Origin of the sequence: Pseudomonas sp. CFBP 13711, from assembly GCF_014842265.1 — a bacterium.
GTDB lineage: Bacteria > Pseudomonadota > Gammaproteobacteria > Pseudomonadales > Pseudomonadaceae > Aquipseudomonas.
In genome coordinates this window covers 57,672-173,014 of the sequence record NZ_JACYVI010000011.1, presented here as the reverse complement: position 1 = coordinate 173,014, position 115,343 = coordinate 57,672, and the positions used below count along the sequence as shown (strand labels likewise).

General features: G+C 61.3%; 91 protein-coding genes and 5 pseudogenes (1 of these 96 only partly in view). 32 read left to right on the top strand and 64 right to left on the bottom strand.

Annotation, left to right across the window (positions count from 1 at the left end; all coding sequences use genetic code 11):
• Window positions 1-30: 30 nt before the first annotated feature.
• Window positions 31-1,521 carry a chemotaxis protein CheW gene (locus tag IFT47_RS20290; protein WP_192174683.1) on the bottom strand — a complete coding sequence of 497 codons (1,491 nt, stop codon included), beginning with the start codon at window positions 1,519-1,521 and terminating at the stop codon, window positions 31-33.
• Window positions 1,518-3,284, bottom strand: a complete 1,767-nt coding sequence (locus tag IFT47_RS20285; RefSeq protein ID WP_192174682.1) for a methyl-accepting chemotaxis protein — start codon at window positions 3,282-3,284, stop codon at window positions 1,518-1,520. Before IFT47_RS20285 ends, IFT47_RS20290 begins: the two co-directional genes overlap by 4 nt.
• Before the next feature lie 552 nt (window positions 3,285-3,836).
• Between IFT47_RS20285 and IFT47_RS20280 the strand changes: the two genes are divergently transcribed.
• Together IFT47_RS20280 and IFT47_RS20275 are read left to right on the top strand one after the other, a co-directional pair.
• Window positions 3,837-5,324 carry a SulP family inorganic anion transporter gene (locus tag IFT47_RS20280; RefSeq protein ID WP_192174681.1) on the top strand — a complete coding sequence of 496 codons (1,488 nt, stop codon included), beginning with the start codon at window positions 3,837-3,839 and terminating at the stop codon, window positions 5,322-5,324.
• A gap of 271 nt (window positions 5,325-5,595) precedes the next feature.
• Window positions 5,596-7,854: a putative bifunctional diguanylate cyclase/phosphodiesterase gene (locus IFT47_RS20275; RefSeq protein WP_192174680.1), complete on the top strand. Its 2,259-nt coding sequence runs from the start codon at window positions 5,596-5,598 to the stop codon at window positions 7,852-7,854.
• A 68-nt stretch (window positions 7,855-7,922) separates the two neighbouring features.
• On the opposite strand, the gene IFT47_RS20270 is transcribed toward IFT47_RS20275, so the two are convergent.
• Complete coding sequence (locus IFT47_RS20270; protein WP_192174679.1) at window positions 7,923-8,717, bottom strand: SDR family NAD(P)-dependent oxidoreductase; 795 nt, start codon at window positions 8,715-8,717, stop codon at window positions 7,923-7,925.
• A gap of 242 nt (window positions 8,718-8,959) precedes the next feature.
• Here IFT47_RS20270 and IFT47_RS20265 point away from each other — a divergent pair, with 242 nt between their 5' ends.
• Together IFT47_RS20265 and IFT47_RS20260 are read left to right on the top strand one after the other, a co-directional pair.
• The gene (locus IFT47_RS20265) at window positions 8,960-10,099 is read left to right on the top strand and encodes a glutathione-independent formaldehyde dehydrogenase (RefSeq protein ID WP_192174678.1); all 1,140 of its coding nucleotides are present in this window, start codon (window positions 8,960-8,962) and stop codon (window positions 10,097-10,099) included.
• A 157-nt stretch (window positions 10,100-10,256) separates the two neighbouring features.
• Window positions 10,257-11,819 (top strand): annotated as a pseudogene (locus IFT47_RS20260) (sensor domain-containing diguanylate cyclase).
• Window positions 11,820-11,912: 93 nt separating this feature from the next.
• Here IFT47_RS20260 and nac read toward each other — a convergent pair.
• Window positions 11,913-12,827 carry a nitrogen assimilation transcriptional regulator NAC gene (gene nac / locus IFT47_RS20255; protein WP_192174731.1) on the bottom strand — a complete coding sequence of 305 codons (915 nt, stop codon included), beginning with the start codon at window positions 12,825-12,827 and terminating at the stop codon, window positions 11,913-11,915.
• Between the two features lie 317 nt (window positions 12,828-13,144).
• Here nac and IFT47_RS20250 point away from each other — a divergent pair, with 317 nt between their 5' ends.
• From IFT47_RS20250 to IFT47_RS20240, 3 genes are read left to right on the top strand one after another with little or no spacing between them, the layout of a single operon-like run.
• On the top strand, window positions 13,145-14,698 hold the full coding sequence (locus tag IFT47_RS20250) for an MFS transporter (protein ID WP_192174677.1): 1,554 nt from the start codon (window positions 13,145-13,147) through the stop codon (window positions 14,696-14,698).
• 43 nt (window positions 14,699-14,741) lie between these two features.
• Window positions 14,742-15,452, top strand: a complete 711-nt coding sequence (gene pxpB / locus IFT47_RS20245) for a 5-oxoprolinase subunit PxpB (protein WP_192174676.1) — start codon at window positions 14,742-14,744, stop codon at window positions 15,450-15,452.
• Window positions 15,449-16,426 carry a 5-oxoprolinase/urea amidolyase family protein gene (locus tag IFT47_RS20240; protein ID WP_192174675.1) on the top strand — a complete coding sequence of 326 codons (978 nt, stop codon included), beginning with the start codon at window positions 15,449-15,451 and terminating at the stop codon, window positions 16,424-16,426. The genes pxpB and IFT47_RS20240 overlap by 4 nt, the downstream gene beginning before the upstream one ends.
• A gap of 68 nt (window positions 16,427-16,494) precedes the next feature.
• Here the strand turns inward: IFT47_RS20240 and IFT47_RS20235 are convergent, their stop codons facing one another.
• The 11 genes from IFT47_RS20235 to accB all read right to left on the bottom strand — a co-directional run bounded on the left by IFT47_RS20235 (window position 16,495) and on the right by accB (window position 25,388).
• Complete coding sequence (locus IFT47_RS20235) at window positions 16,495-17,703, bottom strand: pyridoxal phosphate-dependent aminotransferase (protein ID WP_244656058.1); 1,209 nt, start codon at window positions 17,701-17,703, stop codon at window positions 16,495-16,497.
• Between the two features lie 182 nt (window positions 17,704-17,885).
• Complete coding sequence (locus IFT47_RS20230; protein ID WP_192174674.1) at window positions 17,886-18,155, bottom strand: hypothetical protein; 270 nt, start codon at window positions 18,153-18,155, stop codon at window positions 17,886-17,888.
• Between the two features lie 48 nt (window positions 18,156-18,203).
• On the bottom strand, window positions 18,204-19,037 hold the full coding sequence (locus IFT47_RS20225; RefSeq protein WP_192174673.1) for an ABC transporter substrate-binding protein: 834 nt from the start codon (window positions 19,035-19,037) through the stop codon (window positions 18,204-18,206).
• A 90-nt stretch (window positions 19,038-19,127) separates the two neighbouring features.
• On the bottom strand, window positions 19,128-19,856 hold the full coding sequence (locus IFT47_RS20220; protein ID WP_192174729.1) for an amino acid ABC transporter ATP-binding protein: 729 nt from the start codon (window positions 19,854-19,856) through the stop codon (window positions 19,128-19,130).
• Between the two features lie 14 nt (window positions 19,857-19,870).
• On the bottom strand, window positions 19,871-20,629 hold the full coding sequence (locus IFT47_RS20215) for an amino acid ABC transporter permease (RefSeq protein ID WP_192174672.1): 759 nt from the start codon (window positions 20,627-20,629) through the stop codon (window positions 19,871-19,873).
• A 6-nt stretch (window positions 20,630-20,635) separates the two neighbouring features.
• Complete coding sequence (locus tag IFT47_RS20210; RefSeq protein ID WP_192174671.1) at window positions 20,636-21,337, bottom strand: amino acid ABC transporter permease; 702 nt, start codon at window positions 21,335-21,337, stop codon at window positions 20,636-20,638.
• A gap of 96 nt (window positions 21,338-21,433) precedes the next feature.
• Window positions 21,434-22,180 (bottom strand): SDR family oxidoreductase, encoded by a 747-nt coding sequence (locus tag IFT47_RS20205; RefSeq protein WP_192174670.1) that lies wholly within the window; start codon window positions 22,178-22,180, stop codon window positions 21,434-21,436.
• 162 nt (window positions 22,181-22,342) lie between these two features.
• Window positions 22,343-23,110, bottom strand: a complete 768-nt coding sequence (locus IFT47_RS20200) for a LamB/YcsF family protein (protein WP_192174669.1) — start codon at window positions 23,108-23,110, stop codon at window positions 22,343-22,345.
• Between the two features lie 24 nt (window positions 23,111-23,134).
• The gene (locus tag IFT47_RS20195) at window positions 23,135-23,545 is read right to left on the bottom strand and encodes an acetyl-CoA carboxylase biotin carboxyl carrier protein (protein ID WP_192174668.1); all 411 of its coding nucleotides are present in this window, start codon (window positions 23,543-23,545) and stop codon (window positions 23,135-23,137) included.
• Window positions 23,546-23,550: 5 nt separating this feature from the next.
• Entirely contained in the window at window positions 23,551-24,906 is a 1,356-nt protein-coding gene (accC, locus tag IFT47_RS20190) for an acetyl-CoA carboxylase biotin carboxylase subunit (protein ID WP_192174667.1), read from the bottom strand.
• Window positions 24,907-24,923: 17 nt separating this feature from the next.
• Window positions 24,924-25,388, bottom strand: a complete 465-nt coding sequence (gene accB / locus IFT47_RS20185) for an acetyl-CoA carboxylase biotin carboxyl carrier protein (protein WP_192174666.1) — start codon at window positions 25,386-25,388, stop codon at window positions 24,924-24,926.
• 435 nt (window positions 25,389-25,823) lie between these two features.
• Here accB and IFT47_RS20180 point away from each other — a divergent pair, with 435 nt between their 5' ends.
• Window positions 25,824-27,167, top strand: a complete 1,344-nt coding sequence (locus IFT47_RS20180; protein WP_192174665.1) for an OprD family porin — start codon at window positions 25,824-25,826, stop codon at window positions 27,165-27,167.
• 123 nt (window positions 27,168-27,290) lie between these two features.
• Here IFT47_RS20180 and IFT47_RS20175 read toward each other — a convergent pair whose 3' ends face one another.
• Together IFT47_RS20175 and IFT47_RS20170 are read right to left on the bottom strand one after the other, a co-directional pair.
• Window positions 27,291-27,914: a dTMP kinase gene (locus IFT47_RS20175; RefSeq protein ID WP_192174664.1), complete on the bottom strand. Its 624-nt coding sequence runs from the start codon at window positions 27,912-27,914 to the stop codon at window positions 27,291-27,293.
• Between the two features lie 3 nt (window positions 27,915-27,917).
• Entirely contained in the window at window positions 27,918-28,490 is a 573-nt protein-coding gene (locus IFT47_RS20170; RefSeq protein ID WP_342345394.1) for a glutathione peroxidase, read from the bottom strand.
• Window positions 28,491-28,743: 253 nt separating this feature from the next.
• Between IFT47_RS20170 and IFT47_RS20165 the strand changes: the two genes are divergently transcribed.
• The 3 genes from IFT47_RS20165 (at window position 28,744) to IFT47_RS20155 (ending at window position 31,444) form a co-directional block, all read left to right on the top strand.
• Window positions 28,744-30,327 (top strand): putative bifunctional diguanylate cyclase/phosphodiesterase, encoded by a 1,584-nt coding sequence (locus tag IFT47_RS20165; RefSeq protein WP_192174663.1) that lies wholly within the window; start codon window positions 28,744-28,746, stop codon window positions 30,325-30,327.
• 197 nt (window positions 30,328-30,524) lie between these two features.
• Window positions 30,525-30,686 (top strand): hypothetical protein, encoded by a 162-nt coding sequence (locus IFT47_RS20160; RefSeq protein WP_192174662.1) that lies wholly within the window; start codon window positions 30,525-30,527, stop codon window positions 30,684-30,686.
• A 266-nt stretch (window positions 30,687-30,952) separates the two neighbouring features.
• Window positions 30,953-31,444, top strand: a complete 492-nt coding sequence (locus tag IFT47_RS20155; protein WP_192174661.1) for a phosphate-starvation-inducible PsiE family protein — start codon at window positions 30,953-30,955, stop codon at window positions 31,442-31,444.
• Window positions 31,445-31,588: 144 nt separating this feature from the next.
• Here the strand turns inward: IFT47_RS20155 and IFT47_RS20150 are convergent, their stop codons facing one another.
• The 3 genes from IFT47_RS20150 to IFT47_RS20140 all read right to left on the bottom strand — a co-directional run bounded on the left by IFT47_RS20150 (window position 31,589) and on the right by IFT47_RS20140 (window position 34,767).
• Window positions 31,589-32,674, bottom strand: coding sequence for a Gfo/Idh/MocA family protein (locus IFT47_RS20150; RefSeq protein WP_192174660.1), 1,086 nt, complete (start codon window positions 32,672-32,674; stop codon window positions 31,589-31,591).
• Between the two features lie 196 nt (window positions 32,675-32,870).
• Entirely contained in the window at window positions 32,871-33,782 is a 912-nt protein-coding gene (locus IFT47_RS20145; RefSeq protein WP_192174727.1) for a LysR family transcriptional regulator, read from the bottom strand.
• 55 nt (window positions 33,783-33,837) lie between these two features.
• Window positions 33,838-34,767, bottom strand: a complete 930-nt coding sequence (locus tag IFT47_RS20140; RefSeq protein WP_192174659.1) for a helix-turn-helix domain-containing protein — start codon at window positions 34,765-34,767, stop codon at window positions 33,838-33,840.
• Window positions 34,768-35,059: 292 nt separating this feature from the next.
• On the opposite strand from IFT47_RS20140, the gene IFT47_RS20135 reads away from it, so the two are divergent.
• From IFT47_RS20135 to IFT47_RS20125, 3 genes are all read left to right on the top strand, one after another.
• The gene (locus IFT47_RS20135; protein WP_192174658.1) at window positions 35,060-36,373 is read left to right on the top strand and encodes an ABC transporter substrate-binding protein; all 1,314 of its coding nucleotides are present in this window, start codon (window positions 35,060-35,062) and stop codon (window positions 36,371-36,373) included.
• 55 nt (window positions 36,374-36,428) lie between these two features.
• Window positions 36,429-37,202 carry an L-iditol 2-dehydrogenase gene (locus IFT47_RS20130; RefSeq protein ID WP_192174657.1) on the top strand — a complete coding sequence of 258 codons (774 nt, stop codon included), beginning with the start codon at window positions 36,429-36,431 and terminating at the stop codon, window positions 37,200-37,202.
• Between the two features lie 171 nt (window positions 37,203-37,373).
• Window positions 37,374-38,156, top strand: coding sequence for a YkgJ family cysteine cluster protein (locus IFT47_RS20125; protein WP_192174656.1), 783 nt, complete (start codon window positions 37,374-37,376; stop codon window positions 38,154-38,156).
• An 18-nt stretch (window positions 38,157-38,174) separates the two neighbouring features.
• On the opposite strand, the gene IFT47_RS20120 is transcribed toward IFT47_RS20125, so the two are convergent.
• Window positions 38,175-39,131: a threonine dehydratase gene (locus IFT47_RS20120; RefSeq protein WP_192174655.1), complete on the bottom strand. Its 957-nt coding sequence runs from the start codon at window positions 39,129-39,131 to the stop codon at window positions 38,175-38,177.
• 97 nt (window positions 39,132-39,228) lie between these two features.
• Between IFT47_RS20120 and IFT47_RS20115 the strand changes: the two genes are divergently transcribed.
• Window positions 39,229-40,047, top strand: coding sequence for a helix-turn-helix transcriptional regulator (locus IFT47_RS20115; RefSeq protein WP_192174654.1), 819 nt, complete (start codon window positions 39,229-39,231; stop codon window positions 40,045-40,047).
• Window positions 40,048-40,069: 22 nt separating this feature from the next.
• On the opposite strand, the gene IFT47_RS20110 is transcribed toward IFT47_RS20115, so the two are convergent.
• Both IFT47_RS20110 and IFT47_RS20105 read right to left on the bottom strand, forming a co-directional pair.
• The gene (locus tag IFT47_RS20110) at window positions 40,070-40,696 is read right to left on the bottom strand and encodes a glutathione S-transferase family protein (RefSeq protein ID WP_192174653.1); all 627 of its coding nucleotides are present in this window, start codon (window positions 40,694-40,696) and stop codon (window positions 40,070-40,072) included.
• A gap of 17 nt (window positions 40,697-40,713) precedes the next feature.
• A complete protein-coding gene (locus tag IFT47_RS20105; protein ID WP_192174652.1) occupies window positions 40,714-40,929 on the bottom strand; it encodes a DUF6434 domain-containing protein in 216 nt (71 codons plus the stop codon).
• A 188-nt stretch (window positions 40,930-41,117) separates the two neighbouring features.
• Here IFT47_RS20105 and IFT47_RS20100 point away from each other — a divergent pair, with 188 nt between their 5' ends.
• The 3 genes from IFT47_RS20100 to moaA all read left to right on the top strand — a co-directional run bounded on the left by IFT47_RS20100 (window position 41,118) and on the right by moaA (window position 44,687).
• Window positions 41,118-42,467, top strand: a complete 1,350-nt coding sequence (locus IFT47_RS20100) for a cation:proton antiporter (RefSeq protein WP_192174651.1) — start codon at window positions 41,118-41,120, stop codon at window positions 42,465-42,467.
• Window positions 42,468-42,786: 319 nt separating this feature from the next.
• Entirely contained in the window at window positions 42,787-43,614 is an 828-nt protein-coding gene (locus IFT47_RS20095; protein WP_192174650.1) for a formate/nitrite transporter family protein, read from the top strand.
• Between the two features lie 74 nt (window positions 43,615-43,688).
• A complete protein-coding gene (gene moaA, locus IFT47_RS20090) occupies window positions 43,689-44,687 on the top strand; it encodes a GTP 3',8-cyclase MoaA (RefSeq protein ID WP_192174649.1) in 999 nt (332 codons plus the stop codon).
• 89 nt (window positions 44,688-44,776) lie between these two features.
• On the opposite strand, the gene IFT47_RS20085 is transcribed toward moaA, so the two are convergent.
• The 20 genes and pseudogenes from IFT47_RS20085 to IFT47_RS20000 form a co-directional block, all read right to left on the bottom strand.
• The gene (locus IFT47_RS20085; RefSeq protein ID WP_192174648.1) at window positions 44,777-45,598 is read right to left on the bottom strand and encodes an alpha/beta fold hydrolase; all 822 of its coding nucleotides are present in this window, start codon (window positions 45,596-45,598) and stop codon (window positions 44,777-44,779) included.
• 815 nt (window positions 45,599-46,413) lie between these two features.
• Window positions 46,414-47,013: pseudogene (locus IFT47_RS28250) on the bottom strand (methyl-accepting chemotaxis protein); the annotation flags it as partial.
• A gap of 525 nt (window positions 47,014-47,538) precedes the next feature.
• Window positions 47,539-48,162, bottom strand: a pseudogene (locus IFT47_RS28245) (PDC sensor domain-containing protein); the annotation flags it as partial.
• Between the two features lie 380 nt (window positions 48,163-48,542).
• Window positions 48,543-49,292 carry a phosphonate metabolism protein PhnP gene (gene phnP, locus IFT47_RS20075; RefSeq protein ID WP_192174646.1) on the bottom strand — a complete coding sequence of 250 codons (750 nt, stop codon included), beginning with the start codon at window positions 49,290-49,292 and terminating at the stop codon, window positions 48,543-48,545.
• Window positions 49,283-49,849 carry a phosphonate metabolism protein/1,5-bisphosphokinase (PRPP-forming) PhnN gene (gene phnN, locus IFT47_RS20070; protein ID WP_192174645.1) on the bottom strand — a complete coding sequence of 189 codons (567 nt, stop codon included), beginning with the start codon at window positions 49,847-49,849 and terminating at the stop codon, window positions 49,283-49,285. The genes phnP and phnN overlap by 10 nt, the downstream gene beginning before the upstream one ends.
• Window positions 49,849-51,012 carry an alpha-D-ribose 1-methylphosphonate 5-triphosphate diphosphatase gene (locus IFT47_RS20065; RefSeq protein ID WP_192174644.1) on the bottom strand — a complete coding sequence of 388 codons (1,164 nt, stop codon included), beginning with the start codon at window positions 51,010-51,012 and terminating at the stop codon, window positions 49,849-49,851. The genes phnN and IFT47_RS20065 overlap by 1 nt, the downstream gene beginning before the upstream one ends.
• Entirely contained in the window at window positions 51,006-51,755 is a 750-nt protein-coding gene (gene phnL / locus IFT47_RS20060; RefSeq protein ID WP_192174643.1) for a phosphonate C-P lyase system protein PhnL, read from the bottom strand. The genes IFT47_RS20065 and phnL overlap by 7 nt, the downstream gene beginning before the upstream one ends.
• Window positions 51,756-51,777: 22 nt before the next feature.
• Window positions 51,778-52,608 (bottom strand): phosphonate C-P lyase system protein PhnK, encoded by an 831-nt coding sequence (gene phnK / locus IFT47_RS20055; protein ID WP_192174642.1) that lies wholly within the window; start codon window positions 52,606-52,608, stop codon window positions 51,778-51,780.
• Complete coding sequence (locus IFT47_RS20050; protein ID WP_192174641.1) at window positions 52,605-53,498, bottom strand: alpha-D-ribose 1-methylphosphonate 5-phosphate C-P-lyase PhnJ; 894 nt, start codon at window positions 53,496-53,498, stop codon at window positions 52,605-52,607. The genes phnK and IFT47_RS20050 overlap by 4 nt, the downstream gene beginning before the upstream one ends.
• On the bottom strand, window positions 53,495-54,568 hold the full coding sequence (locus IFT47_RS20045) for a carbon-phosphorus lyase complex subunit PhnI (RefSeq protein WP_192174640.1): 1,074 nt from the start codon (window positions 54,566-54,568) through the stop codon (window positions 53,495-53,497). The genes IFT47_RS20050 and IFT47_RS20045 overlap by 4 nt, the downstream gene beginning before the upstream one ends.
• On the bottom strand, window positions 54,568-55,185 hold the full coding sequence (phnH, locus tag IFT47_RS20040) for a phosphonate C-P lyase system protein PhnH (protein WP_192174726.1): 618 nt from the start codon (window positions 55,183-55,185) through the stop codon (window positions 54,568-54,570). The genes IFT47_RS20045 and phnH overlap by 1 nt, the downstream gene beginning before the upstream one ends.
• Window positions 55,186-55,211: 26 nt before the next feature.
• Window positions 55,212-55,694, bottom strand: coding sequence for a phosphonate C-P lyase system protein PhnG (phnG, locus tag IFT47_RS20035; protein ID WP_192174639.1), 483 nt, complete (start codon window positions 55,692-55,694; stop codon window positions 55,212-55,214).
• A 14-nt stretch (window positions 55,695-55,708) separates the two neighbouring features.
• Window positions 55,709-56,428: a phosphonate metabolism transcriptional regulator PhnF gene (gene phnF, locus IFT47_RS20030; protein ID WP_192174638.1), complete on the bottom strand. Its 720-nt coding sequence runs from the start codon at window positions 56,426-56,428 to the stop codon at window positions 55,709-55,711.
• A 39-nt stretch (window positions 56,429-56,467) separates the two neighbouring features.
• Window positions 56,468-57,256, bottom strand: coding sequence for a phosphonate ABC transporter, permease protein PhnE (phnE, locus tag IFT47_RS20025; protein ID WP_192174637.1), 789 nt, complete (start codon window positions 57,254-57,256; stop codon window positions 56,468-56,470).
• Window positions 57,257-57,346: 90 nt separating this feature from the next.
• Window positions 57,347-58,351 (bottom strand): phosphonate ABC transporter substrate-binding protein, encoded by a 1,005-nt coding sequence (phnD, locus tag IFT47_RS20020; protein ID WP_192174636.1) that lies wholly within the window; start codon window positions 58,349-58,351, stop codon window positions 57,347-57,349.
• Window positions 58,352-58,418: 67 nt separating this feature from the next.
• Window positions 58,419-59,252 (bottom strand): phosphonate ABC transporter ATP-binding protein, encoded by an 834-nt coding sequence (gene phnC, locus IFT47_RS20015; protein ID WP_192174635.1) that lies wholly within the window; start codon window positions 59,250-59,252, stop codon window positions 58,419-58,421.
• Between the two features lie 837 nt (window positions 59,253-60,089).
• On the bottom strand, window positions 60,090-60,854 hold the full coding sequence (locus tag IFT47_RS28240) for a methyl-accepting chemotaxis protein (RefSeq protein WP_407073227.1): 765 nt from the start codon (window positions 60,852-60,854) through the stop codon (window positions 60,090-60,092).
• A gap of 93 nt (window positions 60,855-60,947) precedes the next feature.
• Window positions 60,948-61,982 (bottom strand): annotated as a pseudogene (locus tag IFT47_RS28235) (HAMP domain-containing protein); the annotation flags it as partial.
• A gap of 365 nt (window positions 61,983-62,347) precedes the next feature.
• Window positions 62,348-63,019 carry a response regulator gene (locus tag IFT47_RS20005; RefSeq protein WP_192172203.1) on the bottom strand — a complete coding sequence of 224 codons (672 nt, stop codon included), beginning with the start codon at window positions 63,017-63,019 and terminating at the stop codon, window positions 62,348-62,350.
• Window positions 62,994-66,395, bottom strand: a complete 3,402-nt coding sequence (locus tag IFT47_RS20000) for an ATP-binding protein (RefSeq protein WP_192172204.1) — start codon at window positions 66,393-66,395, stop codon at window positions 62,994-62,996. The genes IFT47_RS20005 and IFT47_RS20000 overlap by 26 nt, the downstream gene beginning before the upstream one ends.
• A gap of 261 nt (window positions 66,396-66,656) precedes the next feature.
• On the opposite strand from IFT47_RS20000, the gene urtA reads away from it, so the two are divergent.
• From urtA to IFT47_RS19965, 7 genes are all read left to right on the top strand, one after another.
• Complete coding sequence (gene urtA, locus IFT47_RS19995) at window positions 66,657-67,901, top strand: urea ABC transporter substrate-binding protein (RefSeq protein WP_192172205.1); 1,245 nt, start codon at window positions 66,657-66,659, stop codon at window positions 67,899-67,901.
• A 173-nt stretch (window positions 67,902-68,074) separates the two neighbouring features.
• Window positions 68,075-68,992 carry an urea ABC transporter permease subunit UrtB gene (urtB, locus tag IFT47_RS19990; RefSeq protein ID WP_192172296.1) on the top strand — a complete coding sequence of 306 codons (918 nt, stop codon included), beginning with the start codon at window positions 68,075-68,077 and terminating at the stop codon, window positions 68,990-68,992.
• A 23-nt stretch (window positions 68,993-69,015) separates the two neighbouring features.
• A complete protein-coding gene (gene urtC, locus IFT47_RS19985) occupies window positions 69,016-70,197 on the top strand; it encodes an urea ABC transporter permease subunit UrtC (protein ID WP_192172206.1) in 1,182 nt (393 codons plus the stop codon).
• Complete coding sequence (urtD, locus tag IFT47_RS19980; RefSeq protein ID WP_192172207.1) at window positions 70,194-70,955, top strand: urea ABC transporter ATP-binding protein UrtD; 762 nt, start codon at window positions 70,194-70,196, stop codon at window positions 70,953-70,955. The genes urtC and urtD overlap by 4 nt, the downstream gene beginning before the upstream one ends.
• Before the next feature lie 10 nt (window positions 70,956-70,965).
• Entirely contained in the window at window positions 70,966-71,655 is a 690-nt protein-coding gene (gene urtE / locus IFT47_RS19975) for an urea ABC transporter ATP-binding subunit UrtE (protein ID WP_192172208.1), read from the top strand.
• A gap of 58 nt (window positions 71,656-71,713) precedes the next feature.
• On the top strand, window positions 71,714-72,943 hold the full coding sequence (gene fmdA, locus IFT47_RS19970) for a formamidase (protein WP_192172209.1): 1,230 nt from the start codon (window positions 71,714-71,716) through the stop codon (window positions 72,941-72,943).
• A 77-nt stretch (window positions 72,944-73,020) separates the two neighbouring features.
• Entirely contained in the window at window positions 73,021-73,368 is a 348-nt protein-coding gene (locus tag IFT47_RS19965; RefSeq protein ID WP_192172210.1) for an FmdB family zinc ribbon protein, read from the top strand.
• Between the two features lie 70 nt (window positions 73,369-73,438).
• Here IFT47_RS19965 and IFT47_RS19960 read toward each other — a convergent pair whose 3' ends face one another.
• The 10 genes from IFT47_RS19960 to mrdA all read right to left on the bottom strand — a co-directional run bounded on the left by IFT47_RS19960 (window position 73,439) and on the right by mrdA (window position 88,003).
• Window positions 73,439-74,422 carry an oligopeptide/dipeptide ABC transporter ATP-binding protein gene (locus IFT47_RS19960; RefSeq protein ID WP_192172211.1) on the bottom strand — a complete coding sequence of 328 codons (984 nt, stop codon included), beginning with the start codon at window positions 74,420-74,422 and terminating at the stop codon, window positions 73,439-73,441.
• Window positions 74,419-75,459 carry an ABC transporter ATP-binding protein gene (locus IFT47_RS19955; protein ID WP_407073222.1) on the bottom strand — a complete coding sequence of 347 codons (1,041 nt, stop codon included), beginning with the start codon at window positions 75,457-75,459 and terminating at the stop codon, window positions 74,419-74,421. The genes IFT47_RS19960 and IFT47_RS19955 overlap by 4 nt, the downstream gene beginning before the upstream one ends.
• On the bottom strand, window positions 75,456-76,355 hold the full coding sequence (ddpC, locus tag IFT47_RS19950; protein ID WP_192172213.1) for a D,D-dipeptide ABC transporter permease: 900 nt from the start codon (window positions 76,353-76,355) through the stop codon (window positions 75,456-75,458). Before ddpC ends, IFT47_RS19955 begins: the two co-directional genes overlap by 4 nt.
• Window position 76,356: 1 nt before the next feature.
• Window positions 76,357-77,373, bottom strand: a complete 1,017-nt coding sequence (locus tag IFT47_RS19945) for an ABC transporter permease (RefSeq protein WP_192172214.1) — start codon at window positions 77,371-77,373, stop codon at window positions 76,357-76,359.
• A gap of 123 nt (window positions 77,374-77,496) precedes the next feature.
• The gene (locus IFT47_RS19940) at window positions 77,497-79,053 is read right to left on the bottom strand and encodes an ABC transporter substrate-binding protein (protein WP_192172215.1); all 1,557 of its coding nucleotides are present in this window, start codon (window positions 79,051-79,053) and stop codon (window positions 77,497-77,499) included.
• A 195-nt stretch (window positions 79,054-79,248) separates the two neighbouring features.
• Complete coding sequence (gene ddpX / locus IFT47_RS19935) at window positions 79,249-79,803, bottom strand: D-alanyl-D-alanine dipeptidase (protein ID WP_342345360.1); 555 nt, start codon at window positions 79,801-79,803, stop codon at window positions 79,249-79,251.
• Window positions 79,804-79,893: 90 nt separating this feature from the next.
• Window positions 79,894-80,745: a MurR/RpiR family transcriptional regulator gene (locus IFT47_RS19930; protein WP_192172216.1), complete on the bottom strand. Its 852-nt coding sequence runs from the start codon at window positions 80,743-80,745 to the stop codon at window positions 79,894-79,896.
• A gap of 492 nt (window positions 80,746-81,237) precedes the next feature.
• The gene (locus tag IFT47_RS19925; protein ID WP_192172217.1) at window positions 81,238-83,901 is read right to left on the bottom strand and encodes a hypothetical protein; all 2,664 of its coding nucleotides are present in this window, start codon (window positions 83,899-83,901) and stop codon (window positions 81,238-81,240) included.
• A 311-nt stretch (window positions 83,902-84,212) separates the two neighbouring features.
• Entirely contained in the window at window positions 84,213-85,934 is a 1,722-nt protein-coding gene (gene poxB / locus IFT47_RS19920; protein ID WP_192172218.1) for a ubiquinone-dependent pyruvate dehydrogenase, read from the bottom strand.
• Window positions 85,935-86,068: 134 nt separating this feature from the next.
• Entirely contained in the window at window positions 86,069-88,003 is a 1,935-nt protein-coding gene (gene mrdA / locus IFT47_RS19915; protein WP_192172219.1) for a penicillin-binding protein 2, read from the bottom strand.
• 522 nt (window positions 88,004-88,525) lie between these two features.
• Here mrdA and IFT47_RS19910 point away from each other — a divergent pair.
• From IFT47_RS19910 to IFT47_RS19890, 5 genes are all read left to right on the top strand, one after another.
• Window positions 88,526-89,272, top strand: a complete 747-nt coding sequence (locus IFT47_RS19910) for a gluconate 2-dehydrogenase subunit 3 family protein (protein WP_192172220.1) — start codon at window positions 88,526-88,528, stop codon at window positions 89,270-89,272.
• Window positions 89,273-89,278: 6 nt separating this feature from the next.
• A complete protein-coding gene (locus IFT47_RS19905; protein ID WP_192172221.1) occupies window positions 89,279-91,042 on the top strand; it encodes a GMC family oxidoreductase in 1,764 nt (587 codons plus the stop codon).
• Complete coding sequence (locus IFT47_RS19900) at window positions 91,039-92,265, top strand: c-type cytochrome (protein WP_192172222.1); 1,227 nt, start codon at window positions 91,039-91,041, stop codon at window positions 92,263-92,265. Before IFT47_RS19905 ends, IFT47_RS19900 begins: the two co-directional genes overlap by 4 nt.
• 13 nt (window positions 92,266-92,278) lie before the next feature.
• Window positions 92,279-92,431, top strand: coding sequence for a hypothetical protein (locus tag IFT47_RS19895; protein ID WP_192172223.1), 153 nt, complete (start codon window positions 92,279-92,281; stop codon window positions 92,429-92,431).
• 346 nt (window positions 92,432-92,777) lie between these two features.
• Window positions 92,778-93,908, top strand: coding sequence for an SMP-30/gluconolactonase/LRE family protein (locus IFT47_RS19890; protein WP_244655886.1), 1,131 nt, complete (start codon window positions 92,778-92,780; stop codon window positions 93,906-93,908).
• 88 nt (window positions 93,909-93,996) lie between these two features.
• On the opposite strand, the gene IFT47_RS19885 is transcribed toward IFT47_RS19890, so the two are convergent.
• The 10 genes and pseudogenes from IFT47_RS19885 to IFT47_RS19840 form a co-directional block, all read right to left on the bottom strand.
• Complete coding sequence (locus IFT47_RS19885; RefSeq protein WP_192172224.1) at window positions 93,997-94,338, bottom strand: hypothetical protein; 342 nt, start codon at window positions 94,336-94,338, stop codon at window positions 93,997-93,999.
• A 222-nt stretch (window positions 94,339-94,560) separates the two neighbouring features.
• Window positions 94,561-95,061, bottom strand: coding sequence for an SUKH-3 domain-containing protein (locus IFT47_RS19880; RefSeq protein WP_342345361.1), 501 nt, complete (start codon window positions 95,059-95,061; stop codon window positions 94,561-94,563).
• Window positions 95,062-95,989: 928 nt separating this feature from the next.
• Entirely contained in the window at window positions 95,990-96,622 is a 633-nt protein-coding gene (locus IFT47_RS19875; RefSeq protein WP_192172225.1) for a hypothetical protein, read from the bottom strand.
• A 1-nt stretch (window position 96,623) separates the two neighbouring features.
• Window positions 96,624-101,305 (bottom strand): annotated as a pseudogene (locus IFT47_RS27990) (RHS repeat-associated core domain-containing protein).
• Entirely contained in the window at window positions 101,302-104,142 is a 2,841-nt protein-coding gene (locus IFT47_RS19865; protein WP_192172226.1) for a type VI secretion system Vgr family protein, read from the bottom strand. Before IFT47_RS19865 ends, IFT47_RS27990 begins: the two are co-directional and overlap by 4 nt.
• A 492-nt stretch (window positions 104,143-104,634) precedes the next feature.
• Window positions 104,635-105,984, bottom strand: coding sequence for an APC family permease (locus IFT47_RS19860; protein ID WP_407073223.1), 1,350 nt, complete (start codon window positions 105,982-105,984; stop codon window positions 104,635-104,637).
• A 191-nt stretch (window positions 105,985-106,175) separates the two neighbouring features.
• Entirely contained in the window at window positions 106,176-106,400 is a 225-nt protein-coding gene (locus IFT47_RS19855) for a DUF6555 family protein (protein WP_192172228.1), read from the bottom strand.
• Between the two features lie 89 nt (window positions 106,401-106,489).
• The gene (locus IFT47_RS19850; RefSeq protein WP_192172229.1) at window positions 106,490-107,332 is read right to left on the bottom strand and encodes an OBAP family protein; all 843 of its coding nucleotides are present in this window, start codon (window positions 107,330-107,332) and stop codon (window positions 106,490-106,492) included.
• A gap of 475 nt (window positions 107,333-107,807) precedes the next feature.
• A complete protein-coding gene (locus IFT47_RS19845) occupies window positions 107,808-108,119 on the bottom strand; it encodes a hypothetical protein (protein ID WP_192172230.1) in 312 nt (103 codons plus the stop codon).
• Window positions 108,120-108,368: 249 nt separating this feature from the next.
• Window positions 108,369-108,896 (bottom strand): hypothetical protein, encoded by a 528-nt coding sequence (locus tag IFT47_RS19840; RefSeq protein ID WP_192172231.1) that lies wholly within the window; start codon window positions 108,894-108,896, stop codon window positions 108,369-108,371.
• Between the two features lie 286 nt (window positions 108,897-109,182).
• Between IFT47_RS19840 and IFT47_RS19835 the strand changes: the two genes are divergently transcribed.
• Window positions 109,183-111,138 carry a putative bifunctional diguanylate cyclase/phosphodiesterase gene (locus IFT47_RS19835; RefSeq protein ID WP_192172232.1) on the top strand — a complete coding sequence of 652 codons (1,956 nt, stop codon included), beginning with the start codon at window positions 109,183-109,185 and terminating at the stop codon, window positions 111,136-111,138.
• A 65-nt stretch (window positions 111,139-111,203) separates the two neighbouring features.
• On the opposite strand, the gene IFT47_RS28230 is transcribed toward IFT47_RS19835, so the two are convergent.
• Entirely contained in the window at window positions 111,204-111,695 is a 492-nt protein-coding gene (locus IFT47_RS28230) for a helix-turn-helix domain-containing protein (protein WP_192172233.1), read from the bottom strand.
• A 775-nt stretch (window positions 111,696-112,470) separates the two neighbouring features.
• Between IFT47_RS28230 and IFT47_RS19825 the strand changes: the two genes are divergently transcribed.
• On the top strand, window positions 112,471-115,343 hold the beginning of the coding sequence (locus tag IFT47_RS19825; RefSeq protein ID WP_192172234.1) for a BapA/Bap/LapF family large adhesin. Its footprint extends 10,546 nt past the window's final position; 2,873 of the gene's 13,419 nt are visible here — the first part of the coding sequence; it begins with the start codon at window positions 112,471-112,473; its stop codon lies beyond the right edge, outside the window.

Here is a 115,343-nt window from a genome sequence, read left to right as displayed (position 1 = left end):
TCGATGCGCCAGCCATCACCTGCCGCTGGCTCAGCCAGTCCTTCGGTGAATGTCTCCCTGCGTGCCGGTCATCTCCAATCCCCTGACGACGTTGCTCAGATTGATCAGCGTCATCCAGCGCACCTGATCACCCTTGCCGATGCTCACCAGGCTGCGCAGGCGGTCGTTGACCGACCCCCTGACTCTGACGCTCTGCTCCCAACCCTCGGGATGCTCGGAGGCCGGGTGGGTGAAGGTTTCAATGGAGTCGGTCCGGTTGACCACCAGCCCGAAGCTATTAAGCTCGCCCTTGACCAGCAGTACCCGCTCCAGCGTATTGTCGGGAGGCGTTCCGCCTTCTATCAGACTGCTCAGGCAGACCAGCGGAATCTGTTCGCCACGTAAATTGAAACTGCCCAGCAAATGGGTTTCCTGTTGCGCGAAGCGGACAAAGTGCTCAGGCATATCCAGGATTTCCAGCACTTGGTCCAGCGGAACCACGAACGGCTGAGAGGCCTGGAACACCAGGCACGTCTGGTTCATCTGCGCGAGGCGAGAGCCCAGCGCGTCCTGGATCGGCGGACTGGTCTGGTAGATCCGGGCGAAACTGAGCGTCTCCTGTCGCTCCACCAGCGCGCGATGTTCCAGCAACAGCGCCTGTTCTCCGTTTTCCAGGCCGACGACACCGGCAAACAGCGCGGGCTCCCGTAACCCATAACGCGGCAACGGCAGGATTTCATGAGCACGCTTGCGCACGATCGAGATCATTCGGTCATAGGTCAGACCGATGCGATAGCCTTCCCGCGAGGTCAACCCCAGCAATTGGGTCTGGTTGCGCGCCTGCTCAGTCGCCGGGCATTCAATGCCCAGTACCCGGTTCAGGTTCAAGGCAGGCACATCCACGCCACGCCGGTTCACCACCCCCAGGCAATAGTCGCCCCCCAGCTTGCTGGGCAGCATCTCCGGTCGGTCCACCAGCTCGGTGATCGCCTTCGCGTCCACGGCGTAGCGCTTTCCTTCGCACTCGAACAACAGCAAGTGATGCAGCTCCCGGGCGGGGTCCTGAACCTGCTTCTCCTGGTTTACATCCCCGGAGTGCGCAGTCAAGACCTGGGGCAAGCCGCACAGTGCTTGCAGATCGAGCCGGTAGATCATTCGCTCACTGTCCAGCAGCGCGAGTTCGGGCAGCAGCGCAACCGCGGTGCCCTCCCCGCTGAGCCGACACAGGTTCCGCGGCTCGACCTTCATCACATCACTGACGCCGCTGACCGCAATGCCAAGGCGTCGGCCTTGATGATTGACGATGGCGACCATCTCCAGCGGATCGTGAGAGGAGACGTCATGCTCACCGAGCAACGACCGTAGTTCGATCAGCGGCAGCGCTCTCCCGCGCAGGCTGAACATGCCGAGCAGCGCGCCGCCTTGCTGCGGGTGAGGCTGCAGCCGGGCGGGCCAGTTGATCACCTGTTCCAGTGCGTGGGCGTCGATCGCGACTTCCAGCCCGGCAATCTTGACGACCCCAAAAGCCAGGGCGTCGCTCACAGGCTTTCAACCTGGCCTGGCACGCTCAGGCCTTTGCCCAACCCGGTCGCCAGCTTGATACGGTTGAGCTCGCCGATCAGTTCGGCTACCCGCTCAGCCAGATGATGCTGTTCCTGAGTGGCCGCGCCGATGGTCGTCATCGCGCCATTGGTTTTTTCGACACCGGCCACGATCCGCTCGAACGCACTGCCCGCGCTGCGGGAGATCTCGCTGCCGGAATTGATGCGGCGGACCGTCTCCTGAATCAGTTTGTTGATTTTGGTGGTGGCCTGGGAGGATTTTTCAGCCAGCTTGCGCACTTCATCCGCCACCACTGAAAAGCCCAGTCCATGTTCACCGGCCCGTGCCGCTTCGATCGCTGCGTTGAACGCGAGCATGTTGGTCTGGCCGGCGATCGTACTGATCACCTCAATGATTTCCTGGATGTCTTCGGCCGACTTGCCGATGGTGTCCATCGCCGCGGACGCCTCGTTGAGGGTCTGGGAGCCGCGCTGGGCTTCATCCTGGGTAATGCGTGCCTGATCGTTGGCGTCGCCGGTGGTTTTGACCACTTCGGCAATGGCCTGCATCAGGCGGGTGACTGACTCATCCATGGCCTGGGTCTTGGCTTCAATGGCTTCTTCCAGCTCGACCTGGGCGGTAATGTCGGTGGCGAACTTGACCACCTTGTAGGGTTGCCCCACCGCGTTGAACACAGGATTGTAGGTGGCCTGAATCCATATTTTCTGCCCGTATTTGCTGATGCGCATGAAGCGACCTGTGAAGAACTTGCCGCTGCTCAGGGCGCCCCAGAACTCACGATAAGGCGTGGTCTTGACGTACTCGGGTTCACAGAACAGCGAGTGATGGCGGTCCTTCAATTCCTCCATCCGGTAACCCACCAGATCGAGAAAGTTAGCGTTGGCCGAGAGAATATTGCCGCTCAGGTCGAATTCGATCACGCCCTGGGCGCGGTTGATGGCGTTGACCTTGCCTTCGTGCTCCATCGTCCGCAGTTTGGTCTCGGTGACGTCGGTGGCGAACTTGACGATCTTGTAGGTCTGCCCCTGGGCATCAAGAATCGGGTTGTAGGACGCTTGAATCCACACATCCCGACCGTCCTTGCTCAGGCGCTTGTACTCGTTGGAGTCGTATTCCCCCTTGCCGAGTTTCTCCCAGAACTCGCGGTAAGCCAGAGAAGCCGCGTATTCGGGTTCACAGAACATGCGGTGATGTTGGCCCACGACTTCTTCCAGGCTGTAACCCATGGCCGCGAGAAACTTGCTGTTGGCGTTCAACACATAACCTTCAGGCGTGAACTCGATCAACGCCTGGGAGCGCTCGATTGCAGCGATTTTGCTTTCCCATTCGGCATTGCGATTGCGCACTTCCGTGACGTCGCTGGCAAATTTGACGATTTTGAAAGGCTTGCCGTTGTTGTCCATTACCGGGTTGTAGGTAGCCTGCAGCCAGATCTGGCGCCCGTCCTTGGCCTGACGTTGGTACTGACCGGCGTCAAACTTACCGGTGCCCAGCTTCTCCCAGAACATCAGGTATTCCTTGCTGGTCGCATAGTCGGGCATGCAAAACAGCCGGTGATGGCGCCCACGAATTTCCTCGATTTCGTAACCCATGCAATCGAGGAAGTTCTGGTTGGCGTACAGCACGTTGCCCTGCAGGTCGAATTCGATGACGGCCTGGGAGCGGTCGATGGCGCTCAGGAGGGAGTTCAAGTCAGCGCCGGCCTGGGCGAGTTCGGCAGCAGGGTTTGATCGGTTGTTCATGGGGCAGGTCCGCTAATTGGAGTTGGATGGGCGGGGTTCCTTCCCTGAAAGTAACAAGCAGCAGCTATTCACTTTCCAGCGTTCGAGAGCGTCGCCTGAGATGAAGCTCGGGGAAACTCGGCTTGCGTTGTTCGCTGGCCAGGCAACAATCGGCGGGCCTGGCCAGTGCAAAACGTGCGTGCTGGCCTATTCGCATCGGCTGCGGATGGCATGAACTTGAGCCCGGGTTGTACATTTATTTATGCATGTACAACGTTGTACCTCGGCAAGTCGACCGGCGGGGGTTGTAGGGTGCCTCGGCAGGCCTTTAACATTTACTGGCTTTTTGAAGCACATTGAAGGAGACACCGTGTCTTTGTCCCTCTGGCTGCCTACGCCGCCTTAGCGCTACGCCCCCCTCTCAACACGCCGACCGCCCCCTGATTGCGGTCTAATTCTGCCGTGCCTGATTGATCGTCGCGGCGACCCCAAAAACTCTATTGATTACAGACGCACCTGCATGCCTCAGCGTTTGCCGCCGGGCCTCATGCCGTGCCTGCTATGGGTAAATACATGCGCGAACCTATCAAAACCGCCTGGTTATCAAACATCAGGGCGGATGTCCTTGCCGGCCTGGTGGTGGCGCTGGCCCTCATCCCCGAGGCCATTGCGTTTTCCATTATTGCCGGCGTCGACCCCAAGGTCGGTCTTTACGCCTCATTCTGTATTTGTACGGTCATCGCCTTCGTTGGCGGTCGTCCCGCGATGATTTCCGCCGCCACGGGCGCCATGGCGTTGTTGATGGTGAACCTGGTCAAGGACCATGGCCTTCAGTACCTGCTGGTGGCGTCCCTGGTGTGTGGCGTTCTTCAGATAATGGCTGGCTACCTGCGGCTGGGCGAACTGATGCGATTCGTGTCTCGCTCGGTCGTCACCGGCTTTGTGAATGCCCTGGCAATCCTGATCTTCATGGCGCAGCTCCCCGAGCTCACCGGGGTTACCTGGCCGGTTTATGCCATGACTGCGGGAGGCCTTGCGATTATCTACCTCTTCCCCCGCCTGCCCGTGCTCGGGAAACTGCTTCCTTCGCCGCTGGTGTGCATCGTTGTACTCACAGCTGTTTCAATCAACATGGGCCTGAGCATCCACACAGTGGGAGACATGGGATCGTTGCCCGACAGCTTGCCGGTTTTCATGTGGCCGGATGTCCCGCTGACGCTGGAAACACTGTTGATCGTGCTGCCCTACTCTGCCGCGCTGGCCGTGGTGGGGCTACTCGAATCGATGATGACAGCGACCATCGTCGACGACCTCACCGACACGGGGAGCGATAAAAACCGTGAGTGCAAAGGCCAGGGTGTCGCCAACATCGCGGCCAGTCTCATCGGTGGCATGGCGGGTTGCGCCATGATCGGGCAATCGATGATTAACGTGAAATCGGGTGGCCGAACCCGCTTGTCGACCCTGAGCGCAGGGGTGTCCCTGCTGATCATGATGGTTTTCCTGGGTGACTGGCTGGCCCGCATTCCCATGGCAGCATTGGTCGCGGTCATGATCATGGTGTCCATCAGCACCTTTAGCTGGGATTCCATCCGCAACCTCAAGGCGCACCCCCTTCCAACCAACATCGTAATGATCGTCACGGTGGTGGTCGTCGTTGCCACAGACAACCTGGCGTTCGGAGTCATCGCCGGCACCTTGCTCGCGGCGATGTTCTTCGCCAACAAGATCGGGCATGACCTGGAGGTCACGTCCAGCCGCGATCCTGAACATCGTCACCGCACCTACTACGTATCAGGCCAGGTGTTCTTCGCCTCATCGGACCGGTTCTCCGAGGCCTTTGATCTCAAGGAGCCATTGGAGACGCTGGCCATTGACCTGCGCGAGGCCCACTTGTGGGACATTACGGCAGTCGCGGCTATGGACAAAGTGGTGTTGAAGCTTCGCCGTGAAGGCGTGCAGGTGGACGTGATCGGGATGAATCGGGCGACTGCCACCCTGGTGGACCGCTTCGGCATCCATGACAAACCGGGCAGCGTTCATACACTGATGGGGCATTGACGGCCCGCGATGCGAGCTGTGGCTGTGGCTGCGGAGCGCCCGTCAAGCGCCCGTCCATGCTCCGTTGCCCGGAAAGCCCCGGGGCGATGCGGCGGTACGCGCGTTCGTCCGTTCGAACGACCTGTTGAACTTCATCGCCGCGCCGATACCGAAGATGCTGAACGATCTGCCCGTGGGCGGCCGCTCTCCCGCACAGCCGTACACGCCCTTGCTCGACCCGATGCGGGTCGAACGATGGCCTGACACTTCGCCCCCTTTTCAGGTAATGCACATGGCAGCAAAGGCTCACCTCGGTTTAAAAAATCATGAAGTTCTGGGGCATTTTCTAGACGCAGCTTCGCACCTGACCGGGGCAGCGGGCGCCATACTGATCCTGCAAGACGAAGACCAATGGCACACGGTAGCGACCCACGGCGCCGCACCGCTGGTGCGTCCGGACGAAATCACCGGTGGTTGGCTGAAGATGATGTTGTCCTACGGTGACGTCGTCGACGTAGGCGCAGCGATGCCCGCTGACACCGTACTGCCTGCCGGGCTCGATCAGATTGTCAACGCATCGCTGGTGTGCGTTGCGATCAGGGATTGCAACGCGGTGCTGGCCGGAGCGGTACTGATGACAATCCCGCTGCCCCATACACGACTCAGCGTCGCACACATCTACGGCCTGCAAACCCATGCCGCCGATCTTTACGACGCGCTGAAGATGGACCCGGCAAACGGGGCCGGCGCGTCTGCGGTGATCGAACGTCTGCGCTTGCTGGAGTCGGTGGTGGTCAACGCCAAGGACGCCATCCTGATCACCGAGGCGGAACCCATCGATTTGCCGGGGCCACGCATTGTTTACTGCAATCCAGCGTTCCTGACCACCACCGGTTTCAGCCTCGACGAGGTCATGGGAAAGACGCCGCGGATTCTGCAATGCCCGGAGACCGATCGCCAGACGCTGCAAAAAATCAGGGATGCGCTGCAACGGTGGGACCCCGTTGAAGTCGAGCTCATCAACACCCGGCGTGACGGCACTCAGTTCTGGGTGCAGCTCAGCATCGTGCCGGTTGCAAACGAGAAAGGCTGGTTCACCCATTGGGTTTCCGTTCAGCGCGACATCACCGAGCGCAAAGACGCAGAGCAGCATTTTCGGCAGGCTCAGCTTGATCGTGAGGAACGCGTGGCGCTCGAGTCGAGGTTGATCGAGAGAGAGCGTATTCAAGACGAGTTGTCCTACGCGGCGTTTCATGATGAGTTGACGCGGCTCAAAAACCGGGGCTATTTCATGGCCCGCATCCATTCGGCCCTAAGCAAAGGGACCACGCAGAAGCCCGGCGCGGCGACGGTGTTGTACCTGGATCTGGATCGATTCAAATACGTCAACGACGGCATGGGCCACCACGCCGGGGACAGCCTGCTGAAAAGCGTTGCCCTCCGCCTGAGCGAATGCATCGATCCCACTGCGGTGATTGCCCGCATCGGAGGCGACGAGTTCGCGATCCTGTTGACTGACGAAGGCCATCAGGAACAGGCCATCGAGACGGCCGAGCGCGTGACCCACGCCTTAAGCCTGCCGACCGCCATCGACGGGCAACAACTCTTTATCTCCTGCAGCATTGGCATTGCGACGCTGGACGTTCAGCACACCACCGCCGAAGACCTGATCCGTGACGCGGACGTGGCCATGTACGCCGCCAAGAAGAAAGGCCGTGGCAGCTGGGCCGTTTTCGACCTCTCGATGCGTCAGGCGTCGATCGACATGCTGCTGATGCAGAACGCGCTCAAGCACGCGATCACCCGCAATGAGTTCTATCTGGTGTACCAGCCGATCTATTCCATTGCGACTGAGACGATCGTAGGCGTTGAAGCCCTGGTCAGGTGGCGCCACTCGACTCTCGGCATCATCGCGCCGGATGTGTTCATCAGCGTCGCAGAGGACATTGGCGTCATCTGCGACCTTGGGCAGTGGGTCATGCGCAGCGCGTGTCGCGAAGTCAAGAAATGGAGTGACGCCGCCGGAGCAGTCACCCTCAAGCTGAACGTCAACGTGTCCGGCGTTGAACTGAACCGCAGCGACTTCGTCACGCAGGTCGCCGAGATTATCGCCGAGACCGGATTCGATGCCCGCGCCCTGCAGATCGAGATCACCGAGTCAGTGTTCCTCCATGAGCCGGAGATTGTGGCCAAAACCCTTGAAGACCTCCGCGCTCAAGGCATCCGCATTGCGCTGGACGATTTCGGCACCGGGTACAGCTCCCTTGGTTACATCGACCGCTACCCCATTGACGCGATCAAGATCGACCGTTCTTTTGTCACGCGCATGATGAAACATGAACGCAGCGTCGCCATCGTCAACAGTATTTTGTCGCTGGGGCAGGCACTGGACCTGGCGATTGTCGCCGAGGGCGTCGAGACCCTTGGCCAGCTCGATCAGCTCAGGGAACTGGGCTGCCCTTACGCCCAGGGTTTCCTGCTCAGTCCGCCGGTGCTGGCTGAAGATGTGCTGGCGATGCTGATGACGAGCAAACGCCAGCCCCTCCCTTGATGCGTTAGCCACCTGAAGCTGCCGTTGCCCGGGCCACGTGCTGTATGAGTTGGGAGCGCTTACGCGGCTTAAACGATGTCGTCAACCACACCGCCATCAACCCGCAGCGCTGCGCCGGTGGTGGCGGATGCCTGGGGCGAGCACACGTAGACGATCATGTTGGCGACTTCTTCAACGGTGGCGGCACGCTGAATAATCGAGCTGGGACGGTGCTCGGTTACGAAGGCCTTGGTCACTTCCTCCAGGGATTTGCCCGTGCGCGCCACTTCACTTTGCATCATGGCGGCAGCGCCATCGGACAAAGTCGGCCCCGGCAGCACGCTGTTGACCGTTACCCCGCTGCCCGCAACCCGTTTCGCAAGGCCCCGGGCCAAGGCCAACTGCGCGGTCTTGGAGACGCCGTAGTGAATCATGTCAGCGGGGATGTTGCGTGCGGACTCGGACGACACGAACACCACCCTGCCCCATTTCCTGGCCACCATTGCCGGGAGCAGTGCGCGACTCAGGCGTACCCCTGACATCACGTTGGTCTGCCAGTAGCTGTCCCACACCTCATCTTCGGTTTCAAAAAAATCCTGGGGGCCATAGATCCCGGCGTTGTTGACCAAGACGTCGATAGGCCCGGCCCCCCGCAGCAGCGTTTGAACACCGCCTGCATCACTTAGATCTGCGGCGACGCCGGTAATCGTGGCACCGGGCACAGCGCTCATCAGTCGGGCAATTGCTTGCTTGACCGAGCTTTCACTGCGGCCATTGATCACCACCTCGGCACCCGCCTCGGCCAGACCTTTGGCAATCGCGAAACCGATGCCGCCGGTTGACGCGGTGACCAGCGCACGTTTGCTATTCAGCTGAATGTTCATTTCCACTCCGTCACATTTGGGTTGGGGGCAGTACAGAACTCACCCTATTTGAGCTGCCACGGCTTGCATAGACGCAATCGCGTCTTTCGCCATCGAGTGGCCACAAGCCGCGTCTCAGAGCCTTTTGCCAGCATTTACCGTTCGTCACTCCCGGCCAATCTCTTTGAACGACAGGCCGGTACGGTCGTACTAAATCTGGCGCATATATGTCCCTATCTGCACCTCATTTTTCTGGAGAACCCATGAAAGCCATTATTTACAACGGTCCTTACGACGTCAGCGTTCAGAACGTTCCCGATGCCAAAATCGAAAAGGCGACCGACGTGCTGGTCCGCATTACCACGACCAACATCTGCGGCTCCGATTTGCACATGTATGAAGGCCGCACCAGCTTCGAAACGGGCCGGATTCTGGGTCACGAGAACCTGGGCGAAGTCATCGAAGTGGGCGCCGCAGTTGATCGCGTGAAAGTGGGCGATATGGTTTGCCTGCCGTTCAATATCGGTTGCGGCTTCTGCGAAAACTGCGAGCGCGGCCTGACCGGCTACTGCCTGACCGTTAATCCTGGCAGTGCCGGGGGCGCCTACGGTTTTGCCGAGATGGGGCCTTATGAGGGTGGTCAGGCTGAACTGCTGCGCGTGCCGTATGGCGACTTCAATTGCCTGGTGCTGCCTGAAGATGCCAAGGAGAAGGAAGACGACTACGTTATGCTCTCGGACATCCTTCCCACCGGCTGGCACGCGACAGAGTTGTCCGGCTTGCTGCCGGGTGAAAGCATCGCGATCTACGGCGCTGGCCCGGTCGGACTGATGGCCGCCCATGCCGCGATGATCAAAGGTGCCTCGCAAGTCTTTGTGGTCGACAACCATCCAGACCGTCTGGCACTCGCTGCCAAGCTGGGCGCCACGCCGATCAACACGGCACAGACCCAGGCCGTGGAGCAGATCATGAATCTCACCAACGGCAAAGGCACTGACCGTGGCTGCGAATGCGTGGGCTATCAGTGCTGCGACAAGCATGGCCATGAAGCCAATCACGAAACCATGAACAACCTGGTCGCCTCCACCAAGCCCACCGGCGGTATCGGCGTCGTGGGTGTCTTCGTGCCCCAGGATCCCAACGCTGCAAGTGATCTGGCGAAAGAAGGCAAGATGGCCTTCGACTTCGGTTCCTTCTGGTTCAAGGGTCAGCAGATCCGTACTGGCCAGGCCAACGTCAAGGCATACAACCGTCGCCTCGCCGAGCTGATCCACCATGACCGCGCCAAGCCGTCGCAGATCATTTCCCACAGCCTGAAGTTGTCCGAAGGTCCGGACGCCTACAAGCACTTTGATCAGCGGGACGACGGCTGGACCAAAGTCGTGCTCAAGCCTTCGGCATAACCCTTCTGCACCCTCCGTTGAGGCGCTGTGACACTGGCGCCTCGACGACCCTTCCCTGGCGATCCAGTTCTCCTTGATCCAGAGGCGCAAAGGCACATCCCTGCGCGGTACGAAAACTGCATTTGCTCATCCAATCGCCAATCAGATGACGCCTGACATGACGCTGGTTCGATTTTTTTCCACAAGATTGACACCCAAAGCGCTGTCCAACTCGCTAATAGGTTTCATCGCATTAGTCTGTGTACTTTTAGTGCTCGCCACCGCCTGGCAGATGCAGCAATCGGCCAATGAACGAGTGGACGCTGCGAAAGTGTCTGTCTCGAACATAGTCCTCGCCGCCGAACAGTTGGCGCGTGACACGATGCTGCAGGCCGATAACACCTTACAGGACATCGCAGAGCGCGTGGCCCATGACGGGATCATTGCTGATCAGCAAACTCGCCTGACAACATTGCTCGCTCGGCAGGTCGAACGTATTGACGGAATTCAGGGCCTGTTCATATTCGATGCAAAAGGCAATTGAGTTGCGAACTCTTTTGCCCAGGGCATACAGACCAAAAACAACAGTGATCGCGCTTACTTCATTTACCATCGCGACAACACCAGCCAGGCGATCCATATTGGTTCTATCGTTGAGAGCAGAACCACCGGAGAACTGATCATCCCCATCAGCCGCCGCATTGAATCGTCTGATGGAACATTTGCGGGCGTCGCGCTCGCCACGATTCCTGTTGCCTATTTTCAAAGCTTCTTCAAGCGGGTAGACATTGATAACGACGGGGTCATCTTCCTCGCTCTCGACAAAGGCGAATTGCTTGCACGGCGTCCGACGGTGGATGCGCTGATGACAACCAATATTTCAAAGGGAGATATTTTCAGTCGCTATCTTCCCCATAGCGATAGTGGCACTGCGATTATCAAATCGGTCGTGGATGGCGTAGAAAGGATATATGCCTATCGTCGGCTATCGGGACCGCCCATCGTCGCAGCGGCGGGGATCTCATATCAGCAAGTGTTCGCGCCGTGGTGGTCATATGTTTTCCATTCCATGATCGTTATGGGGGTGATCATTTTAGCGATGGCGTTGCTGGGCGGGTTGCTGTACCGCCAGATCCAGCAGCTGCTTGTTGCAGAAAGCGAACTCAATGCGGCGCAGGACAAACTGGAAATCATTGCGATGACGGACAGTTTGACGTCATTGGCCAACAGGCGAAGTTTCGATGTTGCCCTCAAGAAAGAATGGGGCCGCGCGCTCAGAAACCAGTCAAGTCTTGCCGTGATCCTGTTGGACATAGACTGGTTCAAACAATACAACGATCACTACGGCCACCTGCCGGGCGATGACTGCCTCGTTGAAGTGGCTGCACTCATTGCGCAAAGTGCCAGCCGGCCTTTCGATATAGCCGCTCGTTACGGCGGCGAAGAATTTGTGATTTTGCTTCCTGAAACGGAACTGGCGGGTGCCATTGTGGTGGCTGAAAAAGTGAGACGCTCGATAGAACAGGCGCAGATTCAACATTCAACAAGCGCCCTGGGCATCATTACGATCAGCGCTGGCGTCGTCGCGGTATGCCCGACTGACAAAAATAGCCACAGAGACAGCATGGCCGAGGCTGACCGTCTGCTGTACTGCGCAAAGATTAACGGGCGCAATTGTATAGAAGCCGCTTCATACCAGCGCGTCCCATCGGTGGTTTGCTGTGAATCGAATGGTGAATGATCGCGCTTAGGCTTGATGCGCGGCTGAATCCCCAGGCGCTCAGGGCTATGTCAAAGGCGACGGTCATCCGCGCATCAACCGGTCATGCCCCTGTCAACGGGAGGCCCCCAGGCTTCCGCGCATTTCGGCAATCATGTCCAGCAAGATGATTTTGACCGCCTGGGCCGGCACCGACAGTGGCAGATGCCCGGACAGGCACAGCGCCAGAGGCGCCTCGATCTCGGGTTCGACGATGCGGGTCAGGTGGACGTCCTGGTGCTGCTGCATCGCACGCGCAGCGGACTCGGGCAGCACGGTCGATCCGAAGCGTTCGGCAACGGCGGTTGCAAGGGTCGAGGCCGATTCGACTTCGGCGATCACCTTCGCGCTGAGGTTGAGTTTCATCAGTGCATCGTCCACCAGCCGCCGCATGATGTTGTAGGTGCGCGGCAGCAGCAGGTCGAGCGCGGCCAGTTCGGTCAGCGGAATGCTCGGCTGCGCGGCAAACTGCGGATCGGCGCTGACCAGGTACAACTGCTCGCGCAGCAGGGGTGTGAAGCTCAGGCCGTGAATTTCGCGACCGCCGTACAGCACCGCCATGTCCATGCGCCCGTTCATGATCAGCTCACTGAGCGTGGTGCCGAAGTTTTCGTTGAGGTAGAGAAGGATCCCCGGATGCTGCTCACGCACGCGGCGCAGCAGCGGCACCGACAGCGCCGAGGCCGCCGTGCCGGGCGCCAGCCCCACCGACACCTGGCCTGACAAGGCATGGCCGGTGGCATTGACATCGCTTTGCGCCTGTTCGCATTGACGCAGGATCAACTGCGCATGCCCGTAGAGGACCTTGCCGGCTTCGGTCGGGGTCACGCCGCGCTTGGTGCGGATCAGCAACTGCTGCTGCACTTCGGTCTCGAGCGTCACCAACTGCTGGCTGAGTGCCGGCTGTGCGATGTGCAGGACGTTGGCCGCCTGGGTCATGCTGCCGATGTCGACAATCTTGACGAAGTACTTCAAACGGCGAAAATTCACGCGGTCACACCTTTGTTTAAGATCATGGCCTTGCCAGAGCAAGAGCCGCGCCAGCCGGGTGAAATCCAGGCCAACGCGCAGGTCATCGCCTTTACCTATGGCCCGCGCCGGGCGCTCCAGCATCGAACCCGCACGCGGCACCCTCCTCCCTCCCACCAAATTGGTGCAGCTCGGCCCCCGGGGTGCGTCATAAGGAGGCCTTATCCGTCCAGAACAAAGACGTCTTTCTGCCTGCGCGCCTCAGCTCTTAAATTAGCCTACCGACACCCGAGGAGCGGCCGCATGCCTGCCTGTCATCCGTATCGCAGCACTCACCCATGACCCGTGCCGAAACCCGACCGTTGACGTTTCGCCAGGCGCTGCTGGCCATGCTCGGGGTCTCGCTGGTGCTGATGTTGTCGGCCCTCGACCAGACCGTCATCGGCAACGCGCTGCCCACTATCGTCAGCGAGCTGAACGGTTTTGATCTGTACGCCTGGGTGGCAACCGGCTACCTGCTGACCTCGATCGTGACCATTCCGATCTTCGGCCGCCTGGGTGATTACTACGGGCGCAAGCCTTTCGTCATCGCCGCCACGCTGATCTTTATCTTCGCCTCCGTGCTGTGCGCGCTGGCCAACGGGATGGTTGCGCTGGTGGCCGGACGCGCGCTGCAGGGCATCGGCGGCGGCATGCTGGTCGGTACGGCCTTCGCGTGCGTCCCTGAACTGTTTCCCGACACCCGCCAGCGCCTGCGCTGGCAGATCATGCTCAGCGCGCTGTTCAGCGTGGTCAATGCCATCGGGCCGGGGCTGGGTGGTTTCATGACCGCGCATTTTGGCTGGCGCTCGGTGTTCTGGCTGAACCTGCCGCTGGGGGCGCTGGCGTTGTATTTCGCCTGGCGCCATTTGCCGTGGTACCGGCCGGCCTCCACCGGGACGATTCGCATGGACTGGACCGGGGCCGTCCTGATCGCGCTGGGCCTGGGCGCTCTGCAACTGTTCGTCGAATGGCTGGGGCATTCCAGCGCGGCGGTGTGCACGGCGCTGGGCGCTATCAGCCTGGCGGCGTTCACGGCGCTGTGGTTTCAGGAGCGACGCAGTGCGGCGCCCCTGCTGCCCGGTCCGCTGTTTGCCGATCACAGCATGCGGGTGCTGTTCATCCTCGCGCTGCTGGCCGGCGCGGTGATGTTCACCCTCTTGTTTTACCTGCCGCTGTTGCTGCAAGGGGGCTATGGCTATTCACCGCAACAGGCCGGCGTGTTGATTACACCATTGGCGCTGAGCATCACCCTGGGGGCGATCGTCAACAGTCGGATCATGACGCGCCTGCGCAATCCCAATCGCCTGCCCCAGGCCGGTTTCGCCACCCTGGGGGTTGCCTGTCTTGGCCTGGCGCTGAGCGGCCCGAGCGCCGGGTTCAACACCCTGCTGGGGTTGATCCTGCTGGCGGGCCTGGGCCTGGGGTTCATCTTTCTCAACCTGTCGGTGTTCACCCAGACCCTGGTGCAGCGACAGTACCTGGGCATCGCGACCGCGCTGCAGCAATCGCTGCGACTGGTCGGCGGCCTGCTGGGCACGGCGTGCATGGGTGCGCTGGTGAACGTGCTGTATGCCTGGCACCTCGGCCGCTTGCTGACCCAGGCCGGTCAGACTCAGGCACTGTCGTTGCTGAGTGATCCGCAAGTGCTGTCCCAGGGTGCGAACGCGCCAGGTCCTGCACTGCTCAGTCCTGCACTGCTGACGCTCGGACGCACGGCATTGGTCGAGGCCATGTCCATAGGGCTGGCGACCTGCGCCGTGCTGACCGTCATCGCGCTGTGGATATTGCGGCGGCTGCCCACGGTGCAACTGATGCCCGCTCCAGGTCAGGCGGCAGGCGCCACGTCATGAACCCGACCCTTTTCTTATCCCCCTGCGCTACAGGAATTTCCGCATGAACAGCAGTCCGCAGCCGCTCGGTGCCTCCCCTGCCCCCGCGCTGCTTTTGACCGACGGGCCCGCCAAGGTCTCGATGATCGGCAGTCGTGCGTTTCTCATCGATGCTCCGGGCGATTTCGATCTGGCCGCGCAACGGCGCATCTGGGCCTTGAGCAACGCGCTGCAGCGCGAAGACGATATCGAGGAGCTGGTGCCGGGCATGACCAATCTGCTGGTGGTGCTCAAGCAAACGCCTCCCGCGCCGGACCTGATCATCGAACGACTGCGCGAAGCCTGGCGCCTGGCGCGAGAGCTCGACCTACCGGGCCGGCTGATCGAGATTCCGACCTGCTACGGGGGCGAACACGCCATCGACCTGCCAGCCATCTGCGACTTTTCCGGGCTGCCCGCCACCGAGGTGATACGGCGTCATCATCAGGCGACCTACACCGTGTTTGCGGTCGCCAGCGCGCCGGGCTTCGGCTATCTCGCAGGCCTCGATCCGGCCATCTACATGCCACGCAAGAAGGTCCCTTCGCTGAACATGCGCAAAGGCATGGTCACCATCGGCGGCATGCAATCAGGGCTTTCGGTACTCGACGGCCCCAATGGCTGGAACGCCCTGGGCAGCGCCGATCTGGCGATGTTCGACCCCTATGCCAGCGTTCCCGCCACCCTTGCACCGGGTGACACCGTACGTTTTTTGCCTGAAAGGATCGAACTGTGATCGAGATTATCGCCAGCGGCCCCCTCAACAGCGTGCAGGACCTCGGGCGCCGCGGTTATCGCAACATCGGCGTCGCGACCGCCGGAGCCATGGACCCGGTCGCCCTGCGTGTCGGCAACCTAATGCTCGGCAACGCCGACAACTGTGCCGCCATCGAAATCCAGACCTTTCCCTTCAAGGTGCGCTTTACCCGCACCCTGGCAATCGCGCTGACTGGCGCCGACTGCAAGGCGCGTCTGGATGGTCAACCCATGCTGCCCTTGTGGGCCTGTACCGTGCAGGCCGGTCAGGAACTGGAGCTCAGTTTCCCCAAGGGTGGCGCCCGTGGCTACTTGTGTGTCAGCGGCGGTATCGACGTGCCGGTGCTGATGGGCTCGCGCAGCACGTCGCTGCGGGGCAATTTCGGTGGACACGAAGGCCGGACCCTGACTGCCGGTGACACATTGGCGGTGCTCGAGGTACCTCTCCCAGCGCTGCCCGCCGCAGGCTTTGGGGTGACACCGCCAGGCCAGGCCTTGCGCGAGCGCTTCCCGGTGGACGACGATGGGGCGCTGCTGCTACGGGCGATTCCGGCGGGTGAGTACGCGTTGTTCCAGGCCGATGCCGAGCGCTTCTGGGCGCAGAGCTGGAAGATCTCGGCGCAAAGCAACCGCACCGGCTATCGCCTGTCAGGGCTGGCGATCCAGCCGGAAACCGTGGTCGAAATGCGTTCCTATGGGCTGGTCCCCGGTATCGTCCAGGTGCCGCCTGCTGGCGAGCCGATCATTCAGATGAGCGACGCCAACACCGCTGGCGGTTACCCGAAGATCGCCGGGATTATCGAGGTGGACCTTTGGCGGTTGGGGCAGGCACCGATCGGCAGCCGGATTCGTCTGGTCAAGGCAGACACCCAGGATGCAATCGCTGCCGAACAGGCGCTTGAAGGATATTTGCAGGGGGTGGGCCGGATGCTGCAGGCGCTGGCCCTGCGCTGATAGAAGGCGGGCTTGCCGGCAACAGGGCCTTGGCGGGCCCCATCGCCGACAAGCCAAATCAACTCAAATCACTTCAGCCCCGCACAGAACTCGGCGATGCGGTCACAGCCTTCGCCGAGCACGTCGAGGCTGGTGGCATAGGACAGCCGGAAGTACGGACTCATGCCGTAGGCAGCGCCCTGCACCGTGGTCACATGGTGCTCCTCCATCAAGGCCATGACGAAATCCGTGTCGTTGCCGATTCGGCGGCCACCGCGGGAGGTCCGGCCGATCAGCGCCGAGATGTTCGGGAACAGATAGAACGCACCTTCCGGCTTGTGGCACTGCAGCCCGGGAATATCCGCCAGCCGCCCGAGGACGAAATCGCGGCGCTGCTGGTAGATCGCCGCCCGCTCTTTGAGCAATTCCTGAGGGCCATCGAGCACGGCAATCGCCGCCGCCTGGGTCAGGGTGCAGATCCCGCCGCTGTTCTGGGTGTTGACGTTGCTCATCGCCTTGACCAGATCCGCCGGGCCACCGCAGAAGCCCATGCGCCAACCGGTCATGGCATACGCCTTGGACACACCGTTGACGGTCAGCACGCGGTCGAGCAGACGCGGTTCGACGTCCCCGATGGTGCAGAACTCGAAATCGTCGTAGATCAGGTGCTCGTACATGTCGTCGGTCATGATCCACACGTGCTCATGACGCAGCATCACCGACGCAATGGCGGCCATCTCGGCCCGCGAGCACGCCGAACCCGTCGGGTTGCTCGGGTAGTTGAGCAGCAGCCACTTGGTCTTCGGCGTGACGGCCGCTTCGAGGTCTTCGGGGCGCAGTTTGAAGGCATTGGCCTGGGTGCAATTGACCGGCACCGGCACACCCCCGGCGAACTTGACGATGTCGGCGTAGCTGATCCACGCCGGGGTGGGAATCAACACCTCATCGCCCGGGTTGATGGTCGCCAGCATGGCATTGAAGATGATCTGCTTGCCGCCGCCCGCAGTGAGGATCTGGGTAACGTCGTAGTCGAGATTGTTATCGCGCTTGAACTTGCGCTGAATCGCCGCGCGCAAGGCCGGCGTGCCGTCGGTGGGCGGGTATTTGGTGTCACCGGCACGGGCCGCCGCATAGGCGGCCTCGATGGCGTGCTCGGGCGTGGGGAAGTCGGGCTCGCCGGTCGACAAGCCAATGACCTTGATGCCTTGGGCGGCCAGGTCACGGGCTTTCTGGGTCATGGCCACGGACGCGGAAACGGAAACGTTTTTCAAGCGATCAGCGATAGCAGGCATTGTCATCAGTCTTCGTGGTTGCGGGATCGGGGGGGGCAAAACAAGCATAAAAGCAAACGTCCGACGGGCTCCAATAGCGCTTTACTGTGGTGACATAACCTAAATGGATGGCCCACTTCACCGTGCCGCAGATGCACCAAGGCCCGGCATGATTGCCGGGCCTTGGTGGCGCGAGTCCGCCTGGGCGCTTATTGCGTGGCCGAGCCGCCCGAGGTCTGCTTGATCAGCGTCAGGGCCTTCTGACCGCTGCGCGCGCAGTTGTCCAGATCACCCTTGGCCTCGTAAGCCTTGGCCTCGGCAATCAGCTGATTGACCTCGGACGAAGGGCCGGTGACAGACGAAGGCTTGGTGATCGCCGCTTGATCGGCGAGCTTCTGCAACTGCAGCGAGCACAGGTCCTCAGCGGCCATCGCACTGCCGGCGACCATCATCGCCGCAACAACCATTAATCGTTTCATTGCGCAGTCTCCCTGATTCATGGATAAACCCGGCCCGCCATCGGGTGGTCATTCAAGCGGTTCGAACTTCAGCGCGCTGAGCTTCTGCACCTTCTCTTCGCGCACCATCTTGTATTCGGTGTTTGGCCCGATCCACTTGGCCCAGATCTGGTCGATCTCGCCAGCGGTCTCCATGGCCATCAGCGCGTCGTTGACCTTCGCCAACAGGGCGGGCTCTTCCAGGCGCATGCCGACGCTCACCGGTTCAAGCGCCATCGGCTCTTTGACGATGCCCAGCTCAACACCGCCGGCCCCGGCCTGAGCGACCAGCTTGGCCGCCGACATGGCATTGGTCACCACGCCCAGCACCTTGTTCTGCTGCACCGCCAGGTACGCCGAACCGGTGTCCTGGAACGTCACCGGGGTGGCCTTGGCCATGCGAATCGACTGCTCGGAGGTCGAGCCCTTGGTGGCGCTGATGCGCTTGCCTTCGAAGTACGAACGCGGTTGGTCCGCCAGCGGCTTCTTGACCACGAGCATTTCCTTTGCCACGTAGTAAGGGTCGCTGAACTGGATCTGCTGGGCGCGGGTTTTGGTGTACGCCAGGTTGGCGATGACCACATCGACGCGGCCCATCTTCACTTCCGGCACCCGTGCTTCGCCCGACAGTGGCTTGAGTTCAACCTTCACGCCCAAGTGCTTGGCCAGCGTGCTGCACAAGTCCACGTCCATGCCTTCGAGCACGCGGGTTTGTGGGTTGGGCGAAGAGAACGGCGGCACATCGGAGTAAACGCCGCAGCTCAGCGTTTGTTTCGCCTGGATATCCGCCCATTGATCGGCGTGAGCCGCCATGGCGATTACCGGGGTGACGATCAGGGCCAGACAGGCCGATTTGATACGCATGCATCCATCCTCAAAAAATGGTGTTGTGTGGGCGGCAGCCTGAGCGCGCGGGTATGCCGCGCGAGGGTCGTGGGCGGCTCTGACGGCGCCTCAATGAGAACGTAGATCGCTGATGAAACGTTGCGCGCGAGGGTGCGCGGGCTCGCTGAAAAACACCTCGGGCGTGGCTTTCTCGAGAATCTGCCCGGCGTCCATGAACCAGATGGTGTCGGCCACTTCGCGAGCGAAGTGCATCTCGTGGGTCACGCACATCATGGTCATGCCCTCCTTCGCCAGCCCGCGCATCACGCTCAGCACTTCCCCGACCATTTCCGGATCGAGGGCACTGGTGGGTTCGTCGAACAGCATCACCGGCGGCTCCATGGCCAGCGCCCGGGCGATGGCCACGCGCTGCTGCTGCCCGCCCGACAACTGCCCGGGATAGGCACCCGCCTTGTGGGCCATGCCGACACGATCCAGTAGCTCCATCGCCTGCTTCTTCGCGGCCGAGCCCTTGATGCCTCTGACCTTGGTCGGCGACAGCACGACGTTGTCGAGCACCGACAGATGCGGGAACAGGTTGAAGCTCTGGAACACGAAGCCGATGCGGCTGCGCAGGCGATTGACGTTGGCATCGGTGCCGTGGATGTCGTGGCCTTCGAACAGAATCTGTCCGCCCTGGATGGCCTCGAGGCGATTGACGGTTCGGATCAGCGTCGATTTGCCCGAGCCCGAGGGGCCGCAGACCACCACCACTTCACCCTTGGAGATTTCCGCGTTGATGGTGGTCAGGGCACGGTACTCGCCGTACCACTTGTCGATGTTGGAAAACGTGATCATGGGTTTCATGGCGATTACCTGGGCAGATCGGTGGAGGCGAGTTCGGGAATGGCCTTGGCGGCAGATGCTCTGCCGTTATCGCCCTGGCGCTTGCGCTCGATGCGATGTTCCACGGCACCGGCCAGCCGGGTCAGGCTGTAGCAGATGCAGAAGTAGCTGATTGCCAGAATGAAATAGACCTGGAACGGTTTGGTCAGCAGCTGGTTGTTGACCTGATTGGCCGAGAAGGTCAGCTCCTGCAGGTTGATGATGTAGCCCAGCGTGGTTTCCTTGATGATCGAGACGAACTGGCTGATCAGGCTCGGCAAGGCGTTGTAGAGCGCCTGCGGCAGGATCACGTAACTCATCGCCCGCCAGTAACCCATGCCCAGCGCCCGGGAGGCCTCGTACTGACCCGTGGGCAGCGCTTGGATCCCGCCCCGCACGATCTCGCTGAGGTAAGCGCTCTGGTAAATCACCAGCGTGCACAGCATGGTGGTGAAGGCGCTGATGTTATGGCCGATCAGCACCGGCACCAGAAAGTAGGTCCAGAAGATCACCAGCAACAGCGGGATGCCGCGCAGCACATACACCCAGACGAATGCCGGGTAGCGCAGCGCGCGGAACGGCGAGATGCGCGCCATGGCCAGCAGAATGCTCAGCGGAAAGGCGATCACCAGCGCCAGTGCCGACAGCACCAGGGTGTTGACCAGGCCGCCCATCGGCCCGCTTGGGTACTGGCCGATCAACAGCAGTTCCCAGTTGCCCCGCAGGATAGTAAAGACATCGAACATGTGGGATTACCTCGCCCGCGCCAGATCGAAACGACGAGCGATCAACGCCCCGATACCCATCAGCACCAGCGAGACCGCCAGGTAGCCGACTGTGGCAACCAGGTACGACTCGAAGGTGCGAAAGGTGTAGTTCTCGACTTCACGGGTGGCGTAGGTCAACTCGACCACGCCGATGGCCATGGCCAGGCTGGTGTTCTTGAACAGCAAGACGGTGTGGTTGATCAACGACGGCAGCGAGTTGCGCACGCCCTGGGGCAGGATCACGTAACGCATCGAACGCACGTAACCCAGGCCCAGCGCCCGCGAGGCTTCGGTCTGGCCCTCGGGAATCGCCCGCAAGCCGGCGCGCAGGTCCTCGGCGAAATACGCCGCCTGGCACAGCCCCAGGGCGATCACCGCAAAGATGAATTCAGTGCTGAAATCGGCCAGCCACAGCTGCACGCTTTCCGGCAGGAGCGTCGGCACACCGAAGTACCAGAGCATCAACTGCACCAGGGTCGGGACATTACGGTGGTACGCCACATACGCGGCGACCAGGTGTTCGGCCAGTTTGTTGTGGGTCAGGCGCACCACCACCAGCAAAAACGCCAGACTCATGGCCAGCAGCCAGGCGAAGAGCATCAACTTGAGGGTCAACAGCGCACCCTGAAGCATCAGTGCGGCGTATTCGCCGGTCAGAATCGGCCCCAGATCGAAACCTTTAATCATGGGAGTCACCTATGGAAGTCTGTAGCGGCAGCGTCAATCGAAAGCCGGAGCCCGCAAGGGCGTGACGGATGCATCCGTTCTTGTCCGGCAGCCGCCTCAACTCCCCTGGGGGCGCGTGGTTTGCAGACCTCCGGGGACCTGCAGCGTCGGGGTGATTTCCATATGGCCGACGTTCATCGACACCGGCGCCGCGATGGCAAAGGCGATGGCGTCGGCAATGTCGGCCGCGACCGGCAGCTCGAAGCCTTCGACGTACTTCTTGTGGCTTTCTTCCGGGTTGCCGTGGACGTGGGCAAAGATGTCCGTGGCCACGCGGCCGGGGCAGATTTCAGTCACCCGCACGCGCTTGCCGAACACGTCGATGCGCAGGTTGCGCGAGAGCATGCTGACGGCCGCCTTGGTGGCGTGGTACGTCGAGTTGCCACCGAAGTTGTAAGCGGCGGCGATCGAACTGATGTTGATTACATGGCCCCGGTCGCGGGTGACCATGCCGGGCACCAGCAAGCGGGTCAGGTGCAGCACCGCGCGCAGGTTGACGTCGATCAGTGCGTCGATGCCCTCGGCGTCGGCATTGAGAATCGAGCCAGGGCGATCGACGCCGGCGTTGTTGACCAGAATGTCGATGTCCAGTCCTTCGGTCAGCGCTGTAATGCCCGCCAGGTCAGCCACGTCCACGGCGTGGGGAATGCAACCGGTACGGGCAGCGAGGGCGGCGAGGTTCTCGGCGTTGCGGGCCACCGCGTGCACGGTGATGCCTTCGCGACACAGGCGCTCGACCGTGGCAGCACCGATGCCCGAAGAAGCGCCGGTCACCAGTGCGGTCTTGTAGTCTGAAAATGGCATCTCTCATTCCTCATCAAATCGTTCGGCGACCCCGTGTTGCCGGTGTCGGAAAATAGGGGCCGGGCCTGTGTCACGACTCTACTGGGCCACGATTGCGGGCGCCAAGACGTAATCACTGTGTGGCGATAAGCGCTGCTTATGGCCCGCTGCAGCCCAATGAATTCAGGGGATCAGCCGCGAGATCGGGACAATGTCACCGCCGCCCTGCTGGATTTCTTCACGGATGTCCCGCGCCAGTTGCACCGCCCCGGCGGTATCGCCATGGAGCAGAATCGAACAGGCGTCGATGTTGATGCGCTCGCCGCTGTAACAGGTCACGGTGCCGTCGTCGAGAAACTGCCGGACCCGCTCGCGGACCTTGCCCGGCTCCTTGATCACCGAATCGGGCAGTTTGCGGGGCACCAGCAGGCCGTTCTTGTCGTAGGCGCGGTCGGCCAGAAAAGTAGTCGCCACGCGCAAGCGGTGACGTTCGGCGGCGCCCTCGATGGCGCGGCTGGTGGACGAACTGACAATGATGTTCGGATCGAAGGCGGCCACGGCGGCGATCAGCGGCGCCGCTAGCTCGGCATCGGCCGCGGCCATGTTGCCCAGGGCCCCGTGAAAACTCATGTGGGTCAGCCGATGCCCCGCCACGGCGGCGAACCCGGCCAGTGCGCCGAGCTGGTAGATCACGTAAGTGGCCAGTTCCCGCGGCTCGATCTGCATCGGCCGGCGACCGAAACCGAGCAGATCGGGAAAGCCCACGTGGGCGCCCAGGTCGATGCCTCCGGCAAGCGCCAGACGCACCGTGGTGTCCATGATCAGAGGATCTCCGGCATGGAAGCCGCAGGCGACGTTGGCCGACGAAATGATCTGCATCAACGCCTCGTCCTCGCCCATCCGGTAGGCCGCGAAGCCCTCGCCGAGGTCGGCGTTCAAATCGATTTTCATGCCCTGCTCCTTATGCCCTGCTTGTCATGCGTGGACCAGCGACAGCAGCGCCGTGCCGTACTCGACCCGTTGCTGTTCGTCGACCATGAACGCTTCCACGGTGCCCGCTGCGGTGGCGGTGACCGGCAGCAAAACGTCGCCGACCTGGATCAAGCCGATCAATGTACCCACGGCGATCACATCGCCGGGCTGCACTTCAGGCGTGTCGCGGCCGGGATGGCGGGACAGGAAGCGTCCGCAGACCGTGGCCATGGCACCTATTCGGGTCGCGGGCGCAGTGGGTTCCGCTGCCTGGGCCGTCACCGCAGCCCCGGACGCGATGCGATCGAGCGGACGGGTCAGGCGCAAGCTGAAGTCGCCGCTGTGCAACTCGAACTGCGCCAGGTTGGCGCTGCTGATCCATTCCACGATCTGTCGAATCTTGCTGATGTGCATCGCGCTTACTCCGCTTGCCGTCGGGCCTTGAGCCAACGTTCCAGATGATGGATGTCCACCGAGCCCGCGCAGAAATCCGGGTCTTGAAGGATGTCGCGATGGAGCGCGACGTTACTGCTGATGCCTTCGATGCGCAGCTGCGAGAGCGCCGTGCGCATACGCGCCAGCGCTTCCTCGCGGGTCGCGCCGTGGGTGATGACCTTGGCAATCATGGAGTCGTAGTACGGGGGCACCTGGTAGCCGGCGGTTACATGGGAATCGACGCGCACGCCCATGCCGCCGGGGACTTCCCAACGCGTTACGCGCCCTGGGGTGGGAATGAAGGTTTGCGGGTCCTCGGCGTTGATGCGGCACTCCAGCGCATGACCCAGCGTGTGGATGTCGCGCTGTTCGAAGGTCAGCGGTTCCCCCATCGCCATGCGCAGTTGCTGTTGAACGATGTCGATACCCGTGGTCAGTTCGGTCACCGGGTGCTCGACCTGCAAGCGGGTATTCATCTCGATGAAATAGAACTCGTCGTCTTCGAACAGGAATTCGAAGGTGCCCACCCCGCGGTAGCCGATCTGTTGGCAGGCCCGCACGCAACGCTCGCCGACGGCCGCCAGCAGCGCTGCATCAATACCCGGCGCCGGCGCCTCCTCGAGTACTTTCTGATGGCGGCGCTGTTGCGAACAATCGCGGCTGCCCAGCCACACGCCCCGGCCGTGGTTGTCGCACAGCACCTGGATCTCGACATGGCGCGGATGGCCGAGGAATTTCTCGATATACAGCTCCGGATTGCCGAAGGCCCGTCGGGCCTCTTCACGGGTGACGCTGACGGCCGGCAGCAGATCCTCACTGCGCTCGACCTTGCGCATGCCGCGTCCGCCGCCCCCGCCTGCGGCCTTGACGATCACCGGATAACCGATTTCGTCGCCGATGCGCTGGATCAGCAACGGATCGTCCGGCAACGCGCCTTCAGGCCCCGGAACGCAGGGCACGCCAGCCTTGCGCATGGCACGCTTGGCCGCCACCTTGTCGCCCATTTGCCGAATGCATGTGGCGGTCGGCCCGATAAAGGTCATCCCGGCGGCTTCGACCCGCTCGCTGAAGTCCGCGTTCTCGGACAGGAAACCATAGCCGGGGTGGATGGCCTGGGCGCCAGAAGCCTGTGCCGCATAGATGATCGCTTGCTGATTCAGGTAGCTCTGTCCGGGCGCGGCCGGGCCGATGCACAAGGCTTCGTCGGCATACTGCAGGTAAGACGCCTGGGCATCGGCCTGGGAATAGACCATGACGGTTTTCAAGCCGAGGCCATGGCACGCGCGCTGAATGCGCAGGGCAATTTCACCGCGGTTGGCGATCAGTACTGTGTCGAACATGGGAAACCTGCCTGGGGCTAAATGAGGTCGAACAGCGGCTGACCGGATTCCACTTCGGTGCCGCCCGCTGCGAGGATCGCGTTGACCTGCCCGGCGCGGATGGCCGTGACCTGATGAAACATCTTCATCGCCTCGACGATGCACAGGGTCTGCCCTGCGGTCACGGCATCACCGATTGCCACAAACGGCGGCTCATCCGGCGAAGGGGTCAGGTGCAGGACGCCGTACAGCGGCGAACACACCGGTTGGCGGACCGGCTCCGAATGACTCACATCTGCCGGGGCGTTTGCCGGTGCATTTGCGGGCGCCGCAGCAGGCTCGACGGTTGGTTGAACAGCGGTGGTTTCGACGACGGGCGTTGCGACAGGCGCTCCGGCATGGCGGCTCAGCGTGACCGTCGTGCCGCCTTCGCTAAGCGTCAGTGCGCTCAGATCGGACTCGGCAAGCAGGTCGATCAGTTGTTTGATGCGCTGTTGATCCATCTCTTTTTTCTGCCTCTTGCTCGCTCGGCCGAGCGGTCATGACTCGGGTCTGCCGCCAATGTACCGAGGCTGCCGGGTGGCACGCCAAGAGCCTTTATAACTGGAGCAATAAGCCCGACTTATGACCGCTTTTGCACCGGCCATCACGGCGCTGCACTTATTAAATGCACAACGCACATCCATAAGTGTTTGTTATCCAGCCAGAGCGAAGTTGTCTTAACCCGCCGATTAAAACTTTGCGTAGTTTTGCGCTGTGCCGAGAACAGCAAGACGTGACACAGATCACGCAAAGGAAACGCTGCCTGCAACGGCGGGCAATTAATAACAGGGGCTGACTCAGCGCCGTAATCGGTTATTCCTGCGCACTACCGCGCACGCTCAACACTGCCAATCGCACGGTATTCCACACTTCATGCAACGGCATTAGGTAGCATCATGACCTTGATTAAATACTCCACGGGGATTCTCGGCTTGCTGGCCGCTCACAATGCGATGGCAGCAGGTTTAATCGATGACAGCCACGCGACGTTATTGGCTCGTAACTTCTACAGTAACGCCGATAACCGCGATGGCGCCGCAGCGCCTAATTACACTCAAGAGTGGGGCCAGGGCTTTATTCTGAACTTCGCCTCCGGCTTCACCCAGGGTCCCGTCGGTTTTGGTGTCGACGCCGTGGGCATGCTGGGGATCAAGCTGGACTCAGGCAAGGGCGTGCACTACAACCCCACCGGCAGCGCTCGTCAGGGCAACATCTTCCCTACCGACGGCGATGGCCGTGCGGTCGACGACTTCAGCAGCGTCGGCATGACCCTCAAGGCTCTGGTGTCGAAAACCGAGTTCCGTTACGGCACCCTGCAACCGAAGCTGCCGATCCTGATCGCCAGTGATCGTCTGGTCTGGCAAACCTTTCAGGGTGCCCAGGTAGAGTCGCGGGAGATCGATAACCTGACCCTCACCGCCGGCCGTATCGACAAGGTCAAAGAGCGCGGTTCAACCGATGAAGAAGGTCTTTCGATCGCGGGGTCGAATGCCAAGTTTGACCCGGTCAATCCAGGCATCAATACCACGCGCAGCACTTATTCCCATGAATTCTGGTATGGCGGCGGTTCATACAAAGCCACCCCTGATTTGACTCTGCAATACTATTACGCCAACTTGAGCAACTTTTACAAACAGCACTTTCTGGGTGCCTTATATGGTCTTCAGTTGGGGCCGGGACGTTTAACGTCGGATATTCGTCATTGGGACAACAGCTCCGATGGCCGTAACGGTAATGACCCTGATTACTTCAGTACGGGCTATTACGGCAACGGTGTGACCCGCGGCAAAGTCGACAGCCGTTTGACCAGTGGGCTGTTTACTTACACCTTGGGCGCGCACGCTGTTTCTGCGGGTTACCAACAAGTCAACGGCAGCAGCGATGCCGTCTGGCTCAACGAAGGCGCAGGCACCACCAGCTACTTCATGACGGAAACCATGTCCGGTAAATTCCAGCGAGCCGGCGAGCGCGCCTGGCAGTTGCGCTACGCCTATGACTTCGCCGGAATGGGCTTCCCGGGCTGGTCGCTGAAGACGGTCTATACCAATGGCGATCACATCAAGACCGCTGCCGCCGACGGCAAGGAATGGACCCGCGACACGACGCTGGCCTACGTGGTGCAATCCGGCCCCGCCAAAGGCCTGAGCACGGCCGTTCGCCAAGGCGTGTTCCGCACCGACATGCAGCGCGACACCGACGAATACCGGGTCATTATCGACTACCCCATCTCGTTGTTTTGAGACGACGTCGCGCACTTCAGGGGTGCGCCTTGTTAACCCCGAGTTATCCGGGTCAAGGCGACAGTGCGAAGCTGTCGCCCTGTCACCTCCACGCCTCCCGGATTACGCTGAAACGGGCACGCTCTACGGCGCAAACCCTCGAAGCACGTTGTCAATCTCCGAGACCACCTGCTTCGTTGCCTCCTCGATCAGCCCTTCATTGCGACACAACACCCAGCCGTTCTCTGAAACCGCTCGCTCGAACGCCTGGGTGCACGCAGCGTGTTCGTCCAGTGAGTGAATCACCGTACTGCTCAACCCACGGCGTCGAGCGGCGGCCCTCCCCCATGAAATCTCCGCCGCAGTGACCACCCCGACGTGCAAGTCCGGCACGCGCACGTTCCTGTCAATGTTCAACTGCAGGATCTCGGCAAACGGGACTAGCCGGCGAAAGGCGGCATCGGACGGGTACCAGCGATCCATGAGGATGATGCTGTCGGCGGGCTGCTTCGTCAGGACGTTTCGGGAAATCCAGCCACGGCTGTCAGCAAGACGCTTACACACCTCCCACTCCAGATTCCGGTCGGGGTGTCTGACGAGTTGGTTGACGAGCGCCATTGTTTCACCCCGGTGGGGGTCACTTTTGCTCTCGCACAGCCGAATCACTTTCTTGTGGTCAGCCCTCAGAGATTTCGTCACGGCTTCCAGGAGGGTGGTTTTACCCACCCCCTTTGGCCCATCCAGAGAAACAAACAGCGGATGGTTCATGCTTTAAACAGCGAGGGCGTCATCAATGGCCGCTGTCAGGCGAGGATCGTCCGCCGTCACGTCTGGGGCAAAGCGCCCGATCACCTTGCCGTCTCGCCCGATCAGAAACTTCTCGAAATTCCACAGCACGTCGGTGCCTGCGCCGCTTTCAATGCCGTAGCCCTTGAGGCGTTCACGGAACGGCCCGTCGCCGGTGGCAGCGGGCTGGGCGGCGGTCAGTTCGCGGTAGAGCGGGTGCGTATCGTCGCCGGCGACCGAGATTTTCGAGAACAGCGGGAAGTGCACGTCATAAGTGGTCGAGCAAAACGACTGGATGTCGCTGTCACTGCCCGGCTCCTGTTCCTTGAAGTTGTTGGCCGGAAAGCCCAGCACTTCAAGTCCGGCGTCCTTCTTGCTCTGATACAGGCTTTCAAGCCCTTCGTATTGCGGCGTCAGCCCGCATTTGGACGCCACGTTCACCACCAGCAACACTTTGCCCTTGTACTGGCCCAGGTTGACTGGCGTGCCATCGATTTGCTTGAGGGGGATGTCTACAGAGAATCCGTCATGAGTGGCTCCTGCTTGCTGGGTCGGGATATCTGGACCAACCCATCGGTCAGCCTTTAGGGACACCTTAAAGCATGCGGCCGATGATTCGTTGATGTTTTTCGCCCTCCTCCCAAGGCTTTGTCAGAAAGGCAGAACATGGTTCGGCCCTTTCCTCGTTTCCGGTCGAGCGGAGATACCGTTCAGCGTCCCGGGCGTAATTCTTCGATCAACGGTCAGAACCTATGTGACAGTATGGCAGTCTGACATCACATATTATTTTCTCGGCCCTGCGAGGCCTGACATGAATGACCTGCACCGCCGCAACCCGTGTCGCCTGCCTGTACTGCTGTTGATCACGCTGTCCACGGTGATCGGACTTTCCATTGTGTGGGAATTCGAGCTCGAAGCCTGGGTGATGCGCTGGCTCGCCTTGCCCTATGACGCTGACTTTGAAGACGCCGAAAGATGGCGATTCGTCCTCACTGTCACAGGGTTTTCCCTGATCTCGTTGATCATCCCGACCATCCTGCTCAAACGCCTGATCGCCAACGCCCAGTCCAGCTTCCGCGGACTGAAACAGGCACAGGCGCAGACTGAAACCCTGGCCACTTATGACTCGCTCAGTGGGCTGATCAACCGGCGCATCTTCATGGACATGGTTCGCAATCAGCTCGGTTTGAAGCGGCCTGCGGCAGTCATGCTTATCGATCTGGACCACTTCAAGGCGGTCAATGATCAGCACGGTCACGCCGCCGGCGATACGGTGCTCGTGGAAATAGCGCGCAGGCTCGAAGCCATCGCCGACGATAACGGGGGCGTGGCGGTGCGCCTGGGCGGTGATGAGTTCTGCCTGCTGTTTCTCACGTTCAAACACCAGGCCGAGCTCTGCCAGATCGCCGAGGCGGCTGTGTCCGGGCTTGGCGCGCCATTGTCCGGCGCCGTCGAACCTTCAGCGTTGGGCGCCACCATTGGCATTGCACGTTCGTGGACCGACGCACAGGAGGCTTCGGCGTTGTTGCACTGCGCCGACACGGCGATGTACCGAGGCAAGAAGGACGGGCGTTCGACCTACAACTTCTACGACAGCGAATACGAAAAGCAGCGCCGGGCCCAGGCCGACCTTGAACTGGCACTGAGACGGGCGGTTGAAGCAGACGAAATCGTGCCCTACTTCCAGCCCATCGTGGCGCTCCCTTCTCAGGAGGTTGTGGGGTTTGAAGTCCTCGCACGCTGGCTCAAGCCCGACGGCAGCACCGCCACACCGGCCGACTTCATTCCGGTGCTGGAGCGCCTGGGATTGATCCCGGCCATGACCCGCTCGCTGATCAGCCAAGCCTGTCGCGCCGCGAATCGTTGGGACGATCACCTGCGCTTGTCCATGAACGTCAGCGCCGCCATGGTGACCGACGCGCTGTTTCCCGATCAGTTGCTGGAGCAACTGCGGCGAGAGCAGTTTGCGTTTCACCGCTTCGAAGTCGAAATCACCGAGGAAGCCCTGGTCGGCAATCTGGACGTGGCGCGGCAGAACCTGAGCAAATTGCACGACCACGGCATTACGGTGGCGCTGGATGACTTCGGTATCGGTTATTCCAGCCTGTATCACCTGACCCGCCTGTCCATCGACAAGATCAAAATAGACCGGTCGTTCTTTGAACCCGGGCAAACCGATCACCTGCCCATGGTCGAAGCCATCCTGGGCATGGCGCGCAGCCTGAAAATGCAGGTCACGGCCGAAGGCGTCGAGGAGTTCCACCTGCCCCATCTGCCGTCCTGGCTGGCCAACAGCGGATGCGATTATGCCCAGGGCTACCTCTACGGCCGCCCGAAGCCTGCTTCGAGTCTGTTCTGCTACAACCACTCATCGTTTGCCCAGCTGGCAGGCTGAGGCATCGTCGGCATGTGCGCGGGTCATAGCGTCTGCGCTTCCGGGTCTTCGCGGGCCAGTCGGCGCGGCTCAGTCAGTGCGGTTTGAAATGCACTGAACGCTGGCGCCGGCCTTGACTCCAAATCTTGCCCCGACGCTCACGGCCAACGTGTCGCGTCGGCGAGCATTCGAATCATCTGCCAGATCAAGGAATTCCCATGACCGATCCACGCAACGTCGCCCACGACAAAAAAGTCCAGCAAGAAAAGAAGAACCACGGCGAAGAAGTCGCACCGGATGCCGTGCACGCGCCGCAGCCAGGCATGAAGCCCGCGCTCAAGCACGACGATGATGCTGCAGAGCAAGACGAACAGGCGTGAATCAGGCGTTGAACCGAGCTTGATATCAGCGTTTGGCGGCGCTGACTGACGTCAGTCGCCGCTGTATTTCCTCTTCCCCTTGTCATTATTCGTAAGTTCCCCCGCACAGCCCCTGCACTTGGCCATCATCTGCCTGAAAGCATGACAGGGCACCACCTCCTCTTGAAAGCATCGGCGCGGTCCCTATCTTGGGCTTCTGTCTTCAGTTTGAACCGGGCAGGAGCCAGTCTCCTGCCAGTGCGAGAGAGAGAGAAGGACGCCAGATCATGCGCGGTAATGCCCTCAACCACCCAAAATCCGACCCATCTTCCGTCAAGCACCCGGGCGCCCAGTGGCGGTTGATGAGTGCCTACGAGCGCTTCGAGCAACTGGTGGTCATCGCCCTCAGCCTGATCATCGCCGTGGTGATTCTCATCGCGCTGCTTCAGCTGTGCCGCAGCCTGCTGCCGTTGCTGATCACCGGTGCCCTCGACCCGCTGGACCACGGCGTCTTCCAGTCGGTGTTCGGCTCGATTTTCACCGTGCTGATCGCACTGGAATTCAAGCACTCGATCATCCGCCCGGCACTGCGGCGCAACAGCGTCGTCCAGGTGCGGACGGTGCTGTTGATCGCGCTACTGGCGCTGAGCCGCAAGTTCGTCATTCTCGACACCCTGACCACGCCGGCGTCGACCATTGCCGCGCTGGGCTTCGCGACCCTGGTGCTTGGCGTGGTCTGCTGGTTGCTGGGCAAACGAGACCTGTCGGCGCAGGATTAGCGGCCTGGCATCCCGGCAGGACTGCCCTCCCATGCCTTTGCCGATGGGTTGCGTGAACACTTCCCCGCGTTGCACCCCAGGTGGTTCAAAGCTGACTGACACAACCGACTGGCCGGAAGGCGCCGATGAGTAGCGGCCTTGGGTTCACCCGTTGAAGAACGTCCGGTACGCTTCGGTGATCCGGTCGATCAGGCGATGCTGGCGGAGGGCGTCTTCAAAGCGGGTCGCGTTGCTGGAACCCGTGGCTTTGTCCTCGGCATAGGCGGCGTAGAGGTAGGCCACGTCCTGCGCACTGGCATCGAGGTGCGTCATGTCAAGGGTCTGGTACCGCGCAGGGATCGGCAATTCCACGAACCTTTCGCTGCCGACGGTCATCGACGCAATAGCATTGTCGTGAGTGTTCTGGAAACCGCGCGGATTGGTGATCCGCAGCGCGCCCTCCGTGCCGGTGATGTCGATCTGCAGGCCGGTTTTGTGGTCCTGGCCTCCCTCAAGCTGAACCGAGAACAAGCCGTCCCCAGGCAGCGTGCCGATGATCATGACTTCGTTCGGGGCGTCATAGGGAATCTGCTCGCCGGTTTCCTCAATCGTGGTGACCGGGAATTGAGTCTGCGCAACCGCCGCGAGCATTTGTGGGAAGCCAACGCCATGAAACAGCATGTCGTGAAAGTGCCCGCCGTAGATCGACAACAGGTGGGTGAAGTTTTCGGTGTTGACCGCCCACTTGGCAAATGCCGGCATGACCGCACCGAATGCGTCCACGCCCACCGACATTCGCACCGCCCTGATGCTGCCGATGTGACCCTGCCGGATCAGGTCGTGCCAATACCGCGAGCTCGGCGAGAAGCGGCGCTGCAGGCCGATGATATGGCTGATGCCCCTGGCGTTGGCCATTTCCAGGATCTGCTCCGATTGCGCGGTGGTCGTGGACAGTGGCCATTCGCAGTACACGTCTTTGCCCGCCTCGATCACCTTTTGGGCAAGCCGACCGTGTTCGGGCGTGGGCGCCAGCACCACCACAAGGTCAACTTCGGGGTGGCTGACCAGTTCATCGGCGTTGTCGAACGCGTGGCGGATCTTGAAATCATCGGCATAGCCGCGCACCTTTTGCAGGTCACGACCGGAAAGCGCCACCACCTCGAATGCGTCAAGGGATTGCAGGGCGGGAATGTGTCCGTAGCGCGCCCACCCGCCGGTGCCGATGATGCCGACGCGGATTTTATGAGTCATTGAGCCTTCCTCTGTTCATGAAAGTGATGAGCGAGGCACGTCGCGAGTCCTGCATTGCCGGAGCGAGCGGGAGATCGCGCAGAGGCACAACGCGCTGGTGAAACAGAGTAGGCGTTCTCAGGTAGACGATTAAGAGGGTCAAGCGTCCATGCATAGGTGACGAATGTGTCCGCAATGGGTAAAGAAACGGCCGGGCTTAGCCAGCCTTTTCAATCACCAGGCCGCGGGCAAAATGAGCGACGACGAAGTCCACGAAAACCCTGACCCTGGGCGCCATTTGCCGGCTGCTCGGCCAGACAATATGAAAGGTGCTCGCGCCTGTCAGGTGCGTTGTCAGCAACGTCTGAAGCTGCCCGTCTGCCAATGCGTCACGGACCGCGAAATCGGGCAGACACGCAATCCCCCGACCCGCTTTGGCCATGTACAGCAAGGCAGCGACATCGCTGCAGATCATGGCGACGGGCAGTTGACCGACGGCTGACCGGGCGGCGGTCTGTTTGAAAGGCCATTGATACAGCTTTCCCGAATTCTGCCAGCGGTAGTGAAGGCACGCATGGTCCAGCAGGTCTGCGGGGCTGGACGGCACACCGTGAGCGTTGAGGTACCCAGGCGCGGCGACGATGCAGGCGCGGTATGGGCCCAAAGGCCGGGACTTGAGCCGGGAGTCGCTTAGATCGGTGCCCCGGATGACGACGTCGAACCCCTCCTCGATCACATCCACCAGCCGGTCAGTAAAGTCCAGGTCCAGCTCGATCTCAGGGTAGGCCTGCATGAAATCGGCGATAACCGGCAGCGGCAGCCCTCCCGCCAGGGCCAGCCCGACGCGCAACCGACCTCGCGGGCGCCCGGTCATCGCGGACATGTGGTCTTCGGCGGCCTGGACTTCGTCGAGGATGCGCCGACACCGCTGCAGAAACTCCTCGCCTTCCGAGGTGAGGCGAACGGTGCGGGTGCTCCGCTGAAACAGCCGCACCCCCATCCGCGCCTCCAGCCGGGAGATGCTTTTACTCACCGCAGAAGCAGAAATGCCCAAACTGCGTCCGGTGGCAACAAAGCTCTGGCTTTGTGCTGTCTGGACAAAAATTTCCAGCCCGCCCAGTGCGTTCAATCTGTCCAACAGTGCCTCGCTTGCGACATTCGATAGAAGGTGTGATGAAGAATAACTAAGACGCCTTCGACGTGTTCAAGTTGAACAATGTCGCTGCCGTGCCTCTTCGGTAGTCGGTCGGCGTCTGGTTCATCTCGTAACGGAAGTGTCGATTGAAGTTCGACAGGTTGATGTAACCCACTTCAAAACAGACATCGGCGATGGACATCTGTGTCTGCAGCAACAACCGGCAGGCCTTCTGGATGCGCAGCTTGCGCATCAAGTCGATAAACCCGTGGCCCGTCGCGCGCTTGAAGAACCGCGAGAACCCCGGCTCGCTCATGTGCAGTCGCTCGGCGATCACCGACAGCCTGATGTCCCCCGTGAGCTCCCGTTGCAGGTAGTCGAACGCCCGGTGAACGCGCTCGGCGCTTTTGGCATCCAGGGTCGGCGCGTAACACGAACTCGCCAGCGTGCGAGCTTCACGGGTAGGCGCTGTGCTCAGGATGTTGAGCAGATCGAGAAACAGCAGCAGGCGCGGCAACCCCTGCGCCATGCCGATGCGTTCAAGCAGCTCGGCCGCCTGAATTGCTGTACCGCCGGTAAATTCCAGCCCGCGGCGGGCGCGGTCAAACAACCCCTGCAGTTCACCCAGTTCAGGCAGTGTTTCGCGCAGCGCCAGCAACGTAGCACCGTCGAATTGCAGCACGACGTCACGGCCTTGCAGGTGCTCCCCCGGCGCAAGATCGCCCATCCAGTCATGGGGCAGATCAGGGCCGATCAGCGCGACATGGCCGGGGCCGAAAGCGCCGATGTAATCGCCCGCCACCAGTTTGCCGCTGCCTTTGCGGATCAGATGGATTTCGTACTCGGGGTGATGATTCCAGCGCGCGAGCGGATAGGGATAGTCGTGCTCGTACCAGCGAAAACTCTGCTGGGGCGCCGGCAGGATGATTTCCAGCTCGGCAGGCAGCTGCTCGAATAAGGCGGTTCGGCTTTCAGGCATGTCTGCCCCTTTTTTGTCGTTGTTGGCGCGAGCGTCCACACAACCATACCCCTCTTGCTTCCCCCTGCTCCACCTCGCCTGTCACTGCGCGCTGATACTTTTTTAGCCGGGCGCACGGCTGGGCTGCACGGTTAAAAAAGCATCAGTGGGACATCCTCAGCGTGTTTGTTGCAGCGCGTGCGAGCTGCTGTAATCGGCACGCCACTGCCCCGAAGTGAGACGTCAGAGGGACCGGCAGTGCTCAAAAACAACAATAACGATTCCGCGCCACCGGCGTGGAATGGAGATCACCATGAAGATCACCCAACACGCGCTGCTGCTGTCTGCCGGTCTGTCCCTGGCGGGCATCAGTCAGGCTGCCGAGACGATCACAATCGCCACCGTCAACAACAACGACATGATCCGCATGCAGCGGCTCTCCAGGGTATTCGAAGAGCAGCATCCGGACATCAAGCTCAATTGGGTGGTGCTCGAAGAAAACGTGCTGCGCCAACGACTGACCACCGACATCGCCACCCAGGGCGGCCAGTTCGATGTGCTGACCATTGGCACCTACGAGACGCCGTTGTGGGGCGCGAAAGGCTGGCTGGAGCCGATGAAGGATTTGCCGGCCAGCTACGACCTAGACGACATCATCCCGTCCGTGCGTCAGGGCCTGTCGGTCAACGACACCCTGTATGCATTGCCCTTCTATGGCGAGAGCACAGTGACCTATTACCGGACCGATCTGTTCAAACAGGCCGGGCTGAGCATGCCCGAGCGCCCGACCTGGACACAGCTCGGCGAGTTCGCCGCCAAACTGCATCACCCGGATCAAGGTCAGTACGGCATGTGCCTGAGGGGCAAGGCCGGCTGGGGCGAGAACATGGCCTTGCTGACCACCATGGCCAACGCATTTGGCGCCCGCTGGTTCGACGAACAATGGCAACCCCAGTTGACCAGCCCCGAGTGGACGGCCGCTGCCAACTTCTACGTCAATACGCTGAAAAACTACGGCCCGCCCGGCGTCTCCAGCAACGGCTTCAATGAAACCCTGGCGCTGTTCAACAGCGGCAAATGCGCAATCTGGGTCGATGCCAGCGTGGCAGGCTCGTTCACCACCGACAAAGAACAGAGCCGGGTCGTGGACAGCGTGGGTTTCGCCCCGGCGCCCGTTGAAGTGACCGACAAGGGTTCGTCCTGGCTGTACGCCTGGTCCCTGGCGATCCCCGCGACCTCCAAACACAAAGATGCCGCCAAGACGTTCACCACCTGGGCCACCTCCAAGGAATACATCCAGCTGGTCGCGCAGAAGGATGGCATCACCAACGTGCCGCCAGGCACCCGCACCTCCACCTACAGCGACGCCTATCTCAAGGCCGCGCCGTTCGCCAAAGTGACCCTGGAAATGATGAAGCACGCCGACCCGACACACCCGTCGGCCCAGCCTGTGCCCTACGTCGGCATCCAGTACGTGACCATCGCGGAATTCCAGGCGATCGGCACGTCCGTGGGCAAACTCTTTTCGGCCGCGCTCACCGGCCAGACCACTGTCGAGCAAGCTCTGGTGGCCGCGCAGTCGACGACGGAGCGGGAAATGAAACGCGCCGGTTACCCGAAAAAATAAATGCCCTGTCGGCAGCCCCCTGCCGCCTCTTTCTGCATGACGGATGACTCTTTCAATGAAACGACTCGAAGGTAAAAGCGCACTGATCACAGGTTCAGCCCGGGGTATCGGGCGGGCCTACGCCGAAGCCTACATTCGCGAAGGCGCGACGGTGGCCATCGCCGACATCAATCTGGAGCGCGCGACCCAGACCGCCACCGAACTGGGCGCCAGTGCCTACCCGGTGAGGATGGATGTCACCGATCAATCGTCCATCGACGCGGCCATTGCGGCCGTCGTCGCCACCACCGGCAAGCTGGATATCCTGATCAACAACGCTGCATTGTTTGATCTGGCACCAATAACCGAGATCACTCGCGAGAGTTACGAGCGCTTGTTCTCGATCAATGTGGCCGGCACGTTGTTCACCCTTCAGGCGGCGGCCAGGCAGATGATCGCCCAGGGTCATGGCGGCAAGATCATCAATATGGCGAGCCAGGCCGGCCGGCGCGGCGAGGCACTGGTGGGCGTTTACTGCGCGACCAAGGCCGCGGTCATCAGCCTGACCCAGTCAGCGGGACTGAACCTCATCAAGCACCGGATCAACGTCAATGCGATCGCCCCGGGCGTCGTCGACGGCGAGCACTGGGATGGTGTGGACGCGCTGTTTGCCAAACACGAGAACCGGCCGCTGGGCGAGAAGAAGCGGCTCGTCGGTGCCGAAGTGCCCTACGGCCGCATGGGCACTGCCCAGGACCTGACCGGCATGGCGATCTTTCTGGCGTCGGCTGAGAGCGATTATGTCGTCGCCCAGACCTACAACGTTGATGGTGGTAACTGGATGAGTTGAGCCCAAGGAGTGACCTCCAGGATATCGGGCATTGCTTTGCATCGGGCCTTACGCGACCCGGTGGAATTGCATATACCGAGACCGTCCTCTTCCCGGCTGAAGCCGACTCCACTGACTGATCGCGCACATCCCGTTATGATTGACCGCTCAATGAAAAGGGACGCAGGTCACATGGACATCAGAGGATCAGGCGTCATCGCCACAGCCAAAGGCCTCGCGATAGACGCCGACGTCCGTTTCGAATGCGTCGGCTGTGGCGCGTGCTGTCGCGGCCGCTTCGTGCCCTTGACCCTAAGTGAAGCCGTGACCTGGCTGAAACGCGGCGATCCTGTGGGGGTATTGCTTGAGGCATTCGACGATTCACTCTGGCCGGTCGACTCACCCGAATATGCCTACAACGCCGGGCGATCCGCGCCGGTCACCGGCGGTTCGGGTACGCTGCGGGTGACGGTGATTCTGGCGGCAAACGCGATTCCTGAATGCCCGAACCTTCAAAAAGACGGGCTCTGCTCGGTGTATCTTGAGCGGCCGCTGGTGTGCCGGATTTACCCGATGGAGATCAGTCCTTTCATTGAGCTGAAACCTGAAGCCAAGGACTGCCCGCCGGAAAGCTGGCAACAGGGCAGCCTGCTGGCCTCGGATCAGGGGTTGGCGATGCTGGTCCAGCAATCCCGCCAGACCGACCGCGAGGATGCCCGGCGCAAAGTGGCAGTGTGCGAAAGCCTGGGCCTGACCGTCGCCGGCTGGAAAGGCAACGGTCTGGTGATTCACCAGCCCTCGGTCGAAACACTGCTCGCCGCCTGCGAAAGCGCTGAGGTCAATGCCGGCCCCGCTGCTCAAGCCTGGCAGATCAAGGCAGAAGACCCGGCGTTGAGGGCTTATCTCCACGCTCAGTCCGTGCCCCTGGCTGACTCACCCAGCGACGATTACATCTTCCACCCACTGCCCCGCTGAACGGCCGCCGCTGCCGCCTCAGCCTATTACCCGCGCATACACCCCCCGGTCCACATTCCCCCCGGACAGAATGACCCCGACCTTCTTCCCTGCCATGGCCCGGCGTTCCTGGATGAGCGCCGCCAGTGCAGCGGCCCCTGCGCCCTCCGCGAGGTTATGGGTGTCGGTGTAATAGACGCGCATGGCTTCGGCGATTTCTTCCTCGCTGACGGCGACAATGCGCTCCGCCCCGGTTCGATAGATCGCGAAGGCCGCAGGAATGGGTCGGCGCACGGCGAGGCCATCGGCGAAGGTGTCCGCCGACGGGGTCTGCAAAATAGTGCCTTCCTCGAACGACCATTTGGCGGCCGCTGCCTCGGTGGAGACCACACCGACCACCCGGGTCTGCAGGCCCAGCGCGTCACGGGCGGCAATGACGCCGCAAATGCCCGAGCCACAGCCGATCGGCACGTAAACCGTGTGCAGATCGGGCGCGGCCATGAACAACTCCAGCCCATAGGTGGCCACGCCCTTGAGCAACTCGATGTGGAATGGCGGGACCAGGTAGTGCCCATGCAGATCCGCCAGCCGCGCGGCCTCTTCCCGGGCTTCGTCGAAATCCCGGCCGCATTCGATGACGGTGCCGCCAAGTGCACGCATGGCGTTGTTCTTTTCCGGCGAGTTGCCTGCGGGCACCACGATCGACGCGCTCAAGCCCAGCGCGGTGGCGGCCAGCGCCAGGCTCTGACCGTGGTTGCCCCGCGTCGCCGTAACGATGCCTCTGACGGTCGGGTAAGTGCGCTTGAGCCAGTGCATGAACGTAATTCCGCCGCGCACCTTGAACGCTCCGGTGGGCGTGTGGTTTTCGTGCTTGACCCACACCGTGCTGTTCAGCCGCTCGGCCAGTAACGGCCACGGGTATTGGGCGGTGGGCGGCATGACCTCGTACACCTGGCGAGCGGCCTGTTCGATATCGTCCCGTGTCAGTCCGTGCATGGCCTGTCTCCTCGAAAATGTGGCCCAGTCTAGGCAGACGCTCACCCCGCCGGCTTTCAAAAAACTGACCTGACTTTTGCTGAATCACTTGATTACTATGAGGGCCATGAACCCGACAAAACGCCCGCCTCACCTGCTCCCGTCTGAACCGGTTCGCCGTGTCGAGGCAGGGCCGTGGATGATCGAATTGCTGCCTGCCGCCGGTTATGCCACGCGCTATGTGGCGACCCAGGCGGCGATCGGCTTTGCCTTCGAAAGCCAGCGTGGTCTGCACGCCATCGGCAGCGACCGGGTGCAGCCCTTCGACGCAGTGCCCAACGGCCTGGCGTTCGTGCCCGCCGGGTGCGACGTGTTATCGGAGTCGCCCGCGGGCGGTGAATACCTGCGGCTGCTGCGCACCGACGGGCTTGCTCTGAAGGGGGATCACGCTTTCAACAACCGCATTGATGCTCAATCGATCGTCCTGGCCATGAGGATGCGCGCGGCATTGTTGCAGCGCTCGGCGGCGGATGACTGGGAGGGCTGGGCGCTGGCCCTTGCTGAACGGGCCGATAACAAGAGCGCGTTCGACCCGCCGCTGCAAGGCTCGATCAACGGCAGCCGGATGCGCAGCCTCGATGAGTTCATCGACGCCGGCATCGACGGCCCGCTGGGAGTGCAGGCCATGGCGCAGATGCTGGGGTTGTCCGAGGGTTATTTCATTCGAGCGTTCAAGCACACCACGGGCAAGAGCCCGCACAGTTACCTGATCGACAGACGTCTGGCGAAGGCCCGGGCCCTGATGCGCGATTCAAACGCGCGACTGGCAGAGATCGCCCACGCCTGCGGCTTCAGCTCCCAGGCGCATATGGCAACGGCGTTTCGGCTGCGCATGGGCATCAGCCCGGCGAAGCTGCGCAACCAGTCGTCGTTGTGATTCATCACCCGCTGATCTCACCTCACCAACCGTGCCGCTGTAGCACCCCATTTATGACGGGGTGGTGATCGACGACCTCCAGGGCCCCATGAAACTCGGGGCGGGATGCCCGGAGGTGTTCCCGCGCCCCACTCCACTGGCTGACCACGCAGGCGAGGATTTCGACGGCGCCAGGCGCATGAGGATGCCAGGCTACCGAGTTGTAAAACACATCGGCGAGCACGTCCCACTGGCTGTGCAGCTTGCTCCTGGCACCTGCGACCAATCGGTCTAATTTGCCAGGCTCGGCGTCAGGCAGCCACCGCTCCGGATAATCGATCAGGCCGATGGACGCGTAACAATTGGTGGTGAGGTAAGCCAGGGCCCGGAGTTGCTGGGCACGCTCAAGGGTCTCTGAAGACAGCAGGCCGGACAGCGGAAAGGCCAGGCCCAGGTGCGTGAGGATGGCCGCGCTCTCCGTCATCACTCCGCCGCCGGGGATGACCAGCGTCGGCACCTGCATCAACGGGTTCAGGCGCTTCAGCTCGTCCTGCCCTGCACCGGCTTCCCATGAACTTGCGCCCATCAAGCGGTAATCGGCGCCGCACAGCGTGAGCGCGATCTCAATAGCGGCTGAGCCGGATCTGTCGGCCCCGAATAATCTGAACATGCTGTCTCCCGCTCTCATCAGGCTTTATAGCCGTGGCGCCGTTGCCATTCATCCGCAACATCGCCCAGGGTCTTGGCGCTGTCGTTGCGTATCCAGGCCATGAAGTCGCGGTCGAACTTGAAGGCCGGCCCGCACTGCGCGGTCATGAACCGGCGCACGTTCTGGGTATTGCGGTAATCCTGGGTGACAGGGGTGTCTCGGGAAAGGGATTCGCTGTGCCAATCGAAGGCCATGGGGACTTGGTCCAAGTAAGGGGGGGCGCCGCACAGTCTAGTCGGGAAATACGTATGGGTCAGACCGAGCGACAGGCGCCAGGCAAGGCAGTGCGCCGGTCGCGGGATCCATTCCACATTTATTTCAACTATCCCCCCCTCTCACAGTCACACAGTCATTCCCGCCCATTGACTGATGATGTATCCGCATGAGTTTCATTCTTTGCATGACCGTCTTCGGTGTCCTCCTGATGCTGCTGGCACTGACTTCTTCTTACCTGCGCTGGCTGCCGGTCACGACGTCGGCGGTGTGTCTGGCGTTTGGCGCCGCGATCGGGCCCTGGGGCCTGGACATCGCGCAGCTCGACGTTCGCGACGCACGCCACTGGCTTGAACGCCTGACTGAAATCGCCGTGCTGTTTTCCCTGTTCAACACCGGCATCAAGCTGCGCCTGCCCCTGCACCGTGGCGCCTGGCATTCGGCGTATTTGCTGGCCGGACCGGTGATGCTGGCGACCATTGCCGGCGTCAGCCTGACCGCCCATTACCTGTTCGGCCTGTCATGGCCGATCGCGCTGTTGCTCGGCGCCATGCTCTCGCCCACCGACCCGGTGCTGGCGGGGCTGGTCCAGGTCAACAGCGCCCAGGACCTGGACAGGGTGCGCTTCGGCCTGTCCGGTGAGGCCGGGCTCAACGACGGCACCGCGTTCCCCTTCGTGATTTTCGCGCTGATGTTCATCACCCACGGTTTTTCGGATTTCGACTGGACCCAGGGCTGGCTGCTGAAAAACATCATCTGGGGCGTGCCCGTCGGGCTGATGCTGGGTTACGGCCTGGGCCGTGGCGTCGGGCATCTGATGATCTACCTGCGCATCAAGAACGCCGACAGCACCCTGTCGCCGAATGACTTCCTCGCCCTGGCGCTGATTGCGATTGCCTATGTCACCGCCGAAGGCCTGGGCGCCTATGGATTCCTGGCGGTGTTCGCGGCGGGCATTGGCGTGCGTCACGCCGAGTCCAACACCACCCAGTCGGAAGTGCCGTCGGAACACGTGGCCATTCCGGTGGTGGGACACACCCACAGCGATCCGGAGTCGGCGATCATGGGCGACCGTGATTCGCTGTCCGACAGTCAACTCGCCGCCGGCGTGATGATGGGCGACATGATGGTGTTCGGCAGCCTGGTGGAGCGCGCCATGGAGGTGCTGCTGATCACCCTTCTCGGCGCGGCCCTCGCCAGTTACTGGGACTGGCGCGCCGTCGGTCTGGGCCTGGCGTTGTTCTGCGTGATCCGGCCCTTGAGCGTGTGGCTGCTGATCAGTGGCAAATTGCTCACTCGGCCGCAGAAAGCGCTGGTGGGCTGGTTCGGCATTCGCGGCATCGGCACGCTGTATTACCTGTGCTATGCGCTGACCCATGGTCTGCCGACCGAGGCGGTCCACACCACCATCAGCCTGACGCTGTCGGTAGTCGCGTTGAGTATTCTTCTGCACGGGATCAGCATTCAGCCGCTGCTGGAGCGCTACGAGCGCAGCATCACCAAAGACAGCAAAGACTAGCGCAGGGATCGCGACCGCATTGATTTGCAGAGCTGGCCTTGTGACTAAAACCCTCGTGATAGACAGCGTCGATGACCCTATCGGAACAAGCGATTGGACGCTCAAGAGCCCGATCGGTAGCGTGCTCACTAATTGATCAGGCCTTTTGGGCGCCCTCTGCCATGCGTTTTAACGTCGCAGCGGCGCGCCCATCAGAGATCGGCGCCGTGTCGGCTGACACTCCCGCGCACCAAGACTGGATGCTTGAACCCCTCCTTCGTTTTCGCGTCACGGCTCATTCCGTCGTGGCGCGGTTCATTGCTTGCGAGCCTGAAAGCCTATGTCCATCAATACACCGCAGCAGATCGCCGAGATCACCATCGAGGCCGGCGTCAAGAAGACCCATCTGCCGACCCCGGCGATCCTGGTGCTGGGCTTTCTCGCAGGGGCGTTCATCGCCCTGGGCTTTTTGCTGGACATCCATGTCAGCACGATGATCCCGCCGCAGTGGGCCTCATTGGGCAACCTGTTGGGCGCGGCGGTGTTTCCGCTGGGTCTGATTCTGGTGATCCTCGCCGGCGGCGAGCTGCTCACGGGCAACATGATGAGCCTGCCGACGGCGATGTTTGCCGGTCGGGTGCCGCTGTCGGCGGTGGCTCGGAACTGGGCGCTGGTCACCTTCGCCAACCTGCTGGGCGCGTTGTTCGTCGCCTACTTCTTCGGCCATGTGCTGGGCCTGACGGAAGGTGCGTACCTGGCCAAGACCCTGGCCATCGCCAAGGCCAAGGCCAGCGCTGATTTCAGCCAGGCGTTTATTTCCGGCATTGGTTGCAACTGGCTGGTGTGCCTGGCGGTCTGGTTGTCATACGCCAGCAAAGACGTGACCGGGAAGGTCGTTGCCATGTGGTTCCCGATCATGGCCTTCGTCGCCATCGGCTTCCAGCACGTCGTCGCCAATATGTTCGTGATCCCGGCGGCGATCTTTGCCGACGCCCTGAGCTGGACCGATTTCGTTGAAAACTTCGTCGCGGTGTTCCTGGGCAACGCCGTGGGGGGTGCAATTTTCGTCGGGCTCGCGTATTACGTGTCCTATTCGAAAGCCATTCAGGCTTCGGCCACCGGCGTCGCTGCAGCGAGTATCGAGCAGCAGACCGGTCGCCAGATTTAACGCTGCAGCCGCGCGCTTCGTTGCTGCAGGCGCGCACCCTGTTTCTGCCACGCGTCACGTTGTGAGAGTAATCAATGTCAGATCGAGTCCTGATGGACAGCTATTCACGCAAGGTCGATTACGTCCGCATGTCGGTCACGGATCGCTGCGATTTTCGCTGCGTGTATTGCATGGCCGAGGACATGACGTTCCTGCCGCGTCAGCAGATTCTCTCCCTCGAAGAAATCCATCAGTTGGCCGAGCGCTTCGTGGCGCTCGGCACAAAGAAGATTCGCCTGACCGGTGGTGAGCCACTGGTGCGCTCCGGCATCGTCGGGCTGGTTCGCAGCATCGCCGCCCTGCCCGGCCTACGCGAACTGTGCATGACCACCAACGGCTCGCAGCTGGACAAACTCGCCGTGCCGCTGTTCGAAGCTGGCCTCAAGCGCCTCAACATCAGCCTCGACAGCCTGGACCCGGCGCGCTTCAAGGAGTTGACCCGCACCGGTGATCTGAGCAAGGTCATCGCCGGGATCGACGCTGCCAATGCGGCGGGTTTCGAGCGCACCAAGCTCAACTGCGTAGTGATGCAGGGCCGCAACGACCACGAGATTAATGATCTAGTCGCCTTCGCCATCGATCGCGGCGTCGATATCACCTTCATCGAAGAGATGCCGCTGGGCACGATCAGCGAGCACAGCCGCGCCGAGTCGTTCTACTCCAGCGAGCAGGTGCGCGAACGCATCGCCGAGCGCTACACCCTGGTGCACTCGACTGAAACCACGTCCGGGCCTTCGCGCTACTGGCGAGTGGCTGAAGCGCCGCACATCCGCATCGGCTTCATCTCGCCCCACAGCCACAACTTCTGCGCAACCTGTAACCGTGTTCGGGTCACGGTGGAAGGTCGTTTGCTGTTGTGCCTGGGTAACGAGCATTCCGCCGATCTGAAAGCCGTGCTGCGGGCCAATCCGGGGCAGCCGGACAAGCTCGAGAAAGCCATCGTCAACGCCATGCAATTGAAGCCGTGGAAGCACAACTTCGAGCTCAACGATGACGTGCAGGTGGTGCGCTTCATGAACATGACCGGCGGCTGAATACGCCCTTGGGGCTGAGCTGTCAGCGCCTCATGAAACGCCTGGCAGCCCCCAGCCCCGAGACTGCCAGTCCTTGCCGGACAGGCTGATCAGCCCTTGATGAAGTCCAGCAGGATCGCGTTGATCTCTTCCGCCTGAACCGTGCACATGCCGTGGGAACCACCCTTGACCACGTGCAATGTCGAGCCTTCTACCAACTCGTGACTCTTGTAGCCGGACGCGACGATCGGGACGATCTGGTCGTCATCGCCGTGCAGGATCAGGGTTGGCACGTCGATCTTTTTCAGGTCTTCGGTGAAGTCGGTTTCCGAGAATGCCTTGATGCAATCGAATTCGCCTTTGACGCTGCCGAGCATGCCGATGGACCAGAACGCGTCGATGGCGCCCTGGGAGGTTTTCACGCCGTCGCGGTTGAAGCCGAAGAATGGCACGGCCAGATCCTTGAAGAATTGCGAGCGGTCGGCGGTGAAGCCGGCGCGGATGCCATCAAACACGTCGATGGGCAGGCCTTCGGGGTTGGCGTCGGTTTTGAGCATGAGGGGTGGCACGGCGCCGATGAGGACGGCTTTGGCAACGCGGGCGGTGCCGTGGCGGCCGATGTAGCGGGCGACTTCACCGCCGCCGGTGGAGTGGCCGATCATGATGGCGTCTTTGAGGTCGAGGGCGTCGAACAGTTGGGCGAGGTCGTCGGCGTAGGTGTCCATGTCGTTGCCGTCCCAGGTCTGGCCGGAGCGGCCGTGGCCACGGCGGTCGTGGGCGATGACGCGGTAGCCGTGCTGGCCGAGGAAGAGCATTTGTGCATCCCATGCGTCGCCGTCGAGGGGCCAGCCATGGGAGAAGACGATCGGCTGGCCGGTGCCCCAGTCTTTGTAGAAGAATTCGGTGCCGTCTTTCAGGGTCAGGGTGGTCATGGGATGCGGTCCTCGGGATAGGGTGCGGGGGGAAGGTTGAGCGTAGTCGCTCGTGGCGGGGCTGGATTGGAGATATGTGCTTGTTTGCGCTTCGCGAGATCAGGATCAAGATCGAGGGCGTCGGCCTAACGGCCTCGGTTTCGCCTTCGGCGAGTTACTTGGAAAAGCACCCCAAGTAACCAAGGGTGCTTGCTCTTGGTTTGGCCCTTCCTTCGTCAGGGTTCCTTCACTCCGATCTCGCTCCGTGGGCCCGCGCCGAACGGACATCCATGTCCTGACGGCGCTCTCGCCGCATCCATGCGGCTCGGCCCACTCCACGAGACCTGCGTTCAGCCTGCACCCAAGTCGCGATTGGCGGTGACTGAGCCTTTTGTGTATGAAGATCAAGATCAAAAGCAGATCAAGAGCTTCCCGGCTGAAGCCGGTCCCACAGGATTGCTGACCGCGCGGGGTGTGTTAGTGGGACCGTCTTCAGCCGGGAAGAGGCCGGTGTGGACGCCATCAATTTCCTGGCAACCACCATCCATGTGGGAGTGAGCTTGCTCACGAAGACGGCGTTTGTCTGATCGTGCCCACACTCCGCGTGGGCATGCATCCCGGGACGCTCCGCGTCCATCCCAGGCTGAAGCCGGTCCTAATGACCGCAAGCGGTGTTTTAGTGGGACCGGCTTTAGCCGGGAAGAGGCCGGTGTGGACGCCATCAATCTCTTGGCAACCACCATCCCTGTGGGAGTGAGCTTGCTCACGAAGACGGCGTGTCGGACGCTGAAGATTTGATCGTGCTCACGCCCGGCCTAACCAGCGCGCAAGATGCCTCAGCCCTGGCTGCCTCCGCGGCTCAACGCACCCAGACGACCGGAGATCGACTGCATGCCTTTGCCCAGTTCGCGCAGGGTGCCGGCATCCCGGGCGCCTTGTTCGCTGGAGGCGTGGATGCGCACCGCCAGCTCATTGATTTCGTGAGTGACGTGGCTCTGCTCCTGGGCGGCCACGGCGATTTGATGGGCGCGCTGGACGATGTCGTCGAAGCTGAAGACGGTGGTGCCCAGTGTGGCGGCAACATTAACCGCCTGCTGCACCGACTCACGGGTGCGATGGGCGCCGTTCTGCATCGTCGAGACCGCCGCACTGGAGGCCTGACGCAGTTGCGAGATCATCTCCTGGATTTCGTTCGCCGAGGCCTGGGTTCTCCCGGCCAGCGTGCGCACCTCATCAGCCACCACCGCAAAGCCGCGCCCTTGCTCACCTGCACGCGCCGCTTCGATCGCGGCGTTCAGGGCCAGCAGATTGGTCTGTTGGGAGATCGATTTGATCACCTCCAGCACGCTGCCCACGCGTTCGATGTCATCGCCCAATTGGGTGATCGCGCCCGCCGCGCCGGCAATGTCCGTTGCCAGCACTTCGATGGACTGGCTGTTGCTGTTGACCTGATCCTGGCTTTTCTGCGCATCGCCCAGGGAACGGCGTGCGGTGTCGGAGCAGTCGGTGGTGTTCTGGGCGACTTCGTTGGCACTGGCCGACATCTCGGTGATTGCGGTCGCCAGTAAGGTGTTGTCCTGACGCTGGGATTCGGCCCGCTCGGCGACGCCTTGGGACAGCTGCGCCAGCTCGTTGGCCTGGCGTTCCAGAGACACCGACTCCTCGGCGATGCGGTGCAGCATGTCGCGCAGGGAACCGGCATAGCGGTTGACCGACTCACGCAGCGCGCCGATCTCGTCGGCCCGCACGATGGCCAGTTGAGTATCGATCTGACCGCCCTGCCCCAGACTGGATATCTGCGCGGTGGTTTCCTCCAGTTGAGCCAACAGGCGCTTGCCGGCCAGCCAGGCCAGACCCAGCAGCACGCCAAGCAGCGGCAGCAGAAACAACAGAATCTGGCCGGTGAGGCGGTTGGCCAGGCCGACGACGCGGGCTTCCGGGGTCACCAGCCCAATGCGCCAGCCCGTGCCGGCCATGGTCGCGAGGGTGACGTAGGCCGGGCCGTTGAGCCGACCGTCGTGCTCAATCCTCAGGGTCGAGAGGGCCGAAGTGTTGCTCGCGAGCTGATCAGCCACCGGCTTCAACCAGGGTTGTTCCTGGCTCAAACCGGTAATGGTCAGCAGGCCCTTGGTGCCCTTCGCATCGGGGAAATACAGCAAATTCCCTGAAGGATCGACCGCAAATGCGTAGCCGTCCATAACGCCGCCTTTCTCTTTGAGGAAAGCTGCCAGACCATCAAGTTTCAAATCGATGGTCGCGACACCGGCGAACGCGCCCTGCGCCCGATAAGGCACGCTGCAGGTGGTCATTGCCACGCCGCTGACCGGGTCCTGATAAGCATCGGACCAGACGCAACGGCCCGCCGGTGCGGACTTGGCCCCGGTGTACCAGGATTCAGCCTGATAAGGCGGCGTTTTGGCCTGATTGTATTCGTCCGAGAAGCCCAGTCGGTTGCTGGCGTCTCGAGCCCAGAAAAAACTGCGACGTTCGGTGCCTGGGGAAAAGGCATTGGGCTCCGGCCACACGCCGCCACCGGCGATGGCGGAATCCCCCTGGCTGTCGATCAAGCCGGGGAAATTGCTCATGTACAGGGTTTCTTCGTGGGGCAGTGTCTCGGCCAGCAGCGCCATGGCGGCAGCGGTCCCCTCGATGCGGCTCAATGGCAACGCCAGCTGACGGGTAATGGCGCTGGCTGACTGCTCCGCCGACTCGGTGCCGGCTGCCACCAGTTGGGGTTTGCCCCCCAGGGTCATGACCGCGAAAATCGCGACGGCCGTGAGAATCAGCAATGTCAGGATCCCCAAGGTCATTCGTCCAGCAATACGGCGGGGAATCAACGACATGGTCAAGCTCCGAAGGAAATGTAGGGCTACATTTGCAACGGCCGTGACAGGGAAAAGTTGAAGCCGGACCGAGGTCTAACCGACATGGGCGACAGGTGGTTATAGGACGACTGGCCAAACGTTCAGACCTCCATTGCGTCCCGCGCCACCCGAATGTGGTCGGGCAGCTCTGCGGCATGCTCCAGCAACCACGCACCCAGCGCATGCCCGACATGGGTCAACACGGCCTGATCGGGCTTGAGCGCTTCAACGATCTGCAGCGCCAGGTTCAGGTCGTTGTGGTTGCGCGGCGTCTGCGGTTGCGGCGGCATGGAGCAGTCGAGGACCAGCACGTCGAGCGCCTGGCGTTGCAAGAAGGTCTGAGTGTCGTGGGGCAAACCGACGGTGTCGGTGAGATAGGCGATGCGGCGGCCACCGCCTTCCAGCAGGTAACCCAGCGTCGGTTTGGAGTGCAGCAGCGGCAGCGCGGTGACTTGCAGTTCGCCCAGGGCGCGGCTTTCGAACGGCATGAAGGGCTGACTGAAATCGAGAATGCCGGGGTGTTTGTACAGGTCCGACAGCCCTTCCGGGTCCACCGGGCCGTGGACCGGGATGACCAGACCCTGGCCCCAGCGCAGGTGCAACAGGCCCTGGGCATGGTCGGCGTGGTAGTGGGTTTGCAAGATGCCGCTGAGGCTGCGCGGCGGGAAGCGTTCAGTCAGGTCGGGCAAGCCGCTGTCGATCAGCCAGCGTTGCTCCCCCAGTTCCACCAGCGCGCAACACGGGCGGCGGCGCAAGCGTTGGTCGGCGTGGGCGGCGCAACAGGCCACGCATTCGCAGCCGTAAACCGGCACTTGCCGCGCATCCCCCGTGCCCAGCAGGGTCAGGCGCATGCGGGGGTTCGCTCCAGTCGCTGCAACAGTCGGGCGACGGTTTGTTCCAGCGCGCCGGAGTTGTCCAGCACGATCAGCGAGGGGTCATTCACCTGCAAATCGTCAGCAAACTGGGCATTGCGCGCCAGTCGGGTTTCGATGTCTTCGGCCGATTCCCGTGCCCGGCTGAGTAATCGATCCCGCAGCACCGATTGATCCACCGTCAGCAGCACCACCCACAGCGACGGATAGCGCGACCGCGCTTGGCGCAGATGGCCGCGCGAGCCGTTGACCAGCACGTCGTGCCCGTCGGCCAGCCATTGATCGATCTCTTTCGGGATGCCGTAATGTAGGCCGTTGGCGAACCAGTCGAGTGCAAACGCCCCCTCGGCCTGCAGCGCCTCGAAGCGCTCGACGCTAACGGCCTGGGCCGCTTCGCCCTTGGCTTCCGCCGAACGGGTGATGACCCGCCGCACGATGCGGCAGTCCCGGGCGGCCAGTGCCTCGCGTGCCGCGTGCAGCAGGCTGTCCTTGCCCGAACCCGACGGCCCGATGAGATAGATCAACCTGCCTGCCATCAGAACACCCTCTTCGCTTGTCGCCAGACTTGTTGAATGATTGGCAGTGTGCCGATAGCCCGGGCGTGGATCAGGTCGGCGCGCAGGCCGACGCGAATCTCGCCGCGATCGTGCAAGCCCGCCGAACGGGCCGGTGCCAGGCTCACCGTGGTCACGGCACGCGCCAGTCCGGCGCCTGTCGAGTCATCCGCTGCATCCAACTGGGCGCCCAGGGTGAATGCCGCCTGCAACAGGCTGGCCGGATAGTAATCGCTGGAGAGAATATCCAGTAGCCCTTCTTCGGCCAGTGTCGCCGCCGCGATGTTGCCCGAGTGCGAGCCGCCGCGAACGATGTTCGGCGCGCCCATCAACACGCTCATGCCCAGACGCCGGCAGCCCTGCGCGGCTTCGAGGGTGGTCGGGAACTCGGCGATGGTCATGCCGTAGGCCGCCGACTCCTCGACGTGGGCCAGTGTCGCGTCGTCATGACTGGCCACCGAAAGCCCGCGTGCCAGGCAGATGTCGACGATGGCCCGGCGATAACGGTCGCTGTAGGTCTTGGAGTTGGCGACCTGCTCAACGATGAATTCGTCCATCTGCTCAATGCTCAGGTGGTATTTGCCCATGTAGTACTCACGGTACTTGGATTCGAGGGCGAACTGGCGCTGGCCCGGCGAATGGTCCATCACCGACACCAGCTGCACCAGCGGCTGCTCGACCAGGTCGCGGAACACGCTGAGGGTGTCCGGGTGGCAAACCTCGCAGCGCAGGTGCAGGCGGTGCTCGGCGCGGGTCATGTCGGCGGCGTTGGCCTTGGCGATCGCGTCGACCATGCCCGGCAGTTGCTGCATGCGCTTGCCCTTGGGATTGACGTCGCCGATGGACAGCGCGTCGAACACCGTGGTGATGCCCGCCGCGATGATTTGCGCGTCGTGGCTCATCACCGCCGAGGCCGACGGCCAGTCCACACCGGGGCGCGGGCTCAGGTGTTTTTCCAGGTTGTCGGTGTGCAGCTCGACCAGCCCCGGCAGCAGGTAATCGCCGTTGAGGTTTTGCGCCTGGGACAGCTGGCTGATGCTGTCGTCGACTTCGCTGATCACACCGTCGCGCAGCACCACGGTGCCGGTGAAGACCTGCTCGGCGGTGACGATCTTGGCGTGGGTCAGGATCTGTTCGTTCAGCATTGTTCGGTCTCCTTCGGGCTTGATGCCATGGATGCCAGTGAGGCCTGCGGATCAAGGTCGGGCGGGGTCATGTCCAGATGACGGTCGGACACCGCTTCCCGGGCCAGTCGGTCGTGGAAGATGCCGATCACCGCAGCGCCGGCGCTCTTCGCCTCATTGATCAATTCGAGGACCACCTGGCGATTGCCGTCGTCCAGCGATGCGGTCGGCTCGTCCAGCAGCATCACCGGCCACGGCACCATGAAGCCGCGGGCGATGTTGACGCGCTGCTGTTCGCCACCGGAAAACGTCCCCGGTGCCAGTTGCCACAGCCGCTGCGGGATGTTCAGCCGAGCGAGCAGATGCTCGGCGCGGGCCTGAGCGTCCTCGCGTTTCCAGCCGCGGGCCAGGGCCGGTTCCATGACCACATCGACGGTGGCGACTCGAGGAATCACCCGCAGAAACTGGCTGACGTAGCCGAGGGTTTGCTGGCGCACTTGCAGCACCTCCCGAGGCGCAGCGCCGACCAGTTCCAGCCACTCGCCCTGATGCTGCACGCGAATGCTGCCGCCGGCCGGCAAGTAGTTGCCATACAAGGTGCGCAGCAGCGTGCTTTTGCCCGCGCCGGAATGGCCGTGGAGCACCAGGCATTCGCCGCCGCTGACGGAGAAATTCAGGTCGCGCAGCACGTTGAGCACGACGCCGTTCTGCTGGTGCAGGGTGAAGGTTTTCGAGAGGTCACGGACCTCGATCAGCGTGTTCATTGAAGGCATCCCGAAAGGCGGATCATGGCTGCAGCACCGAAGACACCAGCAGCTGCGAATACGGATGTTGCGGGTCGTCGAGGATCTGATCAGTGAGCCCGGTTTCCACCACGCGGGAACGGCGCATGACCATCAGCCGATCGGCGAGCAGGCGGGCCACGGCCAGGTCGTGGGTGACGATCACCACCGCCAGGTCCAGCTCGCGCACCAGGCCGCGCATCAGGTCGAGCAAGCGCGCCTGCACCGACACGTCGAGGCCGCCGGTGGGCTCGTCCATGAACACCAGCCGTGGGCCGGACACCAGATTTCGGGCGATTTGCAGGCGCTGCTGCATGCCGCCGGAAAAGGTCCGCGGCAGGTCGTCGATGCGCGCCGGGTCGATCTCCACCTGATTGAGCCAGTCCAGCCCTGCCGCCCGCAGCGCCTGATAATTGCGCACGCCCTGGGCCATCAGCCGCTCGCCGATGTTGGCCCCTGCCGACACCGCCATGCGCAGGCCGTCCCGAGGGTTCTGCTCGACGAAGCCCCATTCGGTGCGCAGCAAGGTGCGCCGCTCGGCCTCGCTGGCGCTGTACAGATCCACCCACTGGCCGGCGCTTTTGTGGGTGTCGGCGAGGCGGTAATCGATGACGCCGCTGTCGGGCGGGCAACGGCCGCTGAGCAGTGAAAGCAGCGTCGACTTGCCGGAGCCGGACTCGCCGACGATGCCCAGCACCTCTCCGGGATAGAGCTCGAAGCTGACGTCCTGGCAGCCTTTCTCCGGGCCGTACAACTTGGTCAGGCCACGCACTTTCAGCAGCGGCTGGGTGCGATCGCTGACGGCATCGCGGTCGATCTGTTGAGCAGCATTCATTGCGCGGCCCTCCCCTGACTGACCCGTTGCGCGCAGTAGTCGGTGTCCGAGCAGACAAAGCTCTGGGTGCCCTGGTCGTCGAGGATCAGCTCGTCGAGGAACGAATCCTGGCTGCCGCAGATGGCGCAGTTGTGGTCCCACTTCTGCACTTCGAAGGGATGATCTTCGAAGTCCAGGCTGGTGACGCGGGTGAACGGCGGCACCGCGTAAAGACGCTTCTCGCGACCGGCGCCGAACAGCATCAATGCCGGGCTCATGTCCAGCTTGGGGTTGTCGAATTTGGGGATCGGCGACGGGTCCATGACGTAGCGTTCGTCGACGGTCACCGGGTAGGCGTAGGCCGTGGCGATGTGGCCGAAGGTGGCGATGTCTTCGTAGAGCTTGACGTGCATGACGCCGTAATCATTCAGCGCGTGCATGGTGCGGGTCTCGGTTTCCGACGGTTCGATGAAGCGCAGCGGCTCGGGAATCGGCACCTGATAGACCATGATCTGATCGGCGTGCAGCGGCGTTTCCGGGATGCGGTGACGGGTCTGGATGATCGTCGCCTCGGGGGTGCGCTCGGTGGTGGCGACGCCGGCGGTGCGGGCGAAGAAGCGGCGAATCGACACCGCGTTGGTGGTGTCGTCGGCGCCCTGATCGATGACTTTGAGCACGTCCTCGGCGCCGAGGATCGCAGCGGTCAGTTGCATGCCGCCGGTGCCCCAGCCATAGGGCAGCGGCATTTCACGGCCACCGAAGGGCACTTGATAACCGGGAATGGCCACGGCCTTGAGCAGGCCGCGACGGATCATGCGTTTGGTCTGTTCATCCAGATAGGCGAAGTTGTACGCCTCATCTCTCGGCGTCGATGGTAAAGGCTGTGGGCGTGGCGGCGTGGCGGCATTCATTGGGCCTGCTCCCTGGAGGGCGTGCGCAGTTTGCGGATCAGCTCCAGTTCGGCCTGGAAGTCCACGTAGTGCGGCAATTTCAAGTGCGAGACGAAACCGGCGGCTTCGACGTTGTCGCAGTGGGCCAGGACGAATTCTTCCTGCTGGGCCGGCGAGACGATCTCCTCGCTGTACTCACCGGCGCGCAGCGAGCGGTCCACCAGCGCCATGCCCATGGCTTTGCGTTCGGCGTGCCCGAAGGCCAGGCCGTAGCCGCGGGTGAACTGCGGCAGCTCGGTGGCGGAACCGACGAACTGGTTAACCATCTCGCACTCGGTCACTTCGATGGCGCCGATGGAGATCGGGAAACCCAGCTCTTCCGGCTCGATCCACACCTCCACTTCTCCCACCCGAATCTCCCCGGCAAACGGGTGGTTGCGGCCGTAACCGCGCTGGGTCGAATAACCCAGCGCCAGCAGAAAGCCTTCATCGCCCCGGGCCAGCGCCTGCAGACGTTCGGCGCGGCTGGCCGGGTACTCCAGCGGCTCGCGGGTGATGTCGGCGACCGGCGCGCCGGTGTCCTGTTCTTCCTTGATCAGGCCTTCTTTTGCGAGCAGCCCCAGCACCCGCGGACAGTCTTGAACAGCGGCGTCCGCCAGGGCTTCAGGGCCGGGAAATTCGCCTTCTGCCAGCAAGGTGAAATCCAGCAAACGGTGGGTGTAGTCGAAGGTCGGGCCCAGCAGTTGCCCACCGGGGACGTCCTTGAACGTGGCGGACAGACGACGGTTGAGCTGCATGGCTGAGGTGTCGATGGGCAGGCTGGCGCTGAAGCGGGTCAGCGTCGTGCGGTAGGCGCGCAGCAGGAAAATCGCTTCAACCAGATCGCCTGCCGATTGCTTGATCGCCAGCGCCGCCAGTTCGGCATCGTACAGCGAGCCTTCGGTCATCACTCGGGCGACGGCGAGCGGCAATTGCTGGCGGATCTGCTCCACGCCCAGCTCGGCGACGGAGGTGTCCCCCCGGCGCTGTTTCGCCAGCAGTTTGTGGGCATTGTCGATGGCCTGTTCGCCACCCTTGACGGCGACGTACATCAGGCGGCTCCTCTTGAGGTTTGGGACTTGAACAGCACCTGAGTGCTGCGCGGCAAACCGAGCAGTTCGTTGCCGGCGACGAAGAACACGTCGATGCCACGGGGGAAGTCGTTGCGCGCTTCGCGCTCCTGCCAGAACGCTTCCTGCAACGGCAGGCTGACGTGGTTTTTGCTTTCGATGCCCGGCCCGCGCCAGGCCAGTTGCGTGCCGCCCTGCAGACTCGGCAGCTGGACCAGCAGCGTGCAGGACTGATCGGGATAACGGTCGTTGCCCAGGTCGAAACCGCTGAGATCGTGCAACTGGCTGTCGTCGAGCAGCGCGAAGCGGGCGTTCTGCCGGTCGCTGACGATCGGGCAGCCACAATGGAAGGTCAGGTTGGCGCGAATGGCCTGGGTGTCGAACGCCGGCGCGAGCCACAGCGGCGTGTCGATGTCCAGCAAGGCCAGGCACAGGGCGTGGCTGGCCGCAGCAAGGCCTTCGAGGTGCGGCGGGGTTTGCGTGGCGAGCAGGCTTTGCGCGACACCGGGACCGGCCAGCGCCTTGAGGGCGGCGCGAAAACTGCGCTGGGCATCCAGCACCGGATCGGCAAATGCCGGCTGCAACAGCGAAGCGGGCAAGGATTGAGTGGCGAGAGAGGTGCTCATCAGTTTTCTCCTCTGACCAAGGTGAAGAAGTCCACTTTGGTCGCGGCGGTTTCGGCTTGTTGTTGGGCCCGGCGCAGGTCCTGCGCGCGGGCCAGGGGGGCGATCAGGTCAGTCATCCAGTGCGCCTGTTGGGCGCCCTGCAAATGCGCGTCGGCCAGGGCGGCGAGTTCGGCGTGGGCCTTGTCGCGCCCGGCCAGGTAGCTGAAGCCGGTGCGGCCGTCTGCCAGGCGCACCACGCAGCGGGTCACGGTCATCTCGCCGACGTTGAACGGCGCACCGCTGCCGCCCATGCGGCCCCGCACCAGGGTCATGCCGATTTCCGGCGCACGGATCAGTTGGTAGTCGGCGTCACGCAACGCGGCTTCATGGATCAGCAGTTCGGCGCGGCGGCTGCGCGAGAGCACGCCGATCCAGTGCTGGCGGGCAGCGTGGCCGGGTGTTTGGGCGTCGGGCGCGCTGGAAGAAACGGGTGTGGCAGTCATCGAGGGCATCTCCGTCAGGTGACGATCTGATACTGGAAGCGGTCGGAGCGGCTGGTGGAATGGGCTATCTCCACCGGGTTCCCGTGCGCATCGTGGGAAAGGGTGAGCACCGTCAGTGCCGGCAAGTGGCGCGGCATCAGCAGCACGCTGGCTTCCTCGCGACTGGGCAGGCGCGCGCCGATCAGGCTGAAGGTGCGGGTCAATGGCAACTGACGTTCGGTGAGAAACTGGCGCACCGAACCGCTGACGTAGTCGGCGATCAACGACGCGCGGGTGGCGCAGTAGCGGTGGCGAATCAGGCAGACCGGCTGGCCGTCGAGGCGGCGCAGGGTTTGCAGTTCGATCAGCGGCGCGTGGGGTTCGAGGCCCAGATGCCCGGCCTCTTCCGCTGTCGCCGTGCAGTGACGGCGTTGCAGCAGCACCGCTTCGACGCCATGGCCCAGCGCCGCGAGTGATTCGCTGTAGGCGCTGCCGGCCGCGACCGGGTACACCAGCGGACGGCCCAGCACCTGGGTGCCTTTGCCCTGGCGGCGCAGCAGGCTGCCTTCGCGCACCAACTCGTCGATGGCCCGGCGCACGGTGTGCCGGTTGACCTCAAAGCGCGCCGCCAGCTGGATTTCGGCGGGCAGGTATTCGCCGGCGATGTAGCGGTCGAGTTCACGGCGCAGGGTTTGCGCCAGTTCGAGGTACATGGGTTCTCGGTGTAGAGCTTCGGATTGTCTAGACAACTGCATGGCTAAAAAAAGGGTCTGCACCCTCTCCTGTCGTGGTCATTAGATGAACTGCTTGCGCAGGCGCTGGGAGAAGATGTCGATGACGCTCACCACCACGATGATCACCAGCAGCACCGAGCAGGTCTGGGTGAACTGGAAGCCGCGGATGTTTTCCCAGAGGATCACGCCGATCCCGCCGGCACCGACCATCCCCACCACCGTCGCCGAACGCACGTTGGATTCGAAGCGGTACAGCGCGTAGGAAATCCACAGCGGCATCACCTGCGGGATTACCCCGAAGATCACTTCCTGCAAGGCACTGGCGCCGGTGGCTCGAACGCCTTCGACCGGGCCTGGATCAATCGCTTCCACCGCTTCCGCAAACAGCTTGGCGAGCACGCCGGTGGTGCTGATCCACAACGCCAGCACGCCTGCGAATGGGCCGAGGCCGACCGCCACAACGAAGAGCATGGCGAAGACCATTTCGTTGATTGATCGGAACGAATCCATGACCCGGCGCAGCGGTTGATGAATCCACCACGGCGTGATGTTGTCGGCGCAAAGGATGCCCAGCGGCACCGAGCAGACGATCGCCAGCAACGTGCCCCACAGGGCGATCTGCACGGTGACGATCATTTCCTTGAGGTACGCGCGCCATTCGTGGAAGTCGGGCGGGAAGAAGTCGGCGGCGAAAGTCGCCATGTTGCCGGAGTCGCGGTACAGGGCGAGCGGGTTCATTTCCGCGCCGTGCCAGGCCCAGGCCATCATTGCCAGGAACAGGCCCCAGCCCAGGTATTGCGGCCAGCTGCGCTTGCCAGCGGCCTGGATGTAAGCAGCGTGAGTGGTCATAAAAAGTCCGGTTGCGATCGGGTGAGGCGTCATGACTGGCGCGCCGTGCCTGCACGGGGCTTACCCCCACAGGCAGGCGTGCCCCGTGCATCAACCCGCCTTGGCGGTGCCTTGTTTTTCCAGCTCGGAAATACGGTCCTGCAGCTTCGCCAGACCAGCGTCGATGTCTTTCAGGCGGGTGGCCTTTTCGTCGGCGCTGAGGGTGGTGCTGGCGGTGGTTTCAGTCTTCTGCTTGAACAGCTCGAGCTGGCGAATGGTCAGCAACTGGTCATCCGAAGACTTGAGGAACTTGCCCATCTGCATGTTCTTCAGCACGGCCTTTTCTTCGTCGGTGTCGCCGTAGTTGGCGAAGAAGTCGCGGATCTTGTTCTTCTCCGCGTCGGACATGCCCTTGCGCCAGACCATCGGGTCGGCCGGGATCAGCGGCGACTTCCAGATCACCTTGAGCATCGCGGCCTTGTCCGGCTGGGTGACTTCCAGACGGTCCCAGCTTTCGGTGTTGAAAGTGGCGACGTCCAGTTGCCCTTTGGCCACGCTGAGGGCGTTGACTTCGTGGCTGGAATTCAGCGTCCGTTTGAAGGCGGTGGCGGCGTCGACGTGGTTCTGCGCGAACACGTAGTAGCCCGGCACCAGATAGCCGGAGGTGGAGTTCGGGTCGCCGTTGCCGAAGGTCAGTTCCTTGGCGTGCTTGAGCATGTCCTCGACCGAATTGATCGGGCTGTCCTTGCGCGCAATGATCACGCTCCAGTAGCCGGGCGCACCGTTGGCGGCAGCGGTCTGGGCGAAGATTTCGCCGCCGGAACGGTCCACCGCTTCCATGGCCGCCTTGTTGCCCAGCCAGGCCACGTCGACCTTGTTGAAACGCATGCCCTGAATCAGGCCGGCGTAGTCGGAGGCGAAGGTCGCGTTGACTTTAAGCCCGGTCTTTTTCGACATGTCGTCGAGGAACGGCTGCCAGACGCTTTTCAGGTTCTGCGACGACTCGGTGGACATGATGCCGAAGTTGATGACGTTGTCGTCGGCCTGCGCGTTGCCCAGCAGGCAACCGGCGATGACAGCGGCAGACGCGAACACGCGCCCGATACGGTTCAACATGGGGAACTCCCGGAGCTGGTTTTGGGTGTGGGGTTGGGTGTTGTCTGTTACCGGTGCCGCCACCGAGTCAGGCGCGAGCCATCATCAGTCGCGACGGTCGTTCGGTGTCCCGCGCGCTGCCGTCGAACATCAGGCTGGTGTCGGCGTCGGCGCCATACAGGTCGTTGAGGAACTGACTGTTGAGCTCGGCGCCGTTGCCGTCGAAGTGAATCCGTCCGCCCTTGAGCGCCACGGCACGCGGGCAATAGCGCACGGCGTAATCCACCTGATGCAGGGTGACGACGACCGTCTTGCCGTCCCGACGATTGATGTCGGCGAGGATTTCCATGACTTTGCGCGCCGACTCGGGGTCGAGGGAGGCAATGGGCTCGTCGGCGAGAATGACTTCGGCCTGCTGGGTCAGCGCGCGGGCGATGGCCACCCGCTGCTGCTGGCCGCCGGACAAGGTCGAGGCCCGTTGCGGCGCCAGATCGGCAAGGCCGACGCGGTCAAGGTTGGCCATGGCGCGGGCTTTCTCCTGGGCGTTGAACAGCCCCAGGCTGCCACGCCAGCGAGGCATACGGCCCAGACAGCCGAGCAGGACGTTGTCGAGCACGCTCAGGCGATTGACCAGATTGAACTGCTGAAAGATGTAGCCGATGTCAGCGCGCAGGCGGCGCACTTTGCCGTTCAGCCGGCCCGAAGCCTGCACTTCCCGGCCCAGCACCTGGACGCTGCCGCCATTGGTGCGATCACAACAGGCCAGACCGGCCAGATGGCGCAACAGCGTGGATTTGCCGGAACCGGAAGCGCCGATCAGCGCAACCATTTCCCCGTGTTGTATAGACAATGCAAGGTCAACCAAAGCGGTCTTTCGGGCGAATGTCTTGTTCAAGCGGTCGACGTGGATGGCTGCGGTCATGGGCTTCTCTGGTGTTGTGATTCCAGCGTCCTGCTGGGGATGAATGATCAGCCGCACGACCGTCCTTGGCCGCGTTCGGTGCGAGTGACATTAGGGGCAGCCTGTGGCAGTTCCATGAATCGACGATGACGGCGGCGTTTCACTTCGGAGACGGTTTGATGCGGAATTTTTTGGGGGGTTTGTGGACATCAGGACGTTAAAGGGCGGTCTAGCGGCGGTGCGGGCTAGACAAGTTGGAGGGTTGTTGAGGATTCAGTGAAGGGGATTGCGGAAGGGCTGAAACAAATAATTCGTGCCGTTTGTCCGTTAGCAGAATGCGATGCCGCTAGTGGTGCCGGCTTTAGCCGGGAAAGCGTCGGGGGTCGCGCTGCGGGATTAGGGGTGTGAAGGCTGGCGTGTTCCCGGCTGAAGCCGGTCCTACAAGAGCACCGTATCCTGTCGGTGAGACCTGTGACGCGGAGCGTCAGGGGATGCATTCCCACGCGGAGCGTAGGGAACGATCACCTCGTACCTAGTGGGACCGGCTTCAGCCGGGAAGCTTTTGATCTTGATTTGCTTTTGATCTTCATACGCAAAAGGCTCAGTCACCGCCAATCGCGACTTGGGTGCAGGCCGAACGCAGACTACGCGCAGTGGGCCGAGCCGCATGGATGCGGCGAGAGCGCCGTTGCGGACATGGATGTCCGTTCGGCGCGGGCCCACGGAGCGTCGTCGGAGTGAGGGTATCCCGACGAAGGAGGGACCTAGCCAGGAGCAAGCACCCTTGGTTACTTGGGGTGCTTTTCCAAGTAACTCGCCGAAGGCGAAACAGTCTGCCCCCAGGCAGACGCCCTTGATCTAGATCCGGAAAGTGCCGACCAGATGCTGCAGCCGTGCCGTCTGATGCTCCAGATGCGCACAAGCATCCAGAGTAGATTTCAGGTTATCGACGCCCTCCTGATTCAGCGTATTGATCTCCGTAATGTCGACATTGATCGACTCCACCACCGCCGTCTGCTCCTCGGTCGCGGTCGCCACCGACTGGTTCATGCCATCGATCTCACTGATCCGGCGGGTCACGCTATTGAGCCGTTCGCCCGCCTGATTGGCGATGGTCACACTGTTCTCGCTCTGGCGCTGGCTCTCGGTCATGTTGATCACCGCATCGCGCGCGCCGACCTGCAACTCTTCGATCATGCCCTGCACCTGCTGCGCCGAATCCTGGGTGCGGTGCGCCAGATTCCTCACCTCGTCCGCCACCACCGCAAAACCACGCCCCGCTTCCCCTGCCCGCGCCGCTTCGATGGCAGCGTTGAGCGCCAGCAAGTTGGTCTGCTGAGAAATACCGGTAATCACTTCCAGAATCTGCCCGATGTTGGCGGTCTTGTTGTTCAGCGTTTCAATGTTGGCGCACGACTCGCTGATCTTCTCCGACAGCTGATTCATCGCCGTGATGGTCTGGCTGACAACGCCCTGCCCTTCGCTGGCCAGTTGCGTGGCCTCGCTGGAATGCTGCGACGCCAGCGCGGCGTTCTGGGCGATTTCCTGAGCGGCGGCGCCGAGCTGGTTGATCGCAGCGGCCACACTGCTGGTGCGGCTGGTCTGCTGATCGGAATTGCCCATCGACGAGTTCGAGGCGCCGACAACGCGGGCCGCGACTTCACCCAGCTGCCCGGCGGTGGAGGCCACTTCGCGGATCGAGCCGTGAATACGCTCCACAAAACGATTGAACGACTGCGCCAGCGCGCCAAACTCATCCTGGGACACGATGGCCAGACGCATGGTCAAGTCGCCTTCTCCGTCGGCGATGTCCTGCATGGCACGGCCCATCTGGTGCAACGGCTGCATCAGCACGCGGATCAACAGGCCCAGCAGCACCATGATGATCGCCACAGCGATAACCATCGCGAAAATCGCCGAAGAGCGGAATTCGCTCAGCATCGAGTAGGCTGCGTCGCGGTCAAGCACCAGCGCCACGTACCAGTTCGCCGACGACAGCCCCTCCACCTTGGTAAACGAGATGATCTGCGCCTTGCCGCCGGACTCGATTTCCGCCACGCCCGGCGCGATGGTTGGCGCACCGTTCGGGTAGGCTTCGCTGACGTTCTTGAGGATCAGCTTGCTGTCCGGGTGAATCAGAATCTTGCCGTCGGCGCTGACGATGTACGCATAACCGTGGCCGCCGAAGCTCAGCGAGTTGATGGTCTTGCTGATGGCGTCCAGGGAAATGTCCGCACCCGCGACGCCGATCATCTGCCCTTGCTGGCGGACCGGCGTGGCCAGTGTCACCACCAGCTTGCCCGACGAAGCTGCGATGTACGGCTCGGTGACGATAATGCCCTGCGCCGCGTCGGCCGCCTTGTACCAGCCACGGGCCCGCGGGTCATAGTCGGCCGGGCGATTGCCCGTCGGCACGGAGAACATCACGCCGTCCTTGCTGCCGAAATAACTGAGCTGGAAATTGTCCGGATACACCGGCAAACCTATCGCCCGCTGCAAGCTGCCCTGGGCCGGACCGTCCACCGCGATCTGCTGGGCCATGGAGTTGAGCAACTGCGTGCGGCTGTCGAGCCAGGTTTGAATGTTTTGCGTGGTCAGACTGCCCATCTGTTGAAGTTCGGAGGCGACGCTGTTCTTCAGGGTTTCGCGCTGGCGATAATCGTTCACCAGAATAAAACACGAGAAAGCAACTACCACGATGAGTGCAGCGGCCAGCAAGATCTTTTTGCTGAAACCCAGACGTTTGATCATATGCGTGTGTCCATAACAGAGATGACAGCGACAAGAGTGCGATGCCGATAGGTGCGCTGCGCTTTGCACGGGTGCTGCAGGAAAGAGAAGGCACGGCCTGAAAGATGTTTCGGCAGCGAACCCGGGGAATTTAGGGCCGGTTGTCGATGAAAGTTGAGTGCTGTTCTATGAGGGGAGAAATAGTTCAACTTCAATTCAATTGCGGGGCATTAGTTCAAGTAGTGGATCCAATAAAGACCGTTGGTTGTATAGGGCTTATATAACCGAGCTAAATACAGGCAGGTTTAATAGCCAATCTGTTTGCGCAGCCAATTGCGACCGACTCCGACGGTAGGACCAGCTTCAGCCGAGAAGTTTTTGAGGGATCACACCCGATCGGTCATCGCTGCCATGGCCACGGAGGTGGCAGCGGTGCGGGTTTCGACGCCGAGTTTGATGTAGATGTGTTCCAGGTGTTTGTTCACCGTTCGCGGGCTCAGTTGCAGGATGTCGGCGATGTCTTTGTTGGTTTTGCCGCAGGACACCCAGCGCAGCACTTCGATTTCCCGGTCGGTGAGCTGGAAGCGGCGGGACAATTTGCCGTAGGCGGATTTGTCTTCGAACGTCACCGGCTGCGACGCCGTGCGGGCGGTTTGCAGGATGCGCGCGGTGCGCAAATGTGAAGCGACCCGGGCCAGCACTTCGGCGCACTCGATCGGCTTGGTGACATAGTCGATGGCGCCGGCCTCGAAACCCTGCACCACGTGCTCGCTGTCGGTCAGCGCGGTCATGAACAGCACGGGGATGTTGGCGGTGTCCGGTTGCGCCTTGATCTGGCGGCAGGTGTCGAAGCCGTTCAGGCCGGGCATCATCGCGTCCAGCAGAATCAGGTCCGGACGCCGACGCTGGATGCGGGTCAACGCACTGTGCCCGTCCAGCGCCACCAGCACCATGTACCCCGCCTCGTCCAGCGCATCGGACAGCAGCGCCAGGTTATCGGGTACGTCATCGACGATCAGGATGACGCCGTTTTCAGCGGCTCGGGTCATGGCGTCCATTAAGGGCCTCCTTCAGTTGAAGACTGAGTTCATCCAGGCGAAAACCGGACGCCAGGGTTCGCAGGCCGGTGACGAAACCGGCGCTGTAGGTGTTCTCGCGCTCGATGGCGTCGAGTTTTTGTTGAATGCCACGGATGTAGCCCAGGCCGCACAGTTCATACAGCTCTTCCAGATCCTCCCGCGACGGCAACACCCCCGGCGTCTGCACGAGCAACGGGGCGCTGCGCAAACGCCGCTGCCAGGTCAGTTGCAGATGATGCTGAATGCGGTCCAGCAGTTGCGGCAAATGCAGGGGTTTGGCCAGGTAGTCATTGCACACCTGCAGGCTGCGTTCCTTGTCATCGGCGAAGGCATTGGCGTTGGCCGACAGCACGATGATCGGCGCCAGGGACAGCGCGTTGCGGCGGATCATCCGACTGGTCGCCCAACCGTCCATGTCCGGCATGGACAGGTCCATCAGGATCAGGTCCGGGTGCAGCAGCGACACCTGCCTGACCGCCTCTTGCCCGTTGGCCGCCTGCGCCACGTCAAAACCCAGCGGCATGAGCATGCCGCTGATGACCTTGCGGTGCTCGATGTGATCGTCCACCACCAGAATCAGCCGCCGCGGACCGTCGTAACCGATGACGTCGTGATTGACGTCGATGATCGCCTTGGGCACCCGCACTTCGGACAGGAACAGACGCACCTGAAACCGCGTCCCTTCCTCGGGCTGGCTGCTGACGGACAGGGCGCCGCCCATCAACGCCGTGAGCATCCGCGTGATGGTCAGCCCCAGCCCCACGCCGTTGTCTTGCCGTACCAGCCCGCCCCGTTCGAACGGCTGGAAAATCCGTTCGATCTGTTCCGGCGCGATGCCGATCCCGGTGTCGATGATGTCGAAGGTCGCTGTTTCACGCCGGTAACTGACGCGCAGGCAGACTTCTCCGCTGTCCGTAAAGTTGATCGCGTTGCCCAGCAGGTTGATCAGAATCTGCCGCACCCGCTTCTCGTCGCCGCGCACCACCTCCGGCATGCGTCCGATCAGCTCCAGTCGAAAGTGCAGGCCTTTCTCCCGGGCCGTGCTGGCGAACATTTTCTCCAGATCGTCGAGAAACTCCTGGAACAGGATTTCCGTCGGCTCCAGCCGCAGCTTGCCGGCTTCGATCTTGGCCACGTCCAGCAGGCCGTCGATCAGCGACAGCAAATGCGAACTGCTGCGCATGATGGTCGCCAGGGAATCCAGGTGTTTACTCGGGGTGGCGACGTCCCGCTGCAGGATCTGGGTGAAACCGAGAATGCTGTTGAGCGGCGTGCGCAGCTCGTGGGAAAGCCCGGTGACGTAGCGACTCTTGGCGGCGTTGGCGGCCTCCGAAGCTTCCTTGGCCTCCTGCAGCGCCTGATCGGTTTTGTGGTGCGCCTCGATTTCCTGCATCAGCAACGCTGTCTGCCGCTCGGATTCTTCCAGGGCCACGCGCCGGCTCTCGCGGGTCAGCACCACCCACCAGGCCAGTACGCCGGCGAATACGCAAAAGGTCAGGAACGCTTTGAGAAACGCCAGCATCAGGGTGTGATGCACCTGCGGTGATTGATCGATCAGCCCATGTGAAACCTGGCTGTAAATCATCGTCAGCGCCCCGGTCAGGGTCAGCACCAACACGGTAAGCAGGCCCAGGTAGTGCGCCAGCCGGGTGTGCAGGTACTGGCGCGGCAAGCGTGGCAGGAGGCGGCCGATCAGGTCCTCGAATTGCATCGACAGCCGCGAGCGGGTTTTGCATTGATCGCCGCAACGGGCGTCCAGCGAACAGCACAACGAGCAGATGGGCGAACCGTACGCCGGGCACCAGGCCATATCCGGGGTTTCAAAACGATTGCTGCACACGCCACAGCGCAGGCTGGTCTGGCGGCCGAGGGGGAACAGCAAACCGGGGTCGCTTTCCCGGGCGATGTAGTAACGGCCTTTGGTCAGCCAGGCGATCAACGGCGCCGCGACCAGGGCGCTGGTCAGGGAAATCAGCGGCGGCGCAGCCCGCGCCACCTCCCCCAGCGCACCGAAATGGGCACACATCGACAGCAATGAGGCAATGAACATAGCGCCGACGCCCACCGGGTTGATGTCGTAGAGGTGCGCGCGTTTGAATTCAATGTACTTGGGCGACAGGCCGAGAGGCTTGTTGATCACCAGATCGGCCACCAGCGCGCCGATCCAGGCGATGGCGACGTTGGCGTACAGGCCGAGCACTTCCTCGATGGCATCGAACACGCCCAGTTCCATGAGGATCAGCGCGATAGCGACGTTGAACACCAGCCAGACCACCCGGCCCGGATGGCTGTGGGTGACACGGGCAAAGAAGTTCGACCAGGCCAGGGACCCGGCGTAGGCGTTGGTCATGTTGATCTTGATCTGGGAAATGATCACGAACAGCACCATGGCCGCCAGCGCCCATTCCGGCGAGGCAAACACGTCGTTGAACGCCACCAGGTACATCTGCGTCGGCTCGGCCGCGCGCTCGATGGGCACTTGATGTTGCAGGGCGAGGAAGGCGAGAAAGGCGCCGGCCATGATTTTCAGGCCGCCGGGGATGACCCAGCCGGGCCCGGCCATCAGCACCGCGGCCCACCAGCGCTTGCGGTTGCGGCGGGTTTTCTCCGGCATGAAGCGCAGGTAGTCCACCTGCTCGCCGATCTGCGTCACCAGGGACAACGCCACGCTGAACGCGGCACCGAACAGTAGCAGATTGAACGTGCCGCCCTCGCCCTCCCGGCCGGCAAAGGTGGTGAGGTCGGACAGCGCGTCGGGGTTTTTCCAGATCACGAACACGTAGGGCACGATCAGTAACGTCAGCCACAACGGTTGCGACCACATTTGCAGGCGACTGATCAGGGTGATGCCGTAGGCCACCAGCGGGATGACGATGATCGAGCAAATCACGTACGCCAGCGCCAGCGGAATGTGGGTGTACAGCTCCAGGGCCAGCGCCATGATGGCCGCTTCCAGGGCGAAGAACAGGAAGGTGAAACTGGCGTAGATCAACGAGGTGATGGTCGAGCCGATGTAGCCGAAGCCGGCGCCACGGGTCAGCAGGTCCATGTCCACGCCATAGCGCGCGGCGTAGTAGCTGATGGGCAGCCCGGTGAGAAAGATCACCACCGTCATGGCGATGATGGCCCACAAGGTGTTGGTGAAGCCGTAGCTCATCACCAGCGCGCCGCCGATGGCTTCCAGTGCCAGGAACGACACGGCCCCGACAGCCGTGTTGGCGATGCGGAATTCCGACCATTTGCGAAAGGACTTGGGCGTGAAACGCAACGCGTAGTCTTCCATGGTCTCGTCGGCGACCAGACGATTGTAATCGCGGCGCACCTTGATGATGCGTTGAGAGCCGGAGGGTCGCACTGAGGGGTTCCTGATGAGAGAGAGCGAATTCGCCACTCACCGTCCTTGCTGGCGCGAAACTGAGAACTGTGTTCAAACAGCAACTTCTGTGCCGCGGGCGCAATCATGCCTCGGTCCGGCGTTCCCGGCCCTACGTCAAATGACGTACGCGCATACGTCACGCTGCGTATACCTCGATTCCCGCGCCCGCCTCATCCTTGCTCGCAGCTCGCGACGGACCCTCACCCGGCCGCCGCGAATCACCAGCACAGGAGCGGGAACATGGATTCACGACTGACAGGCCCCACGCGCTTTTTCCCCCGACGCCTGGCATTGGGGGCGGCAGCCCTTTCGCTGATCGCCGCCAGCGTGTTCAGCCAGATGACCCTGGCCGACGATGTCAACACCACGGGTCTGGCCGTCACGCCGACCGAAGTGACCGTCGGCCAGCTGCACTCGGCCACCGGCACCATGGCGATCTCCGAAACCGGTTCGATCCAGGCCGAACGCCTGGCCATCGACCAGATCAACGCGTCGGGCGGCATCCTCGGTCGCCAGATCAAAATCGTGCAGGAGGACGGCGCGTCCGACTGGCCGACCTTCGCTGAGAAAGCCCGCAAGCTGCTGGTCAACGACAAGGTGGCCACGGTGTTCGGCTGCTGGACCTCGGCGTCGCGTAAAGCGGTGTTGCCGGTGTTCGAGAAAGAAAACGGCCTGTTGTACTACCCGACCTTCTACGAAGGGCTGGAACAGTCGAAAAACGTGATCTACACAGGCCAGGAGGCCACCCAGCAGATCCTCGCCAGCCTGGACTGGATCGCCAAGACCAAGGGCGCCAAGACCTTTTACCTGATCGGTTCGGATTACATCTGGCCGCGCACCTCGATGAAGATCGCCCGCAAGCACATCGAGAACGTGCTCCACGGCACGGTCGTCGGCGAAGACTACTACCCGCTGGGCAATACCCAGTTCGGCTCGCTGATCAACAAAGTCAAATTGAAGAAACCTGACGTGGTGTTCGCGGCGGTCGTGGGCGGCTCCAACGTGGCGTTCTACAAGCAGTTAAAAGCCGCGGGCGTTGATTCCACCAAGCAGACGCTGTTGACCCTCTCGGTCACCGAAGACGAACTGCTGGGCATTGGCGGCGAGAACATGAAGGGCTTCTACGCCTCCATGAAGTACTTCCAGAGCCTGGATAACCCCAACAACAAAGCGTTCGTCGAGGCGTTCAAGGCCAAGTACGGCAAGGATTCGGTGATGGGCGACGTGACCCAGGCCGCCTACCTCGGTCCGTGGTTGTGGAAAGCCGCGGTCGAGAAAGCCGGCAGCTTCGACGTCGACAAAGTGGTGGCGGCCTCCCCGGGCATCGAGCTGAAAACCGCGCCCGAAGGCTACGTGAAGATTCACGAAAACCACCACCTGTGGAGCAAGACCCGCATCGGTGAAGTCCAGGCCGATGGCCAGTTCAAGGTGGTTTACGAGTCGGACTTGATTGAGCCGAATCCGTTTCCGAAGGGCTATCAATAACACCTGCTGACATGGCGCGCTGATCGTTCCCACGCTCTGCGTGGGAATGCCGGTCCGGCCGCTCTGCGGCCATGCAGGACGCGGAGCGTCCGGGCTGCGTTACCACGCTGAGCGTGGGAACGATCAAGCACACGTGGATGGCCAATCAATTTTTCACCTCGGAGACCATCATCATGGAATGGCTATCGGAATTTGGTGCCATCGCGGCCATGCAGGGGTTCAACGGGCTTTCCGTGTTCTGCGTGCTGTTGTTGATGGCCCTGGGGCTGGCGATCATCTTTGGTCAGATGGGCGTGATCAACATGGCCCACGGTGAATTCCTCACCATCGGCGCCTACACCACTTACCTGCTGTCGACCCTGGTACAGACCTATTGGCCGTGGATGCAGCCGTACTATTTCTTCTTTGCCATCGCGTTGTCGTTCGTGGTGGCCGGTGCCGTGGGTTGGGTGGTGGAGTGGGTGATGATCAGTCGCCTCTACCACCGACCGCTCGACACCCTGCTGGCGACATGGGGCCTGTCCCTGGTCATGCAGCAAGCGTTCCGTTCCATCTTCGGCGCCCGTGAAGTCAGCGCCAACCCGCCCGAATGGCTGATGGGCGCGGTCAACCTCACCGAATCCATCGAAATCCCGCGCAACGGCCTGTTCGTCATGGGCCTGACCGGGCTGATGACCGGCGGGATTTTTCTCATGCTGTACCGCAGCCGCTGGGGGTTGCACGTCCGCGCCACGGTGCAGAACCGCATCATGAGCCGGGCGGTGGGCATCAACACCCGCAAGGTCGACCGCATGACCTTCGCCCTGGGCTGCGGCGTTGCCGGGGTCGCGGGGGCGGCGTTCACCACCATCGGTTCCACCGGTCCCACCGCCGGCTCCCTGTACATCGTCGACACCTTTCTGGTGGTGGTTTTCGGCGGCGCGGCCAGCCTGTTCGGCACCATTGCCTCGGCGTTCGCCATTGCCCAGACCCAGTCCCTGTCGGAGTTCTTCATGAGTGGCTCGATGGCCAAGGTCCTGACCCTGTCCATCGTGATCCTGATCCTGTTGATGCGCCCCCAGGGGTTGTTTGCCAGCAAGGTTCGTAAATAAGTGTGCGCCAGAGAGGTAGCCCCATGAACGCGCTAAATAAAATGCTCGGTGGACGCCAGGGCGTGGTCGGCCTGCTGATCCTCGCGGCCCTGATCCTGGTGGTCTTCCCCCTGACTCTGGACGCCTTTCGCCTGAACATGGTCGGCAAATACCTGACCTACGCGTTCGTCGCCGTGGGCCTGGTGTTGTGCTGGGGGTACGGCGGCATTCTCAGCCTGGGGCAAGGGGTGTTCTTCGGCCTGGGCGGCTACTGCATGGCGATGTTTCTAAAGCTGGAAGCGTCCGATCCGGAGAGCACCAAAATCCAGTCGACTCCGGGCATTCCGGACTTCATGGACTGGAACCAGATCACCGAACTGCCCTGGCTGTGGGTGCCGTTTCACAGCTTCACGTTCACGGTGATGGCGGTCATCGTGTTGCCGGTGCTGCTGGCGTTGATCATTGGCGTCGCGCTGTTCAGACGCCGGGTGGGCGATGTGTATTTTTCCATCGTCACCCAGGCCATCGCGTTGATCCTCACGGTGCTGATCATCGGCCAGCAAGGCCTGACCGGCGGGATCAACGGCATTACCGATCTCAAAACGCTGCTGGGATGGGACATCCGCAGCGACAGCGCCAAACTGCTGTTGTACTTCATCAACGCAGGCCTGCTGTTCGCCTGCATCCTGTTCGGCAAATTCATCCTCAATTCCAAACTCGGCCGGCTGCTGATGGCCATGCGCGACAAGGAAGAGCGGGTGCGGTTCTCCGGTTACGACGTGGCGGCGTTCAAGGTGTTCGTGTACTGCGTCGCGGCGTGTTTCTCGGCCATCGGAGGGGCGATGTTCGCCTTGCAGGTGGGGTTCATGTCGCCGTCGTTCGTGGGCATCGTGCCGTCCATCGAGATGGTGATCTTCGCCGCCGTCGGTGGGCGCATGTCGCTGCTGGGCGCGGTGTACGGCTCGCTGCTGGTGAACTACGGCAAGACCTATTTCTCCGAGTCGTTCCCCGAATTGTGGCTGTACCTCATGGGCGGGCTGTTCATCGCCGTGGTCATGTATTTCCCCAACGGCCTGGCCGGTTTGTGGGAAAGCCACGGGCGCAAATGGTTGTCGGGTTTCACGCGCAAGCCGGCACCGGTGATTGCCTCCCCTGCCCCGGTCATCACGCCACCCCCCGCCCCCGCCGACAAGAAAGCCGCCAGCCCGCTGGAGATTCAGCCATGACCCGCCCGACAGGCTTTCAGATGAACAAACCGGTCCTGGCCATTGAGGGCCTGACCGTGTCCTTCGACGGTTTCAAGGCGGTGGATGACCTCAACCTGTACATCGACCGCAACGAAGTGCGGGTGGTCATCGGCCCCAACGGCGCGGGCAAGACCACGGTGCTCGACCTGATCTGCGGCAAGACCCGGGCCACGGGCGGCAGCATCCAGTTCAAGGACCGCGAGCTGACCACCATGAACGAGTACGACATCGTCCGTGCCGGGGTCGGGCGCAAGTTCCAGACGCCGTCGATCTACGACAACCTGAGCGTGTTCGAGAACCTGGAGATGTCGTTTCCGGCGGGACGCTCGGTGTTCGGCGCGCTGTTCTTCAAGCGCACCCAAGAGGTGCTGGACCGGGTCAATCAAGTGGCCGCCGACATCTTCCTCGGTGACCGGCTGCAACAGCAGGCGGGTCTGTTATCCCACGGCCAGAAGCAGTGGCTGGAGATCGGCATGTTGCTGATGCAGGACCCGGAACTGCTGATGCTCGACGAGCCGGTGGCGGGCATGAGCGTCAGCGAGCGGGCGCAAACCGCCGACCTGTTGAATCGCATCAGCCAGGGCCGCTCGGTGCTGGTGATCGAGCACGACATGGAGTTCGTCAAGAGCATCGCGCACAAGGTCACGGTGCTGCATCAGGGCAAGGTGCTGGCCGAAGGCAGCATGGAGTCGGTGCAGAACAACCCGAAAGTCATCGAAGTCTATCTGGGCCATTGAGGAGCGCAGCATGTTCCACATTCAGCAGCTGGCGTGTGGTTATGGCCAGAGTCAGGTCCTCCACGACCTGAGCCTCTCGGTGCAGAAGCAGGAAATCGTCGCGGTGATGGGCCGCAACGGTATGGGCAAGACCACGCTGTTCAAAAGCCTGATGGGCATCCTGCCGCAATGGGGCGGCCAGGTTCAGCTGGACGGCGTGGACGTGTCCGCCATGGAAACCCACAACCGTGTCGCCCAGGGCATGGCCTACGTGCCCCAGGGCCGGATGATTTTTCCGTCCATGAGCGTGCTGGAAAACATTCAGACCGGCCTCCCCGCCTCGGCCGGCGGCAAGGTCCCGGAAGACCTGTACGCGCTGTTCCCGGTGCTGTTCGACATGCGCGGCCGACGCGGCGGGAACCTGTCCGGCGGCCAGCAACAGCAGCTGGCCATCGCCCGGGCCCTGGCGACCAATCCCAAGGTGTTGTTGCTCGACGAGCCCACCGAAGGCATCCAGCCGTCGATCATCAAGGACATCGCCCGCAGCCTCAAAGAGATCCGCACCCTGCGCAACCTGACGATCATCGTCTCGGAGCAGGTGCTGTCCTTCACCCTGGAAATCGCCGACCGCTTGCTGGTGATCGAGAAAGGCCGCTTCGTCATCGAAGAAACCCGGGCCAATGTCGATGAAGCGACGATCAGTCGGTATTTGTCGGTGTAGCAAGGCCCGGAGACATGCAGCGTCATTAGCACCTACCGAGAACCCAAGGAGAACCCCCATGACCGATACCTTGATCAAAGTCGACCTCAACCAGCCTGTCACCGAAAACGAGCAGATCCACAACCGCTGGCACCCGGACATCCCGATGGCCTGCTGGGTCAAGCCGGGGGATGATTTCATCCTCGAAACCTACGACTGGACCGCTGGCGCGATCAAGAACGACGACGATGCCAGCGACGTGCGCGACGTCGACCTGACCACCGTGCATTACCTGTCCGGGCCGGTCGGTGTGCATGGCGCCCAGCCCGGCGACCTGCTGGTGGTGGAGCTGCTGGACATCGGCGCCCGAGCCGATTCGCAATGGGGCTTCAACGGCTTCTTTTCCAAACAGAACGGCGGCGGCTTCCTCACCGAGCATTTCCCCCTGGCGCAGAAATCCATCTGGGATTTCAAAGGCATGATGACCAGCTCCCGGCACATCCCCGGCGTCGAGTTCGCAGGCTTGATTCACCCCGGTCTGATCGGCTGTCTGCCGGACCACAAGATGCTCGCCGAGTGGAACCGGCGCGAGCAGGAACTGATCGACACCGACCCGGACCGCGTCCCGGCACTGGCCTGTCCGCCCTGCGCCAGCACGGCGCATCTGGGCAAACTCAAAGGCCCGGCCCGCGACTTGGCCGCCGCCACGGGCGCACGCACCGTGCCGCCCCGTGAGCACGGCGGCAACTGCGACATCAAGGATTTGTCCCGGGGCTCGAAAGTGTTCTTCCCGGTCTACGTTGACGGCGCGGGTCTGTCCGTGGGCGACCTGCACTTCAGCCAGGGCGACGGCGAAATCACTTTCTGCGGCGCCATCGAAATGGCCGGCTGGGTGCACATGCGCGTCGAGCTGATCAAGGATGGCATGGCCAAATACGGGATCAAAAACCCGGTCTTCAAGCCCAGCCCCATCGTGCCGAACTACAACAACTACCTGATCTTCGAAGGCATCTCGGTCGACGAAGCCGGCCAGCAGCACTACCTGGACGTCAACGTCGCCTACCGCCAGGCGTGCCTGAACGCAATCAACTACATGACCAAGTTCGGTTACTCCCCGGCCCAGGGTTATTCGCTGTTGGGCTCGGCACCGGTGCAGGGTCACATCAGCGGCGTGGTCGACATCCCCAACGCGTGCGCCACCTTGTGGCTGCCGACCGAGATCTTCAAATTCGACATCAACCCCAACGCCAGCGGCCCGACGAAATTCATCGACGGCACCGTGGACTTGCCGATCGCGCAGGATAAATAACGCCGGGCTGACTCCCGACCTGCAGGCGCGAATGAATCCGCGCCTGCAGCATGCACTCTGACGAGAGGATTTGAGCCATGCCCCTGTACGAATACGACTGCCCTGACTGCGGGGATTTCACTTCGCTGCGGCCCATGGCCGAGAGCGCGCTGCCGTGCGAGTGCCCGGCATGCGGCGCATCGAGCCTGCGGGTGATTCTGTCCGCGCCGGGGCTGAGCACGATGGCCGGCAACACCCGCACCGCCATCGCCCGGAACGAGCAAAGCGCCCACGCGCCAAAAACCATGGACCAGTACAAAGAGAGCCGGGGGCACCCCAGCGGCTGCAGTTGCTGCGGCCCGACGAAAAGACTCCAACCCACCAAAGCCAATCCCCACGCCCTGAAAGGCAAGCCGGCGGGCCGACCGTGGATGATCAGCCATTGATTGACTCATGGGGCCAATTCGCCCCTTCACGTCAGGTAAAGGGGGCAGTAAAGGGGCGAGCGGCCGCGCATCAGTGCTGCGACACCAGATGACAGCGCACCGATTCCCCAGCGCCTTTTGCCGGTAGTAATGCTTGCGGCCTTTCGCAGCCTTGGGTGGCTTTCGGACAACGATCCCGAAAAAAACACCCCGTCGGCAGCGTCCGATTGCCCGGCAGTTCCGTCGGCGCCGACACCTGGGCGTCGTCCACCGTCACCCCGAGACGCGGCACCGCCTCCAGCAGCAATTGCGTGTAAGGGTGACGCGGCCGCTCCAGTACTTCCGCCGCCGTACCCAACTCCACAATCTGCCCCAGGTACATCACCGCCACCCGGTCAGCCATGTGCCGCACCACCGAGACGTTGTGAGAGATCAGGATGTAGGTCAGGTCGCGACTGCGCTGCAGCTCGGCCAGCAAATTGAGGATCTGCGCCTGCACTGAGATGTCCAGTGCAGAGGTCGGCTCGTCCAGTACGATGATGTCCGGGTTGGACGACAAGGCCCGGGCAATCGCAATCCGCTGACGCTGGCCCCCGGAAAACTGGTGAGGAAAGCGATCAAGGTATTCCGTGCGAATGCCCACCTGGGCCGCCACCTTCTCCGCAATGCCACGCATTTCCTGACGCGGCGCCGAACGCTGGACGAACAACGGCTCGGTGATGACTTTCCACACCGGCAGCCTGGGGTCGAGGGACGACTGCGGGTCCTGAAACACAATCTGCACGTTGCTGCTTCGTTCCTTGTCGCTGTTGTAGATCCAGTCGAGTCGCCCGGATGTTGGCTTGATCAAGCCCATCAGCAACTGCGCCAGGGTGCTTTTGCCGCAGCCGGATTCGCCGACCACGCCGAGGGTTTCGCCGGCACGAACCTGGAGATCGATGCCATTCAGGGCATGGGCCAAAGCCTTGGGCCGACCGAGCCAGTCCTTGCCCATCGGGTAATGCACGCGCACATCTTGCAGACCGAGGATGGTCGGGCTCTCGCCAGGCGATGTCTGCAGGGCTGAATGGATCATGGCCGCGACTCCTGTGGGGTGGCGTGTAAGGGCGCGCTCAACCAGCAGGCGCTTTTGCGGTCGGCGGCGGCGTCGATGGTCTGCATCGGCGGGCGTTGCAGGCATTGGGCCGTGGCATGGGCGCAGCGATCCAGGAACGTGCAGCCTAGCGGCAACGCCGACAGATTGGGCACCTGTCCGGGAATGGTCTTGAGGTCCTGGCCCGGTTCGACTTGCTCCGGCAATCCGCTGAGCAGGCCCTGGGTGTACGGATGCCGGGGGTCCGCCATCACTTGCGCGGTGACGCCCTGCTCCACCACTGCGCCGGTGTACATCACGTACACCCGGTCGCAGAACTGCGACACCAGCGCCATGTCATGGGTGATCAGCAGAATCGCCGTGCCCCGCGCCCGGGCCTTTTCTCGCAGCAGCAACAGCACTTGCCGCTGCACCGTGACGTCCAGCGCGGTGGTCGGCTCGTCGGCGATCAGCAATTGCGGATCGCAGGAGAATGCCAGCGCAATCATCACCCGCTGACGCATGCCGCCGGAAAGCTCGAAGGGGTAGCTGTTCATCACCTGCTCGGGGTCGGCGATGTGCATGTCCCGCAGCAACGCGATGGCCTTGGTCTTGGCGTCGGCTTTGCTCAGCCGTTGGTGATGAATGATCACGTCAAGCATCTGCCGACCGATGCGCCGGGTCGGATTGAGCGCGGTCATGGGTTCCTGAAAGATCATCGCAGCGTCGCGGCCACGCACGCTCAACAGGTCCTTTTCTTTGGCGGTGAGCATGTCGCGGCCGAGAATGCTCAGGCTGCCACTTTTCACCTCGTAGGCGCGCTCCGGCAGCAGGCGCAGGCTGAGCATCGCGGTGACCGACTTGCCGGAGCCGGACTCGCCGATCACACCGACGATCTCGCCAGGATTGACGTGCAGCGACACGCCGTTGAGGGCCTTGACCGTGCTTTTGTACGCCGGAAACTCGATGCGCAGGTCGTCGATGACCAAGACCGGCGCTTGCGCGACAAGGGGTTGTTGAACGGAAGCCTGCATGGTCATTTCCCCTGCTGCCGTGGGTCGAGCAAGTCACGCACGCCGTCGCCCAAAAGGTTGAAACCGGTGGCGGTGATCAGAATCGCCACGCCGGGAAAGGTCGAGTACCACCATTGATCGAGGATGTAGTTGCGCCCGGTGGCGACCATCGCGCCCCACTCCGCCGTCGGCTGTTGCGCGCCCAGGCCAATGAAGCCCAGGGCCGAGGCCATGAGGATGGCGCTGCCGATGTCCAGGCTCAGTTGCACCAGCAACGGCGGCATGGCGTTGCGCGCCACGTGCCAGATGACCATGTGCCAGCGCCCGGCGCCGAAGGTTTCGGCCGCCTTGACGTAACCCATCTGGCGGATGCTCAGGGCCTGCCCCCGGGCCAACCGCACGTAGAAGGGAATCCGCACCAGGGTGATCGCCAGCATGGCGTTGAACAGGCTCGGGCCCAGCGCAGCGGCCAGGGCCATGATCAGCACCAGCGACGGCACCGACAACATGATGTCCATCAGGCGCATGATCAGCCCGTCGAAACGCCCGCCGATGATCCCGGACATGCAGCCCAGCAAGCCGCCGGCAAAACACGAAGCGAAGGCCACGAACAGACCGACGCCGACGGATTGGCGGCTGCCGTACAACACGCGGCTGAACAGGTCGCGGCCCACTTCGTCGGTGCCGAACCAATGGGCGGCGGACGGCGCGGCCAGGCGCTGGGTCAGGTTCAGCGCGTTGGGATCATGGGACGCGAGCCAGGGCGCGAAGGCCATCACCAGCAGCACCATCACGGTGATCAGCAGCCCGGCCATGGTCAGCGGACTGCGGCGGATCTGATGGGCCAGATACGCCCATTTGTCCTGCCAGCGCGAGGCGGCCGGCAGTGGCGCCACGGCGGGCGCGGTGATCGGAGTCGTCATGTCAGTTGACCTCGCCAATGCGCGGATCGATCAGGCGGTACAGCAGATCGATCGCCATGTTCAGCAGCACGTAAATGAAAGAGACCATGATCGCGAAGCCCATCACCGCCGGGAAATCCAGCGACTGGATCGACTTGACCACGTAGGCACCCATGCCGGGCCAGGCGAATACGGTTTCCGTGAGCACTGCGCCGTAGAGCAGATCACCCAGGGTCAGGCCCAGTACGGTGACCGAGGGAATCAGCGCGTTGGGCAAGGCGTGACGCAGAATTACCGCCCACTTCGACAGGCCGTAGGCGCGCGCGGTACGGATGTAATCTTCGCCGAGCTGGTCGAGCATGGCCGAACGGATCTGCCGCGCGACGACGCCGAGGTTGACGAAGCCCAGGGTGATGGCCGGCAGAATCAGGTGCTGCACCGCGTTGAAAAACAGCCCGGTGTCGCCGGCCAGCAGCGTGTCGATCAGGTAGAACCCGGTAACGGTTCGGGGCGGGTCCAGCCCTTCATCAAGACGACCGCTGCCGGGCAGCCAGTTCAAGTGGCCGTAAAACAGCACGATCAGGCCCAGCCCGAGCCAGAACGCCGGGGTCGAAATCCCGGTCACCGCCAGGGTTCGCGCGAGCTGGTCGATGAAGCGGTTGTGGTACACCGCCGAGAGCACACCCAGCGGCACGCCCACCAGAATCGACAGGGTCAGCGCCGCCAGCGCCAGTTCCAGCGTGGCCGGGAAGAACGCCTGCAAATCTTCGAGCACCGGGCGATGGGTGCGAATCGACGTGCCCAGGTCGCCGTGCAGCAGGTCGAGCATGTAGCGGCCGTATTGTTGATACAGCGGCAGATCCAGCCCCAACTGATGGCGGATGTTGTCGACGATGGCGTCGGTGGCGCGGTCCCCGGCGATCAGTCGCGCGGGGTCGCCCGGAATCAGGTGCGAGATGGAAAAGGTAATCAGAGAAACGCCGAACACCACCAGCAGCAGGCCGCCCAGGCGTTTGCGCAGCATATTCAGGAAGGCCATGGGGCACCTCGGTCACGCAGTCGATCAATAACGCGAAACAGCTCGCGGACACAGCGCTGCTTCACCGGGCCCCGCCTCCCTTGCAGGGCCCTGTGAGTCACAGCGATTTACGGGATGCAGCGCTTACTTGGTGATCGTGCCGACGTTGAACACCTGTTCCAGCATCGGGTTGAACACGTAGCCCTTGACCTTCTCGCTCATCGGCAAGGTGTAGGCCTTCTGATAGAGGTAGGCGTAGACGCTGTCGTTGAGCACGATCTTCTGCGCCTGCTGATACAGCTCGGTGCGCTTGGCCATGTCGTTGGTGGTCGCCGATTCACGGATCAGCTTGTCCACCGCCGGGTTGTCGTAGAACGAACGGTTGCCGGCCAGGCCTTTCAGCTTCGAGTCGAAGAAGAAGTTCATGAACATGTAGGGGTCGGCGAAGTCCGGGCTCCACGAGCCGATGGCGATGTCGAAATCACCGGTGCCCAGGCGCTCACGCATGCTGGCGTTGGCGAGTTTTTCCAGCTTGAGATTCACGCCCAGCGGTTGCAGGCCGGCTTGCAGGGTCAGGCCAATCGGCTCCCAGTTCGGGTCCTTGTCGGAGTACATGAACGTCAGGTTGCTGACCTTCGGCGACACTTTCCCAAGATCGGCTTTGGCCTTTTCCATGTCCTGCTTGAACGCCGGCAGCTTCTCGTCGTAGGCCCACATGCCCTGGGGGATCGGCCCGTTCAGCGGCTTGGCTTTGCCTTTCAGGATGCCGTTGATGATGCCGTCGTAGTCCAGGGATTCGACGATCGCGCGCCGCGCATCGGGGTTGTTCATCGGCGCTTTCTGGGTGTTGAGGTACAGCAGCGTCACCCGCAGCGACGGGTAATCGCCGACGACGATGCCGGACTTTTTCGCCAGCGCTTCGAGCTGGTCTTCGGGCATGTCTTCGATGATGTCCAGGTCACCGTGTTCCAGCTGCAGACGACGCACGGAAGCCTCGCCGATGATCTTCACCACGACTTTTTTCAGGGTCGGCTTGGGGCCGGCGTAGTAGCTGTTCTGCTCCATGGTCAGGGTCTGGCCTTTCTGCCAGTTGACCAGCTTGAACGCGCCCGAACCTGCGGTGTGGTTGGACAGGTAGGCGTCCGCGCCTTCGGTTTTCTTCGCAACATCCGGGTTGATGATCGCCGCGCCGTTGTGGGCCAGCGTGGAGAGGAACGGCGCGTACGGAGCTTTCAGGGTGAAGCGCACGGTCAGCGGATCGACCACCGACACGGCCATGTCCTCGGGGAAGGCGCCGGACGGGCCTTGTTTGAGTTTCATCACCCGGTCGAAGGAGAACTTCACCGCCTCGGCGTTGACCTCGGCGCCGTCATCGAATTTGTTGCCGGGCTTGAGCTTGAATTCCCAGGTCAGGTTGTCCGCCGAGGTGGTCCAGCTGCTGGCCAGCTCCCCTGCCACTTCGGTGCTGCCCTTGCCGTTTTCGACCTTGTAGGTCACCAGCCGCTGGTACGCCGGGTAGGTCACGGTCCAGTCGTTGTTGTCGATGGTCACGGCAGGGTCGAGGGTCTGCGGGTCGGACGGCTTGCCGATCATCAGGGTGTCCTGGGGCACGGCTGCGCTGGCCGATTGCCAGGCGCCGAGGCCCATGGCGGTGCAGAGGACTGCCATCGCCAGCGTGCGTGGGGTAAGGAGTGATTTCATGCCGGTTCCTTGATCGTTCGAGGTCTGAAAGTTCGTCAGGTTTGTTATTGAAGCTATACCGGGCAGTTCAAGCTCACAGGCCTCAGGCCTGCGAAATGGCGCGCCCTGCTCTTGCGAGGTCGGGTGACGCCAGATTCAGCCGGGATTCATGGTTGTCCCGGTCGTGTGCGGTGTTGCGTGATGCGTGATGCGTTTTTAGTGAGCGGGCTGGATCGAGCCGTCGTCGATCAGCGGATAGTCATCGGCGTCGGGCAGTTCGTAGTGCCACCACTCGCTGTCGATGTAGGTGAAGCCTGCCGCCAGCATGATCCCCAGCAACAGCAGGCGGTTGCGCTGTATGTCGGCGGGCAGATCAGCGAAGAACTGATGGGACTGCTCGCGCATGTCGTCGAAGCCGGTGCCCATGTCCAGGGCGTTGCCGCTGGCGTCGATCAGGGTCAGGTCCACGGCCACGCCCCGGGTGTGGTGGGAACCCAGGCTGGGGTCGCGCACGTATTCGGGGTTAGGCAGCGCCTGCCACAGCAGGTATTGCGCGTACCCCGGGCGATAGGCGTCGAAGATACGCAGGCGCAACCCGGCCTGTCGCGCCAGGGTGCTGGCCTTGCGCAGACAACGCTCGGCGTCGCGATGCAGCAGGCAGCGCGGGTCCTGGTAAATCTGCTTGCCGGCGAGGTTGTCGACGCCGGCGTAGATCAGGTCGACCTCGACCTGCAGCGCGTGGGCATCGACTTCGACGAGGGGGCTATTCACGTAACGAAACTCCAGATCAGCGTGTTCATTCATCATGTATTGGGGACGATGCTTCCCCCCGTAGGACCGGCTTTAGCCGGGAAGCCTTATCTATTCAAACTGGCCAAACAGTTGTTGCAGCTCACGGTTCTTCGCCAGCCTCTGGTCGAGGTGGTCGCCGTATTTATCGGCCACCGCCGACACCATCAAATTGAACAGGCAGGTCAGCGGCGCCAGGGAATCCCAGAACTGCCCCACATCGGAATTGAGCTGCAGCAGATCGCTCGGGTAATCCCTGGCCCATGGGCAGTGAAAGTCGGTGATAAACGCCAGGCCTACGTTCTGTTGATGGGCGACTTCGCAGAAGGTCCGCGTCACGGCGGAATAGGTTCGGAAGTCGGCGATCACGGCGTAGGGATTTTCGAACTGGGAATTCAGTGATTCGGCGTAGGTGCCGGACAAACCATCGACGTAGTACACCTTGGGCCGGATGTACTCCAGGTGACTGAAAAACGCGTTGAGGATGCCGCGGGTGGTCTGGATGCCGACGATGAACACCGCGTCGGCGCTGTGCAGCCGCTCAACGATGCGGGCGAAGGTTTCGCCACGGGCCAGGGCGTAGACCCGCTGGATCGCTTCCAGCTCACGGTTCATCGAGCGTTCCAGCGCATCGCCCTGGGTGTTTTCTTCACGAAAGGCGCCGAGCCGATCAGTGATCACCCAAGGGCTGGCGCTGTCGCCGCGCAGGCTCTGTTTGACGTCGTCGATATTGCGATAGCCCAGCGAACGCAGGAAGCGCCCGACTGAAATGCCGGTGGTGCCGGTCTGCTGGGCGATGCTGTCAGCGGTCTCGAACGGCAGCTTCTGCGGATTGGCTAGCAGGTAGCCGGCGATGCGCTTACCCGTCGGCGTCAGATCGCTGAACCGTTGTTCCAGTGCATCGAGGAAGGGACGCTTTTCCATGGGAATTCCGCTGATGGAGCCGGGTTGCGTGGACCGGGATAATGTTATCCGGCGGTCATTTTGCAACAGGATGTTAGCAACATAACATCGTGTTTCACGGCCTTACAACGATTTTTTCAAGAGATTTCAGGCGGGGGATTTTGGTGATTCAGGGTGGTGCGGACGAGAGAGGAAATGCCCTTTTTGTGGGCGATATTCACTGGTACAGGATGACCTAACGGGAGCCGACCGGTGTGCGGAAAGACCACTTCAGGCGAGACATCTGCGGACTTGAGCCCGAACTTGACCACCGGCTACAACGGAACCCGCGAAGGGCGAATAATTCGCCGATCCACGGGGACCGTCGTAAGCAACAGCGAGTTTTTTACCGCCCTCCTTCGGAAGACTTTTCATCCTTGAATATCTGGGAATATCTGGCTATCAAGCAGATGGCGGCGATTCCCCTGTTGGCTCAGTGTGAACACTGAAGGCCTTGCAACGGAATCGCTGCACTCATGACCCGAGAATCCGGGCAAATGATTCTCTTGCTGTGTTCAACTTGAAAGCGGCAGCCAGCAGATCCGTTCCGTTTTGAACCGCGTACAGCCTCAACACCGTCAGTTCCGGATACTCGACTGAGCCATTTGATCCAAAACCAGTATCGATCGAACCATTGGGAGTTACCCTGTACAGACGAGGCTGAGTGTTCCCATTGTCGGATTTAGCAACGAGATAACGCCCTTCACCGTCAACCTGCATGGTCTTAAAGGCAGCCGTAGAATCTATTACAAGCGGGTTCCCATTATTGAATGTGCCGTCGGCAGCGCCATTGTCGGCCAGTCTCATCAGCGCAATCTTGTCGTCGCCTTGTTCAGGAAACGTAAGGAGCACCGTACTTTTGCCGTCAGCTGAGACATCAAGCTGCAGCAATCTATGCCGACCGCCCTGGCCAGTAATCATGACTCTTCCGCCGGAACCAAAGGTGGAATCAAGTGTGCCATTGGGCGTGAACCTGACCACCACACCCTGAACTGTACCGTCCGAAGTGGTCTCCCCAATCGCAATGAGTCCCCCCTGGTCATCTACACCATAGTCAGTCCAGTTGTTACCTATGGTTTTCGAATCCAGCTTGAGAAAGCCGCTGCCGTGAAACCCCGTATCCGGTAATCCGTCCGACGTTATTTTGACAAGATAGTTCGCCGAATAATATTCAGGACGGTCGGCATTGCTTGGGATGCTCGACAGGAAAAAGCTACCGCCTGCCCCTTTTCTTTCACTCCGTCGAAAGGTAGCAAAGCGAAGATTTAACTCATTTGAGGGGTCGCTAAATTCAAATGGCTGGCGGTTTTCAAAGATGGCTGTGCCATTACCGGTACTGCCGAAGTTTTTGTCCAGTTCCCCTGTTGAAGTGAGCCGCAGTGCCGCAGAGGAAGTGTAATAACCGGGATCGTTGGAGATGGCTATGGCGTCCCCCACACAGGTAATCGACCCATCCGAATCAAAGATCATGCCGTCAATGACGATGTATGCGGATTCGGCAATTCCAACCAGCAACGACGGTAACTCCAGCCTCCCGCCATTGAAGGAGGTATCCAGAGGACCGTCGGCGTTGTAGCGAGAGATCCAGCTTTTCCTCTCTACAGTTTGTTCCCCTTGGTCGCTATTCTTTCTAGGTAGATCCCCTTCGCCGACCACGTAGAATCGTTGACCGGCATCCGGATTTGGGTCGATGAATACTGCCAAAGGGACTGGACCGCTAAAAAAGAAGTATGGGTCCAGCTCTCCACTCGCCCGAGAGGCGGGAGGGTTTTCACTGCCTGCTTCCCCGAAAAACCTGAAGAGCAAAACTTCGGATGGAAGCGTTTTCTGATCCTGAGCAACCGCGAGTATATCCGTACCTTTTTGAATCCCCAGCCTGCGGAACCCACTAAGATTGTCATAAGTTCTGGAGCCGTTAATACCAAACTCGCTGTCCAGAGTCCCATCAGGCATTATCCGCGTCATGCGTGCATACTGCTTCGATACGGCATCCTGTCCAGCCACGATGATTCGTTCTTGTTTATCCAACTCCATGTACACCAACGCATCTGAAATGCCGCCCATCTCGCTCAGCAAAAGCGCTCTACCACCATTGAAACTTGCGTCCTCCTTCCCGTTCTTGTCCAGCTTCATGACACCAAATTCCACGCTTCCCTGCGATTGCAGGTCCTTGACTGAAAGCAGGATGATGACTTCGCCGCCATCCAGGACCGTGACTTTTTTAGCATAAACGTTGGCCCCTTCGATCTTGATGATCTGCTCACCGCTATTGCCGAAGCCGGAATCGAGTTTACCGGCCGAGGTATATCGAGCCAGGACCCCCTCCATAGCATTGGGGCCCTGCGCCCTGCCAGCAAGCGTGATGCTTCCATTACCATCAATCCCATAGTCCACCCATTGCAGCCCGCGTTCTGGACTGGCCGCAGGTAACGTCAAGACGCCGTTTGTCCCAAACGTGGTCACGGGGGCGCCGTTCTCGTCAATTTTTAGCAGATGGTAGGATTCAACCTGGGTGTTGTAGTTGAAAAGACTGCAACAGAAAAGTATGTCTCCACTTACCTGTACAGTGCGCCGGATGGTGACAAATCCATGGGTAGCAGCTTGAGTGTGCGGCGGACGCGAGTTATCAACGTGAGATAAATCAACACCGCGGCTGGCCGCTTCTTTAGACAAGTCGACCTCGTAAATCATCCGCCCCTCATTCCCGAAACCCTCATCGATTGCGGCTGAGGTGCCTAAGGTGGTAATACGGATTGCCGCAGGTTGGAGATATCGACCGGATCCGGTATTAACTTCCGTAACGCCAACGCAGGTAATTTTGCCGTTGTTATTAAAAATCAGCCCCTGAACATCCATGACGGCTCTTAAACTGTCATCGACGAATGGAAGGGCCAAGTTCCCAAAAGCAGGATCAACAGCACCCGTCGGCAGCCGCCCAGCTATCACACTTGGGTTACTGGCACTCGTACCGTAGGTAATGACATAAATCCTTTGATCAGTATCTGTCGTTGGATCAGTGATAAACGGATCACGAACATATCTGACATAACCACTGCCGCCGAATTGCAGATCCTGATCCCCAGCAACATGCGCGGCGTTGGCAAGAGAGGTGCTTCCGTTGCGATTATCGTTACCCATGACTTTTCATCCTTTGAATGTGTTTGCGGTTTCCAGAGCCTAGCGCCTGGCCTGATCACATTCAAACAGGATGAAATCCACCTGATTTATTGCGAATTAGAAAATCCCTTTGAATACATCAGCTTGGAAATTGATAGTGCGGTTCGCAATTGAACTTACTTCCAAACAATCTAAATGCTTATAAATAACCGAAATAAGGATTACCGTACTATTCCCTTTTATCCTGCAACGTACCACTGCTCGCAGCGAGTACGCCGCCTGAACTACAGACGCTGTGCATTGCACACAGCGCCCACTCGACCCGCAGGTGGTTAGCGCAAATTAGTCTTCGCCAATTCCAGCACCATATCCGCTTTACCGTTCATCACGGCCTTGAGCATGAACAGGCTGAAGCCTTTCGCCTGGGCGAGTTTGATCTTCGGCGGCATGCCCAATTCCTGTTTCGCGGTCACCACATCCACCACCACAGGCCCTGGATGTTCGAAGGCTTTCTTCAGCGCATTGGGCAGGTCCGCCGAGTCTTCCACGCGAATGCCCAAGATCCCAGCGCCGATGGCGATGTTGGCAAAATTGGTGCTGTTGAAGTCAGTGTCATGGGGCACATAACCGCCGGCCTGCATTTCCATCGCCACAAAACCCAGCGAGCTGTTGTTGAACACAACCAACTTGACCGGCAAGTTCAACTGACGGATCGACAGCAAGTCGCCCATCAACATCGACAACCCGCCGTCACCGCACAGCGCCACCACTTGCCGTTGCGGGAACGCCGCTTTCGCGCCCAGCGCCTGTGGCATCGCGTTAGCCATGGAGCCGTGGTTGAACGAGCCGAGCAGCGAGCGCTTGCCGTTCATGGTCAGGTAACGCGCCGCCCACAGGGTCGGCGTGCCGACATCGACGGTGAAGATCGCGTCCGGGTCGGCGTAGGCGTCAACCAGTCGCGTCAGGTATTGCGGATGAATCGGCTCGCCATGGCCTGACGGCGTGGCCAGTTCATCCAGCTCGTCGCGGGATTTGGCGTAATGATCCAGCGCCTTGTCGAGGAACTTGCGGTCGGTGTGGGCCTTGAGGCGGGGCAGTACGGCGTCGAGGGTTTCAGCGACACCGCCGGCCAGACCGATGGCCACTGGCACGCGACGGCCGAGGGCGGTCGGGTCGATGTCGATCTGAATGACCGTGGCTTTTTCCGGGTAGAAATTGCGGTACGGGAAACTGCTGCCAAGAATCACCAGCGTGTCGCAGGCCATCATCGCGTGGTAGCCGGAGCTGAAACCGATCAGCCCGGTCATGCCGACGTCGAAGGGGTTGGCGTATTCGATGTACTGCTTGCCGCGCAGAGCGTGAACCACCGGCGCAGACAATTTCTCCGCCAGCGCAACCACCTGATCGTGGGCCTCGGCACAGCCAGCGCCGGCCAGAATCGTCACTGCTTTCGACTTATCCAGCAGGTCCACCAGGCGTTGTAAATCGGCTTCTGCCGGGATGACCCGCGCAGGCGCGTGATCCACCCACTGGGGTTTGATGTCCGGCGCGGCACTCAGGGCGACGTCGCCGGAAATCACGATCACCGCCACGCCGCGCTGGCTGATGGCCGCGCGCATCGCCCGTTCCAGCACCCGAGGGAACTGCTCGGGGGTGCTGACGGTTTCGACGAAGTGGCTGCACTCCTTGAACAGGTCGGTGGGGTGGGTTTCCTGGAAGTAATTCAGGCCGATCTCGGACGACGGAATCTGCGCCGCGATGGCCAGGACCGGCACACCGCTGCGATGGCAGTCATACAGGCCGTTGATCAAGTGCAGGTTGCCCGGGCCGCAACTGCCCGCACACACCGCCAGCTTGCCGGTGGACGCCGCTTCCGCCCCGGCCGCGAACGCCGCGACTTCTTCGTGACGGGTGTGCATCCACTTGATCTTGCCCAGGCGCTGGAGGCTGTCGGTCAGACCGTTCAGGCTGTCGCCGCTGACGCCCCAGATCTTCGAGACGCCGGCCGCGGCGAGGGTTTGGGCGAGGTAATCGGCGATGGTTCTGCTGGACATGGGGCAAGTTCCTTGTCGAGTCGAATGAGCGCGCGGTGCCGGAACAGACATCACGCGTGGTCTCAAATCGACCCGTCACGCCGGGCACAGTTCAGTGCGTGTGGGCAAACGTGCCCACCCACACCTGCCTGCTATCACACCGGCGGCTGGCCCGGCGCCTTGCTCGGCGCGGCGATCTGCACCTTCGGGTTGATTGGCGTGACACTCGGCGTCGCGTACTGCTGTTTCAGATGGCCGTCCTGATCCAGCAGCCAGGCATCAAGGATCTCCCGCACCACGGGACCCGCCACGCGTCCGCCCGCCTCGCCGTTCTCGATCATCACCGCGACGACAATCTTCGGATTGGCCGCGGGGGCAAAGCCGACGAACAAGGCGTTGTCGCGGTGCCGTTCCAGAGTCTTGTCGCGGTTGTAGCGTTCGCCCTGCTTGATCGCCACCACCTGCGCGGTGCCGCTCTTGCCAGCGATGCGGTACTGCGCACCTTGCGCGGCCGCACGGGCGATGCCGCGCGGGTCGTGCATCACCGCTTGCATGCCGTTGTTGACCTGATCCCACTCGTGGGAATCGCGCAGCACGATGTTCGGCATCGGATGCTCGTCGACCGGCGCCACGCCGCCGATTTCCTTGGCCAGATGCGGACGGTGCCAGATGCCTTTGCTGGCGATCAGGGTCGTCGCCTGGGCCAGTTGCAGCGGCGTCACCTGCATATAGCCCTGGCCGATGCCGAGGATCACCGTTTCCCCCGGGAACCAGGCCTGACGCCGGGTGATGCGCTTCCATTCTTTCGACGGCATCAGCCCCGCCGATTCTTCAAACATGTCCAGCGAGACCTTCTGGCCGATGCCGAACATGGTCAGGTAATCGTGAAGGCGGTCGATCCCCAGCTTGTGGGCCAGGTCATAAAAATAGGTGTCGTTGGAGCGCATGATTGCCGCGTACAGGTCCACCCAGCCATCGCCGCTGTGGTTCCAGTTGCGGTACTTGTGATCGAAATCAGGCAGCTGGAAATAGCCCGGGTCGAACACCCGCGTAGACGGCGTGACGACCCCGCTGTCCAGCCCGGCAATCGCCACTTCCGGCTTGATGGTCGAACCCGGCGCATACAAGCCGCGCAGCACGCGGTTGAACAGCGGTCGGTCGACCGAATCACGCAGCGCCGAATATTCCTTGAAGCTGATGCCGGTAACGAACAGGTTCGGGTCGAAGCTCGGCTTGCTGACCATCGCCAGCACTTCGCCGGTGGCCGGATCGATCGCCACCACTGAGCCGCGACGATCGCCCAGGGCATGTTCCGCCGCCTCTTGCAGCTTGATGTCAAGGCTCAGGGTGATGTTCTTTCCGGCCACCGGATCGGTGTGTTTTAGCACGCGCAACACCCGCCCCTGCGCGTTGGTTTCCACTTCTTCGTAGCCGACATGGCCATGCAGCTCGCTTTCGTAGAAGCGCTCGACGCCGGTCTTGCCGATGGACTGTGTGCCGCGGTATTCCACCTGATCGAGCTGAGTCGCTTCCTTCTCGTTGATCCGCCCGACGTAGCCGATGGAGTGGGCGAAGTGCTCCGCCAGCGGGTAGTGGCGAACGAACTGCGCCTCGACGTCCAGGCCCGGCAGGCGGAACTGATTGACCGCCAACAGGGCGATCTGCTCTTCGGTGAGTTCATACAACAGCGTCACCGGCACGAAGCGGTGCGGCGAGTTTTTCATCGCCTTGTCGAAGATGATGCGGTCCTCGTCGGGCAGATTCAGGATCTGCATCAGTTCGTCGATGACCGCATGCCAGTCGCCTGCGCGCTCGCGGGTCATGGTCAAGTTAAAGCTAGGCCGGTTGTCTGCGAGGATCACGCCGTTCCGATCGAAGATCAGCCCGCGCTCGGGCGGAATCGGCAGGACATGGACGCGGTTGTTTTCGGAGATGGTCGAGTGGTAGGCGAATTCGGTGACTTGCAGGAAGTACATGCGGCACACCAGCGCGACGCTGAGCATGGCCACGAACACGGCGCAGGCGATCAAGCGTTTGTTGACCAGCCGGGTTTCCTTCTCGTGGTCTTTTAAAGGTATTGGATCGGGCATTTCTGCAGCTACTCGGTGAACAGATGGACAGCACAGTCAGCACCCCGTGTGAATAGGCGGGACGCAAATGGCGTGCACGATACCAAGAAGTGCTCCTGGCGACGGACTCGGCTTTATGAAGATTCTGTCAGGTTCGAGCCGCCGCCCGCGCTGACACTCAAACCGTAAGGCCCGATTAGGCGAAACGACACGCGCCGTCGCCGGCTCATTGTTACTCGAAAGGACCGTGACTGTTACGGGATCGGTAAGAGTCATTTACAGAATTCACTCGCCGCAACACCTCGTAACACATCTATCATGCCAGTTGGCGTGAAAAAACAGGGATCAGTTACGGCAACTCCCCGCCCAGCGTGCGCTATTCGGCCGCCGGGCTGCCAGAGACCCAATGTCACACCCCGCCAAGAGCCACTTGCCGTGCACATCGTATGCGCGGCAATACCCGTGATAAAGAACGCAGAGCACAGCCCCGGCACGGACCATTCCCCAATGGCCTGTGGGGGCGTGGTTTTGCAGGAGCCCTGAATGACAGAGAAATCCAAAGGCCTCACCCGCCGCCAGTTGCTGAAAGGTTCAGCCACGACGCTGGCCGTGGGCGCCGCCGCTACGGCCCAGGCCGCCACCGTCGTTGGCGTTCCGCAGTGGGTGCCCTTCGACCACAACGGTCCGATGCACTACGACACCCCCGGCTGGCAGTTCTTCACCGATACCGAGGCCACTGCGGTGGAAGCCATTGTCGCCCGACTGATTCCTGCCGATGACCTCAGCGTCAGCGGCAAGGACGCCGGTTGCGCGGTGTTCATCGACCGTCAGCTGGCCAGCGAGTACGGCACGTTCAGCCGTCTGTACATGCAGGGGCCGTTCGTTCAGGGCACGCCGATGCAGGGTGACCAGTCGGAACTGGTGCCGCGCCAGCGCTATCGTCTCGGCCTCGCAGGCTTGGAAGGCTATTGCCAGAAGCAGTTTCAGAAAAGCTTCAGCGGCCTGACCGCAGAACAACAGGACAAGGTCCTGACCGGTCTGGACAAGGCGGAAATCACGCTGGACGGCATCGACGCCAAGCTGTTCTTCCAGCAAGTGCTCGGCAACACCATGGAAGGCTTCTTTGCCGACCCGGTCTACGGCGGCAACCGCGACATGGTGTCGTGGAAAATGATCGGCTTCCCCGGTGCCCGCTACGACTACCGCGAGTACATCGGGCTGCACAACCAGAAGCTGAATCTGGTGCCGCTCTCCATCATCGGCAGCTCCGCCTGGACCAAGAAGGGTTAATTCGACATGGCCAAAAAACTACCTTCCACGGACGTCGTGGTTGTCGGGCTCGGCTGGGCCGGATCCATCATCGCCAATGAACTGGCTGACGAAAATCTGAAGATCATCGGTTTCGAACGCGGCCCTTGGCGCGACACCGCCGCTGATTTCAACGTCGCGTCGGCGGCGGACGAACTGCGCTACAACCGCCGTCAGGACCTGATGCTGAGGACCCGGCAAAACACCACGACCATTCGTAACAGCGTGACCGAGACAGCGCTACCCATGCGCAGCTGGGGCTCGTTTCACCCGGGCAACGGCACCGGCGGCGCGGGCAACCACTGGGCCGGCATCACCTTTCGTTTCCAGCCCCATGAATTCCGGCTGCACAGCCACCTGACCGAGCGTTACGGCAAGGAGTTGTCGCCTGAATTGACCTTGCAGGATTGGGGCACCGACTGGGACGAAATGGAGCCGTTCTACGCCAAGTTCGATCGCCTTGCGGGCATCTCCGGCAAGGCCGGCAATATCAAAGGCGTGATCCAGGAAGGCGGCAACACCTTCGAAGGCGCGCGCTCGGAGGAATACCCGAACCCGCCGACAGCACAGACTTACGCGCCGACGCTGTTCGCCGAAGCCGCGAAGAACCTGGGCTACAAGCCGTTCCCGGTGCCCTCGGCCCTGGTATCGCGTCCGTACGTGAACTCCCTTGGCGTGGCCATGGGTGCCTGCACATTCTGCGGTTTCTGCACCAACTACGGCTGCGCCAACTACTCCAAAGCCAGCGCCATCACCACGGTGTTGCCGGTGCTGGTGCGCAAGCCGAACTTCACCGCGATGACCAACTGCGAAGTCCTGCGCGTGACCATGGACAGCAGCGGCAAGCGCGCCACCGGCATCGTCTACATGGATTCGAACGGCGAAGAGTGGGAACAACCCGCCGAACTGGTGGTGATCAGCGCCTTCATCTTCGAAAACGTGCGCCTGATGCTGCTCTCCGGCGTCGGCCAGCCGTACGACCCGGTGACCAACACCGGCACCACGGGCCGCAACTACGCCTACCAGACCGCCAACAGCGTGCGCATGTTCTTCGATGACAAGAACTTCAACCCGTTTATCGGCGGCGGCGCCATCGGCATGGGCATCGACGAATTCAACAACGACAACTTCGACCACTCGGGTCTGGGTTTCGTCGGCGGCGGCAGCACCCGCGTGACGCCGATCGGCGCCGCGCCCATCGACTCCCGCCCTCTCCCGCCCGGCACCCCGGCCTGGGGTTCGGAGTGGAAGAAAGCCACGGTGAAGAACTACGCCAGCACCATGTCCATCGGCTGCGAAGCAAGCAGCTACGCGACCCGCACCAACTACCTGTCGCTGGACCCGACCTATAAAGATCCGCTGGGTCGTCCGTTGCTGCGCATCACCTTCGACTTCCCGGAGAACGACCGCAAGATGGCCGCTTACGTCACCGGCAAGGTCGGCGAAATCGCCAAGAGCATGAACCCGCGGCAGATGGTGCCCAGCTCCCAGCAAGGGCACTGGAACAGCGCGCCGTATCAGTCGTCGCACATCGTCGGCGGTTTCATCATGGGCGCCGACCCGAAGAACAGCTCGGTGAACAAGCACCTGCAAGTGTGGGGCGTGCCGAACCTGTTCGTGGTCGGCTCTTCCGCCTTCCCGCAGAACCCGGGCTACAACCCGACCGGCACCGTCGCGGCGCTGGCCTTCAAAGCGGCGGATGCCATCCGCACCCGCTACCTCAAGCGTCCAGGGGAGATGATCAGCGTATGAAGACTCTTCTGACGGTCTGCGCAGGCGTTATCGGCCTGTCTGTTTCCCTGGCTCATGCCGCAACCGGCGCCGATTCCTACAACATCGTGGAAAAAGGCCGCTATCTGACCACCCTGGGCGACTGCACCGCGTGCCACACGATCCCGGGCAAGCCGCTGTTCTCCGGTGGCGTGATCCTCGACACGCCGTTTGGCAAGCTGGCTGGCGCCAACATCACCCCGGACCCGGCGACCGGCATCGGCCGCTGGAGCTTCGAGGATTTCCAGAACGCCATGTCCAAGGGCCACGGCCTGGACGGCAAGCGTTTGTACGGCGCCATGCCGTTCACCGCGTACACCAAGGTGCTGCGTGAGGACAATCTGGCGATCTTCGCGTACCTGAAAACGGTCGACCCGGTGGAAAACAAGGTTGAAACCAACCAGCTGCCCTTCCCCTTCAACGTGCGCACCAGCTTGATCGGCTGGAACCTGATCAACTTCAAGGAAGGCGAATTCAAAGCCGATCCGCAGAAGTCCGAGCAGTGGAATCGCGGCGCGTACCTGGTGGAAGGTCTGGGCCACTGCGGCACGTGCCATACGCCGAAGAACCTGATTGGCGGTGACAAGAACGATCAGTTCCTCACCGGCGCCAATCTGCAGAGCTGGGTCGCACCGAACATCACCTCCACTGGCCACGATGGCATTGGTGCGTGGAGCGAGGCGGACATCGTCAAGTACCTGAAGACCGGCGCAAACCGTTTCGACATCGCCTCCGGGCCAATGGCCGAGGAAGTCGAGCATTCTTCGCAGCACTGGAAGGATGAGGATTTGCTGGCGGTGGCGGTGTACTTGAAGGACGGTGCCAAGCCGGTTGAGGCGGCCAAGCCAGTCGCTGCGGATGATGCGGCGATGGTGGCGGGCAAGGCGATTTATGCGGATCGCTGCTCGGCGTGTCATACGCCGACCGGTGAAGGCGCGGCCAATCTGTTCCCGAAACTGGCGTTGGCACCGTTGGTGAACAGCAACGATCCGTCGTCGCTGATTCGTGTGGTGCTGGCGGGCAGTCGTGCGGGTGCGACGGATGCTGCGCCGACAGCTCCGGCGATGCCGGCGTTTGGCTGGAATCTGTCGGATGAGAATGTCGCGGATGTGCTGACGTATGTGCGTAATACGTGGGGCAATGCGGCGCCGGCGGTGTCCGGTTCGGATGTGAAGGATGTGCGTGAGGGGTTGAGGGCGAAGTAGTTTTTCCGCCTGCATGACGTTGGAGATCAAGATCAAGATCAAGATCAAGATCAAGATCAAGATCAAGATCAAGATCAAGATCAAGATCAAGATCAAGATCAAGAGCGTCTGCCTAGGGGCAGACGTTTCGCCTTCGGCGAGTTACTTGGAAAAGCACCCCAAGTAACCAAGGGTGCCTGCTCTCGGTTTGGCCCTTCCTTCGTCAGGGTTCCTTCACTCCGGTCTCGCTCCGTGGGCCCTGCGTTCAGCCTGCACCCAAGTCGCGATTTGTGGTGTCTGAACTTTTTGTGTTTGAAGATCAAAAGCAGATCAACCGCTTCCCGGCTAAAGCCGGTCCCACTGGCTGCACGCGTTGCTTTTAGTGGGACCGGCTTTAGCCGGGAAGAGGCCTGTTTGCGCACCGATATCGTCGGAGGGTGAGCTGGATACCCACCCATCATTCACTTGTACGATGTCTTATCACGAGGTATTACTAGCGGCCCGTAAAAGAATAATAGAACGGAGATCGCTACATGGACTCATTCCTGTCCGCCTTGCCCCCGCACGCTGAAACCGCTGGTCACTCAAGCGGCAACACGCGCCGCAGTTTCCTGAAAAAATCCCTCGCTGTTTCCGCCACGCTGGCCACCGTGGGCAGCGCCGCTCTGCCCCGCCTCGCGTCTGCCGCAGAACCCCTGAGCCAGCGTTACCCGGATCCGCTCATTCACATTCTCGACGACAGTTTTCTCGAACTGCGGGTTTTCAACGCCAGCGTGGAAAAACTCGCCACCGGCATGCGTTGGGCCGAAGGGCCGGTGTGGGTCGGCGACGGGCGTTACTTGCTGGTCAGCGACATTCCCAATAACCGCATTATGCGTTGGGACGAAATCACCGACACCTTCACGGTGTACCGCGAGCATTCCAACTTCTCAAACGGCATGTGCCGCGATCGCCACGGCCGCCTCATCGTCTGCGAGGGTTCGACCACGACCAGCGAAGGCCGGCGCATCACCCGCACGGAATACAACGGCACCATCACCGTGCTGGCCGACAGCTTCGACGGCAAACCCTTCAACTCCCCCAACGACATCGTCTGCAAAAGCGACGGCTCGATCTGGTTCAGCGACCCGCCCTTCCAGACCAGCAACAACTACGAAGGCCACAAAATCACCCCGACCCAGCCCCACGCCGTCTACCGCATCGACGGCGAGAGCAGGAATGTCACCCGGGTGATCGACGACCTCGCCGGCCCCAACGGCCTGTGCTTCTCCCCTGACGAAAAGACCCTGTACGTCGTCGAAGGTCGCGCCAAACCCAACCGCCTGATCTGGGCCATCGCGGTCAAGGACGACGGCACCCTGGGCGACCGCCGCAAACACATCGAAGGCCTGGACTACGCCGCCATCGACGGCATGAAGTGCGACGAAGCGGGCAACCTGTGGTGTGGCTGGGGCGGCAACGGCGACCCCAAGGCCGACCTCGAAAAACTCGACGGCGTGCGGGTCTTCAACCCCCAGGGCAAGGCCATCGGGCACATTTCGTTGCCAGAACGCTGCCCGAACCTGTGCTTCGGCGGACGCGAAGGGAATCGGTTGTTCATGGCGAGCAGTCACTCGATTTATTCGTTGTTTGTGAATACGCGTGGGACTGGGTTTGTGGTGTAAGGGGCTGGCTGGATCACAAGACGGTCAAACGACCGTCTACCTCCGCACTCTTGGACTTAAGGGGACCGTCCCCTTAAGGATTTAAGTGTCACAGTCCGAAAATATGAAAATGTCCAAGTTGAAATGCCTCGCTCAGCTCAACTTCCTCATTAACGTCCCCCTCACTCAAACACTTGCATGGCCTATTCTCCAGCGCTGCGCGCACTAGATCATGTAGCGCCGACGATTTAAAATTGACCTCAAGCCATAGTGTACTGTCATCATCATGGCTCAAGCGTGCGTCATAATCCGCTTCAGGCTTAGAATTTTGATCTTTCAAGTACAAAAATTCTTGATCTGCTCGAACGCAAGACTCACTCGCCTTTAAAGAATCCATAATGCGCTGAGCTGTAAGATCGTTGGAAAATACCAATCTATATTCATGACTCATGAGCAATTCGGCCTCCCTCGAACTGTGGGTAAATCAATGGGAATACGAATGCCGATATGACTTTTGTTTGGATCCGTCGTGCCGGTGCCATGATCATCTAGAGTGTTTTTCAGAAGGATTCACTTTATTGAGCGAAAGGAGTCCGACCCCTTTAACAGTCCCTCTAAGCCTGATTGGTCGCAGGCGAGCGAGATTTTCTGCCCCCAACGCAGGGCAGGTCTTTCATAGGGTGCCGGTGCAAAAGATCGGTATCGCGCCTGGCGTTGCGAGTTGCGCCTGCCCACCGGCCTTACGCCCAAATATCAAGTTCTCCATGGCTTGAGCAAAGCCCAGCCCCTGTATCCAAAGTCCGTCGTGGATGAAGCTCAAGACGTAGCAGCAACCCTTTTCGTCCATCAACAGCGCTCCGTGGCTATGATGGACTTCGGCGATGCTCACCAAGGTACTGCCCAGGCGTTGCTGCCACTCAAGGAAGTCTTCGCTTCCATGCAGATGTTCGAATGTGCCAAAGGCGACATCACTGGTAGCGCACTCCTCTCCTGCGCCGCAGATGCCTACCTTCACCCCGACAAGCTGTTCAAGTAGAGCAGCGGCAGGATGCTCGGGTGGAACATAATGCGGTAGTGGTATGGTGGAAGTGCTGGGCCAGCCTGCGGCAAGAAACAGCGGGCTCAGGCTTTCAGGAAGTTCGATCAGCGGGGGTACGTTCAGTGTGTCGGTCACGATTTTACCAAGCTGTTAGTGGGAGATATAAAGAAAAAATAAAGGAGTCTGTCCCATTCGAACACGCTGGAATCGGATCGGATCGGTCAGGCCGACTTCTTCGGCGAATTCAGAGAGTTAAAGGGTCCGTCCCCTTCAACTCTGTAGTGTTGGAGGATGCTTAAGACGAAAGGCCTTATGTAATGGAACTTCATCATCTTGCCCCCCACCCTCTAAGCATCTGTATTGTTTGGTGTCAATTGCAGCCTTCAGCAACTCGTATAAATTCGGGGATCGAAAGCCTACTTCGAGCCAGAGTGAATTAGAGTCCTCTAGCGTTAGTCTCACATCATAGGCTGCTTCACTGTTCACACTCAGCTCTTTCAAGCAAATACATTCGCCAGCCGCACCAATGCATGCCGTACTGGTTTTCACCGAGTCAAGGACATTGCGAGCTGAAAACGAGTCCTCGAATACTAATCTGAATTCATAGCTCATAATCCGCGTGGTCTCCCCCGGACAATAGGTAAGTCTTTAGGGTTACGAATACCAATATGGTACTTATCTGGATCGGTTGTTATCTCTCCTTTATCGTCAAGCTGGTTTTCACATGGGTCCTCTTTGTGCATGTGCGAGTTAAAGGGGTCTGTCCCCTTTAGCCCAAGATCAACACGTTCGTGCCTAGTGCCTTCCACTCTAAAGGTGTGACTGATAAAAGCATCTGCGCCTCCGCACTTACTCGCATTATCGATATATTTTCCGCCTTTTTGAAAGCATCGTCACGGATGGCAAGATCCTTCCTGAGAAGTGTTGCCTTTAACTCACTCAGATTTTGCTTAGAGTTAACGGGGTCCGTACCCTTTAGCCTCTTAAGCCAGCTAAAGGGGGCAGCGCACTTTCGCTTTTTATCTGCACAATTAAGAGGGGTCACCCCCTATAATGCTCTACATTAATAAAAGATTAACTCGCGGACGCTGTTCACGAAACGAATCTCGGCATCACCGCCCACTATTTCTTCAAACTCTCTAAAAAAGAAGTCCAAGTCCTTTGAGAACACAAAGAATGCATCACGACCATGTTCTCCAGACACCAATGCTCGTAGTATGTAGTGGCAGCTTTCATGTAGTGCTTCATACAACTCTTTTCCGATTATCGATAAATATTGAGCCTGAACAATACTAGCTAGCATCGAACTTTTAGGCATTGTTGTGGGCCTATGCCTCGAGATCACGTTGTGTTTCCTGAGGTCTTTGTCATACTGCATATGTTCTTGAACCAGCCTTTCGAATTTGCCGGCTTTACCTCGAAACAGGAGCCGAGGCATTCCTTCGACGTCTTCCGCCAGTGGTATTTTTATACTCAAATTATTTATATCGACTGAATAGCATTTTGATACAAGCGCTTTTATAGCCGCTTCACCTTGGGCCGTCGTTCCGAAGCCAACCCCTCCTTGCAGATTCGTAGCCATCACCAAGGCGAACTCGTCAGTATCATCCGCGGACATTTCTCTTATAAAATCGTTAGCATGATTTTTAAACTCACCAAATTCGGCTTTAAAGCATAAGATCTTGTAGTATTTCATATCAGATTCCTTTACGTCCTGCCGGGTAGGTGAACACTATTACCGCACCCTTTGTATTTGTGGCGTGAACATGTGGAATTTCATGGTGAGCTGGTTGATCATCTCCGACCAAGTCAGGGTGCCCATCTGGATGCTCGAACACCTCTGCTACCCCATTTTTATCCCTGCGCCCTAGCGTGGTGATCCCGCGACTTTTCATACAGTTGCAATTCACTCCATGGCTACTCAGGTTGAGATCTTTCATTGGGATCGCCTCCCCACCTCTACCTAACCGCGGTACCTGAGCATGTTGCTGGGCCTTTTTCATTGCGCTCCTACGGCTATTTGTTGCGACAACTTTTTGCAAACCGAGTGGGTCGATCCAACCCGTCGGATTTGAAACGTAGTGATAGAGATTTAGCCCACCACTGTAGCCAATCGGATCCTTGCTAATAAACCGACCGACCCTTGGATCATAGTACCGATGCCGGTTGTAGTGCAGGCCGGTCTCGTGGTCGTGGTACTGCCCTTGGAATCGGATGGGGTTAGTCAGGCCGACTTGTTGGGCGAATTCAGAATGGTGTTCCTGCGCTTCGCCCCACGCTTTGTATTGCGCGCTCCAAGCGGTGTTGCCGTTTTGATCGGTGATTTCCTGGGGCGTGCCGAGGTGGTCGCATTGGTACCAGGCGAGTGCGTCAATCGGCAGCGCGACTGGCTTGTAGGTCCAGAGCGGATCTTCTTTGAAGTTGTAGCGCCCTTCGTAAGTGGGTTGTCTTACGAGGCGGATGGTTTCGTGGCGGATGGCCTGCGCCACGGGAACGAAGGTGCCGGGTTCATGGATGTAATGGACCGTGCGGCCTAGCGCGCCGGCATAGGGCGGAGGGCTGCTTTCCCACGCCAGGTTGTCGCCATCCCAGCCGTACAGGGTGAAGCCGCAGCCGAGCTCGCGCTCTTTGCTGGCGTGTTCGTTTTCATTCCAGCCGGTGCCGGCTTCGGGCCGCGGGCGGTAGTGGGCTTTGGAGAGTTTGTAGAGGCGACGGCCGAGGGGGTCGTAGCCAAAGTCAACGGTGAGGCGCGGATCGCGGAAATGCACAAGGCGATCAAAGAGGTCCCAGTGCAGTTCGCTGCGCAGGCCGTTGGTCCAGCGCTCGGTCTGGTTGCCGCGTTCATCGTATTCGTAGTGGTTGCCGGCGTAGTCGCGCAGCAGGTTGTCCACGAGTTTATGGCGGACCGGTTCGGGGTCGAGTGGGCGGCGTACGGGTGCGGCGCTGTCATCGAGCAGGTTGCTGGCCGGGTCGAAGGCGAAGGTTTCTGTGCCCAGGCGACTCGTTGCGGCGAGCAGGCGGCTCACCGGGTCGTAGCGGTATGAGAGCGGACCGCGACGGCTGTCGTTGATGTCGGTGAGCTGCCCGGCAGCGTCGTAGGTGTAGGCGCGTTTGATGAGCGTGGATTTGTCGTCTGCTCGTCCCAGCAGTTGCTCTTGCAGGCGTCCCGCCGGGTCCCAGCGTTGGGTTTGCAGCAGTTGGTTGCCCTGATGGCGGGCAACTTCGCGATGCAGATCATCGCGTTCGTAACTGAGCAGTTCGTGCTCGTCCAGCTTCAAGCCGAGCAGATGCCCGCTGCCGTAGGTCAGCCAACTGACGCGATGTCCGTCCGGGCGGATAGTCGCGACGCGGTTATTAAGGGCGTCGTATTCGTGCTGCCACACGGCAACCAGTGGTTTATCCAGGTTCGAGTAATGCTGGTGCTCGCGCAGGAGGTTACCGGCGGGATCGTGGAACCATTGCAGTTTGCTGATGGCGTTGGTCGCCATGACCAGATGGCCGTTGCCGTCGTAAGCGAAGGTTTCGCTTTGGGCTTGTTCGCCGAGGGTGGCGCGGCGTTCGGTGAGACGGCCCATGGGGTCGAAGGTCAGCGCAATCGTGCGCTGGCCGTTCACCGTCTGAGCAAGCCTTCCTGTTTCGGGATCGTATTGATAGCGGCTAGAACGCCCATCGAAACCGCGCTCTTCCAGCAGCCTGCCCACAGGATCGTAGTGAAAATGCGCACGGCGCTCGTTCTCGTTTTCCAGCGCTACCAGCCGGCCAAGTTTGTCCCAGCGGTAGCGCAGGGTTTGCTCCGCGGCGTCGACGCGTTCGGCGATGAAGCCGGCGGCGGTGTAGCGCCACGTCGTGCAGCGTTCAAGCCCATCAGAATGAGCCAGCAAACGACCTTCGGCATCGCGGCTAAAACGTTCTTCGGTCTTGTCCGGGTGTTTGATCAGGGCCAACTGACCTAAGTTGTACTCGTAGGTCGTGCTATGGCCGGCCGGGTCGGTGAAGCGAACCATCTGGCCGCGTTCGTCGTATTCCCAGCTACTCACCTTGCCCGAGCAGTCGGTGTACTTAACGAGTTGTCCGGCGTCGTTGTAGGCCAACGACTTGGTATTGCCGTCGGCGTCCTTGATCGCCGTAGGAAGACCGAACGTGTTGTAGGCGTACTCGGTGACGTTCTCTAGCGGATCAATCGCCTCAACTAGATTGCCGCGAAAGTCGTAGTCCCGTTTCCACAACCCACCCTCGCCATCGCTGATCTTGATCAGATGGCTTTTATCGTCGTAGGCGTAATTCATCACGCTGTGATCAGCGCGAGTGTGCTCGGTCAGTTTGCTGAGTTTGTCGTAGCGGTAACGGTCGGTGCTGCCATCGGTATGGACGTGGCGGATGATGTTCTTCGCGGCGTCACGGAAGAACCATTCGGAACGGCCATCGGCATGACAAATGCGGTAGGTGTAACCCAAGCTGTCGTAGTAATGCCGGGTTTCGTGACCCAAAGCGTCAGTGACGTAGGTCAGGCGGATGTTTTCGTCCCACGCCAGTCGGGTTTCGAAACTGCCGTCATCGGCCCATTCGCGAATAGCCTTTGCGTCGGGACCTGTTCCCTGCCATTGCAGGTTCAGACCGCGATTGGTGCGGTCGGTGTAGCGCGTGATCAGGTGGTTTTGATACTGGTAGCGCCAGGCCGAACCGTTCTCGTCCTGAGCCAGAACAAGGTCACCAAAATCATCGTATCGATACGCGCACAGTTGGCGTTTGACGTCGCCATCACGCACTTCCCAAAGGCCCGTCAAACGCCCTTGATCATCAATCAAAGTGCCCAGGCGAAGATGGACTTTGTTTACATCTTTCTCAAAGTAAGTCACCAGCTCGGAGAGCACCGCCCCCCACCATGCCGATGCTCGTAATGCAGCATCACCCCGGCGCCATTCGGCAAAACCTTATTGATCAGAACAAACCGCTGACCTCGCCTAACATAGGTCTCCCTGTGCTCCAGGCCCCGCATCAGCACCAACCGATCCTTGCTGAGGCGAATGACGGTCAGGTTCTCAATGGCGTTGAAGTGAAAGAGTCTTACCTTGGGAAGAGGGAACTCATGGCTGCGTCCGTCGAAGTCATGAAACACCAAACCGTCGCCGACGAGATCGAAGCGTGTAGTAAACGGCGTAATCCAGCGCGCACCGATAAGATCATCATCAAACGCATCAAGACTCGAACAGTAAGTCCGCGTCCACTCAATCGGAAAAGGCCCCGGCAGGCTGAAATCGGTATGGCTAACCGACTCCGAACCCATCGCAAAGCTGATGCTCCTGGCCGTCGACCCACAGGCACATTCACAAGGGCACGGACACGTACAGTTCTTCCGCTTGTTAGGCCGGGCTTTCGCAGGCTTCTCGAATCCAACCGTCTCCAGCTTCCCTTCGCCGCCCTGGCGCCTGGCCTGATTAACAACCCCCGGCTTGATGTTGAAGGCTTGCCCATGCCCATTGCGCGAACGCCAACTGACCACGGCGTCACCCAGCGTGAGCAGCAGCGAACCAATGGAATTCTGAACCCCAGGATCCGCCAGACCAGTCATCCTGGTGCGAAGCTCCGGCACCATGGCGCGCAACAATTTGGCCTGTCTACCTATCTCTTTCTTAACCGACTCCGGCACAAAATTTTCGACGGCGCCGTTAACAGCGCCTTTACCTGCAGCGATGCATAGATCAGCAGCCGCGACGAAGATATTTGAAATCGCAGCCTTGGGGTCATAGGCCCACTGATCCCCAGCGGCCTGAACCAACTGCTCGGCCTCAAGCAAATCAGCCTTGGCGTTCAGCTTCGGGTCAACCAGCTGTTCAAGACCGGCAGCGATCTCAAAGAGCACGTCTTCCCCAAGTTTCCCGGCATCCTCAAGAATCCCCGGAAGCTTCCCCTGCGCCTGGGTCACAAAGTCATCAAGCGTCCCGACGATGTCGGCATTGAGGTGCCCGATCAGCACCTCGATCAGTGAATCGCCAAGCACCATCTTGCCCGCCTGACGCATCTCCTGGCGCACCAGAAACAGCGTCGGCCGCAGGCTCATTCGCGCTGCCGCCATGGTCGGCGGCGTCGGCAAGACGCCAATCAAATTGATGCCCAGACTCACCCAATCCAGCGGGTCGCGCTTTTCGCTCGTGGCCAGCCGAACGATGTCATTCAGCGCATCGACCAGTGCCATGACGTTGCCCACCACGGGCAAAAAGCCCGCAGCGTTCTTGATCCGCTCAAGCGAAACGACCCCGCCGCTGATGTCCTGCAGCCAGGCATCGACATTGGCCGCACCCGCCCCGACGTCCTCAAGCTGAATCAGATCAAGCGGAACAATCGCCACCTGAGCTTCGCGCTCTGCAATGCCCGCGCTCATGACAACTTCTCGCCGGCCAGCAGGCCCGACACTTCAAGCAAGCCCTCATCCACCGTGGGCACTGGCAGGCTCGGAAGCTTCTCGCTTTTGATCATCCCGCTCAGAAGACCTGAAGCGATCGGCAGAGCCGCAGTCGCCAGCGGCGGCAAGCCCAATCCCGCCGCCCCAGCGTCAACCGCGGCCGCCATGACGTGCGCAGCATCCCAGTTCTTGCTCGGCAGCCCCTCGCTAACCTCCGTCTCTAACAGCGCCGGAACCTCCCCCGCACTCGGCGGCAGGACCGGCCATTCGGGCTTGCCGATGAAGCTGCTCTCCGTCCAGGTGTCCGCCGGGTCCTTGCCGAAGGCCACCCGTCCAGGCCCGGGCGCAGCGCCGGGAACGGTCGCGAATCCCTTGGCATCAAGGGACCCTGTAAGCCGCTGGCCCAAGGCATCGATCACCTCGAAACCGCCGCCCTGAATCCCTTGCTGCCCCGCGTACTGGTTGAACAACTCAAGGTCGCCCTGCCCCGGCTTCGGGGGCTCGGGGAACACGCCCGCGAGGTTTTTCGCCGAGGTATAGGCGAAGTTGGCGGCATGGGCGGTGTACGGGCCGGTGGTGACGTGGGTGATGCCGGCGGCGTTGTAGGTGGTGGCGCTGCCGCCGCCCTGAATCACCAGTTCGGTTTTGGCGGTCAGGGTGATGCGCTCGGCGTTGGCGGTGATGTTGAGTTTGGCCAGCAGGTTGATGCTGTCCTTCAGGGCACGCACGTCGATGTCGCCGGACGCCGCAACCAGACGCCAGCCGAGGCTTTGCACGAACAGGCGCATGCCCTGGCTGGCGCTGGCCAAGAGGCGTTTACCCACGGAAAAGCTGGTGTGCCCTGTGCTGCTCAACGCCAGGTGCTCGCCGGTGGCGATGTGACTGGAGCGTGGGGTGGTCAGGGCGATGCCGGCCGGGCTGGCGAGGACCAGATGCGGTTCGGTGAATTCGGGAAACTCGTTGGCACTTTTGTTCGCGGGGCCGCTGCCGAGCACGCCCTGATGCTGGGCGTGCAGCGCTTTGGCGACGTCATCCTGATCGCCGGGTTCCTGGGCCTGCAATTCCTTGGCTTGCAGCGCGAAGCCGTCCTGCTGATCGGCGGCAGTGGCCAGGCGTTCGGCGGTTTCCGGCAGGTCCTTGTGGTGCTTCGACTCGTTGGGACGCGGCTCGGTGGTGATCAGCAAACCTGCAGCGGCGCGCACGGCGCCATGGCGGTCGGTGCGCAGCTCGAAACCCTCGCCCCGGGGCTGGCCGCCGGCGGGTCGCGGATGGGTCAGGTAACCGAGGTTGATGGCACTGGCGCCATGATCGCTGCGCAGGGCAATGCTGATCTCGCTGGTGGTGTCGTCGATGCGCAGTTCGTTGGCGCGGCCGCCCTTGTATTCTTTGCTCTTGACCGTGGCTACGGTCTTGAAATCGGGCAGTTTGTATGGCGGCAAATGGGCGCCGTGGTACAGGCAACCGGTGATGAGGGGCTGGTCGGGATCGCCTTCGAGGAAGGTGATCAGGACTTCCATGCCGACCCGCGGCAGGTTGATCGCACCGAAGTTCTGGCTGGCCCAGTTCGAGGCCACGCGCATCCAGCAGCTGGTCTTGTCGTTGTGCTCGCCTTCGCGGTCCCAGAAGAACTGCACCTTCACCCGGCCGTGCTGATCGCAGTAAATCTCCTCCCCGTCGGGCCCGGTGACCACGGCGCTTTGGGTGCCCAGCACCTTCGGTTTCGGATGTTCCAGCGGTGGCCGGTAGTGGACATCCCACGGCGTCGCGCTGAAACGGTTGCGATAGCCCTGATGGAAATCGCTTTTCAAGTCAGTGACGTCGCTGGTGATGACCTCTTCCAGCACCTGGGGCTGCTTGCCTTCGTGGAAAACCTCGGTCAGCAGCCACAGGTCGTTCCACAGCGGGTTGGCGTGTCCGGTCAGGGCGAGAAAATGGCCGCTGACCAGCCGCGGTTGATCGCTGCTGCCTTCGGCCAGCCGATAGTCGCTGCGGTGGCGCTCGAGGGCGCGATTGGCCAGATGGCGGCCACGTTCGCGATCGGCGAAGCGGCCGGGGTAGTCATAATCTTCGAGGTCGGGAACGGCCGCACTTTTGGCCGTGCTCTCCAGCTGGAACTTCGGTTTGGTGAAGTCGTAATCGCGGCGCGTGGTGCGGCTGGTGCGTGTGTTCATGCGCAGGCCGAAGCGCTTGATCACCTGGGCGTCGGCCACCAGTCCGGTGTCCTGCTGGTAGAGCACCGGCGCCAGCTTCGGGAACACCGTCTGGTCGTCGCCGAACACCAGCAGATGACCCTTGGCGCTGTGCTGAAAATGAAAGTGAATGCCTTCCTCTTCGCACAGCCGCTGGATGAAATGCAGGTCAGATTCGTCGTACTGCACGCAGTAGACGCGCTCGGGGTAGGTCGCGCCGAGCTGGAACCGGTAATCGATGGAAAGAATGCCGTGCTCTTCCAGGACCTGGCTGATGATCTGCTGCACCGTCATCTGCTGGAAAATCCGCTGATTGATCCGGTGCGCCAGATAAGCCAGCTGAGGCCGCAGGGAAATCCGATAGCGGGTCAGGCGCTTGCCGGCATCACCCTGGGCGATGCTGTAAACCAGCCCGTGAACCCCGGTGCCGTCCTCGGCCAGCTGCAGAAACGTCTGCGCGTGCAGCAGGCTTTCCAGATCGAGCGCTGCCTTTTCGCTGACCAGCTCCAGCTCGAATTCGTAGGGTTGGTTGAGGCGCTCCCGACCGGTGAAAGACAGCACTTGAAACAACGTGTCCTGCCCGTTGAGGGTCAGGCTGAATTGGGCTTGGTTGGCCGGTGCGAACATCCCTTGTTCCTTATGCGCTGTTGCGGCAGACGTCGATGCAAAGGGGGTGATCAACGACTGCAAGTGCGTGGAAGGACAGCGAACCGCCAGGCGTCGGCAGTGCTCTCCGCGGTCTGAAAATCACGACCGATCGGGGTTGATCGCGCATTCAGAGGACGACGGAGATATCAAGGGCCGTGCCAGCGGGCGCGGAGCCCTTGTGCCACAAGGGTTTGCAGGAGATTCTTGCGGGCTGGGCGAGATGCCTGGTCAGGACTTACGGGAAATGTGCGCAAGAAGTTGCGCACCCCTGCGCAAGTCCTTGCGCACTCCTCTGCAGCCCACGAGCGACGTGCCCTGCAGGTCGGTAAGCCAGCAATTGGCGACCGTCACTGCGCAACTTTTTGCGCATGATGGCGATGGGGAGTCACGGGGAAGTGAGGGGTGTGACAGGGTGTTCAGAGGTCCGGCAGGAATCGGCGGCGTTGCGCCACCGATCCCCATGGCGCCGGATCAGGACTCGGCGTCGGCGTCCGCCAGATGAGTGTTGAATGCAGGCCGCGTCCCGCCCACTCGCGCAAGGAAATACAGCGCCACCCCCACCAGCATCAGCGCCCCGGCACGCAGCCAGGTTTCGGCACTTTGCTGGGTCAGCAGGATCAGGCACGACACGATCGCCAGCACCGGCACCCATGTCGGGACGCGGAAGTGGTCAGCCTCGACGGTGTCCTTGCGCAGGACCAGCACGGCGAGGTTGGTGCTGATAAACACGAACAACAGCAGCAAGACCACTGTCTCCGCCAAGGTTGCCAGTGAGCCGGTCAGGGTCAGGATGATCGCAACCACTGTCGTTGCGACAATGGCCACCCACGGCGTCCGCCGCTCAGGCAGCACGTTAGATAGCGAGTTGGGCAGCAGGCCCTGGCGCGACATGCCATACGCCAGACGGCTGGACATGATCATGGTCAGCAGCGCGCCATTGGCCACGGCCACCAGCGCAATGAAAGCGAATAACTGGGGCGGAATGCCCAGATGCGATGCCTTGACCACTTCCAGCAGCGGTGCCGAGGAATGCACCAGTTGCTCAATAGGCATGACGGTGGCAGCGGCGATGCCGACGCCCATGTAGATGGCCCCGGCGATCAGCAGCGCTCCGAACAACGCGCGGGGATAGACCGTGCGCACGTTGCGCACCTCCTCCGCCAGATTGGCCGAGGTCTCGAAGCCCACGAACGAATAAAACGCCAGTAACGCAGCGCCAAGCACGGCGATCGCGGGGTTGACGCCCTCCTTGAACTGCACGGCGCGTGACAGGTCCGCGTCGCCGGAGCGGAAAAACCACACGGCGGCGACAATCACCAGCAGCAGGCCCGAGACTTCAATCACCGTCATCACCAGGTTGGCGGACAGCGATTCTTTGATGCCCCGCGCGTTGAGCAAGGCGATGACCACCAGGAAGATCAGCGCCACGATATGAGGCGGCAGGTCGATGAAGGGCGCCATGTAGTCGCCGGCGAACGCCAGCGACAGCCCCGCCGCGCTGGTCACCCCCGCTGCCAGCATGCAGAAGCCCACCAGAAACGAGATCAATGGCGACTTGAACGCCTTGCCGGCAAACACCGCAGAGGCGCCGGCGTGGGGATATTTGGTGACGAGTTCGGCGTAAGAGCCCGCAGTGAGCATCGCGAAGCACAGGGCGATGAGCAGCGGTACCCAGATCGCCCCGCCCACTTCACCGGCAATGGTCCCGGCCAGGGCGTAGACACCGGCGCCGAGCACGTCTCCAAGAATGAAAAGCAGGAGCATGGGGCCTGTGACCGCGCGTTTGAGTGCTCGGCCTGGCTGAGCAAGTGGTGTCGTCATGGGTTGGCTCCGAATCAGGTGGCTCTTACAGGGCTTGGTTGAAACGTGTGGATCCAGGGGTAACCGGTCCAGCCGAGGCGTAGCCGACCAAGAGCTTCCCGGCTGAAGCCGGTCCTACGGGAATTCGGTGCCGTTGCAGGACCGGCGTTAGCCGGGAATGCGCACTGATGAACGCCACCCCTCTTACTGCTTCACGCCGGCTTCCAGGTCACCGCATCTATCCCCAATCGCTCGGCCTTGGGCTTGGAGCGTTTGATGGCTCTGTCGCTCCGGTATTTGGGGATGTCGGCCACACCGGCGTCCACCGCAGCCCAGTGCCACGCCTCAGCGTTGTCCATTTGCGTGGCGCACACGTAGAACCAGCGTGGCTTGCCATGGAAAAGGTATTCGATGCGGTAGTGTTGGGTATGTTGCATGGTCTTGATCTCGTGCAGGGGTCGATTTCGTTGTTTGGTTTCCATCTTGGGTGGACGACTGACTCACCGCAGGCGGGTTGAGCGACAGACTAGGGATCCGCTTGTGGCCCGGCGGATCGACTGTTGGTACCCGGCGGCGAGGGTTGGGTGGGTTGCATGATGTGGGCGCGACCGGCGGGGTCTGCCAACTGCACCGCATCGCCGTGCTGCCAGGCGTCGGCGCCCTTGAGCACCGGCTGGGCCTGAATGTCCGCGCGTTCCGAGCGTTTCTCCCGGGTATCAATACCCATGCGGCGGTTGCGCTGCTCGACCATGGCCGGGTCCGCCTGGCCGTCCGCGGTGAAGCCCATCATCAGTTGGGGCACGCCCAATGGCAGTTGCTTGTCCTGGTCGGTGTGCCAGGTGTGCCAGGTCTTGCCATAGGTATTGCCAAGTTTGGCCATCAAAGCGTGTTCGGCGGTGGCAGGAATACCGGGAGCCACCAGTTGGCCCGACTTCACCTCATGGGCATGGCTGTGCCAGAAGCGCTTCTCGCCATCGGGCAGCTTCTCGAAGAGTTGAGCGCTGATGATGTATTCAACGCCCATCAACTTGGCATCCCGAACATTGCCGTCGTAAATCACGCACTGAATGAACTCTTCACTCAGCACCGAGCAATAGTGATGAGCTTCCATCTGCACGTCAGGATGACCGTTATAAAGATGAAAGCCATCCAGATACGCGTTGAGCGCTTCGATGGGCGGACGCGACTGCAGTGTCGCGGCACCCGCGTCGAGCACGCCGAGGGTTGCGCTGGTCAGCTTGCCGGGAGTCGGCACACTGGATCGAGTGTCATCACCCGCACACCCACTCAATGCACCACAGGCCAAGGTGACCGATAAGGCCAGGCTTGGTCTGAAACAGGCTAACGTCTTCTCAGGGAATGACCGCATTGAAAGTCTCCATAGTTGAGGCCTCAGGCTTTCAAGGGCGGCTTCGTGCCGCGTTATAACTGGGCGGGGAACCCATTGATCCAATCAAATGAAAATAGACCGGGGCAGACAATGCGCCGGTAAAAAGTTGACCCTGTGCCGAAGCCGTATGTTCATCCTTAATGTCAACTTTCGGGACGAGCGGCTCAGAGGCGAATTAAGACTGTTAGTTGACGCGTTATATCAATCAAAGAGATGTATTAAGTCCGGCAGCAGCCTCGAATCATTCATTCGGATAGGTGCCGTTTCAGGTCAACAAACAGCTCGCACCGCTTACCCGCCACTTATCAAAGCCTCTTAACCATCGAACAGCGCGGCTCATTGGATTAGTTATGCGTCAGTGGCAGTGGACACGACCCGTCAGTTGATATCGGGTAGCCATCATGACTGCCGTCAACGAAAAACCCGGGCAACTTCGCCAACGATCATGAGCACGTCAGTCGCTCGCCCGCCTCACCGCTTCAGTGCCCGCCCAGTCCACAGGCTCTCCAACGGCAATGCGCTCGGCTTGATCACGCCCCCGCTCAAGCCCTTGCTCGACGGTCGATTCCGACGCCGGCAGCCTGAACAGATGCTCCACCACCCTTTCCCCGTCCGCTGCGTAAACGCAGACCAATACTTCGACGAAGTCGTTATTGGCCCGGGCGCGAACTTCCAGCTGACAACCATTTTCCGCCGCCTCGCTGTAGGACTCGTCGGTGAGTGTTAGTTGCACCCAGCCCTGATAGACATCACCACGATTGAACATTAAAAACTCCTGATTGGATTGATAAGTAGCCGTCGCTAGTTGCACTGGCAAAACGCCCCCCGATTGACGCGGGTCACCCGCGAAAACAACGGGATGGGTTCATCGCTCGCTTCGTTAGTTCACCGTGTTTCACGGGGGCCAGTACGCTTGAACATTCATCTGATAGCAAACGCCCAGGAACAACCACCCAAACAGGCTGGTCGTTACAACCGTTGCAGGGTATGCACCGGCATGGCATGGGCCGGCCTGTCACTTCCAGCCCAACTGCTTCTGGATGTCACGACGATAAGGGGTGTCGATCTGGGCCGGTACCTGGCGAATGTAATCCCGGGCATGTTCGAGCTTCTCGCCGGTCAGGCTTCGCAGGTACGCCAGGGCGTCCTCGCTCTTTGGCAGGCGCCCCTCGCTACGAAAGCGCGGCGGCAGCGCTGTCCAGATCAGCGCATCGATCTGGCGCTCGCTGGCCCACTGCGCCAGCGGCCCGGTTGAAGACGCTTCCACCCGATACACGCCGATGCCGTCCTCCCGTTCTGCAGGGATCTGCTCACGTTCACGCAGCGCACTGCACGCCTGCTCCAATGAATCGGTCGCCAGGACGGACCAGAGCACCCGGCATGGCGGCGCGTTCAGGCAGATGGCCGTGGCCAGCTCACCGCCATCACCTATCCGCGAAAATTCGACCGGTAACGCCGGCCCGTCCATAAACCACTCACTGGCGAGCGGCAGTGCGTCCGGCTTCCATATCAATGAGCCCCAACCCAAACAGGCTATTACCATCGCTTTTGCATCCTTCCAGGGTGTACATGAAGTTTCTCGACGGCGGGTGTTCTTTCAGCTTCGCCACGCGCCCGTGTGTTGCGCATCTTCCGTTGGGCACGGCAACGCTGAAAAAAGTCATTTTTTTGCACAACGCCAGCGAGCCAGAGCGCTCGGCGTCTCAAGCGCTGCAATGGCTATAGAAACCAACCCTGCCGCCGATATCCTCTAACAGTCATAACGTTCTGCAGCGCTGCAAGTTGTGGGGTTCGCCGTTTTTTCTTTTGCGCGCGTTAGGTTCCTAGTCATGAAATTCCCGTCTTTTGATCGACTGAAAACGCTGATCTGCGTCCAGCGAGACAACACGCGACTGATGGAAGCGCAATACATTGCGCTGTCCAGACAGTTGCCCATGATGTACGTCATCCTGCTGATCAACACCCTCGCCCTCGCGGCCACCCATTACGGCATCGCTCCGCTGTGGCTGACCGTCTACATCCCGCTGTTGCTGACCCTGGTAGGCACCGTACGCGCGGTCCTCTGGTGGCAGAGCCGCAGTCAGACCCTGACCACCGAGCAGATCTTCAAGAAACTGACCCGCACCAATCAGGTGACGGTGGTCATTGCGTTCGGCTTCACGATCTGGGCGCTGCTGCTGTTTCCCTACGGCGATACGTACACCAAGTCCCACGTGGCCTTCTACATGGCGATCACGGTGATCGTCTGCATCTTCTGTCTGATGCACCTGCCTTCTGCAGCGATGATGACAACGGCGGTGGTCAACATCGCCTTCGTGGCGTTTTTCGCCAGCGCCGGCAATGCCACGTACACCGCGATGGCGGCCAATGTCTTTCTCGTCTCGCTGGCGATGATCGTGGTGCTGCAGAACCACTACGGCGAGTTCACCCGGCTGGTGAACATGCAGATACGCACGGAAAAGCTCAGTGATGACAATGAACGGCTGGCCAACGAAGACAGCCTCACCGGCCTGCCCAACAGGCGAAGGTTTTTCAACCTGCTCGACCGTGAACTGAACCACGCCCGGCACGAGGACACGCGACTGGCGGTGGGGATGATCGATCTGGACGGTTTCAAGCCGATCAACGACTCCTATGGCCACGGCGTGGGCGACAAGTTGCTGCGTCAAGTTGGCCAGCGATTGCGAGCGTTCGCCAGTGAGCAGTTGCATGTGGCCCGCCTGGGCGGCGATGAGTTCGGGCTGATCATTGTCAGGGCCGGTGATGAAAGCGACCTGATCAAACAAGGCCAGTCGCTGTGCCGCACCATGCGCCAGCCGTTCGTGATCGGTGACATTCAGGTCAGCATCAGCGCCTCCATGGGCCTTGTGGTTTTTCCGGACCTGGCGAGCACTTCGACCGAGGCCTATGAGTTCGCCGACTACGCGCTCTACACCAGCAAGCGCGAAACACCCGGCGAGCTGTGCATGTTCTCGCCCGGCCAGCATCAACGCCTCAAGCGCGACATGCTTACCGAGCAGGGACTGCGCCAGGCCAATGTCGCTGAAGAATTCACCCTGGTGTTCCAGCCGATCGTCGACATCCGAACCTCGCGCACGGTGGCGTTCGAAGCGCTGGCCCGGTGGATGAGCCCGAAGCTGGGCAACGTCGCGCCGGGCCACTTCATCGGTGTGGCCGAGCGGATTGGACTGATCCACCGCCTGACGCCACCGCTGCTTGAAAAAGCCCTGCAAGCGGCGCAGTTGTGGCCGGACGATGTCAGGCTCGCCTTCAACCTGTCGGCCCACGATTGCTCGTCGATGGAGGCAGTTGAACAGTTGATTGAGGTGATCCGTCAGAGCGGTTTCGACGCCTCGCGGCTGGACCTGGAAATCACCGAGACCGCGGTCATCAAAGACCTCGTTCAGGCGCAAAGGGCGATCAACGCGTTCCGTGAGCTGGGCTGCGGCATTTCCCTGGACGACTTCGGCACCGGATATTCAAGCCTCAGCCAGCTTCACGCCCTGCCGCTGACCAAGCTGAAGATCGACCGCTCGTTCATCACCGACATTCACCAGAACGCCGCGAGTTTCAAGATCGTTAAATCGCTGCTGGCCCTGAGCCAGGACATGGAATTGCAGTGCGTCAGTGAGGGTGTTGAAACCGACGCGGAGCTGGAGGCATTGCGGACCCTGGGCTGCACGCTGGTGCAGGGCTACCTGTTCTCACGGCCGATGCCCCTTGAGCAGACCCTGGAGTGGATCGGCTCAACGTCGAGCGCGCCTGCGGCGGCGGTCGTTCTGTGAAGGTGTTCCGGGGAGAGAACAGCGGCGCTTATCGCCGCTGAGAGGATGGCAACGAACGTTGCCGATCAGACGCTGTGCTGGACTTTCATCATGGCCAGGCCAATGAAGCGTCGCGAGTCTTCCTGAAAATCGCGGACCTGGGCGGCGAACTGCTCTTCGCGGGCGTCCTGGTGGCGCGTGCTGAAACAGATGGCAACGTCGGCGATGACCTGCGTCGTGTCGTTGAGGCTCTGGTGAAGCGTGCCCAGAATACCGACCGCATTGCGATTTGAAATGGTTACTTCTCGGTGATTGCCGGGGAGCGCCCTGCCCGCAGACGGCTGCTCGTCCGCACCCTGTCTGTCCGCAGTGCCCGCCAGGGCGTTGCCGGAAAACAGGTAATGCATGTCAACGCCAGCGTCACAGACGCGCTGAAGATAATCGGCCTTGGGTGATCGATGGCCACTTTCGTAGTGACCCTGGGCGTTAGGTTCGACGCCGCCAATTCTGGCGAACGCAATTTGCGTCAGACCAAGCCGTTTGCGTTCTTTTCTCAAACGCGTTCCAAGCTTTTCCATGAGCAAACTCCTGCTGAATTCACGCCACACGATGGAGCGGTGGGTGCAATGGGGGGCTGGAGTGCGAGCTTCCTGGGTTAGCGAAATAGCCTCGTACGGTGGGGACCCACCACTTTACAGTGTTTGCAACATTCGCGAACAAGTATTTCAGTTTTACAGCCTTTACAACGAGCCAAAGAGGTACTTAGCCAGTTTGATTATGTCCATATGAATAGCGCTGGGGACGTTGCAGATGGGGTAGATGTTTATCCCGCCAACAGCCGCATTTAACGCTTGAGAGGGTTTAAATGGCACCGGACGACGGGTTAATTGGCGACCCACGCGATGTGGGTGCATTAGCGCAGGTGCGCCAAAGATAACTAATTCGTTTGAATACGATAAACATTCAAACGAGGTAAACCTGCCTTCGCGCACTGTTTAAGAATGGGGTCTTGGATTTAAACATGTTTTAGGCAAGGTCAACGACAGGCTACTGCCTCCAGCATTTACCTCCAATTGAGAACATTTCCCGAAACCGGCCGACGATCGGTAGCGCTGTCCGACTTACCAAAATAGATCTTTTAAAACAGCAGCTTGCGGCCATATTTTTGTAATCCTAAGATGATCGTCAAACAATTTCCTATTGAAATCGGATGGATCCACTCTAAATTTGTGCAAAACGGCTTTCACCCAAACAAGAAAAGAAGTTGCGCCTGGCTCTATGAATCGGGCGGCTGGTATGACACGCCATTAACCGCGTTGTTGTAGTGCTAAAAGCGAAGAAAGGGACTGTCACATGGATAATATTGTTGTAGCCAACAAAGCAACGTCTGAACTCACTGCCAACACCTGGGGAGATCTTTCACTCAATTCACCGTCCGTTGTTCAAATGCCCGTCCCTCCCAGTCAAGTAGCTTCGGTGTCCCGTAACGGGCAAGACCTTGTGGTGAACTTGAAAAATGGCGAACACATCAAAGTCGCCAACTTTTTCAACACCGCGCCTGACGGTCCCAACAGCGACATGGTGTTCCAGGGCGAAGACGGCACGCTTTGGCAGGCGCAGTACGACACCCAGTCCTTCAACGGTTTCACATTCGACGAAGTCGATTCCCTCGACCAGCTCATCGCCGACGCCGGCGTAGTGAGCGGTTCGACTCCTACGTTTGCGATTGCCGGGCTGGGCCTGTTGGGCGCCGGCGGTGCGGCCGCCGCCGGCGTTGGCGGCGTTGGCGGCGGCGGTGGTGGGGGTGGCGGCGGTGGTGCTCCCGCTGACACCTCCGCGCCCCTGGCGCCGGGCAACTTGCTCGTCAGTGCAGACGGCACTCTGCTGACCGGCACCAGTGAAGCCGGCGCGACCATTCAGGTGCGCAACAACGCGGGTGCCCTGCTCGGCAGCGGTGTCGTGGCGCCGGACGGGACGTTCAGTGTGACCCTGAACCCGCCGCAAACCAGCGGCCAGCCTCTGGCGGTCAGCGCCACCGACCCCGCAGGCAACGTTTCACCGACCACCCAGGCGCCAACGCCCGACACCGGCGGTGATCAGCCTGGGCCAGATACCACGGCTCCCGGCGCTCCGGCCAATCTGGCGGTCAACCCCACCGGCAGCGTGCTGACCGGCACCGGCGAAGCGGGTGCGACCATTCAGGTTCGCGCCGCCGACGGCACCCTGCTGGGCAGCGGCGTTGTAGCGGCAGACGGCACCTTCAGCCTCACACTCAGTCCGGCGCAAACCGACGGTCAGGCGTTGACCGTGACGGCAACCGACGCCGCCGGTAACGTCTCGGCGCCGTCTCAAGCGACCGCACCGGACATCGACGTTCCACCGGTCGACACCACCGCGCCCAACGCCCCGGGCAATCTCGTGGTCAGCGCGGACGGCACGCGCATCAACGGCTCCGGCGAAGCGGGCGCGACCATTCAGGTGCGTGCCGCCGATGGCACCCTGCTTCGCAGCGGCGTTGTAGCGGCAGACGGCACCTTCAGCCTCACCCTCAGTCCGGCGCAAACCGACGGTCAGGCGTTGACCGTGACGGCGACCGACGCCGCCGGTAACGTCTCGGCGGCGTCTCAAGCGACCGCACCGGACATCGACGTTCCACCGGTCGACACCAGCGCGCCCAATGCCCCGGGCAATCTCGTGGTCAGCGCAGACGGCACGCGCATCAACGGCTCCGGCGAAGCGGGCGCGACCGTTCAGGTGCGTGCCGCCGACGGCACCCTGCTGGGCAGCGGCGTTGTAGCGGCAGACGGCACCTTCAGCCTCACCCTCAGTCCGGCGCAAACCGACGGCCAGGCGTTGACTGTGACGGCGACCGACGCCGCCGGTAACGTCTCGGCGCCGGCTCAAGCGACCGCACAGGACATCGACGTTCCACCGGTCGACACCACCGCGCCCAATGCCCCGGGCAATCTCGTGGTCAGCGCGGACGGCACGCGCATCAACGGCTCCGGCGAAGCGGGCGCGACCATTCAGGTGCGTGCCGCCGATGGCACCCTGCTGGGCAGCGGCACGGTCGGCGCAGACGGCACGTTCAGCCTCGGCCTCACTCCGCCTCAAACCGACGGTCAGTCGCTGACCGTCAATGCGATCGATGCCGCGGGCAATGTCTCCCAACCTGCTCGGGCCCAGGCGCCGGACATCGACGTCACTCCGCCCGGCGGGGATGTCACGCCGCCCGATGCACCTACCGGCATTGCCATCAGTGGCAACGGCGCGATCGTCAGCGGCCGTGGCGAAGCCGGCAGCACCGCGAGCGTCATCGATGCCAACGGCAACGTCCTCGGGACGGCCGTTGTGGGCACCGACGGGCTGTTCAATATCACCCTGAACGCGCCGCAAACTGCCGGTCAGTCGCTGCAGGTCACCCTCACCGACGCCGCCGGCAATACCTCGCCTAACGTGCCACTGCAAGCACCGGACACCACGCCGCCAGCGGCACCCTCGGATTTCGTCCTGTCGGCTGACGGCCTGATCCTCACCGGTCGTGCCGAAGCGGGCTCTCGCGTCCTTGTGCGCAATGCGTCGGGTGCGGTCATCGGTGCCACTCGCGCCGGCCTTGACGGCACGTTCAGCGTGACCCTCGACACCGCGCAGACCAACGGCGAAAAACTCAACGTCATTGCCACGGATGCGGCCGGCAACTCTGCCTCGGCCGAGCTGACCGCGGCCGACACAACGCCACCCGCCCAGGTCACTGATGTGGTGATCAGCGCCGACGGCACGCAGGTGTCCGGCAAGGGCGAAGCCGGCGCGACGGTCACCCTCCTCGACGCCACCGGCGCCGCAATCGGCACCGTGGTGGTCGGCGCCAACGGCACCTTCTCCACAACCCTGACGCCGCCGGTCAACCCCGGTGATCAGGTGCAGGTCACCCAGACCGACGCCGCAGGCCTGCCGTCCCCCGTGCTGGTGGTCACGGCGCCTGACGCCAGTGGGCCGGCGACGCCTTCCGGGCTGGTCATCAACGCCGACGGCACCCAGCTGACCGGTACCGCAAGCGCCGGTTCGGTGGTCCAGGTGCGCGATGCCAACGGCGTGCTGCTCGGCAGTGCAACGGTTGGCAGCAACGGCAGCTTCACCGTCGTGCTCAATCCGGCCCAGGCCAACGGCGAAGTGCTCGACGTGGTCGCGGTGGACGGTCAGGGCGAAAGCTCGGTCACCGTTCCCGT

Coding starts and splice junctions, on each gene's coding strand:
- IFT47_RS20285 (WP_192174682.1), bottom strand. CDS start 3,284: ATGAACAACCGATCAAACCCTGCTGCCGAACTCGCCCAGGCCGGCGCT.
- IFT47_RS20280 (WP_192174681.1), top strand. CDS start 3,837: ATGCGCGAACCTATCAAAACCGCCTGGTTATCAAACATCAGGGCGGAT.
- IFT47_RS20275 (WP_192174680.1), top strand. CDS start 5,596: ATGGCAGCAAAGGCTCACCTCGGTTTAAAAAATCATGAAGTTCTGGGG.
- IFT47_RS20270 (WP_192174679.1), bottom strand. CDS start 8,717: ATGAACATTCAGCTGAATAGCAAACGTGCGCTGGTCACCGCGTCAACC.
- IFT47_RS20265 (WP_192174678.1), top strand. CDS start 8,960: ATGAAAGCCATTATTTACAACGGTCCTTACGACGTCAGCGTTCAGAAC.
- IFT47_RS20250 (WP_192174677.1), top strand. CDS start 13,145: ATGACCCGTGCCGAAACCCGACCGTTGACGTTTCGCCAGGCGCTGCTG.
- pxpB (WP_192174676.1), top strand. CDS start 14,742: ATGAACAGCAGTCCGCAGCCGCTCGGTGCCTCCCCTGCCCCCGCGCTG.
- IFT47_RS20235 (WP_244656058.1), bottom strand. CDS start 17,703: ATGACAATGCCTGCTATCGCTGATCGCTTGAAAAACGTTTCCGTTTCC.
- IFT47_RS20230 (WP_192174674.1), bottom strand. CDS start 18,155: ATGAAACGATTAATGGTTGTTGCGGCGATGATGGTCGCCGGCAGTGCG.
- IFT47_RS20225 (WP_192174673.1), bottom strand. CDS start 19,037: ATGCGTATCAAATCGGCCTGTCTGGCCCTGATCGTCACCCCGGTAATC.
- IFT47_RS20220 (WP_192174729.1), bottom strand. CDS start 19,856: ATGATCACGTTTTCCAACATCGACAAGTGGTACGGCGAGTACCGTGCC.
- IFT47_RS20215 (WP_192174672.1), bottom strand. CDS start 20,629: ATGTTCGATGTCTTTACTATCCTGCGGGGCAACTGGGAACTGCTGTTG.
- IFT47_RS20210 (WP_192174671.1), bottom strand. CDS start 21,337: ATGATTAAAGGTTTCGATCTGGGGCCGATTCTGACCGGCGAATACGCC.
- IFT47_RS20205 (WP_192174670.1), bottom strand. CDS start 22,180: ATGCCATTTTCAGACTACAAGACCGCACTGGTGACCGGCGCTTCTTCG.
- IFT47_RS20200 (WP_192174669.1), bottom strand. CDS start 23,110: ATGAAAATCGATTTGAACGCCGACCTCGGCGAGGGCTTCGCGGCCTAC.
- IFT47_RS20195 (WP_192174668.1), bottom strand. CDS start 23,545: ATGCACATCAGCAAGATTCGACAGATCGTGGAATGGATCAGCAGCGCC.
- accC (WP_192174667.1), bottom strand. CDS start 24,906: ATGTTCGACACAGTACTGATCGCCAACCGCGGTGAAATTGCCCTGCGC.
- accB (WP_192174666.1), bottom strand. CDS start 25,388: ATGGATCAACAGCGCATCAAACAACTGATCGACCTGCTTGCCGAGTCC.
- IFT47_RS20180 (WP_192174665.1), top strand. CDS start 25,824: ATGACCTTGATTAAATACTCCACGGGGATTCTCGGCTTGCTGGCCGCT.
- IFT47_RS20175 (WP_192174664.1), bottom strand. CDS start 27,914: ATGAACCATCCGCTGTTTGTTTCTCTGGATGGGCCAAAGGGGGTGGGT.
- IFT47_RS20165 (WP_192174663.1), top strand. CDS start 28,744: ATGAATGACCTGCACCGCCGCAACCCGTGTCGCCTGCCTGTACTGCTG.
- IFT47_RS20160 (WP_192174662.1), top strand. CDS start 30,525: ATGACCGATCCACGCAACGTCGCCCACGACAAAAAAGTCCAGCAAGAA.
- IFT47_RS20155 (WP_192174661.1), top strand. CDS start 30,953: ATGCGCGGTAATGCCCTCAACCACCCAAAATCCGACCCATCTTCCGTC.
- IFT47_RS20150 (WP_192174660.1), bottom strand. CDS start 32,674: ATGACTCATAAAATCCGCGTCGGCATCATCGGCACCGGCGGGTGGGCG.
- IFT47_RS20140 (WP_192174659.1), bottom strand. CDS start 34,767: ATGCCTGAAAGCCGAACCGCCTTATTCGAGCAGCTGCCTGCCGAGCTG.
- IFT47_RS20135 (WP_192174658.1), top strand. CDS start 35,060: ATGAAGATCACCCAACACGCGCTGCTGCTGTCTGCCGGTCTGTCCCTG.
- IFT47_RS20130 (WP_192174657.1), top strand. CDS start 36,429: ATGAAACGACTCGAAGGTAAAAGCGCACTGATCACAGGTTCAGCCCGG.
- IFT47_RS20125 (WP_192174656.1), top strand. CDS start 37,374: ATGGACATCAGAGGATCAGGCGTCATCGCCACAGCCAAAGGCCTCGCG.
- IFT47_RS20120 (WP_192174655.1), bottom strand. CDS start 39,131: ATGCACGGACTGACACGGGACGATATCGAACAGGCCGCTCGCCAGGTG.
- IFT47_RS20115 (WP_192174654.1), top strand. CDS start 39,229: ATGAGGGCCATGAACCCGACAAAACGCCCGCCTCACCTGCTCCCGTCT.
- IFT47_RS20110 (WP_192174653.1), bottom strand. CDS start 40,696: ATGTTCAGATTATTCGGGGCCGACAGATCCGGCTCAGCCGCTATTGAG.
- IFT47_RS20105 (WP_192174652.1), bottom strand. CDS start 40,929: ATGGCCTTCGATTGGCACAGCGAATCCCTTTCCCGAGACACCCCTGTC.
- IFT47_RS20100 (WP_192174651.1), top strand. CDS start 41,118: ATGAGTTTCATTCTTTGCATGACCGTCTTCGGTGTCCTCCTGATGCTG.
- IFT47_RS20095 (WP_192174650.1), top strand. CDS start 42,787: ATGTCCATCAATACACCGCAGCAGATCGCCGAGATCACCATCGAGGCC.
- moaA (WP_192174649.1), top strand. CDS start 43,689: ATGTCAGATCGAGTCCTGATGGACAGCTATTCACGCAAGGTCGATTAC.
- IFT47_RS20085 (WP_192174648.1), bottom strand. CDS start 45,598: ATGACCACCCTGACCCTGAAAGACGGCACCGAATTCTTCTACAAAGAC.
- phnP (WP_192174646.1), bottom strand. CDS start 49,292: ATGCGCCTGACCCTGCTGGGCACGGGGGATGCGCGGCAAGTGCCGGTT.
- phnN (WP_192174645.1), bottom strand. CDS start 49,849: ATGGCAGGCAGGTTGATCTATCTCATCGGGCCGTCGGGTTCGGGCAAG.
- IFT47_RS20065 (WP_192174644.1), bottom strand. CDS start 51,012: ATGCTGAACGAACAGATCCTGACCCACGCCAAGATCGTCACCGCCGAG.
- phnL (WP_192174643.1), bottom strand. CDS start 51,755: ATGAACACGCTGATCGAGGTCCGTGACCTCTCGAAAACCTTCACCCTG.
- phnK (WP_192174642.1), bottom strand. CDS start 52,608: ATGAATGCTGCTCAACAGATCGACCGCGATGCCGTCAGCGATCGCACC.
- IFT47_RS20050 (WP_192174641.1), bottom strand. CDS start 53,498: ATGAATGCCGCCACGCCGCCACGCCCACAGCCTTTACCATCGACGCCG.
- IFT47_RS20045 (WP_192174640.1), bottom strand. CDS start 54,568: ATGTACGTCGCCGTCAAGGGTGGCGAACAGGCCATCGACAATGCCCAC.
- phnG (WP_192174639.1), bottom strand. CDS start 55,694: ATGACTGCCACACCCGTTTCTTCCAGCGCGCCCGACGCCCAAACACCC.
- phnF (WP_192174638.1), bottom strand. CDS start 56,428: ATGCAGTTGTCTAGACAATCCGAAGCTCTACACCGAGAACCCATGTAC.
- phnE (WP_192174637.1), bottom strand. CDS start 57,256: ATGACCACTCACGCTGCTTACATCCAGGCCGCTGGCAAGCGCAGCTGG.
- phnD (WP_192174636.1), bottom strand. CDS start 58,351: ATGTTGAACCGTATCGGGCGCGTGTTCGCGTCTGCCGCTGTCATCGCC.
- phnC (WP_192174635.1), bottom strand. CDS start 59,252: ATGACCGCAGCCATCCACGTCGACCGCTTGAACAAGACATTCGCCCGA.
- IFT47_RS28240 (WP_407073227.1), bottom strand. CDS start 60,854: ATGGGCAATTCCGATCAGCAGACCAGCCGCACCAGCAGTGTGGCCGCT.
- IFT47_RS20005 (WP_192172203.1), bottom strand. CDS start 63,019: ATGGACGCCATGACCCGAGCCGCTGAAAACGGCGTCATCCTGATCGTC.
- urtA (WP_192172205.1), top strand. CDS start 66,657: ATGGATTCACGACTGACAGGCCCCACGCGCTTTTTCCCCCGACGCCTG.
- urtB (WP_192172296.1), top strand. CDS start 68,075: ATGGAATGGCTATCGGAATTTGGTGCCATCGCGGCCATGCAGGGGTTC.
- urtC (WP_192172206.1), top strand. CDS start 69,016: ATGAACGCGCTAAATAAAATGCTCGGTGGACGCCAGGGCGTGGTCGGC.
- urtD (WP_192172207.1), top strand. CDS start 70,194: ATGACCCGCCCGACAGGCTTTCAGATGAACAAACCGGTCCTGGCCATT.
- urtE (WP_192172208.1), top strand. CDS start 70,966: ATGTTCCACATTCAGCAGCTGGCGTGTGGTTATGGCCAGAGTCAGGTC.
- fmdA (WP_192172209.1), top strand. CDS start 71,714: ATGACCGATACCTTGATCAAAGTCGACCTCAACCAGCCTGTCACCGAA.
- IFT47_RS19965 (WP_192172210.1), top strand. CDS start 73,021: ATGCCCCTGTACGAATACGACTGCCCTGACTGCGGGGATTTCACTTCG.
- IFT47_RS19960 (WP_192172211.1), bottom strand. CDS start 74,422: ATGATCCATTCAGCCCTGCAGACATCGCCTGGCGAGAGCCCGACCATC.
- IFT47_RS19955 (WP_407073222.1), bottom strand. CDS start 75,459: ATGACCATGCAGGCTTCCGTTCAACAACCCCTTGTCGCGCAAGCGCCG.
- ddpC (WP_192172213.1), bottom strand. CDS start 76,355: ATGACGACTCCGATCACCGCGCCCGCCGTGGCGCCACTGCCGGCCGCC.
- IFT47_RS19945 (WP_192172214.1), bottom strand. CDS start 77,373: ATGGCCTTCCTGAATATGCTGCGCAAACGCCTGGGCGGCCTGCTGCTG.
- IFT47_RS19940 (WP_192172215.1), bottom strand. CDS start 79,053: ATGAAATCACTCCTTACCCCACGCACGCTGGCGATGGCAGTCCTCTGC.
- IFT47_RS19930 (WP_192172216.1), bottom strand. CDS start 80,745: ATGGAAAAGCGTCCCTTCCTCGATGCACTGGAACAACGGTTCAGCGAT.
- IFT47_RS19925 (WP_192172217.1), bottom strand. CDS start 83,901: ATGGGTAACGATAATCGCAACGGAAGCACCTCTCTTGCCAACGCCGCG.
- poxB (WP_192172218.1), bottom strand. CDS start 85,934: ATGTCCAGCAGAACCATCGCCGATTACCTCGCCCAAACCCTCGCCGCG.
- mrdA (WP_192172219.1), bottom strand. CDS start 88,003: ATGCCCGATCCAATACCTTTAAAAGACCACGAGAAGGAAACCCGGCTG.
- IFT47_RS19910 (WP_192172220.1), top strand. CDS start 88,526: ATGACAGAGAAATCCAAAGGCCTCACCCGCCGCCAGTTGCTGAAAGGT.
- IFT47_RS19905 (WP_192172221.1), top strand. CDS start 89,279: ATGGCCAAAAAACTACCTTCCACGGACGTCGTGGTTGTCGGGCTCGGC.
- IFT47_RS19900 (WP_192172222.1), top strand. CDS start 91,039: ATGAAGACTCTTCTGACGGTCTGCGCAGGCGTTATCGGCCTGTCTGTT.
- IFT47_RS19895 (WP_192172223.1), top strand. CDS start 92,279: ATGACGTTGGAGATCAAGATCAAGATCAAGATCAAGATCAAGATCAAG.
- IFT47_RS19890 (WP_244655886.1), top strand. CDS start 92,778: ATGGACTCATTCCTGTCCGCCTTGCCCCCGCACGCTGAAACCGCTGGT.
- IFT47_RS19885 (WP_192172224.1), bottom strand. CDS start 94,338: ATGAGTCATGAATATAGATTGGTATTTTCCAACGATCTTACAGCTCAG.
- IFT47_RS19875 (WP_192172225.1), bottom strand. CDS start 96,622: ATGAAATACTACAAGATCTTATGCTTTAAAGCCGAATTTGGTGAGTTT.
- IFT47_RS19865 (WP_192172226.1), bottom strand. CDS start 104,142: ATGTTCGCACCGGCCAACCAAGCCCAATTCAGCCTGACCCTCAACGGG.
- IFT47_RS19860 (WP_407073223.1), bottom strand. CDS start 105,984: ATGACGACACCACTTGCTCAGCCAGGCCGAGCACTCAAACGCGCGGTC.
- IFT47_RS19855 (WP_192172228.1), bottom strand. CDS start 106,400: ATGCAACATACCCAACACTACCGCATCGAATACCTTTTCCATGGCAAG.
- IFT47_RS19850 (WP_192172229.1), bottom strand. CDS start 107,332: ATGCGGTCATTCCCTGAGAAGACGTTAGCCTGTTTCAGACCAAGCCTG.
- IFT47_RS19845 (WP_192172230.1), bottom strand. CDS start 108,119: ATGTTCAATCGTGGTGATGTCTATCAGGGCTGGGTGCAACTAACACTC.
- IFT47_RS19840 (WP_192172231.1), bottom strand. CDS start 108,896: ATGGTAATAGCCTGTTTGGGTTGGGGCTCATTGATATGGAAGCCGGAC.
- IFT47_RS19835 (WP_192172232.1), top strand. CDS start 109,183: ATGAAATTCCCGTCTTTTGATCGACTGAAAACGCTGATCTGCGTCCAG.
- IFT47_RS28230 (WP_192172233.1), bottom strand. CDS start 111,695: ATGGAAAAGCTTGGAACGCGTTTGAGAAAAGAACGCAAACGGCTTGGT.